The 86,980-nt window shown below is 72.1% G+C and carries 76 protein-coding genes (1 of these 76 cut by a window edge); 63 read left to right on the plus strand and 13 right to left on the minus strand.

Annotated features, from left to right (window positions below; translation table 11 throughout):
* On the minus strand, positions 1-794 hold the 5' portion of the coding sequence (locus tag ACIO6U_RS21980; protein WP_401721460.1) for an elongation factor G-like protein EF-G2. The gene continues 1,441 nt to the left of window position 1, outside the view; only the first 794 of its 2,235 coding nucleotides appear in the window; its start codon is at positions 792-794; the stop codon falls past the left edge of the window.
* A gap of 286 nt (positions 795-1,080) precedes the next feature.
* On the opposite strand from ACIO6U_RS21980, the gene pgsA reads away from it, so the two are divergent.
* The 15 genes from pgsA (at position 1,081) to ACIO6U_RS22055 (ending at position 16,605) form a co-directional block, all read left to right on the plus strand.
* Positions 1,081-1,752: a phosphatidylinositol phosphate synthase gene (pgsA, locus tag ACIO6U_RS21985; protein WP_401721463.1), complete on the plus strand. Its 672-nt coding sequence runs from the start codon at positions 1,081-1,083 to the stop codon at positions 1,750-1,752.
* Complete coding sequence (locus tag ACIO6U_RS21990) at positions 1,749-2,801, plus strand: phosphatidylinositol mannoside acyltransferase (RefSeq protein WP_401721466.1); 1,053 nt, start codon at positions 1,749-1,751, stop codon at positions 2,799-2,801. Before pgsA ends, ACIO6U_RS21990 begins: the two co-directional genes overlap by 4 nt.
* Complete coding sequence (locus tag ACIO6U_RS21995; RefSeq protein WP_355332534.1) at positions 2,798-3,958, plus strand: glycosyltransferase family 4 protein; 1,161 nt, start codon at positions 2,798-2,800, stop codon at positions 3,956-3,958. The genes ACIO6U_RS21990 and ACIO6U_RS21995 overlap by 4 nt, the downstream gene beginning before the upstream one ends.
* A gap of 2 nt (positions 3,959-3,960) precedes the next feature.
* A complete protein-coding gene (locus tag ACIO6U_RS22000; RefSeq protein ID WP_355332532.1) occupies positions 3,961-4,509 on the plus strand; it encodes a hypothetical protein in 549 nt (182 codons plus the stop codon).
* A 176-nt stretch (positions 4,510-4,685) separates the two neighbouring features.
* Positions 4,686-5,594, plus strand: a complete 909-nt coding sequence (gene pdxS, locus ACIO6U_RS22005) for a pyridoxal 5'-phosphate synthase lyase subunit PdxS (protein ID WP_355332529.1) — start codon at positions 4,686-4,688, stop codon at positions 5,592-5,594.
* 7 nt (positions 5,595-5,601) lie between these two features.
* On the plus strand, positions 5,602-6,195 hold the full coding sequence (gene pdxT, locus ACIO6U_RS22010) for a pyridoxal 5'-phosphate synthase glutaminase subunit PdxT (protein ID WP_355332527.1): 594 nt from the start codon (positions 5,602-5,604) through the stop codon (positions 6,193-6,195).
* A 66-nt stretch (positions 6,196-6,261) separates the two neighbouring features.
* Entirely contained in the window at positions 6,262-7,014 is a 753-nt protein-coding gene (locus tag ACIO6U_RS22015) for a YebC/PmpR family DNA-binding transcriptional regulator (RefSeq protein WP_188285213.1), read from the plus strand.
* Positions 7,015-7,189: 175 nt separating this feature from the next.
* Positions 7,190-7,729, plus strand: a complete 540-nt coding sequence (gene ruvC / locus ACIO6U_RS22020; protein ID WP_188285212.1) for a crossover junction endodeoxyribonuclease RuvC — start codon at positions 7,190-7,192, stop codon at positions 7,727-7,729.
* Positions 7,726-8,337 (plus strand): Holliday junction branch migration protein RuvA, encoded by a 612-nt coding sequence (gene ruvA / locus ACIO6U_RS22025; protein ID WP_355332522.1) that lies wholly within the window; start codon positions 7,726-7,728, stop codon positions 8,335-8,337. The genes ruvC and ruvA overlap by 4 nt, the downstream gene beginning before the upstream one ends.
* An 84-nt stretch (positions 8,338-8,421) precedes the next feature.
* Positions 8,422-9,486 carry a Holliday junction branch migration DNA helicase RuvB gene (gene ruvB, locus ACIO6U_RS22030; protein ID WP_355332520.1) on the plus strand — a complete coding sequence of 355 codons (1,065 nt, stop codon included), beginning with the start codon at positions 8,422-8,424 and terminating at the stop codon, positions 9,484-9,486.
* A gap of 163 nt (positions 9,487-9,649) precedes the next feature.
* Complete coding sequence (gene yajC / locus ACIO6U_RS22035) at positions 9,650-10,123, plus strand: preprotein translocase subunit YajC (RefSeq protein ID WP_355332517.1); 474 nt, start codon at positions 9,650-9,652, stop codon at positions 10,121-10,123.
* A gap of 78 nt (positions 10,124-10,201) precedes the next feature.
* Entirely contained in the window at positions 10,202-11,968 is a 1,767-nt protein-coding gene (secD, locus tag ACIO6U_RS22040; protein WP_355332515.1) for a protein translocase subunit SecD, read from the plus strand.
* Positions 11,968-13,164, plus strand: a complete 1,197-nt coding sequence (gene secF, locus ACIO6U_RS22045; protein ID WP_355332512.1) for a protein translocase subunit SecF — start codon at positions 11,968-11,970, stop codon at positions 13,162-13,164. The genes secD and secF overlap by 1 nt, the downstream gene beginning before the upstream one ends.
* Before the next feature lie 169 nt (positions 13,165-13,333).
* Positions 13,334-13,894, plus strand: a complete 561-nt coding sequence (locus tag ACIO6U_RS22050; RefSeq protein WP_401721474.1) for an adenine phosphoribosyltransferase — start codon at positions 13,334-13,336, stop codon at positions 13,892-13,894.
* 380 nt (positions 13,895-14,274) lie between these two features.
* Entirely contained in the window at positions 14,275-16,605 is a 2,331-nt protein-coding gene (locus tag ACIO6U_RS22055; RefSeq protein ID WP_355333552.1) for a bifunctional (p)ppGpp synthetase/guanosine-3',5'-bis(diphosphate) 3'-pyrophosphohydrolase, read from the plus strand.
* A gap of 105 nt (positions 16,606-16,710) precedes the next feature.
* Here the strand turns inward: ACIO6U_RS22055 and ACIO6U_RS22060 are convergent, their stop codons facing one another.
* On the minus strand, positions 16,711-17,940 hold the full coding sequence (locus tag ACIO6U_RS22060) for a DUF349 domain-containing protein (RefSeq protein WP_188285205.1): 1,230 nt from the start codon (positions 17,938-17,940) through the stop codon (positions 16,711-16,713).
* A 143-nt stretch (positions 17,941-18,083) separates the two neighbouring features.
* On the minus strand, positions 18,084-18,938 hold the full coding sequence (locus ACIO6U_RS22065; protein ID WP_401721477.1) for a peptidylprolyl isomerase: 855 nt from the start codon (positions 18,936-18,938) through the stop codon (positions 18,084-18,086).
* A 266-nt stretch (positions 18,939-19,204) separates the two neighbouring features.
* Between ACIO6U_RS22065 and ACIO6U_RS22070 the strand changes: the two genes are divergently transcribed.
* The 3 genes from ACIO6U_RS22070 (at position 19,205) to ACIO6U_RS22080 (ending at position 21,950) form a co-directional block, all read left to right on the plus strand.
* A complete protein-coding gene (locus ACIO6U_RS22070) occupies positions 19,205-19,915 on the plus strand; it encodes an MBL fold metallo-hydrolase (protein WP_391046608.1) in 711 nt (236 codons plus the stop codon).
* A gap of 8 nt (positions 19,916-19,923) precedes the next feature.
* Positions 19,924-21,198: a histidine--tRNA ligase gene (hisS, locus tag ACIO6U_RS22075; RefSeq protein ID WP_401721480.1), complete on the plus strand. Its 1,275-nt coding sequence runs from the start codon at positions 19,924-19,926 to the stop codon at positions 21,196-21,198.
* A gap of 101 nt (positions 21,199-21,299) precedes the next feature.
* Entirely contained in the window at positions 21,300-21,950 is a 651-nt protein-coding gene (locus ACIO6U_RS22080; RefSeq protein WP_355332503.1) for a vitamin K epoxide reductase family protein, read from the plus strand.
* A gap of 25 nt (positions 21,951-21,975) precedes the next feature.
* Here the strand turns inward: ACIO6U_RS22080 and ACIO6U_RS22085 are convergent, their stop codons facing one another.
* Genes ACIO6U_RS22085 through ACIO6U_RS22095 form a run of 3 tightly spaced genes read right to left on the minus strand, consistent with a single transcriptional unit; the run spans position 21,976 to position 25,562 of the window.
* A complete protein-coding gene (locus ACIO6U_RS22085) occupies positions 21,976-22,809 on the minus strand; it encodes a 3-oxoacyl-ACP reductase (protein WP_401721485.1) in 834 nt (277 codons plus the stop codon).
* 6 nt (positions 22,810-22,815) lie between these two features.
* Positions 22,816-24,177 (minus strand): aldehyde dehydrogenase family protein, encoded by a 1,362-nt coding sequence (locus ACIO6U_RS22090; RefSeq protein ID WP_401721488.1) that lies wholly within the window; start codon positions 24,175-24,177, stop codon positions 22,816-22,818.
* 11 nt (positions 24,178-24,188) lie between these two features.
* Positions 24,189-25,562, minus strand: coding sequence for a glutamine synthetase family protein (locus ACIO6U_RS22095; protein WP_355332496.1), 1,374 nt, complete (start codon positions 25,560-25,562; stop codon positions 24,189-24,191).
* A 72-nt stretch (positions 25,563-25,634) separates the two neighbouring features.
* On the opposite strand from ACIO6U_RS22095, the gene ACIO6U_RS22100 reads away from it, so the two are divergent.
* From ACIO6U_RS22100 to ACIO6U_RS22110, 3 genes are all read left to right on the plus strand, one after another.
* Complete coding sequence (locus tag ACIO6U_RS22100; RefSeq protein ID WP_401721490.1) at positions 25,635-26,456, plus strand: FadR/GntR family transcriptional regulator; 822 nt, start codon at positions 25,635-25,637, stop codon at positions 26,454-26,456.
* A 71-nt stretch (positions 26,457-26,527) separates the two neighbouring features.
* Positions 26,528-27,250, plus strand: a complete 723-nt coding sequence (locus tag ACIO6U_RS22105) for a gamma-glutamyl-gamma-aminobutyrate hydrolase family protein (protein ID WP_391160808.1) — start codon at positions 26,528-26,530, stop codon at positions 27,248-27,250.
* A gap of 9 nt (positions 27,251-27,259) precedes the next feature.
* Positions 27,260-28,621, plus strand: a complete 1,362-nt coding sequence (locus ACIO6U_RS22110; RefSeq protein WP_355348717.1) for a replication-associated recombination protein A — start codon at positions 27,260-27,262, stop codon at positions 28,619-28,621.
* 12 nt (positions 28,622-28,633) lie between these two features.
* Here the strand turns inward: ACIO6U_RS22110 and ACIO6U_RS22115 are convergent, their stop codons facing one another.
* Entirely contained in the window at positions 28,634-29,353 is a 720-nt protein-coding gene (locus ACIO6U_RS22115; protein ID WP_401721625.1) for a DUF2470 domain-containing protein, read from the minus strand.
* A 133-nt stretch (positions 29,354-29,486) separates the two neighbouring features.
* Here ACIO6U_RS22115 and rpsD point away from each other — a divergent pair, with 133 nt between their 5' ends.
* Entirely contained in the window at positions 29,487-30,101 is a 615-nt protein-coding gene (gene rpsD, locus ACIO6U_RS22120; RefSeq protein WP_188285197.1) for a 30S ribosomal protein S4, read from the plus strand.
* A gap of 182 nt (positions 30,102-30,283) precedes the next feature.
* Here rpsD and ACIO6U_RS22125 read toward each other — a convergent pair whose 3' ends face one another.
* Positions 30,284-32,446: an ATP-binding protein gene (locus ACIO6U_RS22125; RefSeq protein WP_401721495.1), complete on the minus strand. Its 2,163-nt coding sequence runs from the start codon at positions 32,444-32,446 to the stop codon at positions 30,284-30,286.
* Between the two features lie 291 nt (positions 32,447-32,737).
* On the opposite strand from ACIO6U_RS22125, the gene ACIO6U_RS22130 reads away from it, so the two are divergent.
* The 16 genes from ACIO6U_RS22130 to fusA all read left to right on the plus strand — a co-directional run bounded on the left by ACIO6U_RS22130 (position 32,738) and on the right by fusA (position 50,246).
* Entirely contained in the window at positions 32,738-33,217 is a 480-nt protein-coding gene (locus ACIO6U_RS22130) for a DUF948 domain-containing protein (RefSeq protein ID WP_391046625.1), read from the plus strand.
* Positions 33,218-33,223: 6 nt separating this feature from the next.
* Complete coding sequence (locus ACIO6U_RS22135) at positions 33,224-33,529, plus strand: DUF6167 family protein (protein ID WP_188285194.1); 306 nt, start codon at positions 33,224-33,226, stop codon at positions 33,527-33,529.
* Positions 33,529-36,198, plus strand: a complete 2,670-nt coding sequence (gene alaS / locus ACIO6U_RS22140; protein ID WP_391160801.1) for an alanine--tRNA ligase — start codon at positions 33,529-33,531, stop codon at positions 36,196-36,198. Before ACIO6U_RS22135 ends, alaS begins: the two co-directional genes overlap by 1 nt.
* A gap of 44 nt (positions 36,199-36,242) precedes the next feature.
* A complete protein-coding gene (ruvX, locus tag ACIO6U_RS22145; RefSeq protein WP_355348851.1) occupies positions 36,243-36,707 on the plus strand; it encodes a Holliday junction resolvase RuvX in 465 nt (154 codons plus the stop codon).
* Between the two features lie 102 nt (positions 36,708-36,809).
* On the plus strand, positions 36,810-38,753 hold the full coding sequence (gene mltG / locus ACIO6U_RS22150; protein WP_401721500.1) for an endolytic transglycosylase MltG: 1,944 nt from the start codon (positions 36,810-36,812) through the stop codon (positions 38,751-38,753).
* Positions 38,754-38,771: 18 nt separating this feature from the next.
* Complete coding sequence (locus ACIO6U_RS22155; RefSeq protein ID WP_401721503.1) at positions 38,772-39,620, plus strand: shikimate dehydrogenase; 849 nt, start codon at positions 38,772-38,774, stop codon at positions 39,618-39,620.
* Between the two features lie 136 nt (positions 39,621-39,756).
* A complete protein-coding gene (gene aroC / locus ACIO6U_RS22160) occupies positions 39,757-40,941 on the plus strand; it encodes a chorismate synthase (protein WP_355348737.1) in 1,185 nt (394 codons plus the stop codon).
* Positions 40,938-41,453 carry a shikimate kinase gene (locus ACIO6U_RS22165; RefSeq protein WP_355348740.1) on the plus strand — a complete coding sequence of 172 codons (516 nt, stop codon included), beginning with the start codon at positions 40,938-40,940 and terminating at the stop codon, positions 41,451-41,453. Before aroC ends, ACIO6U_RS22165 begins: the two co-directional genes overlap by 4 nt.
* On the plus strand, positions 41,450-42,556 hold the full coding sequence (aroB, locus tag ACIO6U_RS22170; RefSeq protein ID WP_401721506.1) for a 3-dehydroquinate synthase: 1,107 nt from the start codon (positions 41,450-41,452) through the stop codon (positions 42,554-42,556). The genes ACIO6U_RS22165 and aroB overlap by 4 nt, the downstream gene beginning before the upstream one ends.
* Complete coding sequence (aroQ, locus tag ACIO6U_RS22175; protein ID WP_355348746.1) at positions 42,553-42,993, plus strand: type II 3-dehydroquinate dehydratase; 441 nt, start codon at positions 42,553-42,555, stop codon at positions 42,991-42,993. The genes aroB and aroQ overlap by 4 nt, the downstream gene beginning before the upstream one ends.
* 129 nt (positions 42,994-43,122) lie before the next feature.
* Complete coding sequence (locus ACIO6U_RS22180) at positions 43,123-43,827, plus strand: AAA family ATPase (protein ID WP_188285186.1); 705 nt, start codon at positions 43,123-43,125, stop codon at positions 43,825-43,827.
* Positions 43,828-43,982: 155 nt separating this feature from the next.
* Positions 43,983-45,086: a M24 family metallopeptidase gene (locus ACIO6U_RS22185; protein WP_355348750.1), complete on the plus strand. Its 1,104-nt coding sequence runs from the start codon at positions 43,983-43,985 to the stop codon at positions 45,084-45,086.
* Positions 45,087-45,141: 55 nt separating this feature from the next.
* Positions 45,142-45,708: an elongation factor P gene (efp, locus tag ACIO6U_RS22190; protein WP_188285184.1), complete on the plus strand. Its 567-nt coding sequence runs from the start codon at positions 45,142-45,144 to the stop codon at positions 45,706-45,708.
* Between the two features lie 2 nt (positions 45,709-45,710).
* Complete coding sequence (gene nusB / locus ACIO6U_RS22195) at positions 45,711-46,136, plus strand: transcription antitermination factor NusB (RefSeq protein WP_355348754.1); 426 nt, start codon at positions 45,711-45,713, stop codon at positions 46,134-46,136.
* Positions 46,137-46,244: 108 nt separating this feature from the next.
* A complete protein-coding gene (locus tag ACIO6U_RS22200; protein ID WP_401721509.1) occupies positions 46,245-47,708 on the plus strand; it encodes a pyridoxal phosphate-dependent decarboxylase family protein in 1,464 nt (487 codons plus the stop codon).
* Between the two features lie 477 nt (positions 47,709-48,185).
* Positions 48,186-50,246 carry an elongation factor G gene (fusA, locus tag ACIO6U_RS22205; RefSeq protein WP_401721512.1) on the plus strand — a complete coding sequence of 687 codons (2,061 nt, stop codon included), beginning with the start codon at positions 48,186-48,188 and terminating at the stop codon, positions 50,244-50,246.
* Between the two features lie 298 nt (positions 50,247-50,544).
* Here the strand turns inward: fusA and bldD are convergent, their stop codons facing one another.
* The gene (bldD, locus tag ACIO6U_RS22210) at positions 50,545-51,045 is read right to left on the minus strand and encodes a transcriptional regulator BldD (RefSeq protein WP_033174517.1); all 501 of its coding nucleotides are present in this window, start codon (positions 51,043-51,045) and stop codon (positions 50,545-50,547) included.
* Positions 51,046-51,230: 185 nt separating this feature from the next.
* On the opposite strand from bldD, the gene pyrR reads away from it, so the two are divergent.
* The 14 genes from pyrR (at position 51,231) to ACIO6U_RS22280 (ending at position 68,138) form a co-directional block, all read left to right on the plus strand.
* Entirely contained in the window at positions 51,231-51,896 is a 666-nt protein-coding gene (pyrR, locus tag ACIO6U_RS22215) for a bifunctional pyr operon transcriptional regulator/uracil phosphoribosyltransferase PyrR (RefSeq protein WP_401721514.1), read from the plus strand.
* 80 nt (positions 51,897-51,976) lie between these two features.
* Positions 51,977-52,987, plus strand: coding sequence for an aspartate carbamoyltransferase catalytic subunit (locus tag ACIO6U_RS22220; RefSeq protein WP_355348767.1), 1,011 nt, complete (start codon positions 51,977-51,979; stop codon positions 52,985-52,987).
* 2 nt (positions 52,988-52,989) lie between these two features.
* On the plus strand, positions 52,990-54,288 hold the full coding sequence (locus ACIO6U_RS22225; protein ID WP_401721517.1) for a dihydroorotase: 1,299 nt from the start codon (positions 52,990-52,992) through the stop codon (positions 54,286-54,288).
* On the plus strand, positions 54,285-54,947 hold the full coding sequence (locus ACIO6U_RS22230) for a hypothetical protein (protein WP_401721520.1): 663 nt from the start codon (positions 54,285-54,287) through the stop codon (positions 54,945-54,947). Before ACIO6U_RS22225 ends, ACIO6U_RS22230 begins: the two co-directional genes overlap by 4 nt.
* Positions 54,944-56,077, plus strand: coding sequence for a glutamine-hydrolyzing carbamoyl-phosphate synthase small subunit (carA, locus tag ACIO6U_RS22235; protein ID WP_355348776.1), 1,134 nt, complete (start codon positions 54,944-54,946; stop codon positions 56,075-56,077). The genes ACIO6U_RS22230 and carA overlap by 4 nt, the downstream gene beginning before the upstream one ends.
* Positions 56,070-59,387 (plus strand): carbamoyl-phosphate synthase large subunit, encoded by a 3,318-nt coding sequence (carB, locus tag ACIO6U_RS22240; protein ID WP_355348779.1) that lies wholly within the window; start codon positions 56,070-56,072, stop codon positions 59,385-59,387. Before carA ends, carB begins: the two co-directional genes overlap by 8 nt.
* Positions 59,388-59,471: 84 nt before the next feature.
* Positions 59,472-60,581, plus strand: a complete 1,110-nt coding sequence (locus ACIO6U_RS22245) for a quinone-dependent dihydroorotate dehydrogenase (protein ID WP_391160781.1) — start codon at positions 59,472-59,474, stop codon at positions 60,579-60,581.
* A gap of 17 nt (positions 60,582-60,598) precedes the next feature.
* The gene (pyrF, locus tag ACIO6U_RS22250) at positions 60,599-61,438 is read left to right on the plus strand and encodes an orotidine-5'-phosphate decarboxylase (protein WP_391046719.1); all 840 of its coding nucleotides are present in this window, start codon (positions 60,599-60,601) and stop codon (positions 61,436-61,438) included.
* 388 nt (positions 61,439-61,826) lie between these two features.
* Complete coding sequence (locus ACIO6U_RS22255) at positions 61,827-62,150, plus strand: integration host factor (protein ID WP_093712873.1); 324 nt, start codon at positions 61,827-61,829, stop codon at positions 62,148-62,150.
* Positions 62,151-62,223: 73 nt separating this feature from the next.
* A complete protein-coding gene (gene gmk, locus ACIO6U_RS22260; protein ID WP_355348790.1) occupies positions 62,224-62,847 on the plus strand; it encodes a guanylate kinase in 624 nt (207 codons plus the stop codon).
* Between the two features lie 49 nt (positions 62,848-62,896).
* The gene (gene rpoZ, locus ACIO6U_RS22265; protein ID WP_033174507.1) at positions 62,897-63,169 is read left to right on the plus strand and encodes a DNA-directed RNA polymerase subunit omega; all 273 of its coding nucleotides are present in this window, start codon (positions 62,897-62,899) and stop codon (positions 63,167-63,169) included.
* A 156-nt stretch (positions 63,170-63,325) separates the two neighbouring features.
* A complete protein-coding gene (gene coaBC / locus ACIO6U_RS22270; protein WP_401721526.1) occupies positions 63,326-64,552 on the plus strand; it encodes a bifunctional phosphopantothenoylcysteine decarboxylase/phosphopantothenate--cysteine ligase CoaBC in 1,227 nt (408 codons plus the stop codon).
* A 145-nt stretch (positions 64,553-64,697) separates the two neighbouring features.
* The gene (gene metK / locus ACIO6U_RS22275; protein ID WP_401307156.1) at positions 64,698-65,915 is read left to right on the plus strand and encodes a methionine adenosyltransferase; all 1,218 of its coding nucleotides are present in this window, start codon (positions 64,698-64,700) and stop codon (positions 65,913-65,915) included.
* 84 nt (positions 65,916-65,999) lie between these two features.
* Positions 66,000-68,138 carry a primosomal protein N' gene (locus ACIO6U_RS22280; protein WP_391046663.1) on the plus strand — a complete coding sequence of 713 codons (2,139 nt, stop codon included), beginning with the start codon at positions 66,000-66,002 and terminating at the stop codon, positions 68,136-68,138.
* A 415-nt stretch (positions 68,139-68,553) separates the two neighbouring features.
* Here ACIO6U_RS22280 and ACIO6U_RS22285 read toward each other — a convergent pair whose 3' ends face one another.
* Complete coding sequence (locus tag ACIO6U_RS22285; RefSeq protein WP_355348803.1) at positions 68,554-69,108, minus strand: hypothetical protein; 555 nt, start codon at positions 69,106-69,108, stop codon at positions 68,554-68,556.
* A 280-nt stretch (positions 69,109-69,388) separates the two neighbouring features.
* Between ACIO6U_RS22285 and def the strand changes: the two genes are divergently transcribed.
* The 5 genes from def to ACIO6U_RS22310 all read left to right on the plus strand — a co-directional run bounded on the left by def (position 69,389) and on the right by ACIO6U_RS22310 (position 74,242).
* Positions 69,389-69,961: a peptide deformylase gene (def, locus tag ACIO6U_RS22290; RefSeq protein WP_355348806.1), complete on the plus strand. Its 573-nt coding sequence runs from the start codon at positions 69,389-69,391 to the stop codon at positions 69,959-69,961.
* A gap of 92 nt (positions 69,962-70,053) precedes the next feature.
* Entirely contained in the window at positions 70,054-70,986 is a 933-nt protein-coding gene (gene fmt, locus ACIO6U_RS22295) for a methionyl-tRNA formyltransferase (protein ID WP_401721530.1), read from the plus strand.
* 107 nt (positions 70,987-71,093) lie between these two features.
* Entirely contained in the window at positions 71,094-72,539 is a 1,446-nt protein-coding gene (locus tag ACIO6U_RS22300) for an RsmB/NOP family class I SAM-dependent RNA methyltransferase (RefSeq protein WP_401307164.1), read from the plus strand.
* 141 nt (positions 72,540-72,680) lie between these two features.
* Positions 72,681-73,097 carry a YciI family protein gene (locus ACIO6U_RS22305; RefSeq protein ID WP_355348815.1) on the plus strand — a complete coding sequence of 139 codons (417 nt, stop codon included), beginning with the start codon at positions 72,681-72,683 and terminating at the stop codon, positions 73,095-73,097.
* Entirely contained in the window at positions 73,097-74,242 is a 1,146-nt protein-coding gene (locus tag ACIO6U_RS22310) for an RNA polymerase sigma factor (RefSeq protein ID WP_401721533.1), read from the plus strand. Before ACIO6U_RS22305 ends, ACIO6U_RS22310 begins: the two co-directional genes overlap by 1 nt.
* Before the next feature lie 26 nt (positions 74,243-74,268).
* On the opposite strand, the gene ACIO6U_RS22315 is transcribed toward ACIO6U_RS22310, so the two are convergent.
* Positions 74,269-76,419 carry an MMPL family transporter gene (locus tag ACIO6U_RS22315; RefSeq protein WP_401721536.1) on the minus strand — a complete coding sequence of 717 codons (2,151 nt, stop codon included), beginning with the start codon at positions 76,417-76,419 and terminating at the stop codon, positions 74,269-74,271.
* A 183-nt stretch (positions 76,420-76,602) separates the two neighbouring features.
* Here ACIO6U_RS22315 and rpe point away from each other — a divergent pair, with 183 nt between their 5' ends.
* The 4 genes from rpe to ACIO6U_RS22335 all read left to right on the plus strand — a co-directional run bounded on the left by rpe (position 76,603) and on the right by ACIO6U_RS22335 (position 79,582).
* Positions 76,603-77,277 (plus strand): ribulose-phosphate 3-epimerase, encoded by a 675-nt coding sequence (gene rpe, locus ACIO6U_RS22320; RefSeq protein WP_355348824.1) that lies wholly within the window; start codon positions 76,603-76,605, stop codon positions 77,275-77,277.
* A 138-nt stretch (positions 77,278-77,415) separates the two neighbouring features.
* Positions 77,416-78,429, plus strand: coding sequence for a sugar-binding domain-containing protein (locus ACIO6U_RS22325; protein WP_391160773.1), 1,014 nt, complete (start codon positions 77,416-77,418; stop codon positions 78,427-78,429).
* A gap of 350 nt (positions 78,430-78,779) precedes the next feature.
* Positions 78,780-79,223 carry a ribonuclease domain-containing protein gene (locus tag ACIO6U_RS22330; protein WP_355348830.1) on the plus strand — a complete coding sequence of 148 codons (444 nt, stop codon included), beginning with the start codon at positions 78,780-78,782 and terminating at the stop codon, positions 79,221-79,223.
* Positions 79,220-79,582 (plus strand): barstar family protein, encoded by a 363-nt coding sequence (locus ACIO6U_RS22335; RefSeq protein WP_355348833.1) that lies wholly within the window; start codon positions 79,220-79,222, stop codon positions 79,580-79,582. The genes ACIO6U_RS22330 and ACIO6U_RS22335 overlap by 4 nt, the downstream gene beginning before the upstream one ends.
* Before the next feature lie 125 nt (positions 79,583-79,707).
* On the opposite strand, the gene ACIO6U_RS22340 is transcribed toward ACIO6U_RS22335, so the two are convergent.
* Complete coding sequence (locus tag ACIO6U_RS22340; protein ID WP_401721540.1) at positions 79,708-80,943, minus strand: lytic polysaccharide monooxygenase; 1,236 nt, start codon at positions 80,941-80,943, stop codon at positions 79,708-79,710.
* Between the two features lie 278 nt (positions 80,944-81,221).
* Here ACIO6U_RS22340 and ACIO6U_RS22345 point away from each other — a divergent pair, with 278 nt between their 5' ends.
* Positions 81,222-82,454, plus strand: coding sequence for a cellulose-binding domain-containing protein (locus tag ACIO6U_RS22345; protein ID WP_401721543.1), 1,233 nt, complete (start codon positions 81,222-81,224; stop codon positions 82,452-82,454).
* 94 nt (positions 82,455-82,548) lie between these two features.
* Here the strand turns inward: ACIO6U_RS22345 and ACIO6U_RS22350 are convergent, their stop codons facing one another.
* On the minus strand, positions 82,549-86,049 hold the full coding sequence (locus tag ACIO6U_RS22350; RefSeq protein WP_401721547.1) for a ricin-type beta-trefoil lectin domain protein: 3,501 nt from the start codon (positions 86,047-86,049) through the stop codon (positions 82,549-82,551).
* 611 nt (positions 86,050-86,660) lie between these two features.
* Here ACIO6U_RS22350 and ACIO6U_RS22355 point away from each other — a divergent pair.
* A complete protein-coding gene (locus ACIO6U_RS22355; protein ID WP_355348845.1) occupies positions 86,661-86,831 on the plus strand; it encodes a hydrophobic protein in 171 nt (56 codons plus the stop codon).
* Positions 86,832-86,980 lie beyond the last annotated feature (149 nt).

Raw genomic sequence — 86,980 nt, forward strand, 5'->3', positions numbered from 1 at the left:
TCCAGTTCCTCGCCGCCGAGGTAGCGGTCCATCAAGGTCTCGTCCTCGCTCTCGGCGATGATCCCCTCGATGAGCCGGTTGCGCGCCTGCTCCACCAGCGGCGCCAGCGCCGCGTCCGGCTCGGCCTCGGCCCGCTCGCCGGACGCGTAGTCGTACACCCGCTGCGAGAGCAGCCCCGCCAGGCCCGTCACCGGGGCGTGGCCGTCGGGGCCCGCGGGCCCGTGCACCGGCAGATACAGCGGCAGCACCGAATCGGGGGAGTCGCCGCCCAACTCCGCCGCGCACTGCGCCGCCATCTCCTCGAAACCGGCCCGCACCGACTCCAGGTGCGTCACCACGACCGCCCGCGGCATCCCGACGGCCGCGCACTCCTCCCACACCATCCGGGTCGCGCCGCCGATGCCCTCGCCGTCCTGCGCGGCCGACACGACGAACAGGGCCGCGTCCGCGGCGCGCAGACCGGCCCTCAACTCCCCGACGAAATCGGCGTAGCCGGGGGTGTCCAGCAAATTGACCTTGATCCCGCCCCACTCCACGGGGACGAGCGAGAGCTGTACGGAGCGCTGCTGCCGCTGCTCGATCTCGTCGTGGTCGGACACCGAGCCGCCGTCCTCGACCCGGCCCGCCCGGTTCACCGCGCCGGTGGTCAGCGCCAGCGCCTCCACCAATGTCGTCTTGCCTGATCCGCAATGGCCGACCAGCACCACATTGCGCACGTTCTCGGGGCGGTCGGCCGCCGGTGCCCTTCCGGCGGCTCCTGGCTGTGCGTCTCTCCTGTCCGCTGCACCACCCACGCGTTCTCGCCTCCCGGTCCTCACTGCACGGACCGCGCCCTCGGTGGGGGGCGCGTCACAGGGGCGCCACGGGAGACCGCTCCACGCACAGGCGGCCTCGACGACGCCCGCGGTCTTTCGACCTTCCCACGGCCGTCCGGGTGCGTCCATACGTCGTACGCCGGGCCGCCGCCCCCGCCGCTCCGGCACGGCCTGGGACATCCGGTGCGCGCGGGCTGGCTACGATGGGCCATCCGGCTGCCGCTCCGGCCGCCGTGACACCATCCTCCGACCTGTCGGGAAGGCCATGCTGAACAAGTACGCGCGTGCGTTCTTCACGCGTGTTCTCACGCCGTTCGCCGCATTTCTGCTCCGCAAGGGGGTCAGCCCCGACGCGGTGACCCTGCTCGGCACCGCGGGTGTCATGGCGGGCGCACTGGCCTTCTATCCCAGGGGCGAGTTCTTCTGGGGCACCGTGGTGATCACGCTCTTCGTCTTCTCCGACCTGGTGGACGGCAACATGGCCCGCCAGGCCGGGGTCTCCAGCCGCTGGGGCGCCTTCCTCGACTCGACCCTCGACCGGGTCGCCGACGCGGGCATCTTCGGCGGACTCGCCATGTGGTACGCGGGCCGCGGCGACGACCTCGTGCTGTGCGCGGTGACGATCTTCTGCCTGGCCAGCGGCCAGGTGGTGTCCTACACCAAGGCGCGCGGCGAGGCGATCGGCCTGCCGGTGAACGTCAACGGCCTGGTCGAGCGCGCCGAGCGCCTGGTGATCACGCTGACCCTGTGCGGCTTCGCCGGCCTGCACAAATTCGGCGTCCCCGGCATCCAGTACCTGCTGCCGATCGCCCTGTGGGCGGTCGCCGCGGGCAGCCTGGTCACCCTCGTCCAGCGGGTCGTCACCGTACGCCGCGAGTCCGCGGAGGCCGACGCCGCAGCCGCAGCCGCCGCCGCGGGGCAGGGGAGCAGCGCGTGAGCGAGGACGCCTCCCGGGCCGCGCGGCTCAGGGGGAGCCTCGCCGACGGGCTCTACGGGCTCGGCTGGAGCGCGGTCAAGACGCTGCCGGAACCGGCCGCCCGAGCGCTCGGCCGCGCCATCGCGGACGTCACGTGGCGGCAGCGCGGCAAGGGCGTCCGACGCCTCGAGGCCAACCTGGTCCGGGTCGTGCCGGACGCCGACGAGGCACGGCTGCGCGCGCTGTCGCGCTCGGTCATGCGGTCCTACCTGCGCTACTGGATGGAGTCCTTCCGGCTCCCGGCCTGGAGCAAGGACCGCATCCGCGGCGGCTTCGACCCCGCCGACGTCCACTACCTGACCGACGGCCTCGCCGCCGGGCGCGGCGTCATCCTGGCGCTGCCGCACATGGCCAACTACGACCTGGCCGGCGCCTGGGTGACCACCGCGCTCGACACCCCCTTCACCACCGTCGCCGAGCGCCTGAAGCCCGAGACGCTGTACGACCGCTTCGTCGCCTACCGCGAGAGCCTGGGCATGGAGGTGCTGCCGCACACCGGCGGCGCCGCCTTCGGCACCCTGGCCCGGCGGCTGCGGTCCGGCGGCCTGGTCTGCCTGGTCGCCGACCGCGACCTGTCGGCCAGCGGCGTCGAGGTCGACTTCTTCGGCGAGCGCACCCGGCTGCCCGCGGGCCCGGCCATGCTCGCCCAGCAGACCGGAGCGCTGCTGCTCCCCGTCACCCTCTGGTACGACGAGTCGCCCGTCATGCGCGGCCGCGTCCACCCGCCGGTCGAGGTCCCCGCGACCGGCGACCGTACGTCCAAGACGGCCGCGATGACGCAGCGACTGGCCGACGCGTACGCCTCCGGCATCGCCGAGCACCCCGAGGACTGGCACATGCTGCAACGCCTGTGGCTGTCCGACCTCGAACCCCGCCCCGAACCCCCGGCGGGCGGCGCCGACACGGCGGGGGAGAGCGCGGGAGCAACGGCGGAGGGCACGTCCGGCGTCTCCCCGCGGGGCGGTACGGCCGGCGGCCCACCTGACCACTCCGGAACGGAGAAAACGTGAGGATCGGGATCGTCTGCCCGTACTCCTGGGACGTCCCCGGCGGCGTCCAGTTCCACATCCGCGACCTCGCCGAGCACCTGATCGGTCTCGGCCACGAGGTCTCCGTGCTCGCCCCCGCCGACGACGAGACACCGCTGCCGCCGTACGTGGTGTCGGCGGGCCGCGCCGTGCCGGTCCCGTACAACGGCTCGGTCGCCCGGCTCAACTTCGGCTTCCTGTCCGCCGCCCGGGTCCGCCGCTGGCTGCACGACGGCAACTTCGACGTCATCCACATCCACGAACCCGCCTCGCCCTCGCTCGGCCTGCTGGCCTGCTGGGCGGCGCAGGGCCCGATCGTGGCCACCTTCCACACCTCCAACCCGCGGTCGCGCGCGATGATCGCCGCGTACCCGATCCTGCAACCCGCGCTGGAGAAGATCAGGGCCAGGATCGCGGTCAGCGAGTACGCCCGCCGCACCCTGGTCGAGCACCTGGGCGGCGACGCGGTCGTCATCCCCAACGGCGTCGACGTGGACTTCTTCGCGCGGGCCGAGCCCAAGAAGGAGTGGCAGGGCGGCACGATCGGCTTCATCGGGCGGATCGACGAGCCGCGCAAGGGCCTGCCCGTGCTGATCCGGGCACTGCCGAAGATCCTCGCCGAGCGGCCCGGCACCCGGCTGCTGGTCGCGGGCCGCGGCGACGAGGAGGAGGCCGTCGAGTCGCTGCCCGAGGCGATGCGCGACCGGGTCGAATTCCTCGGCATGGTCAGCGACGAGGACAAGGCGCGGCTGCTGCGCAGCGTCGACGTCTACGTGGCGCCCAACACCGGCGGCGAGTCGTTCGGGATCATCCTGGTCGAGGCGATGTCGGCGGGCGCCGCCGTGCTCGCCAGCGACCTCGACGCCTTCGCGCAGGTCCTCGACCAGGGCGCGGCGGGCGAACTCTTCGCCAACGAGGACGCCGACGCGCTCGCCGCCGCCGCCCTGCGGCTGCTCGGCGACCCCGCCCGCCGTACCGAACTGCGCACCCGCGGCAGCGCCCATGTGCGGCGTTTCGACTGGTCGGTGGTCGGCGGTGACATCCTGTCCGTCTACGAGACCGTCACCGACGGCGCCGCGCATGTCGCCGCGGACGAACGCACCAGCCTTCGGGCGAGATTCGGCCTGGCAAGGGACTGACAGTGACCACCATCATCTGGGTCGCGGTCGCGATCGTCGCGATCGGCCTCTACCTGAGCTGGACGGCCGGGCGCCTCGACCGCCTGCACGCCCGGATCGACGCGGCGCGCGCCGCCCTGGACGCGCAACTGCTGCGCCGCGCCTCGGTGGCCCAGGAACTGGCCACGGCCGGTGTGCTGGACCCGGCCGCGTCGATCGTGCTGTACGAGTCCGCGCACGCCGCCCGGCAGGCCGAGCCGGAGCAGCGGGAGGTCGCCGAGAGCGAGCTGAGCCAGGCGCTGCGCGCGGTCTTCTCCGAGCCGGGCGCGGTCGCCGAGATCGGGGAGGCGCCGGGCGGCACCGAGGCGATCAAGGAGCTGACCCAGTCGGTACGGCGGGTGCCGATGGCCCGGCGCTTCCACAACGACGCGGTACGCGCCGCGCGGGCGGTCCGCAGACACCGCGTGGTGCGCTGGTTCCGGCTCGCGGGCCACGCCCCCTTCCCGCTGGCCTTCGAGATGGACGACGAGCCGCCGGTGCCGCTCACGGCGGACGGCGCCGGGTCGCACTGAACGCCCCGGCACCACGGAGCGCACCGGCACCCGCCGGACACACCGATCCGCGCGGGCCACACGGCCACCCGCCGGCCCGCGGGGAGCCACCGCGGCGGAATTGGCCCTTTCCCGCCCCCGGCGACCGGCCGGACCATGGAGAAAAGCCACCGATTTCGTCAGCGAGTGAGGTCACCGTGTCCACCAGCCCCTCCGCCACCACCCCCGAGACCGGCACCGCACGCGTCAAGCGCGGTATGGCCGAGCAGCTCAAGGGCGGCGTGATCATGGATGTCGTCACCCCGGAGCAGGCGAAGATCGCCGAGGACGCGGGCGCCGTCGCCGTCATGGCACTGGAGCGGGTTCCGGCCGACATCCGCGCGCAGGGCGGTGTGGCCCGGATGTCCGACCCGGACATGATCGAGGGCATCATCAACGCGGTGTCCATCCCCGTGATGGCCAAGTCCCGGATCGGCCACTTCGTCGAGGCCCAGGTCCTCCAGGCGCTCGGCGTCGACTACATCGACGAGTCCGAGGTGCTGACCCCCGCCGACGAGGTCAACCACTCCGACAAGTGGGCCTACACCACCCCCTTCGTCTGCGGCGCCACCAACCTCGGCGAGGCCCTGCGCCGGATCGCCGAGGGCGCGGCCATGATCCGCTCCAAGGGCGAGGCCGGCACCGGCAACGTGGTCGAGGCCGTCCGCCACCTGCGCCAGATCAAGGGCGAGATCTCCCGCCTCAAGGGCCTGGACAACAACGAGCTGTACGCCGCCGCCAAGGACCTGCGCGCCCCGTACGAGCTGGTCAAGGAGGTGTCGGTGCTGGGCAAGCTGCCCGTCGTGCTGTTCTCCGCGGGCGGTGTGGCCACCCCGGCCGACGCCGCGCTGATGCGCCAGCTCGGCGCCGAGGGCGTCTTCGTCGGCTCCGGCATCTTCAAGTCCGGCGACCCGGCCAAGCGCGCCGCCGCGATCGTCCGCGCCACCACCTTCTTCGACGACCCGAAGGTCATCGCGGACGCCTCCCGCAACCTCGGCGAGGCCATGGTCGGCATCAACATCGACACCCTCCCGGAGTCCGAGCACTACGCCAACCGCGGCTGGTAAGGCGACGATGACCAGCTCTCCCACCATCGGCGTCCTGGCACTCCAGGGCGACGTCCGGGAGCATCTGACGGCACTGGCCGCGGCGGACGCCGCGGCCGGTCCCGTCCGGCGCCCGGAGGAACTGGCCGGAATCGACGGCCTGGTGATACCCGGCGGCGAGTCCACCACCATCTCCAAGCTCGCCGTGCTCTTCGGCCTGATGGAACCGCTGCGCGAGGCGATCCGCGGCGGCCTGCCGGTCTACGGCACCTGCGCGGGACTGATCATGCTCGCCGACAAGATCCTCGATCCCAGGTCCGGCCAGGAGACCTTCGGCGGCATCGACATGATCGTCCGCCGCAACGCCTTCGGCAGGCAGAACGAGTCCTTCGAAGCGGTCGTCGACGTCACGGGCGTCGAGGGCGGCCCGGTCGAGGGCGTCTTCATCCGCGCGCCGTGGGTCGAGTCGGTGGGTGCGGACGTGGAGGTGCTCGCCGAGTACGGTGGCCACATCGTCGCCGTCCGTCAGCGCAATGTGCTCGCCACGTCGTTCCACCCCGAACTGACCGGCGACCACCGGGTCCATGAATTCTTCGTGGACACTGTGCGCGCGGCGGGCTGACCGGATCCCGGTAGGATCGACGGCGCGACGAAAGACAGCATTTGGTGACGCGAAGGAGACAGTCGGATGTCCGGCCACTCTAAATGGGCTACGACCAAGCACAAGAAGGCCGTGATCGATGCCAAGCGCGGCAAGCTCTTCGCGAAGCTGATCAAGAACATCGAGGTCGCGGCGCGGACCGGTGGCGCCGACCCGGACGGCAACCCGACGCTGTTCGACGCCATCCAGAAGGCGAAGAAGAGCTCGGTACCGAACAAGAACATCGACAGCGCGGTCAAGCGCGGCGCCGGTCTCGAAGCCGGTGGCGCCGACTACCAGACGATCATGTACGAGGGCTACGGTCCCAACGGTGTCGCGGTGCTCATCGAGTGCCTGACCGACAACCGCAACCGCGCCGCGTCCGACGTGCGGGTGGCCATGACCCGCAACGGCGGCTCGATGGCCGATCCGGGCTCGGTGTCGTACCTGTTCAACCGCAAGGGCGTGGTGATCGTCCCCAAGGCTGAGCTGGGCGAGGACGACGTGCTGGACGCGGTGCTCGACGCGGGCGCCGAGGAGGTCAACGACCTCGGTGAGTCCTTCGAGGTGATCAGCGAGGCCACCGACCTGGTGCCGGTCCGCAAGGCGCTCCAGGAGGCCGGGATCGACTACGACTCGGCCGACGCCAACTTCCTGCCCACCATGCAGGTGGAGCTGGACGAGGACGGCGCGCGCAAGATCTTCAAGCTCATCGACGCGCTGGAGGACAGCGACGACGTGCAGAACGTCTTCGCCAACTTCGACGTCTCCGACGAGGTCATGGAGAAGGTCGACGCCTGAGCCGCGCTCAGGCGGTGACGCCGGGGCCGCGCGCGAGCGGACCCTGACGGACGGTCAGCCGGAGGGGCCGACGGGACACACCCCGTCGGCCCCTCCGCTGTTTGTCGGCCCCAACCGATAACCTGCACGAACAGGTTGGCGAAGACGGCGGCTGACGGGCGCGGAAGGGGGCGGCATGCGAGTGCTCGGCGTGGACCCGGGTCTGACCCGGTGCGGCATCGGAGTGGTGGACGGCGTTCCCGGACGCCCGCTGACGATGGTCGGCGTCGGCGTCGTACGCACCCCGGCCGACGCGGAGATCGGCGACCGGCTCGTCCTGATCGAACGCGGCATCGAGGAGTGGCTCGACGAACACCGCCCGGAGGCGGTCGCCGTGGAGCGGGTCTTCAGCCAGCACAATGTGCGCACCGTGATGGGCACCGCCCAGGCGAGCGCGGTCGCCATGCTGTGCGCCGCCCGCCGCGGCCTGCCCGTCCACCTGCACACCCCCAGCGAGGTCAAGGCGGCCGTCACCGGCAGCGGCCGGGCCGACAAGGCGCAGGTCGGCGCGATGGTGACCCGGCTGCTGCGGCTCGACGCCCCGCCGAAACCGGCCGACGCCGCCGACGCGCTGGCACTGGCCATCTGTCACATCTGGCGCGGCGCCGCCACCAACCGCCTCCAGCAGGCCATCGCCGCCCACCGCCCCGTACGACCCCAGGAGTCCGCCAAGTGATCGCCTTCGTCAGCGGCCAGGTCGCCGCGCTCGCCCCCGACACCGCGGTCATCGAGGTCGGCGGCGTGGGCATGGCCGTCCAGTGCGCCCCGAACACCCTGGCCGCGCTGCGGATCGGCCAGCCCGCCAAGCTCGCCACCTCCCTGGTGGTCCGCGAGGACTCGCTCACCCTCTACGGCTTCGCGGACGAGGACGAGCGGCAGGTCTTCGAACTGCTCCAGACCGTCAGCGGAGTCGGCCCAAGGCTCGCCCAGACGATGCTCGCCGTGCACACCCCGGACGCGTTGCGCTCCGCGGTCGCGGTCGGCGACGAGAAGGCGCTGACCGCGGTGCCCGGCATCGGCAAGAAGGGAGCGCAGCGGCTGCTCCTGGAGCTGAAGGACCGGCTGGGCGAACCGGTCGGCTCCGGCGCGGACCGGGGAATCGGCAGCCCGGTCGGCGACTCCTGGCGCGAGCAGCTGCACGCCGCGCTGCTCAGCCTCGGCTACGCCACCCGCGAGGCCGACGAGGCGGTCGCCGCCGTCACCCCGCAGGCCGAGGCCGAGCGGGAGCCGAACGTCGGCGCGCTGCTGCGCGCGGCCCTCCAGACCCTCAACCGCACCCGCTGACCGCCCTGTTGACGCCGCCGGCCGCACCCGTACCGGTGACGCCGGTCCGTACCGCCGACCCCACACCGACCCGAGAGACCAACCATGAACTGGGACGACGCCACCGACGAGCGGCCGGAGCGACTGGTCGGCGCCACCGCCGACCATGAGGACCAGGCGGTCGAGGCGGCGCTGCGCCCCAAGGACCTGGGGGAGTTCATCGGGCAGGAGCGCGTACGGCAGCAGCTCGACCTGGTGCTCAGGGCCGCCCGCCAGCGCCAGGGCACCGCGGACCACGTCCTGCTCTCCGGCGCCCCCGGCCTCGGCAAGACGACGCTGTCGATGATCATCGCGGCCGAGATGGGCGTGCCCATCCGGATCACCTCGGGACCCGCCATCCAGCACGCGGGCGACCTCGCCGCGATCCTGTCCTCGCTCCAGGAGGGCGAGGTGCTCTTCCTCGACGAGATCCACCGGATGTCACGGCCCGCCGAGGAAATGCTCTACATGGCGATGGAGGACTACCGGGTCGACGTGATCGTCGGCAAGGGCCCCGGCGCGACCGCGATCCCGCTGGAACTGCCGCCCTTCACCCTGGTCGGCGCCACCACCAGGGCCGGACTGCTGCCGCCGCCGCTGCGCGACCGCTTCGGCTTCACCGGCCACATGGAGTTCTACGCCCCCGCCGAACTGGAGAAGGTCATCCGCCGCTCCTCCGGGCTGCTGGACGTCGAGGTCGCCGACGACGGCGCCGCCGAGATCGCCGGACGCTCCCGCGGCACCCCCCGGATCGCCAACCGGCTGCTGCGCCGGGTCCGCGACTACGCCCAGGTCAGGGCGGACGGTGTGATCAGCCGGGAGATCGCCGCCAAGGCGCTGGAGGTCTACGAGGTGGACGAGCGCGGTCTCGACCGGCTGGACCGGGCCGTGCTCCAGGCGCTGCTGAAGCTCTTCGGCGGCGGGCCCGTCGGTCTGTCCACGCTCGCCGTCGCGGTCGGCGAGGAGCGCGAGACCGTCGAGGAGGTCGCCGAGCCGTTCCTCGTCAGGGAGGGCCTGCTGGCCCGGACACCGCGCGGCCGGGTGGCCACGCCCGCGGCCTGGACGCACCTCGGTCTGGTACCGCCGCACAATCCCGCCGGACCCGGACAGAGCGGGTTGTTCGGACCGTGACCGCCGATAGACTCGCCCCTTCAGGAACCCCAGTGCCATGCTTGGCGTTGTTCAGGCGGCGAGCCAGCGCTTAGACTCCGCCGACGCCCTTCCTCCGGATCGGCACCCACATCCCGAAACCCAGGCCAGCCCCACGTTGGCCGTGCGAAGGAACGTCCAGACCGTGAGTATCGTCACTCTCCTCCCCTTGGTCCTGATTGTTGGCGTCATGTTCATGATGACGCGCTCGGCCAAGAACAAGCAGCGCCAGGCACTGACCATGCGGAACCAGATGGAGCCCGGATCGGGCGTCCGCACGATCGGTGGCATGTACGCCGTGGTCAAGGAAGTGAACGAGGAGACGGTCCTCCTTGAGCTGACGGACGGGGTGCACGCACACTTCGCGAAGAACGCCATCGGCGCCGTGCTGGCCGAAGAGGAGTTCAACCGGATCGTGCACGGCATCGAGCCGGAGGAGATCGAGCACGACGACACCGAGGACACCGAAGGCGACGTCACCGCCGACGCGGCTTCCGGGGATGCCGCTGCGACGGACGACGTCAAGAAGGACGCCAAGGACTCGGGCGAGCACCGCATCGATCTGAGCAAGACCGAGGACGCGCCGGGGCAGGACGGCCCCGACTCCACGTCCAAGTAAGGGTCCGGCTCTCACAACTTCGTGGCCACCCCATGAGCGTGCAGGCTCAGGGGCGGTAGGACAGGGAGAATCAAGAAGGTGGCAGCAGCCAACAAGGGCCGCAGGCCGTCCCCGGGGAGTCAGGGATACCCCGGGCGCGCTCTGGCCGTGATCGTGATCGCCCTGGTGGCGCTGACCGGAGGAATGTTCCTCTCCGGCAACACCACTCCCCGACTGGGCATCGACCTGGCCGGCGGTGTCAGCATCACGCTGACCGCCAAGGCGGACCAGGGGAACGCGGTCACCAAGTCCAATATGAACACGGCGGTCAGCATCATCAACCGCCGTGTCAACGGACTCGGTGTCTCCGAGGCGGAGGTGCAGACCCAGGGATCGAACAACATCATCGTCAACATCCCCAAGGGCACCAACGCCGCCCAGGCCGAGCAGCAGGTGGGCACCACCGCGCAGCTCGCCTTCCGCCAGGTGCTGACCGCCGCGGACGGCAACCCGGCCACGGCCGCGCCCAAGCCCTCGGCCAGCCCCTCTGCCTCCGGCGGTACGACGCCGAAGCCGAGCGGCACGCCCAGCGCGACGGGCACCCCGAAGGCCACCGGGAGCACCACGTCCAGTCCGCAGGGCCGCGCCGTCACCGACGCGCTGAAGTCGAGTGTGAACAAGGCGCCGACACCGACGCCCACCGCGACGCCCAGCAACCCGGCGACCACGCCCGGCACGGGCGCCGCCGACCTGTCGATCCCCGCCGACCTCCAGGCGAAGCTCGACAAGCTCGACTGCACCGACCCCACGCAGCGCACCGCGGCCAGCAAGGGCACCAAGCCCGGTGACAAGGTCGTCGCCTGCGGTCAGCAGGGCAACCAGTGGATCAAGTACGCGCTCGGCCCGACGCTGATCGACGGCAAGCGCGTCTCCGGCGCCAGCGCGAACTTCGACTCGCAGCAGGGCAACGGCTGGGTCGTCAACCTGACGTTCGACTCCAAGGGCGCCAGCCAGTTCACCAAGGTCACCGGCGACCTCGCCTCCCAGGCCCAGCCGAACAACCAGTTCGCGATCGACCTGGACGGCAACGTCGTCTCGGCCCCGTCGGTCTCCCAGGCCCTGCCCGGCGGCAGCGCCCAGATCTCCGGCAGCTTCACCCAGAAGTCCGCCGAGGACCTGGCGAACGTGCTGAAGTACGGCTCGCTGCCCCTGGCGTTCTCCATCCAGGACACGACCACGGTCTCTCCCGCCCTCGGCGGCGAGCAGCTCCGCGGCGGTCTGATCGCCGGCGCCGTCGGCCTCGTCCTGGTCGTGCTCTACATGTTCGCCTACTACCGCGGACTGAGCCTGGTGGCGCTCGCGAGCCTCGTGGTCTCGGGCGCGCTCACCTACACGATCATGTGTCTGCTCGGTGAGGCGATCGGCTTCGCACTGAACCTGCCCGCGGTCTGTGGTGCCATCGTCGCCATCGGTATCACCGCCGACTCGTTCATCGTCTTCTTCGAACGGATCAGGGACGAGCTCCGTGAGGGCCGCTCGCTGCAACCCGCGGTCGCCCGCGGCTGGCCGCGCGCCCGGCGCACCATCCTGGTGTCGGACTTCGTGTCCTTCCTCGCCGCCGCCGTGCTGTTCACCGTGACGGTCGGCAAGGTCCAGGGCTTCGCGTTCACGCTCGGTCTCACCACCGTGCTCGACGTCGTCGTGGTGTTCCTGTTCACCAAGCCGCTGATGACGATCCTCGCCCGTCGCCCGTTCTTCGCTCAGGGCCACAGGTGGTCCGGTCTCGATCCCAAGGCGCTCGGCGTGAAGGCGCCGCTGCGTCGGAGCGTCCGCCACAACCGGCCCACCGAGACGAAGGAAGCCTGATGTCCAAGCTCAGCAATCTCGGTCACCGGCTGCACCGCGGCGAGATCGCGTACGACTTCGTCGGCCACCGCAAGATCTGGTACGGCGTATCGATCCTGATCACGGTCGTCGCCGCGGTCGGCCTGGTGGTCAACGGCCTCAAGCTCGGCATCGAGTTCTCCGGCGGCGCGGACTTCACCACTGCCAAGACCTCCATCTCGGTCGCGGACGCGCAGAGCAAGATCGAGGGCCACACCGCCGGCCACGACGCGACGATCCAGAAGCTGGGCAGCGGAAAGCTCCGCATCCAGGTCAGCGACATCTCCACCGAGGCGTCCAAGTCCGTCCAGCAGAACATCTCCAAGGAACTGGGCATCCCGCTCAAGGACATCGACGCGCAGATCGTCGGTCCGAGCTGGGGCAAGGAGATCTCCCACAAGGCCCTTCAGGGTCTGATCATCTTCCTGGTGCTGGTGGTCGCCTATCTGGCCATCGCCTTCGAGTGGCGCAAGGCCGTCGCGGCACTGATCGCCCTGCTCCACGACCTCACGATCACGGTCGGTGTCTACGCCATCGTGGGCTTCGAGGTCACACCGGGCACGGTGATCGGTCTGCTCACCATCCTCGGTTACTCCCTCTACGACACCGTCGTCGTCTTCGACGGTCTGAAGGAGTCCACCAAGGACATCACCAAGCAGAACAGGTACACCTACAGCGAGATCGCCAACCGCAGCCTCAACGGCACCCTGGTGCGGTCGATCAACACCACGGTCGTCGCCCTGCTGCCGGTCGGCGCGCTGCTCTTCATCGGTGGCGGCATCCTCGGCGCGGGCATGCTCAACGACATCGCGCTCGCGCTGTTCGTCGGCCTCACCGCCGGTGCGTACTCCTCGATCTTCATCGCGACCCCGATCGTCGCGGACCTCAAGGAGCGCGACCCGGCGATGAAGCAGGTCCGCAAGCGGGTGCTCGCCCGCCGGGCCTCCGACGCCACGAAGGCCGCCGAGGCGGCCGCCCGCGGCGAGGAGCCCGCCGACCCCGAGGACGGGGACGGGGACGACGACGACCAGGCGGAAGCCGCAGCGGCCGGCGCCGGTGTGGTGGGCCCGCGGGCCCAGGGCACCGCCCCGGGCAGCCGTTCCGGCGGCACCCGCGGCGCGTCCGCCAACCGCGGTACCCGTGGTGGCCGCAACCGCCCCTCGGGCAAGCGGCGCTGACCGTGAATCGCCGCCGCCCGGTCGACACCGACCGGGCGGCGGCGATTTTCCGTTTTCCGACCCTCATCGACCGACCCTCGTCGACCGATGAGCGCTCCATGGCCCGAAGCGCCGTGGAACGACAAGCACGTCATGGACCGACGCGACATGAACCGACGAAAGTAGCGCGATGACCACCACGGACGCAGCCTCCGCCGAGCTCAGGGAACTGCTGCTCGGCCGCATCCGCGACGTTCCGGACTACCCCCAGCCCGGCGTGATCTTCAAGGACATCACCCCGCTGCTGGCCGACCCCGCCGCCTTCAGCGCCCTGGTGGACGCGCTCGCCGCCCTGTGCGCGCGGCACGGCGCCACCAAGGTCGTCGGCCTCGAAGCCCGCGGCTTCATCCTGGCCGCCCCGGCCGCCGCCCGCGCGGGCCTCGGCTTCGTCCCGGTCCGCAAGGCGGGCAAACTGCCCGGAAAGACCCTGGCGCAGTCGTACGACCTGGAGTACGGCACCGCCGAGATCGAGGTGCAGGTCGACGCCTTCGCCGAGGGCGACCGCGTCCTGGTGATCGACGACGTCCTGGCCACCGGCGGCACCGCGGAAGCCTCGCTGGAGCTGATCCGGCGGACCGGCGCGACCGTCGCGGGCGTGGCCGTCCTGCTGGAGCTGGGCTTCCTCGGCGGCCGGGCGCGGCTGGCCCGGGTCCTGGGGGACGCCCCCCTGGACACCCTCGTCGCGATCTGACGCGCTCCGGGCCGCGTACGGGCTCTCGGGCCGCGTACGGGCTCTCGTACGCCATTCGGGTCCGCGGGGCCCGGTTACGGCCTCCTACGAGCGTCCTGCGGCCCCGCACGGCGTACGCGGGGCCCGTACGGGGCCCTGAGGCGGGCGCCCGGCGGGCTCGGGCGCCCGCCTCTCGCCGCAGGTCGATACCATGGAACTTCTACCCCGCGTGAGGAGTGCTCTTGCCAGACCAGGCCCAGCCACTCGACGCCGCGGGCGGGAAGGAACCGGCCGCGGGTGGCACGGGGACGTCCGCCGACAGCCGGACCGCCGCACCCACCCCCGCTCCCGCGCCCGCCAAGCCCGCCGCGCCCGAACCGGCCGCGCCCGCCGTACGCCCGGTGCGTACGCCCGGCAGCGTCGCGCCGACGCGTCCCGGGGCCTCCTCCAGCCGCGTCCGTGCCCGCCTCGCCCGGCTCGGCGTGCAGCGCTCCAGCCCGTACAACCCGGTGCTCGAACCGCTGCTGCGCGTGGTGCGGGGCAACGACCCGAAGGGCGACAGCGCCCAGCTCCGGCAGATCGAGCGGGCCTACCAGGTCGCCGAGCGCTGGCACCGCGGCCAGAAGCGCAAGAGCGGCGACCCGTACATCACGCACCCGCTGGCCGTCACCACGATCCTCGCCGAACTGGGCATGGACCCCGCCACCTTGATGGCCGGGCTGCTGCACGACACCGTCGAGGACACCGAGTACGGCCTGGACGCGCTGCGCCGCGACTTCGGCGACCAGGTGGCGCTGCTGGTCGACGGCGTCACCAAGCTCGACAAGGTCAAATTCGGTGAGGCCGCGCAGGCCGAGACCGTGCGCAAGATGGTCGTCGCGATGGCCAAGGACCCCCGCGTCCTGGTGATCAAGCTCGCCGACCGGCTGCACAATATGCGCACGATGCGCTATCTCAAGCGCGAGAAGCAGGAGAAGAAGGCCCGCGAGACCCTGGAGATCTACGCCCCGCTGGCGCACCGGCTGGGCATGAACACCATCAAGTGGGAGCTGGAGGACCTCGCCTTCGCGATCCTCTACCCCAAGATGTACGACGAGATCGTCCGGCTGGTCGCCGAGCGCGCCCCCAAGCGCGACGAATACCTCGCCGTGGTCACCGACCAGGTCCAGCAGGACCTGCGCGCCGCCCGGATCAAGGCCACCGTCACCGGCCGCCCGAAGCACTACTACAGCGTCTACCAGAAGATGATCGTCCGCGGCCGGGACTTCGCGGAGATCTACGACCTGGTGGGCATCCGCGTCCTGGTCGACACCGTCCGCGACTGTTACGCGGCGCTCGGCACCATCCACGCGCGATGGAATCCGGTCCCCGGCCGGTTCAAGGACTACATCGCGATGCCCAAGTTCAACATGTACCAGTCGCTGCACACGACGGTCATCGGGCCCAGCGGCAAGCCCGTCGAACTGCAGATCCGTACCTTCGACATGCACCGCCGCGCCGAGTACGGCATCGCCGCGCACTGGAAGTACAAGCAGGAGGCGGTGGCGGGCGCCTCCAAGGTGCGCACCGACAGCCCGCGGTCCGACAAGAAGGACGACGCGGTCAACGACATGGCGTGGCTGCGCCAGCTCCTGGACTGGCAGAAGGAGACCGAGGACCCCGGCGAGTTCCTGGAGTCGCTGCGCTTCGACCTCTCGCAGAGCGAGGTCTTCGTCTTCACGCCCAAGGGCGACGTGATAGCGCTGCCCGCGGGCGCCACCCCGGTGGACTTCGCGTACGCCGTGCACACCGAGGTCGGCCACCGGACCATAGGCGCCCGTGTCAACGGCCGCCTCGTACCGCTGGAGTCGACGCTCGACAACGGCGACACCGTCGAGGTCTTCACCTCCAAGGCCGCCGGGGCGGGGCCGTCCCGCGACTGGCTGGGCTTCGTCAAGTCGCCGCGGGCGCGCAACAAGATCCGCGCCTGGTTCTCCAAGGAGCGCCGCGAGGAAGCGGTCGAGCAGGGCAAGGAAGCCATCGCCCGCGCGATGCGCAAGCAGAATCTGCCGATCCAGCGGGTGCTCACCGGCGACTCGCTGGTCACCCTCGCGCACGAGATGCGCTACCCCGACATCTCCGCGCTCTACGCGGCGATCGGCGAGGGGCACATCACCGCGCAGTCCGTCGTGCAGAAGCTGGTCGACGCGCTCGGCGGCGAAGAGGGCGCCACCGAGGACATCGCGGAGATCACCACCCCCACACAGGGGCGCACCAAGCGGCGGGCCAACGCCGACCCCGGTGTCATCGTCAAGGGCGCCAGCGACGTCTGGGTCAAGCTCTCCCGCTGCTGCACCCCGGTGCCGGGCGACCCGATCATCGGCTTCGTCACCCGCGGCAACGGCGTCTCGGTGCACCGCGCCGACTGCGTCAACGTGGACTCGCTCTCGCAGCAGCCCGAGCGGATGATCGAGGTCGAGTGGGCGCCCACCCAGTCGTCGGTCTTCCTGGTCGCCATCCAGGTCGAGGCCCTCGACCGGTCCCGGCTGCTCTCGGACGTCACCCGCGTGCTGTCCGACCAGCACGTCAACATCCTGTCCGCGGCCGTCCAGACCTCCCGCGACCGCGTCGCCACCTCCCGCTTCACCTTCGAGATGGGCGACCCGAAGCACCTGGGCCACGTCCTGAAGGCGGTACGCGGCGTGGAGGGCGTCTACGACGTCTACCGGGTGACCTCGGGCCGCCAGAGGTAAGCGAGGCCGCGGGCGGGCGGGCACGACCCACCACCGGCCCGCGGACGCCCGACGGCCCCGGCACTCACCATGAGTGCCGGGGCCGTCGGGCGTGCGAGCGGCCGGTCAGCCGCCGAACTCGCCCATGCCCTTCAGGGCCGCGTCCAGCAGCGCCTGACGCCCGTCAAGCTCCGACTGGAGCTTGTCCGCCTTCGCGGTGTTCCCCGCGGAGCGCGCCGCGTCGATCTGCTTCTGGAGCTTCTCGACCGCCGCCTGGAGCTGGCCGGTCAGACCGGCCGCTCGCGCCCGGACCTCGGGGTTGGTGCGCCGCCACTCGGCTTCCTCGGACTCGGCCAGCGCACGCTCCACCGCGTGCATGCGGGCCTCGATCCGCGGCCGCGCGTCCCGCGGCACGTGCCCGATGGCCTCCCAGCGCTCGTTGAGCGAGCGGAAGGCGGCACGCGCCGACTTCAGCTCGGTCACCGGGAGCAGCTTCTCGGCCTCGACGACCAGCTCCTCCTTGAGCGCGAGGTTGTCGCGCTGCTCGGTGTCCCGCTCGGCGAACACCTCGGAGCGGGCGGCGAAGAAGACGTCCTGGGCGCCGCGGAAGCGGTTCCACAGATCGTCCTCGGCCTCGCGCTGCGCACGCCCGGCCGCCTTCCACTCCGTCATCAGCTCGCGGTAGCGGGCCGCGGTGGGCCCCCAGTCCGTCGAGTTCGACAGCGACTGCGCCTCGGTGACCAGCTTCTCCTTCGTCCGCCTGGCCTCCTCGCGCTGCGCGTCGAGCGACGCGAAGTGCGCCTTGCGGCGCTTGGAGAACACCGAACGGGCGTGGCTGAAGCGGTGCCACAGCTCGTCGTCCGCCTTGCGGTCGAGTCGCGGCAGGCCCTTCCATGTGTCGACCAGGGCGCGCAGCCGCTCGCCCGCGGTCCGCCACTGCTCGCTCTCGGCGAGCTGCTCGGCCTCCGCGACAAGCTGCTCCTTGGCGACCTTCGCCTCTTCGCTCTGCTTCGCCCTGGCCGCCTTGCGCTCCTCGCGCCGGGAGTCCACCAGCGCGACCAGCGCGTCGAGCCGTTCGCCCAGCGCCGCCAGATCGCCCACCGCGTGCGCCTCGGTCACCGAGACGCGCAGGTGCTCGATCGCGGCCAGCGCGTCCTTGGGCGCGAGATCGGTGGTCCGCACCCGTCGTTCGAGGAGGCCGATCTCCACGACGAGTCCTTCGTACTTGCGCTCGAAGTAGGCGAGCGCCTCCTCAGGAGAACCCGCCTGCCACGAACCGACCTCCTTCTCCCCGTCGGCCGTACGCACGTACACGGTCCCCGTCTCATCGACGCGGCCCCACGGGTCGCTGCTCACAGCGCCTCCTCCACGTGATGCCCGGCCGGCTCACGGCCGGACATCTTCCACAGAATTTCACCGGTTGGGCCGCACGCCCTGACCGGTCCAACGCCAACATAGGCGACCAGCACCCCGGCTGTCCGCATCCGATGCGGGCCCAATCAGGATTTGCTGACGGTCGCCTTGTTGATCACCACGGTCGCGTTCGGCGCGGTGTTGCCCGTCGTCTGGTCGGCGGGCTGGGCGCCCGCGGCGGCGATTTTGTCGAGCACCTTCATACCGGCGGCGTCGATCGTGCCGAACGGCGTGTAGCTCGGAGCCAGCGGGCTGTCCTTGTAGACCAGGAAGAACTGGCTGCCGCCGGTGTGCGCCTGGCCGGTGTTGGCCATGGCCACGGTGCCCGCCGGGTACGTCACGGTCTTCTGCGCGTCGGCCTTGCCGAACGCCGTCAGATTCTCGTCCGGGATCGTGTAGCCGGGGCCGCCGTTGCCCTGCGCGGTCGGGTCGCCGCACTGGAGGACGAAGATGCCCTCGGTGGTCAGCCGGTGGCACTTGGTGTGGTCGAAGAAGCCCTTGTCCGCGAGGAACTTGAAGGAGTTCGTGGTGTCGGGGGCCTTCGCCGCGTCCAGCGCGATCGGGATCGAGCCGCAGGTCGTCTGGAGCGTGAAGGTGTACTTCGCGCTCTTGTCGATCGCCATCTTCGGCTCGGTCTTCCACTGCTCCGTGCCCGGCGCGCCCGCGTCCGCCTTGCCGCACGGGTCCGGCGCCTTCGAGGGGGTCGCCGACGGCGACGCGCTGGCGTTGGCCGCCGCGTCGTCCGTGGACTTCTTCTTGCTGTTGCTGTCGAAGGCGCCCAGGCCCCAGGCGGAACCGCCGCCGATGACGACCACGGCGAGCACGGCGGCGATCACCGAATTGCGCGTCCGCGACTTGCGGCGCATCTGCACCCGCCGCTGCTGCTGCCGCTCGAACTTCTCCCGGGCGAGCTGCCGCCGCCGCTGATCCTTGGTGACCACTTCGCCGTCTCCCGGTCGTGTCTCGTGAGTGCTGTGCGATGACTGTGTTTCCGCTGTCCACGACCTGTCGGCAGGCCGTGTGCCGCGGTGCGCTCGAACGCGAATACGCGTGCCGCAGATCTTCGCGGCATGCGCGTCCCCCGTCCAGTCCGCACGCGGTCCGATGAGGGCACAATACGAGTTCGCTGCGGCGGTACGGCGGCCGGTAGGCTCGTGAACGGCCGATATCTCCCGCGGCCGACACCGCGGACGACAGAAGGACGAACGTGCTCATTGCCGGGTTCCCCGCCGGGGCCTGGGGCACCAATTGTTATGTGGTCGCCCCCGCCGCGGGTGAGGAGTGCGTGATCGTCGACCCGGGCCACCTCGCGGTCCAGGGCGTCGAGGACACCCTCGCCAAGCACCGACTGAAGCCCGTCGCCGTCATCCTCAGCCACGGCCACATCGACCATGTCGCCTCGGTCGTACCGGTCTGCGGCGCGCACGACGTGCCCGCCTGGATCCACCCCGAGGACCGGTACATGCTCAGCGACCCCGAGAAGGCGCTCGGCCGCGCCATCGGGCAGCCGCTGATGGGGGAGCTGACCATCGGCGAGCCCGACGACGTCAAGGAACTGGCCGACGGCGCCGCGCTGACGGTTGCGGGTCTGGAGTTCTCCGTCGCGCACGCGCCCGGCCATACCAGGGGGTCGGTGACGTTCAGGCTGCCAGAGACCGCCGACATCCCGTCGGTGCTGTTCTCCGGCGACCTGCTCTTCGCCGGCTCCGTCGGACGCACCGACCTGCCCGGCGGCTCCATGGCCGAGCTGTACGAGTCGCTGGCGCGTGTGTGCCTGCCGCTCGACGACTCGACCGTGGTGCTCTCCGGCCACGGCCCCCAGACGACCATCGGCCGCGAGCGCGCCGCCAACCCCTACCTGGGTGAGGTGGCCCGCGGCCCAGGAGCCGGAGACCCGGCTCCGCGACGAGGATTGTGACGGATTCAGTGAGTTCCGCCGTACGCGCCTTCCAGGCCCCCAAGGGCACCTACGACCTGCTGCCGCCCGACTCCGCGGTGTTCCTCGCGGTGCGCGAGGCCATCGCCGCGCCCGCCCGCCGGGCCGGTTACGGCTATGTCGAGACCCCCGGTTTCGAGAACGTCGAACTGTTCTCCCGCGGTGTCGGGGAGTCCACCGACATCGTGACCAAGGAGATGTACACCCTCACCACCAAGGGCGGCAGCGAACTCGCGCTGCGCCCCGAGGGCACCGCCTCCGTCCTGCGCGCGGCCCTCCAGGCCAACCTGCACAAGACGGGGAATCTGCCGGTCAAGCTCTGGTACTCCGGCTCCTACTACCGCTACGAGCGCCCGCAGGCGGGCCGCTACCGGCACTTCTCGCAGGTCGGCGCGGAGGCGATCGGCGCCGAGGACCCGCTGCTCGACGCGGAGCTGATCATCCTGGCGGTGGACGCGTACACCGACCTCGGGCTGCGCGACTTCCGGCTGCTGCTCAACTCGCTCGGCGACCGCGAGTGCCGTCCGGTCTACCGGGCCGCCCTCCAGGACTACCTGCGCGGCCTGGACCTGGACGAGGAGACCCGCGCCCGGATCGAGATCAATCCGCTGCGGGTGCTCGACGACAAGCGCGACTCCGTACAGAAGCAGCTCGCCGACGCGCCGCTGATCCGCGACCACCTGTGCGAGGCGTGCAAGGCGTACCACGAGGAGGTGCGCGCGCTGCTGACCGAGGCGGGCGTGGCCTTCGAGGACGACCCCCGGCTGGTGCGCGGCCTGGACTACTACACCCGCACCACCTTCGAATTCGTCCACGACGGGCTCGGCTCGCAGTCCGCGGTCGGCGGCGGCGGGCGCTACGACGGGCTCTCCGAGATGATCGGCGGCCCGGCGCTGCCGTCGGTCGGCTGGGCGCTGGGCGTGGACCGTACGGTGCTCGCGCTGCGCTCGGAGGGCGTGGAACTGGCCCTTCCCGCGGTCACCGACGTCTACGCCGTACCGCTCGGCGACGAGGCGCGGCGGGCGCTGTTCGGCACGGTCACCGCGCTGCGCAGGGCCGGGATCGCCGCGGACTTCGCCTTCGGCGGCAAGGGCATGAAGAACGCGATGAAGTCCGCGAACCGCTCCGGCGCCCGATTCGCGCTCGTCGCGGGGGAGCGGGACCTCGCCGAGGGCGTCGTCCAGCTCAAGGACCTGGGCAGCGGCGAGCAGACGGCGGTCCCGCTCGCCGAGGTGGTCGCGAGCGTCAAGGCGCGGCTCGTTTGACCCTCTTCCGTGTACCAGGGCGTGCAGGACTTATCCAGTCCTGACCGCCCTGGTGCACAATGTTGGGTGCCCGCTCCCCACGACCTAAGAGATCGGCGATCATGACGACTTCCGCGTTGGACGAGACGCGTACGGACGGCGGCGCCGAGGACGAGCGGCGGCCGGCCGACGGCATCGGAGCAGGGCGCGCGTACACCTGGCTGCTGCTGATCTGCGGCCTGCTCGGCACGGTCGCCGCGTTCGTGATCACCGATGACAAGTTCAAGCTGCTGGAAGACCCGAATTACACCCCCGCGTGCAGCCTGAACCCGATCATCTCCTGCGGCAACATCATGAAGAGCGAGCAGGCCCACGCGTTCGGCTTCCCGAACCCGATGATCGGCATGATCGCCTATCCGGTCATGATCTGCGTCGCGATGGGCATCCTGGCCGGCGCCCGCTACCGTCCCTGGTTCTGGCTCGGCCTCCAGGCGGGCACCCTGTTCGGTGTCGGATTCTGCACCTGGCTCCAGTACCAGTCGCTCTACAGCATCGGCTCGCTCTGCCTGTGGTGCAGCCTCGCCTGGGTCGTGACCATCGCCGCGTTCTGGTACACGGCGGTGCACAACGTCAAGCACCGGATCATCAAGGTGCCCGAGGGCGCGCGCACCGCCGTGCTGGAGTTCCACTGGGTCGTGCCGGTGCTCTGGTACGGGGTGCTCATCCTGCTGATCCTGACCCGCTGGTGGTCGTACTGGAAGACGCTGGTCTGAGCGGGTCCGCCGAGCGGCCCGCCCGCTACAGCGGCGTGACGTAGGCGCCGGAGATGCCGCCGTCCACCAGGAACTCGGCGGCGGTGATGAATCCGGCGTCGTCGCTGGCCAGGAACGCCACGGCGGCGGCGATCTCCTCGGCCGCCGCGAACCGCCCCAGCGGAATGTGCACCAGCCGCCGCGCCGCCCGCTCCGGGTCCTTCGCGAACAGCTCGCGCAGCAGCGGGGTGTCCACGGGCCCGGGGCACAGCGCGTTCACCCGGATCCCCTCGCGGGCGAACTGCACGCCCAGCTCCCGCGTCATCGCCAGCACCCCGCCCTTGGACGCGGTGTACGAGATCTGCGAGGTCGCCGCGCCCATCACCGCCACGAACGACGCGGTGTTGATGATCACCCCCTTGCCCTGCCGCCGCATGTACGGCAGCGCGGCCTTGCAGCACAGGTAGACCGACGTCAGATTGACCTCCTGCACCCGGCGCCATGCGTCCAGCCCGGTGGTGAGGATCGAGTCGTCGTCGGGCGGTGAGATCCCCGCGTTGTTGAAGGCGATGTCGACCGAGCCGTAGGTGTCGTGGGCGGCCTTGAACAGCGCCTCGACCTGCTCCGGGTCGGTCACGTCGGTGGCGACGAAGAGCCCGCCGGTCTCCTCGGCCGCCGCCCGCCCGCTGTCCTGGTCGATGTCGGCGACCACGACCCTGGCCCCTTCCGCGGCGAACCGCCGCGCCGTGGCCAGGCCGATGCCGCTGCCGCCGCCGGTGATGACGGCGGTACGGCCGACGAGGCGGCGGCAGACCGGCTGCTCCGTCCCGGCGGCGGCAGCCGTGCCGGTCACGTCTGTGCTGTCTGTGGTCTCGGGCATACCCTGCTACTCCTCGGTGCCGATGAAGACGTTCTTGGTCTCGGTGAACGCGGTGAGCGCGTCGGGTCCCAGCTCGCGGCCGAGCCCCGACTGCTTGAAGCCGCCGAAGGGCGTCCAATAGCGCACACTGCTGTGCGAGTTGACGGACAGATTCCCCGCCGCGACACCGCGCGCGAGCCGCAGCGCGCGGCCCAGGTCGCGGGTCCACAGCGAGCCGGACAGGCCGTACGGTGTCGCGTTCGCCAGCCGCAGCGCGTCCGCCTCGTCGTCGAAGGGCAGCACGACCGCCACCGGGCCGAAGATCTCCTCGGTGGCCGCTGGCGCGCCGGGGTCGGCCGGGGCGAGCACCGTCGGCGGGTACCAGAAACCGGGGCCCTCGGGCGCGGAACCCCGTGCCACGACTGGCAGTTCGGGCGTGACGTAGCCGCGGACCCGCTCGCGCTGGGCCGCCGAGATCAGCGGGCCCATCGCGGTCGCCGGGTCCGCCGGGTCGCCGACCCGCACCGCCCGCACGCCGGAGGCCAGCAGGTCGAGGAAGCGGTCGTAGACCTCGCGCTGCACCAGCAGCCGGGTGCGGGCGCAGCAGTCCTGGCCCGCGTTGTCCAGGAACGCCATCGGGTCCGCGGCGCGCTCCAGATCGGCGTCCGCGAAGACGACGTTGGGGCTCTTGCCGCCCAACTCCAGCGTGAGCCGCTTCACTTGGGCCGCACACCGCTCCATGATCCGCTTGCCGACCGCCGTGGAGCCGGTGAAGACGATCTTCCGTACGTCGGGGTGGTCGACCAGCCGCGCCCCGGCGACGGGACCCGCGCCGGGCACCACCTGGAACAGGCCCTCGGGCAGCCCGGCGGCCAGGGCGAGTTCGGCCAGCCGCAGGGCGGTCAGCGGGGTGGTCTCCGCGGGCTTGAGCACGACGGCGTTGCCCGCGGCCAGCGCGGGGGCGAAGCCCCAGGCGGCGATCGGCATCGGGAAGTTCCACGGCACGATGACGCCGACCACGCCGAGTGGTTCGTGGAAGGTCAGGTCGAGGCCGCCCGCCACCGGGATCTGACGGCCGCTCAGGCGCTCGACGCCGCCCGCCGCGTACTCCAGCAGGTCCCGGACGTTGCCCGCCTCCCAGCGGGCGTTGCCCACGGTGTGGCCCGCCTCCCGCACCTCCAGCGCGGCCAGTTCCTCCAGGTGCGCGTCGACCTCGGCGGCGAACCGCCGCAGCAGCCGGGCGCGTTCACCCGGCGCGAGCGCCGCCCAGCCCCGCTGGGCCCGCACCGCGGCGGCGACCGCCGCGTCCACGCCCTCCGGGGAGGTCGCCGCGACCGTCGCGACGACCTCCTCGGTGGCGGGGTTGAGTACGTCGTGGCTCTCCTGCATCCCGTCCGCCCTTACATCCGCTCGAAGGAGCGGAACCGCTCCCAGTCCGTGACCGCGGTGTCGAACTGCCGCTGCTCGATCCGCGCCATGTTCGCGTAGTGCGCGACGACCTCGGGGCCGAACACCTCACGGGCCAGGTCGCTGCCCGACCACAGCTCGGCGGCCTCCCGCAGCGATCCGGGCACCCGCTCGTACGACTCCGTGTACGCGTTGCCCGTACACGGCTCCGGCAGCTCCAACTCCCGCTCGACGCCGTGCAGTCCGGCCGCGACCATCGCGGCGACCGCCAGATACGGGTTCACGTCGCCGCCCGGCACCCGGTTCTCCAGCCGCAGCGACGGGCCGTGGCCGACCACGCGCAGCGCGCAGGTGCGGTTGTCCCGGCCCCAGGCGACCGCGGTGGGCGCGAAGGAGCCGGGGCGGAACCGCTTGTAGGAGTTGATGTTCGGCGCGAAGAACAGCGAGAACTCCCGCAGGGCGGCGAGCTGTCCGGCCAGGAAGTGCCGCATCAGCGGGGACATCGCGGTGGGGGAGTGGTCCTCGGGGTCGGCCATCGCCGGGGCGCCGTCCGCGTCCCGCAGCGACAGGTGGATATGGCAGGAGTTGCCCTCGCGCTCGTTGAACTTCGCCATGAAGGTGACCGCCATGCCCTCCTGCGAGGCGATCTCCTTGGCGCCGGTCTTGTAGACGCTGTGCTGGTCGCAGGTGGTCAGCGCCTCGTCGTAACGGAACACCACCTCGTGCTGGCCGAGGTTGCACTCGCCCTTCGCGGACTCCGGGACCAGCCCGGCGCCCGCCATCTCGTTGCGGATGCGGCGCAGCAGCGGCTCGACCCGGGCGGTGGCCAGCACCGAGTAGTCGGCGTTGTACTGGTTGGCCGGGGTCAGCCCGCGGTAGCCGCTGTCCCACGCCCGCTCGTAGGTGTCGCGGAAGACCAGGAACTCCAGCTCGGTGCCCGCGTGCGCGGTCAGGCCGTGCCCGGCGAGCCGGTCGAGCTGCTGCCGCAGGATCTGCCGCGGCGAGGCACTGACCGGGCTGCCGTCCTCCCACGTCAGATCGGCCAGCAGCAGCGCGGTGCCGTCCTGCCAGGGGACGCGGCGCAGCGTCGAGGGATCGGGGCGCATCGCGAAGTCGCCGTAGCCCCGCTCCCAGGACGACATCGCGTAGCCGTCCACCGTATTGAGGTCGATGTCGACGGCGAGCAGGTAATTGCACCCCTCCGAGCCGTGCGGCAGCACCTCCTCCAGGAAGAACGGAGCCGCGAACCGCTTGCCCTGGAGCCGCCCCTGCATATCGGTGAAGGCCAGGACGACGGTGTGGATCTCGCCCGCCGCCACCAGCGAGCGGAGCGCGCCGACGGACAGGGCTGGAGTGTGTTCTGCCACAGCGGAACCTCTCGGATCGGTCGGAAGACTTAAGGTATGGCTGTGAACCATTGAAGGGAAGGGGGCCTCGCCATGACGGAGCGGATGACGGAACCGATGGCCGATTCGACGGCCGAGCCGGCGGCCGGGTCAGCGGCCGGGCGGCCGGCGGAGCCCCCGGCGCTGGCCGCCGATCCGCTCGACACGGTGCTGCGCCCGGTGCGCGGCGGCAATGGCTTCGAGGAGGCCGTGGAACGGCTGCTCCAAGTGGTCCGGCTCGGCCTGGTCCCCGCCGGCGGACGGCTGCCACCGGAACGGGAACTCGCCGGGCGGCTGGCGATCAGCCGGGTCACCCTGCGCGAGGCGCTGCGCGTGCTGCACGAGCAGGGCCTGGTCGAGAGCCGCCGCGGTCGCCAGGGCGGCACCTTCGTCCGGCCGAGGCCGCCCGGCGCGGACGGCCCGCCCGTGGACGCGGCGGGCCTGGGCGCGGCAGGTCTGGACGCGGCGGCCCTGGACGACGTGCTCCGCTTCCGCGAGGTGCTGGAGGTGGGCGCCGCCGGGCTCTGCGCCCGCGCCCGCCTCACCGGAGCGGACGCCGACCTGCTGCGGGCCCGGCTGCGCGCCACCGGGGACGCCTCCATCGAGGACTACCGGCGCGCCGACACGCTCCTGCACCTCGCGATAGCCGAGCTGTCCGGCTCCCCCTCGCTGGCCCGCCAGTACGCCGCCGTCCGCGCCCGGGTCAACCAACTCCTGGACGGCATCCCCATGCTGGTCCGCAACATCGAGCACTCCCAGGGCCAGCACGCCGCCCTGGTCGCCGCCGTCCTGGCCGCCGACGAAACGCGGGCGCGGCAGACGATGCGGCAGCACCTCGCGGGCACGGCGTCACTGCTGCGGGGCTTTCTGTCCTAGCGCCGGGGCGGAAGATCGCGCCGGTTAAGGTACGAGTCCGGACCATTGGCCGACGCGGGAGGACGGGGACGGTGCCGAGGACGCTGCTGGTGGGGGTCACCACCTATCTGGAGCGGGCGCGCTGGGGGCTGTGGGACACCTCGGCCGTCCTGCTGCCCGCCGTCTACCCGCGCCTGGTGCAGGCCGCGGGCGCCGTCGCCGTCCTGCTGCCGCCCGACGCGGCCGAGCGCGCACCGGCGGCCGTCGCGCGGATGGACGCGGTGATCGTGGCGGGCGGCCCCGACATCGCGCCCGAGCACTACGGCGCACCACGGCACCCGCGCACCGGGCCGCCCGCACCGGAGCGCGACGGCTGGGAGTCGGCCGTCCTGCGCGCCGCGCTGGACGCGGCCGTCCCCGTCCTCGGGATCTGCCGCGGCATGCAGCTCATGAACGTGCTGTACGGCGGCACGCTCGTCCAGCACCTGCCGGACCGCGTCGGCCACGACGCCCACGCCCCCGGGCCCGGCGTCTTCGGCGAGCACCGCGTCACGCCCGTGCCCGGCACCCTGCTGGCCCGCGTGCTGCCGGGCCCCCAGGACGTGCCCACCTACCACCACCAGGCCGTCGACCGCCTCGGCGACGGTCTCACCGCCGCCGCGCACGCCGACGACGGCACCGTCGAGGCCGTCGAGGCGCCCGGCGAACGCTTCGCCCTCGGCGTGCAGTGGCACCCCGAGAACGGCACCGACCCGCGCCTGGTCCACGCCCTGCTCGCCGCCGCCGCCGACCGGGCTGTCACACCCAGCGCATAGGCTGCCGGAGTGGAGCCAGATCTGTTCACCGCAGCCGCAGAGGACCGTCACGAGCGGGATCCGGGCAGCAGCCCGCTCGCCGTACGGATGCGGCCCCGTACCCTCGACGAGGTCGTCGGCCAGCAGCACCTGCTGCGCCCCGGCTCCCCGCTGCGCCGCCTGGTGGCCGACGGCGGGGGACCGGCGGGCGCGTCCTCGGTGATCCTGTGGGGGCCGCCGGGCACCGGGAAGACCACGCTGGCGTACGTGGTCAGCAAGGCCACCGACAAGCGCTTCGTCGAACTCTCGGCGATCACCGCGGGCGTCAAGGAGGTCCGCGCGGTCATCGAGAGCGCCAAGCGCCAGGCGGGCGGGTACCAGCGCGAGACCGTGCTGTTCCTGGACGAGATCCACCGCTTCAGCAAGGCCCAGCAGGACTCCCTGCTGCCCGCCGTCGAGAACCGCTGGGTCACCCTGATCGCGGCCACCACGGAGAACCCGTACTTCTCGATCATCTCGCCGCTGCTGTCCCGCTCCCTGCTGCTCACCCTCGAACCGCTCACCGACGACGACCTGCGCGGTGTGCTGCGCCGCGCGGTGACCGACGAGCGCGGTCTGGGCGGCGCGGTGACGCTGCCGGACGACGCGGAGGAGCACCTGCTGCGGATCGCCGGCGGCGACGCGCGGCGCGCCCTGACCGCCCTGGAGGCGGGCGCGGGCTCCGCCCTGGACAAGGGCGAGGACACGCTCACCCTGGCCACCCTCGAAGAGTCCGTCGACCGGGCCGCCGTGCGCTACGACCGCGACGGCGACCAGCACTACGACGTGGCCAGCGCCCTCATCAAGTCCATCCGCGGCTCCGACGTGGACGCCGCCCTGCACTACCTCGCCCGCATGATCGACGCGGGCGAGGACCCGCGTTTCATCGCGCGGCGCCTGATGATCTCCGCCAGCGAGGACATCGGCCTCGCCGACCCCACCGCCCTGCCCACCGCCGTCGCCGCCGCCCAGGCCGTCGCCATGATCGGCTTCCCCGAGGCCGCGCTGACCCTCAGCCACGCCACCATCGCGCTGGCGCTCGCGCCGAAGTCCAACGCGGCCACCACCGCGATCGGCGCGGCGCTGGCGGACGTACGGGCGGGCAAGGCGGGACCCGTGCCCGCGCACCTGCGCGACGGCCACTACAAGGGCGCCGCCAAGCTCGGCCACGCCCAGGGGTACGTCTACCCGCACGACGTGCCCGGCGGCATCGCCGCGCAGCAGTACGCGCCGGACGAACTGCGCGACCGCCGCTACTACGAGCCGACCCGGCACGGCACGGAGGCCCGTTACGCGGACGTCCTGGACCGGGTCCGCGCCCGGCTCGCGGGCGAGGCCCCGGCCTCGGACTGACCCACCCCCGGATCAGCAGTCGCGGGCCGCGTCGAAGAGGGCGTGCATCGAGCGGCGCAGCCCGTCGCGGTCGCGGACGGGCTCGGGGAAGTCGAAGCGGGCGTCGAAGACGCTGTTGCCGCCGGTGAAGCGCACGCGCAGCCCGAAGCGGTCGAGCGCCAGCGGCACGGCGCTCAGCGTCGGGCGCGAGCCCGCGAAGGCGCCGTCGCAGGACGCCTCGCGGCGGCCGACGAGGGCGCACAGCAGACCCACCTGGGCGCTGTGGGCGGCGGCGAGGTGCTGGAGCAGTTCGCTCTCGTACTCCGCGAGCGGGTCGGCGGCGGCGTCGGCGAACTCGTCGGGCTCGACCAGGGCGGCGCCCCACAGGTCGTCCAGTGAGATCTCGCCGGTCTCCAGGCGGAGCAGCGTCGTACCGGACTCCATCGCGCCGCCCGGGACGGGTGTCAGCCAGCCGGCGACCCAGGCCCTGCCGCGGATCCGGTGCGGCACCGCGACCGGCGCCACATCCGTGATCTCCAGCACAGCCTCGATCTCCTCGCCGCCCGCGGCCCGCACCACGCGCACGGCGGGGGATTCGTCGGGGAACAGCAGGAACACGTCGCCGGTGGGCCCCACGGAGCGGCGCACCGGGGTCATGACGTCGGATCCGGCCGTGGCCAGGCCGGGAATCGTCACGACGGCGGACGAGTTATTCTCGACGAGAGTTCGCGCGCGTTCGGCTGCCGAGGGCAGCCGGGGCGCTTCTTCCACTTCGGGACGCGGCTGACCATGTGCTGGTACGCCAGGCATGGGGTTCCCGGGTCGAAACATGCGTTCTCCTCAGCTAAGGTAAGCCTTACCTAATTTACACGGAGGTTCCACGCACGTGAATCAGTCGCGTCCCAAGGTCAAGAAGTCCCGGGCGCTGGGCATCGCGCTCACCCCCAAGGCGGTCAAGTACTTCGAGGCCCGCCCCTACCCGCCCGGTGAGCACGGTCGCGGTCGCAAGCAGAACAGCGACTACAAGACCCGGCTGCTGGAGAAGCAGCGGCTGCGCGCGCAGTACGACATCAGCGAGCGGCAGATGCAGCGCGCGTACGACCGCGCCAAGAAGGTCTCCGGCAAGCGGACCGGCGAGGCCCTGATCATCGAGCTGGAGCGGCGCCTGGACGCCCTCGTGCTCCGTGCCGGTCTGGCCCGGACGATCTACCAGTCCCGCCAGATGGTCGTGCACGGCCACATCGAGGTCAACGGCCGCAAGGTCGACAAGCCGTCCTTCCGGGTCAGCCCGGACGACGTCGTGACCGTCCGCGAGCGCTCCCGCGAGAAGACGCCGTTCATCGTCGCCCGCGAAGGCGGCTGGGCCGGTGAGGGCGAGGCCCCTCGCTACCTCCAGACCAACCTCCAGGCCCTCGCCTTCCGCCTGGACCGGGACCCCAACCGCAACGAGATCCCCGTCATCTGCGACGAGCAGCTCGTCGTCGAGTACTACGCCCGCTGACCCCCTCCTGGGAGGTCGCCGAGGTGGGGCGCCGCGCTCCGTACGGGAGGCGGTCGCCCCCCGGGGGCCCGGTCAACCGGCCGGTGGCAAGCGGCCCCCGGGACCGGTGGTGACGTCGCCGCCGTCGTGGTCGGTCGTGTAGCGCGTCCCTCAGCCGCCGCTGGGAAGTACCCGCGTCCCCCTCACTCGGGGGCGACCACCTCCGCGGGGGCCGCGCTCCTGGCGGGGGCCTTCCGGGCGGGACGCTCGCGGGTGGCGGCGGCGGGCGACGGGCGGTGGAGGGCGCGGTGGACCGCCGCGTCCAGCCCGAACCGCTCGCCTTCGCTCAGGGCGGCGGCGTAGGCGTCGTCACCCAGCGCCGCCCGCACCCGCGCCTCGCACAGCACGTGCGGGGCGTTGAAGAAACGGGAGCCGAACAGGCGCAGGCCGACCGAGGCCCACAGGCGCCCCGCGGCGCCCTGGAGGACCGCGGCCTCGTGCGGGGCGCCCTCGTCCTCGGTGATGAGGGCCAGCAGCTCCAGGGCGAGCACCGCGCCGACCAGGTCGCGGAAGGCGTGGTCGATGGTCAGCGCCTCCTCGGCCAGCCGCCGCGCCTCCGCGCGGTCGCCGCCGAGCCAGGCGGCGTAACCGAGGACGTAGAGCGCGTAGGCCAGCGTCCAGCGCTCCCCGTGGTCGTGGCAGATGTCGCGGGCCTCCGCGGCGAGGGTCACCGCCTGGTCCAGGTCGCCCTGGAAGGCCACCGCCATCGCCAACTCGACCTGCGCCATGAGGACGTTGCTGTTGAGTTCGCCGATCCGGCGGTAGCGCAGCAGCGCGTCCCCGATGAACCGCTCGGCCCGCGGCATGTCGTCGGAGACCAGCGCGAGGCAGCCCAGCCGGTGGACCGCGTACGCCATCGCCGTGCCGTTGTCGGCCGCCTCGGCCTCGCTGCGGCACTGCTGGAGCACGTCGAGCGCGGTGACCGAGTCGCCCTGGAGCAGCGTCACATAGCCGTACACCCACATCGCCTTGGCGCGCGCCTCCGAGCGCCCCGCGGCGAGGTCGAGGGCCCGCTCCAGCCAGTGCCTGCCCTCCGCGAGCCGCCCGCAGCCGACCCAGCAGAACCACAAGGTGCCCGCCAGGTACTGGCCGACGGCCGGGTCCTCCGGCGGCCGGTCCGCGGCGCCGTCCAGACTGAACTCCAACGCCAGCCGGAGATTGGGCAGTTCGGCCTCGACCCGCGCGGCCACCTCCGACTGCCGGGGGCTGAACCAGTCCAGCTCGCACCAGGTGGCCAGACCCAGGTACCAGTCGCGGTGCCGCCGCCGCATCCGTACGTCGTCGCCGAGCGCGGCCAGCCAGCCCGCGCCGTACTCGCGGACCGTGTCCAGCATCCGGTAGCGCACCAGACCGTCGGCGCCCTCCTCGCGGCTGAGCACCGACTGGTCGACCAGCGCGGACACCGTCTCCACGATGTCCTCCTCGGCCAGGTCGGGACCCGCGCACACGTACTCCACCGCGTCCAGGTCGAACCGTCCGGCGAAGACCGACAGCCGCGCCCACAGCAGCCGCTGGCCCGGCGTGCACAATTCGTGGCTCCAGCCGATCGCCGTACGCAGCGCGCGGTGCCGGGCGGGCGCGGTGGGGTCGCCGCCGGTCAGCAGCCGGAAGCGGTCGTCGAGCCGTTCGAGCACCTGCTCCACCGACAGCGCCCGCAGCCGGACCGCCGCCAGTTCGAGGGCGAGCGGAAGGCCGTCGAGCCGGGCGCACAGCTCCAGGACGGGACCGCTGTTGGCCGCCGTCACGGTGAAGCCCGGCAGCACGGCCGCGGCGCGCTCGGCGAACAGCCGCACGGCGTCGCTGCGGGCGTCCGGCGCGGGCAGCGGCGCCAGCGGCAGCAGCCGCTCCCCGGTGATGCCCAGCGGCCTGCGGCCGGCCGCCAGCACCCGCAGCCCCGGCGCGCGGCGCAGCAACTCCGCGGCGAGGGAGGCCACTTCGGCGTGCACCCGGTCGTAGCCGTCGAAGACCAGCAGCAGCTCGCGGCCGGCCAGCCCCTCGGTCAGCACCGAACGCGTCGAGCGGGTGGTGTGGTCCGCCAGCCGCAGCGCCTCCGCGACCGCGTGGTCCAGCAGCGACGCGTCGCCGAGCCCGGACAGGTCGACCAGCCAGACGCCGCCGAGGAAACGGTCCTGCGCGTGCCTGGCGGCCCGCAGCGCCAGTCGCGTCTTGCCCACCCCGCCGACCCCGGTCACGGTGCTCAGCCGGGACTCCGCCGCCGGCGACAACAGCGCGTCGAGCGCCGCGAGTTCGGACGTCCTGCCGACGAAGCCGGTCAGCTCGGCGGGGAGGTTACCCACAGTCTCCATGGTGTACGGAGCGTACTTGACTGTGCGCGGACCGTACAATCCCGTCGCCGAGTAGTGGTATAACGCCCGCGCTTGCCCGGTTGTGGGACAGCCCCGGCGCGCGCGTAATGCGGTACGGACGCGCAGGCCCGGCGCGATAGGGTCGGAGGCCGATGTCGTGGTGAAAACCAGCCGCGGACCGCGGTCGTGAGAAGCGGCCGTGGAAGCGGTCGCGGGAAGCAGCCGTGAGAAGCGGCCGAAACTGCGCGGCGAAGTGTCCGTGAGATGCCGACGGTGAGGGAGCGGAGCAACGTGTCCGGTGCAGAGGTGGCTGGCCTCATCGTGGCGGTCTTCTGGGCGATCCTGGTGTCGTTCCTGGCCGTCGCGCTGGTCAGGCTCGCCCAGACGCTCAAGCGGACCAGTGAACTCGTGGCAGGCATCACCGAGCAGGCCGTACCGCTGCTCGGCGACGCCTCCGACGCGCTGCGCACCGCCCACAGCCAGCTCGACCGGGTCGACACCATCACCGCGGAGGTCGCCGAGGTGACGGCCAACGCCTCCGCGCTCTCCTCCACCGTCGCGTCGGCCTTCGGCGGACCCCTGGTGAAGGTCGCCGCCTTCAGCTACGGCGTACGGCGCGCGGTCGGCCTGCGGACCTCCGGCGGAGCGGGCGCGGGCGCGGCGGCCAACGGCGCGGCGGGCACCGACCGCTCCCGTGCCAGGACCGTCAAGGCAGGCAAGGTGCTCCCCGCCGCCCGGCGCGGCGGCCGTCGCAACCGCTCGAAGGACTGAGGCCACATGTTCCGCCGTATGTTCTGGTTCGTCACCGGCGCCGCCACCGGCGTCTGGGCCACCACCAAGGTCAACCGGGCGCTGCGCCGCCTCACGCCCGAGAGCCTCGCGGCGACCGCGGCCGACCGCGCGCTGGAGACCGGCGCGCGGCTGCGGGTGTTCGCCCAGGACGTACGGGCGGGCATGACGCAGCGCGAGAGCGAGCTCCAGGACGCGCTCGGCCTCACCGGCAGCGCCCCGCAATCCGAAATCCCGTCCGAACTCCCGGCACCGCGCCGGAGCATTGCGTACAACCGGAAGGACGAACACTGATGGAGTCGGCAGAAATCCGCCGCCGCTGGCTGCGCTTCTTCGAGGAGCGCGGGCACACCGTTGTCCCTTCGGCGTCGCTCATCGCGGACGACCCGACTCTGCTGCTGGTCCCGGCGGGCATGGTCCCGTTCAAGCCGTACTTCCTCGGTGAGGTCAAGCCGCCCTTCGACCGCGCCACCAGCGTGCAGAAGTGCGTCCGCACCCCGGACATCGAAGAGGTCGGCAAGACCACCAGGCACGGCACGTTCTTCCAGATGTGCGGCAACTTCTCCTTCGGCGACTACTTCAAGGAAGGCGCCATCAAGTACGCCTGGGAGCTGCTCACCGGCTCCCTGGAGGACGGTGGCTACGGCCTGGAGGCCGACCGGCTCTGGATCACCGTCTACCAGGAGGACGACGAGGCCGAGCAGATCTGGCGCGACGTCATCGGCGTCCCCGCCGAGCGCATCCAGCGCCTCGGCATGGGCCCCAACTTCTGGTCCATGGGCGTCCCCGGACCCTGCGGCCCCTGCTCCGAGATCAACTACGACCGCGGCCCCGAGTTCGGCGTCGAGGGCGGTCCCGCCGTCAACGACGAGCGGTACGTGGAGATCTGGAACCTGGTCTTCATGCAGTACGTGCGCGGCGCCGGTGAGGGCAAGGAGAGCTTCCCGATCCTCGGCGACCTGCCCAGCAAGAACATCGACACCGGCCTCGGCCTCGAACGCCTCGCGATGATCCTGCAGGGCGTGCAGAACATGTACGAGACCGACACCCTGCGCGTCGTCATGGACCGCGCCACCGAACTGACCGGCGTGCGCTACGGCCAGGCCCACGACACCGACGTGTCGCTGCGCGTGGTCGCCGACCACATCCGCACCTCCGTGATGCTGATCGGCGACGGCGTCACCCCGGGCAACGAGGGCCGCGGCTACGTCCTGCGCCGCATCATGCGCCGCGCCATCCGCAATATGCGGCTGATGGGCGCCACCGGACCGGTCGTCGCCGAACTGGCCGACGTCGTCATCAAGACCATGGGCGAGCAGTACCCGGAGCTGATCTCGGACCGCAAGCGGATCGAGACGGTCGCCATCGCCGAGGAGACCGCCTTCCTCAAGGCCCTCAGCGGCGGCACCAACATCCTCGACACCGCCATCACCGAGACCAAGTCGGCCGGCGGCAGCGTGCTCCCCGGCGACAAGGCGTTCCTGCTCCACGACACCTGGGGCTTCCCGATCGACCTCACCCTCGAAATGGCCTCGGAACAGGGCCTGTCGGTGGACGAGGAGGGCTTCCGCCGCCTGATGAAGGAGCAGCGGGACCGCGCCAAGGCCGACGCCCGCGCCAAGAAGACCGGCCACGCCGACCTGTCCGCCTACCGCGAGGTCGCCGACCGCTCCGGCAGCACCGAGTTCACCGGCTACACCCAGAACCACAACGAGGCCACCGTCGTCGGCCTGCTGGTCGACGGCGTCCCGTCGCCCGCCGCCACCGAGGGCGATGAGATCGAAGTGGTGCTCGACCGCACCCCGTTCTACGCCGAGGGCGGCGGCCAGCTCGCCGACACCGGCCGCATCCGCGCCGACAACGGCGCGGTGATCGAGATCCGCGACGTCCAGCAGCCGGTGCCCGGCGTCAGCGTGCACAAGGGCGTCGTCCAGGTCGGCGAGGTCACCGTCGGGGCCGGGGTGCTGGCCCAGATCGACCTCGTACGCCGCCGCGCCATCGCCCGCGCCCACAGCGCCACCCACCTGACCCACCAGGCGCTGCGCGACGCCCTCGGCCCGACGGCCGCCCAGGCCGGTTCCGAGAACGCCCCCGGCCGCTTCCGCTTCGACTTCGGCTCCCCGGCCGCCGTCCCCGGCACCGTCCTCACCGACGTCGAGCAGAAGATCAACGAGGTGCTCGCCCGCGAACTGGACGTCACCGCCGAGGTCCTGCCGATCGCCGAGGCCAAGAGGCAGGGCGCCATCGCCGAATTCGGCGAGAAGTACGGCGAGCGGGTCCGGGTCGTCACCATCGGCGACTTCTCCAAGGAGCTGTGCGGCGGCACCCATGTGCACAACACCGCGCAGCTCGGCCTGGTGAAGCTGCTCGGCGAGTCCTCGATCGGCTCCGGCGTGCGCCGCGTCGAAGCCCTGGTCGGCGTGGACGCCTACCACTTCCTCGCCCGCGAGCACACGGTCGTCGCCCAGCTCACCGAGCTGGTCAAGGGCCGCCCCGAGGAGCTGCCCGACAAGATCTCCGGGATGCTCGCCAAGCTCAAGGACGCCGAGAAGGAGATCGAGCGCTTCCGCGCGGAGAAGGTCCTCCAGGCCGCCGCAGGGCTCGCCGAGAGCGCCGCCGACATCAAGGGCGTCGCCCTGGTCGCCGGTACGGTCCCCGAGGGCACCGGCGCCGACGACCTGCGCAAGCTCGTCCTCGACGTCCGCCAGCGGATCGGCGGCGGACGCCCCGGCGTCGTCGCCCTCTTCACCGTCGCCAACGGCCGCCCGCTGACCGTCATCGCCACCAACGAGGCCGCCCGCGAGCGCGGCATCAAGGCCGGCGAGCTGGTCCGCACCGCCGCCAAGACCCTCGGCGGCGGAGGCGGCGGCAAGGACGACGTGGCCCAGGGCGGCGGCCAGAACCCGGCCGCGGTCCAGGACGCCGTCGAGGCCGTCCAGCGCCTGGTGGGCGAGAAGGCGTGACGGACGGTTCGCCGGATCCGAGCCGCCCGGGGCGGGAAGGCGGCATGAGGAGGGGCCGGAGGATCGCGGTGGACGTCGGGGACGCCCGCATCGGGGTCGCCTCGTGCGACCCCGACGGGATCCTCGCCACGCCGGTCGAGACGGTGCCCGGCCGCGACGTGCCCGCGGCGCTGCGGCGGCTCGCCGCGATCGTGGCGGAGTACGAGCCGATCGAGGTCGTCGTCGGGCTGCCGCGCTCCCTCAACGGGGGCGAGGGCCCGGCGGCGGCCAAGGTCCGCGGCTTCGCCCAGCATGTGGCGAAAGTCATCTCGCCGGTTCCGGTGCGCCTGGTGGACGAACGCATGAGTACGGTCACGGCCACGCAAGGGCTCCGCGCCTCCGGAGTGAAGGCGAAAAAGGGACGCTCCGTAGTGGATCAGGCTGCCGCGGTCATTATTTTGCAAAGTGCGCTGGAGACCGAACGGGTGTCGGGTAAAGCTCCGGGCGAGAGCGTCGAAGTGGTCATCTGATCGCGATACGGTAACGTCTCGCGCGACACGGCGGCGCCCCTCGGGCGCCGCCCGTTTCACAGGGTCGGCAAGCCGGTTGCAGACCGCGTACCAAGGGGACCGATGACTGACTATGGCCGGGGCGCCGGCTCCGAACCGTGGCATCCCGAGGACCCGCTCTTCGGTGACGGCTACGACCAGGCGCAGCAGCCCTACCCGCCGCAGCAGCAGGTGCAGTACCCGCAGGCGGAGTACGACCCCTACGCCACCGGTCAGCACCAGCAGCAGTACCCGCAGCAGCAGGGCGGCCAGCAGTACCCCCAGACCCCGCAGCAGTACGAGCAGCAGGGGTACCCGCAGCAGCAGCCGCAGCACCCGCAGGGGCAGTACCAGCCTCAGCAGCACCCTCAACAGCACCCCCAGCAGCACCCTCAACAGCAGCAGTACCCGCAGGCGCAGTACGACGGCTACGACACCGGCTCCCACTCGGTCGGCGGATACGGCCACCAGGACCCGTATGGCGGGCACCAGCCGCAGGATCCGTACGCGGGCGGCCCGCAGCCCGACTTCTACGGGCAGAACGGCTACCCGCCGCCCCAGCAGCCCCAGTACCGGCAGCAGCCGCAGGCGCCGTTCCAGGGCCAGGGGCCCGGGCAGGGGCCGGGCGGTCCGGGACAGGGCGGTCTGAGTCAGGGCGCTCCGGGGCAGGGTCAGCCGCAGGCGCCGCTGCACGGCCAGGGCCAGCCACAGGGCCAGGGCCCGGCGCAGGGCACGCAAGGCGTCCAGGGGGCGCAGGACGGTCACCCGCAGGAGCCGGGCGCGCGCCCGCTGCGGACGGCTCCGGGCAACACCGGCGACTGGGACGCGGGGGAGGACGACGACCCGCGCGAGCACGCCTTCTTCTCCGGCCGCGACGACGACGATGACGACGCCCCCGCGACCACCACCACGAGCGGCGGCGGCAGGCGCGCGGGCAAGTCGGCCCCCGCCAAGGGCGGCAAGAAGCGCCGCAGCGGCTGCGCGTGCCTGGTCGTCCTGGTCGTCCTGGGCGGCGGCCTCGGCGGCGTCGGCTACTTCGGCTACAACTTCTACCAGGACCGCTTCGGCCCGGCCCCCGACTACTCGGGCAACGGCGCGGGCGAGGTCCAGGTCGAGATCCCCAAGGGCTCGACGATCACCACCATGGGCAACATCCTCAAGTCCGACGGTGTGGTCAAGAGCGTCGACGCCTTCACCGCCGCGGCCCGCAAGAACCCCAAGGGCCAGTTCATCCAGGCGGGCGTCTACGTCCTCAACAAGCAGATGTCGGCGGCCTCGGCCGTCACGATGATGCTCGACCCCAAGTCCCAGAACGCGATGATCATCGCCGAGGGCATGCGCGACGCGCAGATCTACGACGCCATCGACAAGCGTCTCGGCCTCTCCGCGGGCAGCACGAAGAAGGTCGCGCACGACCAGGCCAAGAACCTCGGACTGCCGGACTGGGCGGACACCAGCTCCAAGGTGAAGGACCCGCTGGAAGGTTTCCTCTTCCCGTCCCGCTACGGCGTCGCCAAGGGCATGAAGCCCGAAGCGCTGCTGCGCGAGATGGTCGGCGAGGCGAAGAAGCAGTACGCCCAGTTCGACATGGTCGCCGAGGCGAAGAAGCAGAATCTCAGCTCGCCGCTGCAACTGCTCACCGTCGCCAGCCTGGTGCAGGCCGAGGGCAAGACCGACGACGACTTCCGCAAGATGGCCAAGGTCGTCTACAACCGGATGGTCCCCACCAACAAGGAGACCTTCGGACTGCTCCAGTTCGACTCGACGTACAACTACATCAAGAACACCAGCGCCACGAACATCAGCCTCGCCAAGATCAAGTCCCTGGACGACCCGTACAACACGTACAAGTACAAGGGCCTGCCGCCGGGGCCGATCGGCAACCCGGGCGTCGACGCGCTGAAGGCGGCGATGAACCCCGACAGCGGGAACTGGTACTACTTCATCTCGCTGGACGGCAAGACGACCAAGTTCACCTCGACGCACGCCGAGTTCCAGAAGCTCTACGACCAGTACAACAGCCAGTAGGACCGGGGCACTTCTTCCGTGGACACGACCGGACACCCGGGCACCCGCCGTGCGGCGGTGCTCGGGTCACCCATCGCGCACTCGCTCTCCCCGGTGCTGCACCGGGCCGCGTTCGAGGCGATGGGCCTCGCCGTCGAGTGGCGCTACGACCGCTTCGAGGTCGACGAGGCCGCGCTGCCCGGCTTCATCGGCGGCCTCGACCCCGCCGTCTGGCGCGGTCTGTCGCTGACGATGCCGCTCAAGCGGGCCGTGATCCCGCTGCTGGACGAGATCACCGAGACGGCCGCGTCCGTGGAGGCCGTCAACACGGTCGTGCTCGGCCCCGACGGCCGCCGCAGGGGCGACAACACCGATATCCCCGGCATGCTCGCCGCCCTGCGGGAGCGCGGCATCACCTCCGTGCCCTCCGCGGCGGTCCTCGGCGCCGGGGCCACCGCCTCCTCCGCGCTGGCCGCGCTCGCGCGGCTCGGCACGGCCGAGGTCACCGCGTACGTACGCGGCCCGGCGCGCGCCGCCGAGATGCGGCAGTGGGGCGACCGCCTCGGTGTCGCCGTGCGCGTCGCCGACTGGGCCGACGCCGCCAAGGCCCTCGACGAGCCGCTGGTCATCGCCACCACCCCGGCCGGCGCCGCCGACCACCTCGCCGCCGCCGTCCCGCCCGCCCCCGGCGCCCTCTTCGACGTCCTCTACGACCCCTGGCCCACCCCGCTGGCCGCCGCCTGGTCCCGCCGCGACGCCCCGGTCGTCGGCGGCCTCGACCTCCTGGTCCACCAGGCCGTCCTCCAGATCGAGCAGTACACCGGCCACGCCCCCGCCCCCCTCGCGGCCATGCGCGCGGCGGGCGAGGCCGCGCTGCCGCGGGGGTGACGGTTCCGGCCGGTCGCTGTCCGCACGGTGGACCGTGTCGGGGCACGGCACGTCGGCGTGGGAGGATCGGGGGACAGGACGGCACGCCGTTGCTCGGGGGCGGCCGGACCGGGACGCGCACATCGAGGGAGCACCGTTGAGCAGGTTGCGCTGGCTGACCGCGGGGGAGTCGCACGGACCCGCACTCGTCGCGACGTTGGAGGGGCTGCCGTCCGGGGTGCCGGTCACCACGGAGTTGGTGGCGGACGCGCTGGCGCGGCGGCGGCTGGGATACGGGCGCGGGGCGCGGATGAAGTTCGAGCGCGACGAGGTGACCTTCCTGGGCGGCGTACGGCACGGCCTCACCATGGGCAGCCCGGTGGCCGTGATGGTGGGCAACACCGAGTGGCCCAAGTGGGAACAGGTCATGTCGGCCGACCCGGTGGACCCGGAGATCCTGGCGGGCCTGGCGCGCAACGCGCCGCTGACCCGGCCGCGACCCGGCCACGCGGACCTGGCGGGGATGCAGAAGTACGACCTGGACGAGGCACGGCCGGTGCTGGAGCGGGCCAGCGCGCGGGAGACCGCGGCGCGGGTGGCGCTGGGCGCGGTCGCGCGGTCGTACCTGAAGGAGACCGCGGGCATCGAGATCGTCTCGCACGTGGTGGAACTGGCCGGGGCGAAGGCGCCCTACGGCGTGGTGCCGGTGCCCGGCGACGAGGAGCGGCTGGACGCGGACCCGGTGCGCTGCCTGGACGCGGACGCGAGCAAGGCGATGGTCGCGGAGATCGACCAGGCCCACAAGGACGGCGACACGCTCGGCGGCGTCGTGGAAGTGCTGGCGTACGGAGTGCCGGTCGGCCTCGGTTCGCACGTGCACTGGGACCGCAGGCTCGACGCACGGCTGGCCGCCGCGCTGATGGGCATCCAGGCGATCAAGGGCGTCGAGGTCGGCGACGGCTTCGACCTGGCCCGGGTGCCCGGCTCCAAGGCGCACGACGAGATCGTGCCGGGCCCCGACGGCGTCCGGCGCGCCTCCGGCAGGTCCGGCGGCACCGAGGGCGGCATGAGCACCGGAGAGGTGCTGCGGGTCCGCGCCGCGATGAAGCCGATCGCCACTGTGCCCCGCGCGCTCGCCACCATCGACGTCACCACCGGCGAGGTCGCCCAGGCCCACCACCAGCGCTCCGACGTGTGCGCGGTGCCCGCGGCGGGCATCGTCGCCGAGGCGATGGTCGCTCTGGTGCTGGCCGACGCGGTCGCGGAGAAGTTCGGCGGCGACTCGGTCGTACAGACCCGGCGCAGCGTCCGCGGCTTCCTCGACAACCTGGCGATCAAGTGACCGGCCCGGCGATCGTCCTCGTCGGCCCGCCCGGAGCGGGCAAGACCACCGTCGGCCGCGCGCTCGCCGACCGGCTGGGCACCACGTACCGCGACACCGACGCCGATGTGGAGGCCGTCGCGGGCAAGCCGATCCCCGAGATCTTCATCGACGACGGCGAGCCGCGCTTCCGCGAGCTGGAGCGCGCCGCGGTCCGCACCGCCGTCGCCGAGCACGAGGGAGTGCTGTCGCTGGGCGGCGGCGCCGTCATGGACGGCCCCACCCGCGACCTGCTGGCCGGTCTGCCGGTGGTCTTCCTCGACGTCGGCCTGCACCAGGCCGTCCGCCGCGTCGGCCTGGACGCGCCGCGCCCGCTGCTCGCGGTCAACCCGCGCCAGCAGTGGCGCGAGCTGATGGACGTACGCCGCCCGCTGTACACGGAGATCGCCCGCGCCGTGGTCAGCACCGACGACCGCACCCCCGAGGACGTGGCCGAGGCCGTCCTCGACGCACTCCAACTGAAGGACGCATGAGCGAGAACGACGCGGTGGCGCCCCCCACCCGTATCCAGGTCGGTGCCACGGCGGGCACCGAGGCGTACGAGGTGCTGGTCGGTCACCAGCTCCTCGGCGAGCTGCCGGGACTGATCGGGCCCAAGGCGCGCCGGGTGGCCGTCCTACACCCCGAGGCGCTGGCCGGGACCGGCGAGGCGATCCGCGAGGACCTCGCGGAGCAGGGCTTCGAGGCCATCGCCATCCAGCTCCCGAACGCCGAGGAGGCCAAGACCGCCGAGGTCGCCGCCTACTGCTGGAAGGCGCTCGGCCAGACCGGCTTCACCCGCACCGACGTGATCGTCGGCGTCGGCGGCGGCGCCACCACCGACCTGGCCGGTTTCGTGGCCGCGACCTGGCTGCGCGGAGTGCGCTGGATCGCCGTGCCCACCACCGTGCTCGGCATGGTCGACGCGGCCGTCGGCGGCAAGACCGGCATCAACACCGCGGAGGGCAAGAATCTTGTCGGTGCCTTCCACCCGCCCGCCGGAGTCCTCTGCGACCTCGCCGCGCTCGCCTCGCTGCCGGTCAACGACTACGTCAGCGGCCTCGCCGAGATCATCAAGGCCGGGTTCATCGCCGACCCCGGCATCCTCGACCTGATCGAGTCCGACCCGGCCGCCGCCCGCAGCCCGGAGGGCCCGCACACCGGCGAGCTGATCGAACGCGCCATCCGGGTCAAGGCCGAGGTCGTCTCCGCCGACCTCAAGGAGTCCGGCCTCCGCGAGATCCTCAACTACGGCCACACGCTGGCGCACGCGATCGAGAAGAACGAGCGCTACAACTGGCGGCACGGCGCCGCCGTCTCCGTCGGCATGGTCTTCGCCGCCGAACTCGGCCGCCTGGCCGGGCGGTTGGACGACGCGACCGCCGACCGGCACCGCGCCGTCCTGGAGTCCGTCGGACTGCCGCTGACCTACCGCGGCGACCAGTGGCCGAAGCTGGTGGAGACCATGAAGGTCGACAAGAAGTCCCGCGGCGACATGCTGCGCTTCATCGTCCTCGACGGACTCGCCAAGCCGACCGTTCTGGAGGGCCCCGACCCGGCCGTCCTGCTCGCCGCCTACGGGGAGGTCTCCGCGTGACCACCCGCGTCCTGGTGCTCAACGGCCCCAACCTCGGGCGCCTCGGCTCCCGCGAGCCCGACGTCTACGGCGCGACCTCGTACGCCGGTCTGGTCGAGGAGTGCACCAAGCTCGGCGCCGAGCTGGGCTTCGACGTCGAGGTCCGCGAGACCAACGACGAGGCGGAGCTGATCGGCTGGCTGCACGAGGCGGCCGACGGCCGGATTCCCGTCGTCCTCAACCCCGGCGCCTTCACGCACTACTCCTACGCGATGCGCGACGCCGCCGCGCAGCGGACCGCGCCGCTGATCGAGGTGCACATCTCCAACCCGTACGCGCGCGAGGCGTTCCGGCACAACTCCGTCGTGGCCGCCGTCGCCTCCGGTACGGTCGCCGGATTCGGCATCGGGTCGTACCGGCTGGCGCTGCGCGCCCTCGCGGAGGACGGCGGCTCCTAGCGGGGCACCCTGGAGGAGCGCGGCTCGTTCACACAACGGCCGTCAGGGGCTGTACCGTTCCGTGTCGAACGGGTTCGTTACCGGCCGGTTCAAGAAGCTGGTCCTCCGTACGGGATGGAGTGGGGCGAGATGCAGCACGCTGTGGGGGCGCCGCAGCCCGGTGGCCCCACCCCGCCCCAGGGGACGGGCGTCAGTACGGGGCACTTCCCGTTGTCGTCGCCCGCGCCCGTGCAGGTCCCGGCGCCGCACGGCAACGGCTCGCTGTCCGGCGCCTCGCACGGCCCGATAGCCGTGCTGCTGATCGGCGCGGCGGGGGCGGGCAAGACGACGATCGCGCGGCACTGGGCCGATCACCGCGGCGCGCCGACCGCGCACATCAGCCTGGACGACGTACGCGAATGGGTGCGGGCCGGTTTCGCCGACCCGCAGGCGGGGTGGAACGAGCACTCCGAGGCGCAGTACCGGCTGGCCCGCCGCACCTGCGGCTTCGCCGCCCGTAATTTCCTGGCCAACGGCGTCTCCTGCATCATCGACGACGCCGTCTTCCCCGACCGCCCCGCCGTCGGCCTCGGCGGCTGGAAGCGGCACGTCGGGCCCGGCCTGCTCCCCGTCGTCCTGCTCCCGGGACTGGACGTCGTCCTGACCCGCAACGCGGAGCGCACCGGCAACCGCCGCCTGTCGGACGAGGAAGTCGCCCGGATCCACGGCCGTATGGCGGGCTGGTACGGCTCGGGCCTGCCCATCATCGACAACTCCCAGCTCGACGTGGTCTCCGCCGCCGCCGCCCTCGACCGCGTCGTGGCCCGCAGCGCCCAGGGCCCGCCCATCTGGTAGCCCGTCCGCACGATCCGGCGGCGGCGGGCGAGCGGCCCGCGTACGGGCTCACGCGGCAGGCGAGCCTTCGGCGGTACGGGCGCGGCCGGCGGCCCGGCGCCACGGGTGGACGCGCTCAGGAAGCCGGGCCGCCGACGCGCCCATACGCTCGCCACATGTCCGAGGTGCACGCAGCACGCAGAGCACGGCTGCGCGACCGGTGCGCGGCGAACGGCGCGTCCGCCGCGCTGGTGACCCGTCCCGCGAACATCCGCTACCTGACCGGCTGCGCGCCGCAAGGCGCGGCGCTGCTGATCGGCCCGGACGACGACGCGCTGGTGCACCTCACACCGCCGCAGGACGACCGCGACGAACCGCTGCCCGGCGACCTGCGCGCGGTGGTGCTGGCGACGCCGGACGGCGACGCGGCGGTGGCCGCCGCCGACCTGGCCCGCGAGCACCGCGCCGACTCCCTCGCCGTCGAGGAGCACCACCTGACGGTGACCCGGCACCGGGCGATCAGCTCGGTCGTCGGCGCGCTCCCGCTGTCCGACCTCGGCGGCGCCGTCGAACAGCTCCGGCTGGTCAAGGACGAGCACGAGATCGCCAACCTCAGGATCGCCGCGGAGATCGCCGACCAAGCCCTCGGCGAGCTGCTGGAGTCGATCCTGGTCGGCCGCACCGAACGGCACCTCGCCCTGGAGCTGGAGCGCCGCCTGGTCGACCACGGCGCCGAGGGCCCCGCCTTCCGCACCTCCGTCGGCACCGGCCCGAACTCCGGCGCGCCCCGGCACGTGCCGACCGACCGCCGCGTCGAGGAGGGCGACTTCCTGACCGTCCGGCTCGGCGCCCGCTACCGCGGCTACCGCTGCGAAGTCGGCCGTACGTTCGTCATCGGCACCGCTCCCGCAGCCTGGCAGATCGACCTCTACGAGCTGGTGTTCGCCGCCCAGCGGGCCGGCCGCGAGGCGCTCGCACCCGGTGTGGCCTGCCGAGACGTCGACCACGCGACCCGGAGCCCGCTCACCGCCGCCGGCCACGCGGAGGGTCTGGCACAGTGGTCGGGACACGGCGTGGGTCTGGAAATCGACGAGGACCCTCGGCTGTCACCTGCGGCCATGGGTAAACTGGACGCTTGCGTGCCGGTCACCGTCGAACCGGGGGTCCACCTTCCGGGCCGCGGCGGTGTCCGCATCGACGACACACTCGTCGTACGTCCACTGGCGGACGGCGGGCCCGAGCTACTCACCATCACGACCAAGGAACTGCTCGCCCTGTGACGGGCGCGTGCCCTCCTCGGTCCCCGAAGCAGCACTTTCAGGAGATTCCGCAACCGTGGCCACCACGAACGACCTCAAGAACGGCCTCGTGCTCAAGCTCGACAGCGGCCAGCTCTGGACCGTAGTCGAGTTCCAGCACGTCAAGCCCGGCAAGGGCCCCGCCTTCGTGCGCACCAAGCTGAAGCACGTGCTCTCCGGGAAGGTCGTCGACAAGACCTTCAACGCGGGCGTGAAGGTCGAGACCGCCAACGTCGACAAGCGCGGCATGCAGTTCTCCTACAAGGACGGCACCGACTTCGTCTTCATGGACACCGAGACCTACGACCAGATCATCATCGCGCCCGAGACGGTCGGCGACGCCGCCAACTACCTTCTCGAGGGCTTCGAGGCGGTCGTGGCGATGTACGAGGGCTCCGCGCTCTACGTCGAGCTGCCCGCCTCCGTCGAGCTGGTCATCGAGTACACCGAGCCCGGCGTCCAGGGCGACCGCTCCACCGGCGGCTCCAAGCCCGCCCGCCTGGAGACCGGTTACGAGATCGGCGTCCCGCTCTTCATCACCACGGGTGAGAAGGTCAAGGTCGACACCCGTACGGGCGACTACCTCGGCCGGGTGAACAGCTAACCGTGGCTGCCCGGAACAAGGCCCGCAAGCGGGCCTTCCAGATCCTCTTCGAGGCGGAACAGCGGGGCGTCGACCCCAAGACCGCCATGGCGGACTGGATCCGGCTCGCCAGGACCGACGACCGGCAGCCGCCGGTCACCGAGTACACGATGCAGCTCGTCGAGGGCTGTGAGGCGCACGCCGAGCGGATCGACGAACTGCTGTCCAGCTACTCCGTCGGCTGGTCGCTCGACCGGATGCCGGTCGTGGACCGCAATGTGCTGAGGCTCGGCACGTACGAGCTGCTCTGGGAGGACGACGTCCCGGACGCGGTCGTGCTGGACGAGGCGGTGCAGCTCGCCAAGGAGTTCTCCACCGACGAGTCACCGGCCTTCGTCAACGGGCTGCTGGCCCGGCTGATGGAACTGAAGCCGACGCTCAAGCGGTAGGAACCGCGCCCGAGCGCCCGGCCCGTCCTTCCGGGCCCGAAGCAGAAGTTGAACAATATTCTGCTTCGGGCCTGGTGTGTGTCCTGGCCCTGGCCTAGATTCCCGCGCATGGACGAAACGGACGACCGGACCGACGACGCGATCCTGAAGCACCTCGCCGGACTGCGCGCCGCCGACCTGCCCGTGCACGGCGGACGGACGATGGCGTACGTCTACGACGCGGGACTCGACGGGCTCGACGATCTGGCGGCGAGCGCCCAGGCCGCCTTCGCGGGCGTCAACGGCCTCGACATGACCGCCTTCCCCAGCGTGGTCGCGCTGGAGAACGACGTCGTGGGGCGGGCGGCGGCCGTGCTCGGCGGCGGCCCGCGGACGGCGGGCACCTTCACCAGCGGCGGCACCGAGAGCTGCCTGCTGGCCGTTCTCACCGCCCGCGAGCACGCCCGCAGGACGCGCGGCGTCACCGCCCCCGAGATCGTGCTCCCCGTCACCGCGCACGCCGCCTTCCACAAGGCCGCGGCGCTCTTCGGACTCACCGTCGTGAGCGTCCCGGTGGACCCGGAGACCTTCCGGGTGCGGGCCGAGGACATGACAGCCGCCATCGGCCCCCGTACCGCCCTCGTCGTCGTCTCCGCGCCCTCCTACGCGCACGGCGTGCTCGACCCGGTCGCCGAGGTGGCGCGGGCGGCGGCCGAACGCGGCACGCTGTGCCACGTGGACGCCTGCATCGGCGGCTGGTACCTGGCGCACCGGCGGCTGGCCGACGGCATCGCGCCGCCGCCCGCCTTCGACCTCGCGGTGCCCGGCGTCACCTCGCTCTCGGTCGACCTGCACAAGTACGGCTACACGCCCAAGGGCGCCTCCGTGCTGCTCTTCCGGGACGCGGAACTGCGCAGGCACGGCTGGTTCGCGCACGCCTCCTGGCCGGGCTACCCGGTCGTCAACGCGACCTTGCAGGGCACCAAGTCCGCCGGGCCGCTCGCCGCCGCCTGGGCGGTGCTGCGCAGGGTCGGCACCGACGGGTACACCGACCTGTCCCGCCGCGTGCACGCGGCGACCGTACGGCTGGTCGAGGGGATCGGCCGGATCGAGGGGCTGCGGGTGCTCGGCGCCCCCGAGGCGTCGCTGGTGGCCGTCGCCTCCGCCGACCCGGCGCTCGACCCGTTCGTGGTCGCGGACGAGATGCGGCTGCTCGGCTGGTACCTCCAGCCGCAGCCCGCCTTCGGCGGCTCACCGTCCAATGTGCACCTCACGGTCACCGCCGCCGTCGCCGACCCGGACCGGATCGACGAACTCCTCGCCCACCTGGCCGACGCCGTGACCAGGGCCCGCGCGTACGGCCCGACCGCCGTCGACCCTGGACTCGTGGAGTTGGCCGCCGCGCTCGACCCGGACACCCTCGGCCCCGACGAGGTGGCGCTCGCCCTCCAGCTCGCGGGCGTCGGCCCCGGCGGCGCGCTGCCCGACCGCATGGCCCCCGTCCTCGCCGTCCTCCAGGCCCTGCCCCCGCGCCTCACCGAACGCCTGCTGCCCGAGGTCATCTCCCGGATGTACGCGAGCGCCCCAGCCTGACGCCGCCCGCCACGAGCCCGCCCCGCCGCACCGGAAAAACCCGGTGCGGCGACCGGAGCCGCCTCCCTACACTCGGCACGCGTCCACGCGCCGCCACCATCGGACGGCGCGTGCCATGACGAGTGAACGGACCAATGAGGGGAGCCCGGCCGTGCGTCACCGCAGCGCAGTCGTCGTTCCCCCGACCCGGCACCGGGTGATTCTGGTGTCTCGGTCCGCCCGGTGCCCGCTGCGCGGCCGGCACCGTGGCCCCGTGACGCCCGCCTGACCCCGTCGGTCCCCCGACCGATCCGCTCGACCCCGCCTCCCCGCCGCCCTGCCTGCCAGGCCCGCCGCCGTACCCGTACGCCCGGACACCCGGGCGCGGCTCGGCGCTACGGCCGCGCGGCTTCACGGCTCTCCGGACGGGGCCACATCGGTCGTACGTCACGACAATCGCGCCGCCACCTCACCGGATCATCCGAAAGGTCACAGGCCGTGCGCAGCAACCCGAACCGTCCGTCCGTACCGGCGCTCGCCGACGTCAGGAACCTGGGCATCCTCGCCCACGTGGACGCGGGCAAGACCACCGTCACCGAACGGTTCCTCTACCTCACCGGCGCCACCCACAAACGCGGCGAGGTCCACGACGGGACGACCGTCACCGACTTCGACTCCCAGGAGCGCGACCGCGGCATCACCATCTTCGCCGCCGCGGTGAGCTGCGAGTGGGACGGGCACTGGTTCAACCTGATCGACACCCCGGGGCACGTCGACTTCGCCGACGAGGTGGAGCGCTCGCTGCGGGTGCTCGACGGCGCCATCGCCGTGTTCGACGCCGTCGCGGGCGTCGAGCCGCAGAGCGAGTCGGTGTGGCGGCAGGCGGACCGGCACGGCGTGCCGCGGATCGTCTTCGTCAACAAGCTGGACCGCGCGGGCGCCGATCTGGACCGGGCGGTCGACTCCATCCGACGGCGGCTGCACACCGTCCCGCTGGTCGTCCAGCTCCCGATCGGCCGGGAGGACGGCTTCACGGGCGTCGTCGACCTGCTGCGGATGCGCGCCCTGATCTGGACGGACGGCGGCGGCCCGCGCGAAGGCGCGGTGCCCGACGAGCTGAAGCAGGAGGCGGACCGGCGGCGACGGCTGCTGGAGGAGACGGTGGCGGAGCTGCACCCGGCCGCGCTGGAGGAATTCTGCGCGCGCTCGGCGCTGTCGGAGCCGACCCTGACGGCGGCCCTGCGCGACCTCACCCGCGGCGGAGAGGGCGTCGTGGTCCTCTGCGGCTCGGCTTACCGCGACCGCGGCATCGAACCGCTGCTGGACGCGGTGGCGGCCTATCTGCCGTCGCCGCTGGACGTGCCCCCGGTCCGGGGCACGCTCGACGGCGAAACGCGCGAACGCGCGGCCGACCCGGCGGAACCCTTCGCCGGGCTGGTGTTCAAGGTCAACTCGACCGCCACCGGGCGGCTGACCTGCCTGCGGATCTACGCGGGAACGATCAGGAAGGGAGACACGGTGCTGGACGCGGGCACCGGGCGCGGCGAGCGGATCGGCCGCATCCTGCGGCTGCACGCCGACCGGCAGACCGAGCTGGAACAGGCGGTCGCCGGGGACATCGTCGCGGTGGTCGGGCCGAAGGCCGCCCGCGCGGGCACCACGCTGTGCGCGCCGGGCGCCCCGCTGGTGCTCGAACCCCCGGTGGCGGCCGACCCGGTCGTCTCCGTCGCGGTCGAGGCCGCCCGCAACACCGACACCGAACGGCTGGTGTCGGCGCTCGCACGGCTGGTCGAGGAGGACCCGTCGCTCGCTGTCAGGACCGATCCCGAGACCGGCCAGATGGTGCTCGCGGGCATGGGCGAACTGCACCTGGAGGTCGCGGTGGAGAAGATCCGCCGCGCCCACGGCCTGGAGGTCGGCGTCGGCCGCCCGCAGGTCGCCTACCGGGAGACGGTCGTCCGCGGGGTGACGGGCCATGTCCACCGGCATGTCAAACAGGACGGCGGGGCGGGGCAGTTCGCCCATGTCGTCATCGATGTGGCGCCGCTCGGCGCCGAGGAGGGGGAGGAGGAGTTCGTGTTCACCTCGACGGTGACCGGTGGCCGGGTGCCGCGTGAGTACGTTCGCGCGGTCGAGGACGGCTGCCGTGACGCTCTCGCGCAGGGGCCGCTGGGCGGTCACCCCGTGACGGGGGTGCGCGTCACGCTGACGGACGGGGCGACCCATGCGAAGGACTCCTCGGAGCTGGCTTTCCGCACGGCGGGCCGTTTCGCGCTCCGCGAGGCGCTGCGGGCCTCCGCGATGGTGCTGCTGGAACCGGTGACCGAGGTGACGGTCACCGTGCCCGAGAGCGCCGTGGGCGCCGTCCTCGGCGACCTGGCCGCGCGTCGCGGCCGGGTGACCGCCTCCGGCGTGGTGGCCATGGGCTCCACGGTCCTCACGGCGACCGTCCCCCTGGCCGAGCTGTTCGGTTACGCCACCGGGCTGCGGAGCCGCACGCATGGCCGTGGCACCTTCAGCACCTGCCCCGCGGGCTACCTCCCGGCCCCGTCGCGGTGACCAGGACCCCGGGGGTGCCGCTTGCGGTGTCGTCCCGAGTGCCGCGCCGCGTCGGCTGAGTGCGCGGTTCCCCGCGCCCCCCGGGGACGCTGTTCCCCGCGCCCCCGGGGAGTCGTCCGCTGTCCGGAAGACCGGAGGGCGGACCCGTCAGGGGTGCGGGGAACAGCGCGACAAGCCGCGGCGGACCGCGCCTCTCGGGGCGGGTGGCCCGGAACGCGGAGCCGCCCGGTGCGGGCCCCGGGAAGGGGTCCGCACCGGGCGGCGGGACGTTTCTGCACTATTCGGGCGAGCCGGGCGCCTAGCCCTCTTCGTGCTGGACCGCGCGCCGCGCGTCGGCGTCGAGGACGCCCCAGCCGATGAGCTGCTCGGTGAGTACGGACGGCGACTGGTCGTAGATCACGGCCAGGGTACGGAGGTCGTCCTGGCGGATCGACAGCACCTTGCCGTTGTAGTCGCCGCGCTGGCTCTGGATCGTGGCGGCGTACCGCTGGAGAGGCCCGGCCTTCTCCGGCGGGACCTGGGACAGGCGCTCCAGGTCGAGGACGAGCTTCGGGGGCGGCTCGGCCGCCCCGCCGGGGGTCGTACCCGGCAGCAACTCCTGGACCGGAACTCCGTAGAAGTCCGCAAGCTCGGCGAGTCGCTGCACGGTCACGGCACGGTCGCCGCGCTCGTACGAGCCCACGACCACTGCCTTCCAGCGGCCCTGGGACTTCTCCTCGACGCCGTGCAGGGACAGGCCCTGCTGCGTGCGGATGGCCCGGAGCTTTGCTCCGAGCTGCTTGGCGTAATCGCTGGACATATGGCTCCCCGGACGGAAACTCGGTGACTCACTGTGAGGTTACGCAGCGTAATCCGTGCTCGTCAAGCCGGAAAGGGCCGATCGGTCGCTGACCTGGGCGCTCTGCGCCACCTGATACCGTTGCCGCGTACCCCTGACGTCCTTTAATGCCCGTCCCGTGAGGCGGGGAAGGAGGTCCCCGACCCATGGTCGAAGACCGCAGTACCCCGGAAGACCGCGATACCGCCGAGTGGAACCCCGCGCCCGCCCGTCCGGTGCTCGAAGCACCCGACATCGCGCGCGTCCTCACCCGTATCGCCCACGAGATCGTGGAACGCGCCAAGGGCGCGGACGACGTGGTGCTCCTCGGCATCCCGACCCGCGGCGTCCACCTGGCCCAGCGCCTGGCGGCCAAACTCGCCGAGATCACCGGCCGCACGACGGCCGTCGGCTCCCTCGACATCACCATGTACCGCGACGACCTGCGGCTGCACCCGGCGCGCGCGCTGGCCCGCACCGAGATCCCGGCCACCGGGATCGACGGCAGGCTCGTCGTCCTCGTCGACGACGTGCTCTTCTCCGGCCGCACCATCCGCGCCGCCCTCGACGCGCTCAACGACATCGGCCGCCCCCGCGCCGTACAGCTCGCCGTGCTGGTCGACCGCGGCCACCGCGAACTGCCGATCAGGGCCGACTACGTCGGCAAGAACCTGCCCACCTCGCTGCGCGAGACCGTCAAGGTCCAGCTCACCGAGGAGGACGGCCGCGACACCGTCCTGCTCGGCCAGAAGGACGACAAGGACCGCGACCGGCGCGACCGCCGTGACCGGGACGACGCGGCGCCGCGCGAGGGCCTCCCGGCGGACGACTAGCGCACCCAGGACAGGACCCCCGCCGGGGTCCTGTGCTTCCGCGCGCCCTGACCCGCCCCAGCACCCCCGGAGTGACCCGCATGAAGCGCCACCTGATCTCGGCCGCCGACCTCAGCCGCGACGACGCCCTCCTCGTACTCGACACCGCCGAGGAAATGGCCCGCGTCGCCGACCGGCCCATCAAGAAACTGCCCACCCTGCGCGGCCGTACCGTCGTCAACCTCTTCTTCGAGGACTCGACGCGGACCCGCATCTCCTTCGAGGCCGCCGCCAAGCGGCTCTCCGCCGACGTCATCAACTTCTCCGCCAAGGGCTCCTCGGTCTCCAAGGGCGAATCCCTCAAGGACACCGCGCTGACCCTGGAGGCGATGGGCGCCGACGCCGTCGTCATCCGGCACGGCTCGTCCGGCGCGCCGCACCGCCTGGCCACCTCCGGCTGGATCAACGGCTCGGTGGTCAACGCGGGCGACGGCACCCACGAACACCCCACGCAGGCACTGCTGGACGCCTTCACCATGCGCCGCCACCTGTCCGGCGTCGGCCGCGACCTGGAGGGCCGCCGCGTCACCATCGTCGGCGACATCCTGCACAGCCGGGTCGCCCGCTCCAACGTGCTGCTGCTCAACACCCTCGGCGCGCGCGTCACCTTGGTCGCCCCGCCGACCCTGCTGCCGATCGGCGTCGAGCAGTGGCCGTGCGAGGTCAGCTACGACCTCGACGCGGTGCTCGCCAAGACCGACGCGCTGATGATGCTGCGCGTGCAGAGCGAGCGGATGAACGCCGCCTTCTTCCCCACCGAGCGCGAGTACACCCGGCGTTACGGCGTGGACGGGCTGCGGATGGCGGTGCTGCCCGAGCACGCCATCGTCATGCACCCGGGACCGATGAACCGCGGCATGGAGATCACCGCCGAGGTCGCCGACTCGCCGCGCTGCACCGTCGTGGAGCAGGTCGCCAACGGCGTCAGCACCCGGATGGCCGTGCTGTACCTGCTGCTCGGCGGCTCGGAACCGGCCATCGCCACCACCGCGCCCGTCCCCGAGACCGCACCCGCGACGACCGGCCCCGCCCGTACCGAGGAGAGCAAGTAACCATGAGCAAGATCCTGATCCGTGGCGCGAAGGTACTGGGCGGCGAGCCGCAGGACGTCCTGATCGACGGCGAGACCATCGCCGGGATCGGCGCGGGCCTGTCCGGCGACGGGACCGAGGGCGCCACCGTGGTCGACGGCGAGGGCCGGATGGTCCTGCTGCCCGGCCTGGTCGACCTCCACACCCACCTGCGCGAGCCGGGCCGCGAGGACTCCGAGACCGTGCTGACCGGCACCAGGGCCGCCGCGATCGGCGGCTACACCGCCGTGCACGCCATGGCCAACACCTTCCCCGTCGCCGACACCGCGGGCGTCGTCGAGCAGGTCTGGCGGCTCGGCAAGGAGTCCGGCTACTGCGACGTGCAGCCGGTCGGCGCCGTCACCGTCGGCCTGGAGGGCAAGCAGCTCGCCGAACTGGGCGCCATGGCCGACTCGGCCGCCCGGGTACGGGTCTTCTCCGACGACGGCAAGTGCGTGGACGACGCGGTGATCATGCGCCGCGCGCTGGAGTACGTGAAGGCGTTCGACGGCGTCGTCGCCCAGCACGCGCAGGAGCCCCGGCTCACCGAGGGCGCCCAGATGAACGAGGGCACCGTCTCCGGCGAACTGGGCCTGACCGGCTGGCCCGCCGTCGCCGAGGAGTCGATCATCGCCCGCGACATCCTGCTCGCCGCGCACGTCGGCTCCCGCGTGCACATCTGCCACCTGTCCACCGCGGGCTCCGTCGAACTCGTCCGCTGGGCCAAGTCCAAGGGCTGGGACGTCACCGCCGAGGTCACCCCCCACCACCTGCTGCTCACCGACGAGCTGGTGCGTACGTACAACCCGGTCTACAAGGTCAACCCGCCGCTGCGCACCGAGGCGGACGTGCTCGCGCTGCGCGAGGCCCTGGCCGACGGCACCATCGACTGTGTGGCCACCGACCACGCACCGCACCCGCACGAGGACAAGGACTGCGAGTGGGCCGCCGCCGCCATGGGCATGGTGGGCCTGGAGACCGCGCTGTCCGTCGTGCAGCACACCATGGTCGACACCGGACTGCTGGACTGGGCGGGCGTCGCCGACCGCATGTCGGCCAGGCCCGCCGTCATCGGACGGCTCGCGGGCCACGGACGGCCGCTCGCCGAGGGCGAGCCCGCCAACCTCGTCCTGGTCGATCCCGCATACCGTGGGGTGGTCAATCCCGCGGGCTTCGCCTCCCGCAGCCGCAACACCCCCTACGAGGGACGCGAACTGCCGGGCCGGGTGCACGCCACCTTCCTGCGGGGCCAGGCGACGGTCATGGACGGGAAGCTCACGTGACACCTCTGACACTGCTGGCGGCCGGTACGGCGCGGGCCGCGGACAAGCACTCGGCGAAGGTCACCGACTGGACCGACCGGATCGGCTGGATCGTCGGCCTCGCCCTGTTCGTCGGCCTGCTGTACTGGCTGATGCGCCAGGGCTGGCAGTGGCGCCGCACCCTCCAGGGCGGCCTGCCCGCACTCCCGCAGACCCCCGAGGAGACCGGCGAACCGCTCCTGGAATTCGACGGCCGCTACCACGGCAGCACCACCGCGGGGCAGTGGCTGGACCGGATCGTCGCCCACGGCCTCGGCGTACGCAGCAAGGTGACGCTCACCCTCACCGAGGAGGGCCTGGACGCCGACCGCGTCGGCGCCCCCGGCTTCTTCGTCCCCGCCGCCGCCCTGCGCGGTGCCCGCCTCGACAAGGGCATCGCGGGCAAGGTCCTCACCGAAGGCGGCCTGCTGGTCGTCACCTGGGAGCACGGCGGCACCCTCATCGACTCCGGCTTCCGCGCCGACCAGGCCGCGCAGCACCCGGCCTGGGTCGCGGAGATCAACCGCGTCAGCGGCGGCGAGGACGCCCCCGGCCGACGGGCGGCGGAAGTCGCCTTCGCGGACCACACACCGGGCGTCGGCCCGGCCGAACAACAGGCAAAGAAGGAAGGCGCACAATGACGACCTCCGTCCGGGCGGCCACCGCACCCGCCGTACTCGTCCTGGAGGACGGCCGCACCTTCCGCGGCCGTGCCTACGGGGCGGTGGGGGAGACCTTCGGCGAGGCCGTCTTCTCCACCGGTATGACCGGCTACCAGGAAACGCTCACCGACCCCTCGTACCACCGCCAGGTCGTCGTCATGACCGCCCCGCACGTCGGCAACACCGGCGTCAACGACGAGGACGCCGAGTCGTCCCGCATCTGGGTGTCCGGCTACGTCGTACGCGACCCCGCCCGCACCCCGTCCAACTGGCGCTCGCGGCGCTCGCTCGACGAGGAGCTGACCACCCAGGGCGTCGTCGGCATCAGCGGCATCGACACCCGCGCCCTCACCCGCCACCTGCGCGAACGCGGCGCCATGCGGGTCGGCATCTTCTCCGGCGAGGCACTGGCCGACGACGGCACGCTGCTCGCCAGGGTCCGGCAGGCCCCCGAGATGACCGGCGCCGACCTGTCCGCCGAGGTCGCCACCCGGCAGACCTACGTCGTCCCGGCGATCGGGGAGAAGCGCTTCACCGTCGCCGCCCTCGACCTCGGCATCAAGGGCATGACCCCGCACCGGATGGCCGAGCGCGGCATCGAGGTGCACGTCCTGCCCGCGAACGCGAGCGTCGAGGACGTCTACGCGGTCGCGCCCGACGGCGTCTTCCTGTCCAACGGCCCCGGCGACCCGGCCACCGCCGACCTCACCGTCATCCAGGCCGTCCTGGAGCGCGGGACCCCGCTGTTCGGCATCTGCTTCGGCAACCAGCTCCTCGGCCGGGCGCTCGGCTTCGGCACGTACAAGCTCAAGTACGGCCACCGCGGCATCAACCAGCCGGTGCAGGACCGCGGCACCGGCAAGGTCGAGGTCACCGCGCACAACCACGGCTTCGCCGTGGACGCGCCGCGCGACCGGGTCAGCGACACCCCGTACGGCCGCGCCGAGGTCAGCCATGTCTGCCTCAACGACGACGTGGTGGAGGGTCTGCGGCTGCTCGACCGGCCCGCCTTCAGCGTCCAGTACCACCCGGAGGCGGCGGCGGGACCGCACGACGCCGCCTACCTGTTCGACCGCTTCGTTTCCCTGATGGAGGGCCAGCGTGCCTAAGCGCACCGATATCCAGTCCGTCCTGGTCATCGGCTCCGGCCCGATCGTCATCGGCCAGGCCGCCGAGTTCGACTACTCAGGCACCCAGGCGTGCCGGGTCCTCAAGTCCGAGGGCCTGCGGGTCATCCTCGTCAACTCCAACCCCGCCACGATCATGACCGACCCGGAGATCGCCGACGCCACGTACGTCGAGCCGATCACCCCGGAATTCGTCGAGAAGATCATCGCCAAGGAGCGCCCCGACGCGCTGCTGCCCACCCTCGGCGGCCAGACGGCGCTCAACACCGCGATCTCGCTGCACGACAACGGCGTCCTCACCAAGTACGGCGTCGAGCTGATCGGCGCCAACGTCGAGGCGATCAACAAGGGCGAGGACCGCGACCTGTTCAAGGGCGTCGTCGAGGCCGTCAAGGCGAAGATCGGCTACGGCGACTCCGCCCGCTCGGTGATCTGCCACACCATGGACGACGTGCTCGCGGGCGTCGACACCCTCGGCGGCTACCCCGTCGTCGTCCGCCCCTCCTTCACCATGGGCGGCGCGGGCTCCGGCTTCGCGCACGACGAGGACGAACTGCGCCGCATCGCCGGGCAGGGCCTGACCCTCTCGCCGACCACCGAGGTGCTCCTGGAGGAGTCCATCCTCGGCTGGAAGGAGTACGAGCTGGAGCTGATGCGCGACAAGCACGACAACGTCGTGGTCGTCTGCTCCATCGAGAACTTCGACCCGATGGGCGTGCACACCGGCGACTCCATCACCGTCGCGCCCGCGATGACCCTCACCGACCGCGAGTACCAGATCCTGCGGGACATCGGCATCGCCGTCATCCGCGAGGTCGGCGTCGACACCGGCGGCTGCAACATCCAGTTCGCGGTCAACCCCGAGGACGGCCGGGTCATCGTCATCGAGATGAACCCGCGCGTCTCCCGCTCCTCCGCGCTCGCCTCCAAGGCCACCGGCTTCCCGATCGCGAAGATCGCCGCCCGCCTGGCCGTCGGCTACACGCTCGACGAGATCCCCAACGACATCACCGAGAAGACCCCCGCGTCCTTCGAACCGACGCTGGACTACGTCGTCGTCAAGGTGCCGCGCTTCGCCTTCGAGAAGTTCCCGGCCGCCGACGCCACCCTCACCACCACCATGAAGTCGGTCGGCGAGGCCATGGCCATCGGCCGCAACTTCACCGAGGCGCTCAACAAGGCGCTGCGCTCGCTGGAGAAGAAGGGCTCGCAGTTCGACTTCGTGACCCCGGTCTCCGCCGCGGACAAGGAAGCGCTGCTGGCCACCGCCGCCGTCCCCACCGACGGCCGGATCAACACCGTCATGACCGCGATCCGCGCCGGGGCCACCCCGGAAGAGGTCTTCGACGCCACGAAGATCGACCCCTGGTTCGTGGACCAGCTCTTCCTGATCCACGAGTACGCCGTCGAACTGGCCGCGGCCGACCGCCTCGACCCCGAACTGCTCGCCGACGCCAAGCGGCACGGCTTCTCCGACGCCCAGATCGCCGGCATCCGCTCGCTGCGCGAGGACGTCGTCCGCGAGGTCAGGCACGCGCTCGGCATCCGCCCGGTCTACAAGACCGTCGACACCTGCGCCGCCGAATTCGCCGCCGACACCCCGTACTTCTACTCGTCCTACGACGAGGAGAGCGAGGTCGCGCCGCGCGAGAAGGCCGCCGTGATCATCCTCGGCTCCGGGCCCAACCGGATCGGCCAGGGCATCGAGTTCGACTACTCCTGCGTGCACGCCTCCTTCGCGCTGCACGACGCCGGGTACGAGACCGTGATGGTCAACTGCAACCCGGAGACCGTCTCCACCGACTACGACACCTCCGACCGGCTCTACTTCGAGCCGCTCACCCTGGAGGACGTCCTGGAGATCGTGCACGCCGAGACGCTCGCGGGCCCGGTCGCCGGTGTCATCGTGCAGCTCGGCGGCCAGACCCCGCTCGGCCTGGCGCAGGCCCTCAAGGACAACGGGGTGCCGGTCGTCGGCACCTCGCCCGAGGCGATCCACCTCGCCGAGGACCGCGGCGCCTTCGGCCGCGTGCTGGCCGCCGCCGGACTGCCCGCGCCCAAGCACGGCACCGCCGTCACCTTCGACGGCGCCAAGGCCATCGCCGACGAGATCGGCTACCCGGTGCTCGTCCGCCCCTCGTACGTGCTCGGCGGGCGCGGCATGGAGATCGTCTACGACGAGACCCGGCTCGCCTCCTACATCGCCGAGTCCACCGAGATCAGCCCCGACCGCCCCGTGCTCGTCGACCGCTTCCTCGACGACGCCATCGAGATCGACGTGGACGCGCTCTACGACGGCCACGAGCTGTACCTCGGCGGCGTCATGGAGCACATCGAGGAAGCCGGCATCCACTCCGGCGACTCCGCGTGCGCCCTGCCGCCGATCACGCTCGGCGGCCACGACATCAAGCGGCTGCGCGCCTCCACCGAGGCCATCGCCGCCGGAGTCGGCGTACGCGGCCTGATCAACATCCAGTTCGCGCTCGCCGGGGACATCCTCTACGTACTGGAGGCCAACCCGCGCGCCTCCCGTACCGTCCCCTTCACCTCCAAGGCGACCGCGGTGCCGCTGGCCAAGGCCGCCGCGCGGATCTCGCTCGGCGCCACCGTCGCGGAACTGCGCGCCGAGGGCCTGCTGCCGACGACGGGCGACGGCGGCACCCTGCCGCTGGACGCGCCGATCTCCGTCAAGGAGGCGGTGCTGCCCTGGTCGCGGTTCCGCGACATGCAGGGCCGGGGCGTCGACACCATCCTCGGCCCGGAGATGCGCTCCACCGGCGAGGTCATGGGCATCGACGCGGTCTTCGGCACCGCGTACGCCAAGTCGCAGGCCGGGGCGTACGGCGCGCTGCCCACCAAGGGCCGCGCCTTCATCTCGGTCGCCAACCGCGACAAGCGCGCGCTGATCTTCCCGGCCCGCGCGCTGATCGAGCACGGCTTCGAACTGCTGGCCACCTCGGGCACCGCGGAAGTCCTGCGGCGCAACGGCATCGAGGCGCGGGTCGTGCGCAAGCAGAGCGAGGGCGTGGGACCCGAGGGCGAGCCGACCGTGGTCACCCTCATCCACGAGGGCGAGGTCGACCTCATCGTCAACACCCCCTTCGGCACCGGCGGACGCCTCGACGGCTACGACATCCGCACCGCCGCCGTCGCCCGCGGCATCCCCTGCCTGACCACGGTCCAGGCGCTCGCCGCGGCCGTCCAGGGCATCGACGCCTTGACGCGCGGCGACATCGGGGTGCGCTCCTTGCAGGAGCACGCGCGGCATCTGATCGCGGCGCGCGAGGGGTGAGCTGCGGCCCGGCGCCCGCTGTGCGCGCAGTTCCCCGCGCCCCTTCCGGGGCGCATCCCCCTCCGAGGAGATGACCGCTACACGATGTACCACCTCTTCTTCCGGCTCTTCTTCCGGCGCATGGACGCCGAGAGCGCCCATCACCTGGCCTTCCGGTGGATCCGGCTGGTGGCGCGGATCCCCGTCCTGCGCACCTTCGTCGCGGCGGCGCTCGCGCCGCGCTACGCGTCGCTGCGTACCGAGGCCCTGGGCCTGCGGATGCACGGCCCGTTCGGGCTGGCGGCCGGGTTCGACAAGAACGCGGTCGCCATCGACGCGATGGCCATGCTCGGCTTCGACCACGTCGAGATCGGCACGGTCACCGCGCAGGGCCAGTCCGGCAATCCGCGGCCCCGGCTGTTCCGGCTGGTCGCCGACAGCGCGCTGATCAACCGGATGGGCTTCAACAACGACGGGTCCGCCGCCGTCGCGGACCGGCTCGCCGCCCGGCGACCGGTCTTCCGTACCACCGTCGGCGTCAACATCGGCAAGACCAAGACGGTCCCGGAGGAGGCGGCGGCGGGCGACTACGTGACGTCCACCGAGCGGCTGGCCGCGCACGCCGACTACCTGGTGGTCAACGTGTCCTCGCCGAACACGCCGGGACTGCGCAATCTCCAGGCGACCGCCGCCCTGCGCCCGCTGCTGACGGCGGTACGCGAGGCCGCCGACCGTACGGTGACCGACCGCCGCGTGCCGCTGCTGGTCAAGATCGCGCCCGACCTGGCGGACGAGGACGTGGACGCCGTCGCCGACCTCGCCGTGGAACTGGGCCTCGACGGCATCATCGCCACCAACACCACCATCGCCAGGGACGGCCTCGGCCTGGCGTCCGACCCCCGGCTGACCGCGGAGACCGGCGGGCTGTCCGGCGCGCCGCTGGGCGACCGCTCCCTGGAGGTGCTGCGCAGGCTGTACGCGCGGGTCGGCGACCGGATCACGCTGGTCGGCGTCGGCGGCATCCGCGACGCGGAGGACGCCTGGCAGCGGATTCTCGCGGGCGCCACCCTGGTGCAGGGCTACAGCGCCTTCATCTACCAGGGCCCCTTCTGGATGCGCGCGGTCCACAAGGGCCTGGCCGCCCGCCTGGCCACCAGCCCGTACGCCACGCTCGCCGACGCCGTCGGCGCCGACACACGGAAGGTGCCGGTATGACCCCGACCCCGCCGCAGGTGGAACTCGAACCCTTCGGCGCGCGGCTGCGCCGGGCCATGGACACCCGCGGACAGCTCTGCGTCGGCATCGACCCGCACGCCGCGCTGCTCACCGCGTGGGGTCTCAACGACGACGTGGCCGGTCTCGAACGCTTCACGATGACCGTGGTCGAGGCGCTGGCCGACCGTACGGCGGTCCTCAAACCGCAGTCGGCGTTCTTCGAGCGCTTCGGCTCGCGCGGTATCGCCGTACTGGAGCGGGCGGTCGCCGAGGCGCGGGCCGCGGGCGTCCTGGTGCTGATGGACGCCAAGCGCGGCGACATCGGCTCGACGATGGCCGCGTACGCCGCCACGTATCTGGACAAGGACTCGCCGCTGTTCTCCGACGCGGTCACGGTCAGCCCCTATCTCGGCTTCGAGTCGCTGCGGCCCGCGCTGGACGCGGCGCGGATCTCGGGGTCCGGGGTCTTCGTCCTCGCCCTGACCTCCAACCCGGAGGGCGCGGAGGTGCAGCGGGCGACGGCGGCGGGCGGCGCGTCCGTCGCGCAGGTGATGCTCGACCACATGGCGGCCGAGAACGCGGGTGTGACGCCGCTGGGTTCGGTCGGCGCGGTGGTCGGCGCGACGCTGTCGGAGGCGGGCGCGGATCTCGACATCAACGGGCCGCTGCTGGCGCCCGGCATCGGGGCGCAGGGCGCCACGCCCGCGGGACTGCCGGCGCTGTTCGGCTCCGCGGTGGCCAATGTGGTGCCCAGCGTCAGCCGGGACGTGCTGCGGCACGGACCCGACGCGGCGGGACTGCGCGAGGCGGCGGCGCGCTTCACCGACGAGGTGCGCGCGGCGGTCTCGGGCGGGTAGCCGTACCGGTCGGGGGTAGGCGGCCCAACGACGGTGCGCGGCAGGGGAGTCCGGGTCCTTCGGGGCCCGGACGGACCCCAAAACGTTGCCCCGGTCGCGCCCCTGATGGGGCCGGTCGCGCGCTGTTTAAACGTCAAAAAGAAGGTTCAGATTCAACCACCGAACGAATTGACGCAGAAACCTGTTCCGCTTTGCCCCAAATATCCCGCTGGATCGAGTCTGACCAGGACTTTTCGTCTGTTCTCGCTGACTTGAGCCGTTCGGACCGCTAGTCTCCGACAGGAGCGGCGACGTTCACTCGCGTCGCTTCTCGCCCCGTAAACGCGGGGGGAGTGTGCTCCACCACACGGTCCATATCCGATTGCTCTACATCCGAGGTGACGTAGGCGTGGCTCTTCCGCCCCTTACCCCTGAACAGCGCGCTGCCGCGCTCGAAAAGGCCGCCGCGGCTCGCCGGGAGCGCGCCGAGGTCAAGAACCGGCTCAAGCACTCCGGCGCCTCTCTGCACGAGGTCATCAAGCAGGGCCAGGAGAACGACGTCATCGGCAAGATGAAGGTCTCCGCTCTCCTGGAGTCCCTGCCCGGCGTCGGCAAGGTGCGCGCCAAGCAGATCATGGAGCGGCTCGGGATCTCCGAGAGCCGTCGCGTCCGTGGTCTGGGCTCGAACCAGATCGCGTCCCTGGAGCGCGAGTTCGGCGGCGCCTCCGCCTGACGGTCCTCGTGCCCCCGGCAAGCTTTGCCCCGCCGCGGCACCAGCACCTCCGGGAACCAGGGATAATCGCTCCATGAGTTCTACAGTCTCCCGGGGGGCGGCCCGCCCCCTCGCTTCGCAGGGGGCCACTCCGGCCCCCCCGGACAGACACCCGCGACTGACCGTGCTCTCCGGCCCCTCAGGGGTCGGCAAGAGCACGGTCGTCGCCCACCTGCGCACGGTGCACCCCGACGTCTGGCTGTCGGTCTCCGCCACCACGCGCAAGCCGCGCCCCGGCGAGCAGCACGGTGTCCAGTACTACTTCGTGGACGACGACGAGTTCGACAAGCTCGTCGCCAACGGCGAACTGCTGGAGTGGGCCGAATTCGCCGGGAACCGCTACGGCACGCCCCGTGCGGCCGTGCTCGACAAGCTCGGCGCGGGCGAGCCCGTGCTGCTGGAGATCGACCTCCAGGGCGCCCGGCTGGTCCGCGAGTCGATGCCCGAGGCGCGCCTGGTCTTCCTCGCGCCGCCGAGCTGGGAGGAACTGGTCCGCCGCCTCACCGGGCGCGGCACCGAATCGCCCGAGGTGATCGAGGAACGGCTGAGCGCGGCCAAGGTCGAACTGGCCGCCGAGGCCGAGTTCGACGTGACCCTTGTCAACACCTCGGTCGAGGCTGTAGCGCGTGAGCTGCTAGCCTTGATGCAGATTGACTGAGCTGACTCAGTCTTTTCCGTTTTCCATCAGTAGTAGGGGTAGGTAGAGCGTGTCCTCTTCCATCACCACGCCCGAGGGCATCATCAATCCTCCGATTGACGAGCTGCTCGAAGCCACCGATTCGAAGTACAGCCTGGTGATCTACGCCGCCAAGCGCGCGCGCCAGATCAACGCGTACTACTCCCAGCTCGGTGAGGGCCTGCTGGAGTACGTCGGCCCGCTCGTGGACACCCACGTGCACGAGAAGCCGCTCTCCATCGCGCTGCGCGAGATCAACGCGGGTCTGCTGACCTCCGAAGCGGTCGAGGCACCCGCGCACTGACGCCAGCACACATCCACACGCGTTTCAGCACGGGCCCGGCGGAGCGACCGCCGGGCCCGTGGTGTGTCATGGGACGTGTCAGGTGACCCGCGCGGAACGGGTCGCGGGACAGGTCGCAGGACGGTTCGGACGACGGATCTCGGGTCGGGAGACACGATGGCGAAACCACAGGTCGTGCTGGGTGTGAGCGGTGGCATCGCCGCCTACAAGGCGTGCGAGCTGCTGCGGCGGCTCACCGAGTCGGGGCACGGCGTGCGGGTGGTGCCCACCGAGTCCGCGCTGCACTTCGTCGGCGAGGCCACCTGGTCGGCGCTGTCCGGCAACCCGGTCTCCACCCGCGTCTGGGACGACGTCCACGAGGTCCCGCACGTACGGATCGGCCAGCACGCCGACCTCGTCGTGGTCGCCCCCGCCACCGCCGACCTGCTCGCCAAGGCCGCCCACGGCCTCGCCGACGACCTGCTCGCCAACACCCTGCTGACCGCCCGCTGCCCGGTGGTCTTCGCCCCCGCGATGCACACCGAGATGTGGGAGCACCCGGCCACCCGGGAGAACGTCGCCACCCTGCGGCGCCGGGGCTGCGTCGTCATCGAACCCGCCGTCGGCAGGCTGACCGGCGTCGACACCGGCAAGGGACGGCTGCCCGACCCCGCCGAGATCTACGAGGTCTGCCGCCGCGTGCTGCGCCGGGGACCCGCCGAGCGGGACCTGGCCGGACGCCATGTGGTGATCAGCGCGGGCGGTACCCGCGAACCCCTCGACCCGGTCCGCTACCTCGGCAACCGCTCCTCCGGCAAGCAGGGCTACGCGCTGGCCCGTACCGCCGTGGCGCGCGGCGCCCGGGTCACCCTCCTCGCGGCCAACACCGGGCTCCCCGACCCGGCCGGCGCCGACGTCGTCACCGTCGGCACCGCGGAACAGCTCAGGGAAGCGGTGCTCAAGGCCGCCGCCGACGCCGACGTGGTGGTGATGGCCGCCGCCGTCGCGGACTTCCGCCCCGCGCGGTACGCGGCGGGCAAGATCAAGAAGAAGGACGACCAGGAGCCCGCGCCGATCACCCTGGTCCGCAACGCCGACATCCTCGCCGAGATCTCCGCGCACCGCGCCCGGCCGGGACAGCTCGTCGTCGGCTTCGCCGCCGAGACCGACGACGTCCTCGTCAACGGACGCGCCAAGCTCACCCGAAAGGGTTGTGATCTGCTCGTCGTCAACGAAGTGGGTGACGGCAAGGCGTTCGGCACCGAGGAGAACGAGGCTGTGGTACTGGGCGCCGACGGCAGCGAGACCCCCGTACCGTACGGGCCCAAGGAGGATCTCGCGGACCGGGTGTGGGATCTTGTCGGCGCGAGATTGCCGGAAAGTGACACTCGGGTGGACGCGTGATGACGCGTTCCGCCACGAATCCAAAGGTCGAGATGCCGTGTCACGTCCGCGGCGGCGGACTATAAGCTTGCAGTGGAGTGCCGGGCGCAGCCCTGCGCACTCCGCCCAGATTCAGCCAGCAGCCGCTGCAACCCCAGGGAGCGATGTGTCCCGCCGCCTGTTCACCTCGGAGTCCGTCACCGAGGGACACCCAGACAAGATCGCTGACCAGATCAGCGACACCATCCTCGACGCCCTCCTCAAGGCCGACCCGCACTCCCGGGTCGCCGTCGAGACGCTGATCACCACCGGTCAGGTGCATATCGCGGGCGAGGTCACGACCACCGCCTACGCCGATATCGCCACCCTGGTGCGCAACAAGATCCTGGAGATCGGCTACGACTCCTCCAAGAAGGGCTTCGACGGCGCCTCCTGCGGCGTCTCGGTGTCCATCGGCGCGCAGTCCCCTGACATCGCACAGGGTGTCGACACCGCGTACGAGAAGCGCGTCGCGGGTTCCGCCGCGACCGACGACGACCTGAACAAGCAGGGTGCGGGCGACCAGGGCCTGATGTTCGGCTACGCGTCCGACGAGACGCCCGAGCTGATGCCGCTGCCGATCACGCTCGCCCACCGCCTGTCCAGGCGGCTGACCGAGGTCCGCAAGAACGGCCAGATCCCGTACCTGCGCCCGGACGGCAAGACCCAGGTCACCATCGAGTACGACGGCGACAAGGCCGTCCGCCTCGACACCGTCGTGGTCTCCTCGCAGCACGCCTCCGACATCGACCTGGAGTCGCTGCTCGCGCCCGACATCCGGGAATTCGTCGTCGAGGTCGAGCTGAAGGCCCTGCTCGACGACGGCATCAAGCTCGACACCGACGGCTACAAGCTGCTGGTCAACCCCACCGGCCGCTTCGAGATCGGCGGCCCCATGGGTGACGCCGGGCTCACCGGCCGCAAGATCATCATCGACACCTACGGCGGCATGGCCCGCCACGGCGGCGGCGCCTTCTCGGGCAAGGACCCGTCCAAGGTCGACCGCTCCGCCGCTTACGCCATGCGCTGGGTCGCCAAGAACGTCGTCGCCGCCGGGCTCGCCGCGCGCTGCGAGGTCCAGGTCGCCTACGCCATCGGCAAGGCCGAGCCCGTCGGTCTCTTCGTCGAGACCTTCGGCACCGCGAGCGTCGACGTCGAGAAGATCGAGCAGGCCATCAGCCAGGTCTTCGACCTGCGGCCCGCCGCGATCATCCGCGACCTCGACCTGCTCCGCCCGATCTACGCCCAGACCGCCGCCTACGGCCACTTCGGCCGCGAGCTGGAGGACTTCACCTGGGAGCGGACGGACCGCGTCGACGCCCTGCGCTCGGCCGCCGGGCTCTAAGTCCGTACGGCGCCCCCGCCCCGGTATGGGGGCGCCGTCTCGCGGCGGCGCGAGTGTGTCCGAGGGGTCTGTAAGAATCGCAAGGTGAGCAGCGAGAACGGTCAGGACGCCGAGCCCCCCGCAGGGGAGCAGCTCGCGCTCATTCGGGAGACCGTCAAGAAGGCGAAGGAGCCCAAGGCCAAGCCGCGGACATGGCGCGGGGCGGCCCTCGCCGAAGGGCTGCCGGTGGCACGGGTGCTGGTCGACAAGGGGCTGCTCCACCTGGACCAGTTCTTCGACTACGCGGTGCCGGCGGCCATGGACGAGGAGGCCAGACCCGGCGTACGGGTCAGGGTCCGCTTCGGGGCGCGCGTGGTGAAGGGCAGGAGAGAAGGCGGCTCGCTGCACGACGGCTTCATCGTCGAACGGCGGGCCGAGAGCGACTTCCGCGGCCCCCTCGCCCCGCTCGCGCAAGTGCTGTCGACCGAGCAGGTGCTGACCCCGCCGCTGCTGAAGCTGTGCCGCCAGGTCGCTGACCGGTACGCCGGAGCGCTCGCCGACGTCGTCCAGCTCGCCGTACCGCCCAGGATGGCCCGCGCCGAGCGCGACCCGTCACCGGGACCGCTGCCGGACCCGGCGGCGCCGGAGCCGGGGAGCTGGCAGCGGTACGCGACGGGCCCCGCGTACCTCCAGGCGCTGGCCCGCGGCGACACGCCCCGCGCGGTCTGGCTCGCGCTGCCCGGACCGCACTGGCCGCGCGAACTGGCGGTGGCCGTCGCCACCACCCTCGCCTCTGGCCGCGGCGCCCTGGCCGTACTGCCCGACGGCCGGTCCGCCGCCCGGGTCGACGCGGCGCTGACCGAACTGCTCGGCGAGGGCCGCCACGTCCTGCTCACCGCCGACGCGGGCCCCGAGGAGCGGTACCGGCGGTGGCTGGCCGTCAGCCGCGGCGCGGTACGGGCCGTCGTCGGCACCCGCGCCGCGATGTTCGCGCCCGTCACCGACCTCGGCCTCGTCGCGCTCTGGGACGACGGCGACTCCAGCCACGCCGAGCCGCACGCCCCGCAGCCGCACGCCCGTGACGTCCTGCTGCTGCGCGCCGCCGAGGAACGGACCGCGTTCCTGCTCGGCGGCCTCACCAGCACCGTCGAGGCGGCCCAGCTCGTGGACAGCGGCTGGGCGCTGCCGCTGGCGGCCGGCCGGGACGAGGTACGGGCGGCGGCGCCGCTGATCCGCACGGTCGGCGACGGCGACCAGGCCAGGGACGAGGCCGCGCGCGCCGCCCGGCTGCCGTCGATCGCCTGGCAGGTCACGCGGGAGGCGCTGGCGCGCGGCCCGGTCCTCGTCCAGGTGCCGCGCCGCGGCTACGTACCCCGGCTCGCCTGCGACAACTGCCGCGAACCCGCCCGGTGCACCGCCTGCGCCGGGCCGCTCGAAGTCCGCGAGCAGGGCGGCACCCCGCACTGCGGCTGGTGCGGGCGGCCCGCCGCCGACTGGCACTGCCCCGAGTGCGGCGGCTTCCGGCTGCGCGCCCAGATCGTGGGCGCGCGGCGCACGGCCGAGGAACTGGGGCGCGCCTTCCCCAAAGTGCCGGTACGCACCTCGGGGCGCGACACCGTCCTCGCCTCGGTCGGCGCGGCCCCCGCGCTGGTCATCGCCACCCCCGGCGCCGAACCCGTCGCCGACACCGGCTACGCGGCGGCCCTGCTGCTCGACGGCTGGGCGCTGCTGAACCGGCCCGACCTGCGCGCCGGGGAGGAGGCGCTCCGGCGCTGGGCGCACGCCGCCGCCCTCGTACGGCCCGCGGGCGAGGGCGGCACCGTCGTCATCCTCGGGGAGCCGACCCTGCGGCCCGTCCAGGCCCTCGTCCGCTGGGACCCCGCCGGGCACGCCCTGCGCGAGCTGGCCGAACGCGCCGAGCTGCGCTTTCCGCCGGTCTCCCGGATGGCCTCGGTCGTCGGGCCCCCGGCCGCCGTGGTCGACCTCCTCGACACCTTGCGGCTCCCGCCGGGTACCGACCAGCTCGGGCCCGTGCCCCTGCCCGTCCCCACGTCCGGCCCCGGCCGCACCCGCCGCCACGGGGAGCCGCCGCCCGGCGAGCAGTGGGAACGGCTTCTGCTCCGCGTGCCCCCCGGCACCGGCTCCGCCCTCGCCGCCGCCCTCAAAGAGGCCCAGATCGCTCGCGCCACCCGTGGCGCTTCCGACCCGGTCCACGTCCGCATGGACCCCCCCAACATCGGCTGACCGGCTCCGCCGGGGGTTCCCACTTTCCCGGTGACCCGGTTGACCGCCCCGAACGGCCCTTGTCCCGCGACGGGCTCGTCGTACCTCGTCGCGCAGTTCCCCGCGCCCCTGACGGGGCCCTCGGCCGCGTGGGGTGAGCGCACGTGGTCGTGCACGTGGCGGTGGCGCCGGTCTTTTGAGGGGCGCGGGGAACTGCGCGACGAGCCACGACGGACCGTCGTGGGAAGCGGACCGCGTGTCCCAGGACCCTGGAGGGGGTGGGGGGAAGGCACGGCGAGCCACGACGGGCCGTCGTGGGGGAAAAGGGGGCAACCCCCTCCCGGAAGCGCGCCGCAGGCGCGCGGTGCCCGACCTGTCGGCGTGGCGGGCGGCGGCGGGACTACGGCGCGGAGGAGGGAGGGGGGAGGGGACGGCGTCAGCCGTTGCGCGGCCCGGGGAAGGACGTGACGGCGTCCTCACGGTCGTCGCGTGGCTCACGCGCTTCCAGCGCCCCCAGCGGAAGCGGGCCCGGCGGAAGCGCCCCCGGCATGGAACGGGCGGCGGGGACGGACGCGAGGGGCGCGGGGCTGCCGGTCACCACCCCGTGCCCGGAGGCGGCCTGCTCGTCGGGTCCGGGAGGCGCGCTGCGGCGCCCGCCGTACCGGCGGTGCACCGCCTGTTTGGTCACGCCGAGCGCGGAGCCGACGGCGTCCCAGGAGAACCCCAGGGAGCGGTCGAACTCCACGGCCGCGGTGACCAGGGTCTCCACGCTGTCGCGCAGCTCCTGAGCGAGCCGGACGGTCGGGGCGGGCGCGCGGCCGTACACGACGAATCCGGCGGTGGGGCCGCTGCGGCGCGGCCGGTAGACGTTGCCCAACTGGGCGGTCAGGGTCCGCAGCGCGTCCACTTGGCGGCGGACCCTTTCGATGTCCCGCACCAGCAGGTGCAGGCTGGCCCGTGCCTGGGCGTCAGGGGTTGCGTGGTCGGGCATCAACAAGCCTCTCCAACCGGCGGTTACTTAAGGAATGGGCCGTGTGCATTGACCCGAATTCGGGCAAACTCTCTTGACCAACGCGCCAGCCGCCCATGGAGTCACGCAGCAAGGGGCGCAGCCCACCCCTCGGGGGGCGCGCGGCCGGGCGCGCACCCCCGCCACGGCGGGCCGAACGCGCCTCTAGAATTGACCCCTGCCCCGTCCCCGGGGCGGTCAGGACGGCCGGCACCCGGCGTCCGGAGCCGCCGCCGTACGCCCGTTCCAGGAGACCGCCGCCGTGTCCGTCAAGCCCATCCGCCTCTTCGGTGACCCGGTGCTGCGCATGACGGCGCAGCCGGTCACGACCTTCGACAAGGAACTGCGCACGCTCGTACAGGACTTGACCGACACCATGCGGGACGCGCCGGGCGCGGGCCTGGCCGCGCCGCAACTGGGCGTCTCCCTGCGGGTGTTCACCTACTTCGTCGAGGGCGAGCTGGGCCACCTGATCAACCCGGAGCTGACGCTCAGCGAGGACGAGCAGGACGGTCCCGAGGGCTGCCTGTCGCTGCCTGGCCTGACGTACGACTGCAAGCGCGCGTACGGCGTCGTCGCCAAGGGCCGCAACATGTACGGCGACCCGGTCACGATCGAGGGCACGCAGCGGCTCGCCCGCTGCATCCAGCACGAGACGGACCACCTGGACGGGGTCATCTTCATCGACCGGCTCGACACCGAGCAGCGCAAGGCCGCGCTCAAGGCGATCCGCGAGGCGACCGAGGGCCCGGACGGCATCTGGCGGGTGCCGGGCGAGAACGGCGTGCCGCAGGTGAAGATCTCGCCGCACGACACCTTCGGGCGCGGGCAGTGACGCCCCCCTGACCGCGGCGAACCGTCGCGCCGTCGCGCCGTCAGGCCGAAAAGCCCGCCCGTGAACCACCATCGAGAGGCACACCCCGCACGATGAGGCTCGTCTTCGCCGGCACCCCCGAGGTCGCCGTACCCGCACTGGACGCACTGCTGGCCTCCGACCGGCACGAGGTCGTCGCCGTCGTGACTCGGCCCGACGCGACGGCCGGGCGCGGCCGCAAGCTGCTGGCCAGCCCCGTCGCCGAGCGGGCCGCCGAGGCCGGCATCGAAATCCTCAAGCCCGCGCGCCCCCGCGACGAGGACTTCCTCGCCCGGCTGCGGGAGATCGCCCCCGACGCCTGCCCGGTCGTCGCCTACGGCGCGCTGCTGCCCAAGGCCGCGCTCGACATCCCCGCGCACGGCTGGATCAATCTGCACTTCTCGCTGCTGCCCGCCTGGCGCGGCGCCGCGCCCGTGCAGCACGCGGTCATGGCAGGTGACGAGGTCACCGGCGCGTCCACCTTCCTCATCGAGCAGGGGCTCGACTCCGGGCCCGTCTACGGCGTCCTCACCGAGGAGATCGGCCCGACCGACACCAGCGGCGACCTGCTCACCCGGCTCGGCCGCAGCGGCGCCGGGCTGCTCGTCGCCACCATGGACGGCATCGAGGACGGCCGCCTCGTCGCCCGGCCCCAGCCCGCCGACGGGGTCACCCTCGCGCCCAAGATCACGGTCGAGGACGCGGCCGTCGACTGGACGGCGCCCGCGCTCCGCGTCGACCGCCTCATCCGGGGGTGCACCCCCGCGCCCGGCGCCTGGACCCTGACCTCCGGCGAACGCCTCAAGCTCGGGCCCGTCCGGCCCCAGCCCGACCGCGTCGACCTCGCCCCCGGCGAGCTGGGCGTCGCCAAGAACGCCGTGTACGTCGGGACGGGGAGCCACGCCGTTCTCCTCGGGGAGGTGCAGCCGCAGGGCAAGAAGCGGATGGCCGCCGCCGACTGGGCCCGGGGCGCCCGCATCCCGTCCGGCTCCCGCCTCGGGGCCTAGGGCGGACGCGCACTAGGGCCTGTCCGCAGGGCAGAAGTACGCCCCGCGCCGCAGGCGCTTAGGGTGGACGGCGACCGACCTTCGTAAAAATCGGAGCACCTTCACACGTGAACGAGCAGCCGCGCCGCCGCCCGCAGGGCAAGCCGTACCGCCGACCCCAGCGTGACCCCGTCAGAATCCTGGCGTTCGAGGCGCTGCGGGCGGTGGGGGAGCGGGACGCGTACGCGAATCTGGTGCTGCCGGGCCTGCTCAAGGCGGCGGAAGCGGAGGCGGTGAAGAAGGGCCGGGAGTTCGACCGGCGGGACGCGGCGCTGGCGACGGAGCTGGTGTACGGGACGCTGCGGCGGCAGGGAACGTACGACGCGGTGATCGCGGCTTGCGTGGACCGGCCCTTGCGCGAGGTGGACCCGCCGGTGCTCGACGTGCTGGCGCTGGGCACCCACCAGCTGCTCGGGACGCGTATCCCGACGCACGCGGCGGTCTCGGCGAGCGTGGAGCTGGCCCGGGTGGTGCTCGGCGACGGCCGGGCGAAGTTCGTGAACGCGGTGCTGCGGAAGGTCTCCGCGCACGACCTGGACGAGTGGCTCGAACTGGTCGCGCCGCCGTACGACGAGGACCCCGAGGACCACCTGGCCGTCGTGCACTCGCATCCGCGCTGGGTCGTCTCGGCGCTGTGGGACGCGCTCGGCGGCGGCCGGGCCGGGATCGAGGACCTGCTGGCGGCGGACAACGAGCGGCCCGAGGTGACGCTGGTCGCGCGCCCCGGCCGGTCGACCGCGCGCGAGCTGATGGAGTCGCTGCCGCCGGACACGACGGAGCCCGGCCGCTGGTCGCCGTACGCGGTACGGCTGGCCGAGGGCGGTGACCCGGCGGCCGTGGACGCGGTCCGCGAGGGCCGGGCCGGCGTGCAGGACGAGGGCAGCCAACTCGTCGCCGCCGCGCTGGCCGCCGTCCCGCTCGACGGCCGGGACGCCCGCTGGCTCGACGCCTGCGCGGGCCCCGGCGGCAAGGCCGCGCTCCTCGCGGCCCTCGCGGCCCAGCGCGGCGCGGAACTCGTCGCCGCCGAGAAGCAGCCCCACCGCGCCCGCCTCGTGGCCCGCTCCCTGGCGGGCAACCCCGGCCCGTACCAGGTCGTGGTCGCCGACGGCACCCGCCCCGCCTGGGCCGAGGGCTCCTTCGACCGCGTCCTGGTCGACGTGCCCTGCACCGGCCTCGGCGCGCTCCGCCGCCGGCCCGAGGCCCGCTGGCGACGGCGCGCCGAGGACGTACCCACCTTCGGCCCCCTCCAACGCGGCCTGCTCACCGAGGCCCTGCACGCCGTACGCGTCGGCGGCGTCGTCGGCTACGCGACCTGCTCCCCGCACCTGGCGGAGACCCGCGCCGTCGTGGACGACATCCTCCGCGACGACCGCGCCCCGGCCGCCGAGCGCATCGACGTACGCCCGCTGCTGCCCGGTGTCCCCGCCCTCGGCGACGGCCCCGACATCCAGCTCTGGCCGCACCTGCACGGCACGGACGCGATGTACCTCGCCCTCCTGCGCCGTACGGCCTGACCGCCCGCCGGGAGCCGGTCGCCCGCGTTCAGCCGCGCGGGCGAAAAACATCCGGCGGCGATGTCGAGAACCCGCGCACGGCTCCGTCCCCGAGGTGAAGCGCGACCACAATGGGCCGCATCCGCACCGAGGAGAAGCACCATGGCGAAGTATCTGCTGCTCAAGCACTACCGGGGCGCCCCGGCGCCGGTGAACGACGTACCCATGGCGCAGTGGACGCCCGAGGAGATCTCGGCGCACGTGACGTACATGAACGACTTCGCGACCCGCCTCGAGGAGACCGGCGAGTACGTCGACAGCCAGGCGCTCGCCCCCGAGGGGACCTTCGTGCGGTACGACGGGGAGGGCCGTCCGCCGGTCACCGACGGGCCGTTCGCCGAGACCAAGGACGTCATCGCCGGGTGGATGGTGATCGACGTCGACAGCTACGAGCGGGCCCTCGAACTGGCAGGGGAGCTGTCGGCCGCGCCCGGCGCCGGGGGGAAGCCGATCCACGAGTGGCTGGAGCTGCGTCCGTTCCTCGGCGCCCACCCCACCGTCACGGGGTGCCCCCACTGATGGACGAGGCTCTGATCAGGAGCCTCACCCCGGCAGTGCTCGCGATCCTCGTCCGGCGCGGAGCCGACTTCGCGGCGGCCGAGGACGCGGTGCAGGACGCACTGGTCGAAGCGGTACGCGTCTGGCCCGACGATCCGCCGCGTGACCCGAAGGGCTGGCTGGTGACGGTGGCCTGGCGGCGGTTCCTCGACGCGACGCGGGCGGACACGGCCCGGCGCAGGCGTGAGGACCGGGTGGACGAGGAACCGGCGAGCGGGCCCGCCTCCGGCGCGGACGACACCCTCCAGCTCTACTTCCTGTGCGCGCACCCGTCGCTGACCGCGTCGTCGGCGGTCGCGCTCACCCTGCGGGCCGTCGGCGGCCTGACCACCCGGCAGATCGCCCAGGCGTATCTGGTGCCCGAGGCGACGATGGCGCAGCGCGTCAGCCGGGCCAAACGCACCGTCTCCGGCGTGCGGTTCGACCGGCCGGGCGACGTCGCCACGGTGCTGCGGGTGCTGTACCTGGTCTTCAACGAGGGCTACTCCGGCGATGTCGACCTGTCCGCCGAGGCCGTCCGGCTCACCCGGCAGCTCGCGTCCGTGATCGACCACCCCGAGGTGGCGGGGCTGCTCGCCCTCATGCTGCTGCACCACGCCCGCCGGGCCGCCAGGACCGCGCCCGACGGCAGCCTCGTACCGCTCGCCGAGCAGGACCGCGGCCGGTGGGACACCGGGGCGATCGCCGAGGGCGTCGAGATCCTTCAGGCGGCGCTGGCCCGCGACCGGCTGGGCGAGTTCCAGGCCCAGGCCGCCATCGCGGCGCTCCACGCGGACGCGCCGACGGCCGAGGAGACCGACTGGGCGCAGATCGTCGAGTGGTACGACGAACTGGCGGCCCTGACCGACAGCCCGGTCGTCCGCCTCAACCGGGCGGTGGCGGTCGGCGAGGCGGACGGCCCCCGCGCCGGTCTCGCGGCGCTCGCCGCCCTCGACGACACGCTGCCCCGCTACACGGCGGTGGCCGCGTATCTCCACGAGCGCGACGGCGACCTCGCGACGGCGGCCCGGCTCTACGCGCAGGCGGCCCCGAAGGCGCCGAACCTCGCCGAGCGCGACCACCTGACCCGGCAGGCGGCCCGGCTCAACACCCGCCGCGAGCGCTGACGCGCCCATGATCCGCCGGACAGGCCCTAACGGCTGTCCGCTGGCTGCTCCCGGTCCTCCTCGCGCGCCTGCGCCGGGGCGGCTCGGGGCGCGTCGAGCCTGCTCGGCCACCACACCCGGTGGCCCAGGTCGAGGGTGATCGCGGAGACCAGCACCGAGCGGACGACGAAGGTGTCGAGCAGGACGCCGAAGGCGACCGCGAAGCCGATCTCGGCGAAGCCGACCACCGGGAGCGTGCCGAGCACCGCGAAGGTGCCCGCGAGGACGAGCCCGGCCGAGGTGATCACTCCGCCGGTGGCGGCGAGACCGGTACGGACGCCGTCGCGGGTGCCGCGCCGGACGGTCTCCTCCCGGATGCGGGTCATGAGGAAGATGTTGTAGTCGATGCCCAGCGCCACCAGGAACACGAAGACGAACAGCGGGAACGCCGTGTCCTCGCCCGCGTATCCGAACACGTGCCGGAAGACCAGCGAGCTGACGCCGAGGGCGGCGCCGAAGGACAGCACCACCGTGGCCATCAGCACCAGGGGCGCCACCAGGGCACGCAGCAGCAGCGCCAGGATCAGCAGGACGACCAGCAGGATCAGCGGGATCAGCAGGTTGTTGTCGCGGCTCGCCGCCTGATTCGTGTCCTTCTGCACCGCCGTCCCGCCGCCGACCAGGGCGTCCGCGCCGGGGACGCGGTGCAGGGTGTCGCGGGCCAGCCGTACGGTCCGCTGGGCGGCCCCGCTGTCCGCGCGGTCGGCAAGAGTGGCCTCCAGGTAGACCCGGCCGTCCCTCCGCGCGGCCACGCCCGGCGGGGTGCCGACCGAGCCGGGCACGACGCCCTGCACCGAGGCCAGCGCCGTACGCACCTCGTCGGCGGCGCCCGCCCGCGCGATGACCACCAGCGGCTGGCCGCCACCGGCCGGGAAGTAGCGGGACTGCACCTTCTGGCCGACCACGGAGTCCGGGGTGTCGGTGAAGCTGTCCGCGCTGGACAGGCCGGTCGCCTTCAGCGAGAAGAGTCCCAGGCCGAGCGCGCCGAGCACGACCACCGTCGTGATCCACACCGACCGCGGCCGGTGGCCGACCGCCGTGCCGATCCGCGACCACACACCGGCCTCGGTCGGCTCCGCGCTGCCCACGTGCGGGATCGCGGGCCAGAACACCCAGCGGCCGAAGATCACCAGCAGGGCGGGGAAGAGCGTGAGCATCGCCAGCAGGGCCACCGCGACACCGATCGCGGCGACGGGGCCGAGCCCGGAGGTCGAGTTCATGTCGGCGGCCAGCAGGCACAGCATGCTCAGCGCCACCGTGGCCGCGCTCGCGATGATCGCGGGGCCCGCCCGGTGCAGGGCGAGCGCCATCGCCTCGTGCCGGTCCTCGTGATCGCGCAGCTCTTCGCGGTAGCGGGCGACGAGCAGCAGCGCGTAGTCCGTACCCGCGCCGAACACCAGGACGGTGAGGATGCCCGCGCTCTGGGCGTTGACCACCAGACCGGCATGCTCGGCGAGGAGGTAGATCACCGCCTCCGACGTGAACAGCGCGCCGATCACGGACAGCACCGGCACGAAGAGCAGGCTCAGGCTGCGGTAGGTGATCAGCAGGATCACGACGACGACGGCGAGGGCCGCGTACAGCAGGGTGCCCTCGATCCCGGCGAAGGCGTCGGCGGAGTCCGCGGAGAAGCCGCCGGGGCCCGTGATGTGCGTCCTGAGCCCGTCGTCGCCCTGCCCGACGGTGGACCTGAGCTGCTTGACCGCGTCCGCGATGGTGCTCCAGCCGCTCGGGTCGATGGTGATCGGCACGATGAGCAGCGCGGCGCGCGGCGCGGTCCGCCGGTCGAGCTGCGGTCCGACCGTACGGCTGCCGACGATGCCGTGCGCGGTCAGCGACTTGACCGAGGCGGCGTCCGCGCCGACCTTCGCCACATCCGCGTCGGTCAGGCCGCCGGGCCGGGAGTACACGACGACCGCGGGCGCGCTCTCCGGCACGAACTGCTTCTGGAGCTCCAGCACTCGGGTGGACTCCGCCTTGCTCGGCAGCCAGCTCGCCGAGTCGTTCTTCTGCGCGTCGGTGAGTTTCTGGGCCAGCGGCGAGACCACCACCAGCACGACGATCCACAGGCCGAGCACGACCCACTTGCTCCGCCGCCCGCAGACGACGTGCGCTATCCGTCCCGCTCCGCCCGCCATGAGTGCCCCCCGGGCCCGCTCGTGGTGTCGTCCCCCCCGCCGTCCGACGCGACGCCCTGGGAGCGCCGGACCGTGCCGGAGAGTGATCGGCACCAGCATGGCACTGGCGTTCGTGCCGTGTCCGAGGGTTGGCGGGACCGGTGGGTGGGAACACACGTCCTCCGGATCTGGTTTGCTGGACCCATGAGCGTGCAGATCAACCCCAGCATTCTTTCCGCCGACTTCGCGCGGCTCGCCGAGGAGGCGAAGGCGGTCGAGGGCGCCGACTGGCTCCATGTCGACGTGATGGACAGCCACTTCGTGCCGAACCTCACGCTGGGGGTGCCGGTCGTGGAGTCCCTGAGCAGGGCGACGGAGACGCCGCTCGACTGCCACCTGATGATCGAGGACCCGGACCGCTGGGCGCCCGCGTACGTGGAGGCCGGCGCGGGCTCGGTGACCTTCCACGTGGAGGCGGCGGCGGCGCCGGTCCGGCTCGCCAGGGAGATCCGGGCGAAGGGCGCGCGGGCGTCGATGGCGCTCAAGCCCGCCACCCCGGTCGAGCCCTACGAGGACCTGCTGCCGGAACTCGACATGCTGCTGATCATGACGGTCGAGCCGGGCTTCGGCGGCCAGGCGTTCCTCGACATCATGCTGCCGAAGATCCGCCGCACCAGGGCGCTGATCGACCGCTACGGCCTCGACATGTGGCTCCAGGTCGACGGCGGCGTCTCGGCCGAGACCATCGAGCGGTGCGCCGAGGCGGGCGCCGACGTCTTCGTCGCGGGCTCCGCGGTGTACGGCACGGACGACCCCGCCGCCGCGGTCCGCGCGCTGCGCGAGCAGGCCGCCGCGAAGGCCGCGGAAGTGCCCCGGTGACGGGGGCGCCTACCGGGGGTTACCACGGGCGGAAGCGTCTTCGCTACGCGCCCGTAACACGGCACGATCTGCGAGGATGAGCGCGGAGCGGATCACATGGGGCAACGCGGATCAGATAGGCGACTGGGGAGAACCGACGTGAGCACAGGCCGCACACAGGTGCGCATGGGCCCCGGCGAGATGGTCCAGGCGGCGGCGATGGCACGTCGCTTCTACCTGGAGGGCAAGTCCAAAATCCAGATCGCCGAGGAGTTCGGGGTCAGCCGCTTCAAGGTGGCCAGGGTCCTGGAGACCGCCCTCGAACGCGACCTGGTGAGAATCGAGATCCGCGTCCCCGCCGAGCTGGACGCCGAGCGCTCCGACGCCCTGCGCGCCCACTACGGCCTGCGGCACGCCGTCGTGGTCGAGACCCCGCCCGACCAGGCGGACGCGCCCGACCCGGAGAATCTGGGCGCCGTCGCCGCCGACCTGCTCGGCGAGCTGGTGGACGACGGCGACGTACTGGGCCTGGCCTGGGGCCGCTCCATCATCACCATGGCCAACGCGCTGGACCGGCTCGCGCCCTGCACCGTCGTCCAGCTCACCGGCGTCTACGACGTCGGCACCACCGAGCGCGGCTCCGTCGAGGCGGTACGCACCGCCGCCGCCGTCTCCGGCGGCGAGGCGCATCCGCTGTACGCGCCGATGGTGCTCGCCGACCCCGCCACCGCCAGCGCCCTGCGCGCCCAGAGCGGCATCGCCGCCGCCATGGGCTACTTCGACAAGGTCACCGTCGCCGTGGTCTCCGTCGGTTCCTGGGAAGCGGGCGTCTCCACCGTCCACGACGCCCTCACCGACGAGGAGCGCGAGCACTACGCGGGCCTCGGCGTCGCCGCCGAGATGTCCTCCCACCTCTTCGACGCCCAGGGCCGCAGGGTCGGCCGCGACCTCGGCGAGCGCTGCATCACCATCGACGCCGACCGGCTCCGCCGGATCCCCGAAGTGCTCGCCATCGCGGGCGGTCGCCGCAAAGCCGCCGCCATCGACGCGGTGCTCCGCTCCGGCCTCGTCACCAGCCTGGTCACCGACACCGCCGCCGCCGACCACCTCCTGCACTCCACCGCCCCCGCCCCCCGCCCCGCCCTCGACCGCGCCGACCCCGACGGCCCCTGACCCCTCAGGCTTCGCCGCGGTACGAGGACGGTCACCAGCCCGCCGAACGACCGGAGGGGACGGGCCGGGGTGCCCCCGCAGGAATGCGTTGACAGCCGGGTGCCGAATTCCGTGTGACCAGGTGTGACGCATTCCGAGGAGGTGCCCCGGCCCGGCACCGACCCACGGTCAGCCGGCGCGGGTAACCGACCCCGACCCACGGTCAGCCGGCGCGGGCAACCGACCCCGACCCGACGGCAACCGGCACGGCCAACCGGCACCGACCCACGGTCAGCCGCGAGGCCCCCGGCTTGACCCGTGCGGAGTGCCGTTCCGCGCTGGAAGTGATCAAGTGTGGCAGCATCGGCGGCATGCTGCTGCGGTCCGTTCCACGCGCGGTCGCCCCCGTGCTCGCCACCTGCCTGCTCGCTCTGTTCGGGGTCCTCCTCGGCGGCTGCGCGACCCCCACCGTCGTCCCGGCCGCCCACAGCTCCGGGCGGGCCGCCCACGCCTCGTCCACCCCCGCCTGGGCCGACGGCCACCACGTCGTGCACCCCGCCGACCTGCCCCCCGAGGCCCGCACCACGCTGGCGCTGATCGACCGCGGCGGACCGTACCCCTACAGCAGGGACGGCATCGTCTTCGGCAACTACGAGAAGGAACTGCCCGCCCGGACGCGCGGCTACTACCACGAGTACACGGTGCCGACCCCGGACGCCCCGGACCGCGGCGCGCGGCGGATCGTGACCGGCCGCAACGGCGAGATCTTCTACACCTCCGACCACTACCAGAGCTTCGAGGCGGTGCTGCGATGACGGCCACCACACCGCCGGGCGACACCCTCGTACTGGATCTGACCGGGGTCGTCGACCGCCAGTCGTTCATGGACCGCTGCACCGAGCGGCTGCACCTGCCGGACTGGTTCGGCCGCAACTGGGACGCGCTCGCGGACTGCCTCACCGACCTGTCGTGGTGGCCGGTCGGCTCCGACGGGCGGCGGCTGCGGATCGAGGGCTGGCAGGAGTACGCGGCGGCCAAGCCGCGCGAGTGGCGGATCGTGAAGGACATCCTGCGCGACGCGGAGACCTTCTGGCGCGACACCGACACCGAGCTGACCGTGGCCTTGGAAGAAGACACGAACGGGGACGCCGAAGAGAGGGACGCTCGTCCGTAGGCGCACGATGCGTTCGCACGCGAATACGAAATATGTGAACCGGTCGGCGTCCCGGGACGGCCGCCCCGCGCCCGTCGCCCCGCACGGCAGGAGGCCGTACGGGGCGCGTCGGCCGCGTCAGCGCGCTAGGAGAACGTGCAAGTGATCGAGCCGATGGGCGTGTTGTTGCCGGTCGAGTTGGCCGTGAATCCGAACGTCGTGGAAGCGCCGTCCGGTGGGATCGTGCCGTTGTAGGCGGCGTTGGTGACGCTGATGCTGCCTCCGCTGACTGACTGGACTCCGTTCCACAGACTGGTGATCTGCGTTCCGGTGCCGAGCGTCCAGTTCACCTTCCAGTGACTCGACGGCGAGGCGCCGTGGTTCATCACGGTGACCTGCCCCTGGAACCCACCGCTCCAGGAGTTGGAGACCGCGTACATCGCCATGCAGGAGCCAGGGTCGGTCCCGCCTGTGCTGCCGCCGGTCGTGGTGCCGCTTGTGGTGCCGGTGGTCGTGGTGCCGCTTGTGGTGCCGGTGGTCGTGCCGGTCGTAGTGCCAGTGGTCGTGCCGGTCGTCGTGCCGCTCGTGGTGCCAGTAGTCGTGCCGCTTGTGGTGCCGGTCGTCGTGCCAGTGGTCGTGCCGCTCGTGGTCGAACCGCCGTTGTGGATGCCACTGACCTCGCCGTGACCGCCGTCGAACGCGATGTCGGAGCAGGAGAAGAAGTTCTCATTGCTGTCCGAGCGGACCCACTGGATGAAGACCATCGCGTCACCCGTACGGTTCGAGGGCAGCGTCAGGTCCCAGTAGTAGTGGCCGCCGTCGGTTCCCGGCGACCCCACCGCGGGCGGGTTGGTGGTGCTTCCGATCGACTCCAGGTCGGCCCAGGCCAGCGGAGTGGTCGGGGACCAGCCCTGCTTGGTCACATAGACACGGAAGGTGCCCGGGTGCGCGGCCCAGTTGCTGTACTGCAACTGGATCGTGGAGCCCGACGTGAGGTGCGTCCTCGGCCAGTCGGCGCGGGCCGCGTTGTAGGCCGAGAAGTCGTACGGTGACTTGTTGCCGGCGCTGCACAGCGTTCCGTCCGGGACGTAACCCTCGCCGCGACCGCCCGCGTTGGAGTCGAGCACCGCGAACCAGTTGTACAGCGACGTCGTTCCGCTCTGGGCGACCGCCGCGGCGCAGGCCGGGTTGGTCGGGGTGAGGGCGCCGGTGGGGGTCAGGGCGTCCTCGTAGCACAGGTAGGTGCGCGAGCCCGGCATCATCGCCACGCCGTGCGCCTGCGCGGAGCCCTGGCTGAGCAGGACCGCGCCGAACGCCGAGAGCAGAAGAGCGAAGACACCGAATAACGACAGTTGCCAGCTTCTTTTTCGCTTCAAGATCATGACCTTTCCGGGAGCTTTCCCGGGGCCGCGGCGCACCGCGGCCGGGCCACCGGGACAGCGTGGGGGGAGGGAACGGGTCTGCGAGTGGGAGCGCTCCCATTTGTGAAGCTAACAGTGGATCAAGAATTCGTAAACACCTGCGGACGAGACCGGCCCGAGTCGCGCCGCGCTTGGGTCGGGCCGCATCCGTTGACAGTGTGCAGCCAGGGCGCTGTGATGGATGGGAGCGCTCCCATATGTTGTGCTCCCCCCACGCAAGCACCCCGAAAGAGGCACCTATGCCCGCTCGCACTCTCCGGTTACCACCCAGGTTGTGGACGGCGGTCGCCGCCGCCATAGCGCTGGCCGTCTCGCTCCTGATCTCGGTGCCCACCAGCGGATTCGGCGCGTCGGCGTCCGGATGCCGGGCCGAGTACACGCTCAACGAATGGCCCGGTGGCTACACCGCGCAGGTGCACGTCACCAACCTCGGCGCGGCGCTGAGCGGTTGGCGGCTGACGTGGACGTATGCCGGTGATCGGAGGATCACTTCGGCCTGGAACGCGACCGTCACCCAGAACGGACACTCCGTCACCGCCGTCAACGCGTCCTACAACGGCGTCGTGGCAGCAGGAGGCACGGTCGACTTCGGCGTGCAGGGAACTGCTGGGTCCGCGGGCTCGCAACCCGCTGACTTCGCCCTCAACGACCTGCCCTGTGGAGCCGTCAGCACCACCCCGCCGACCACGCCCCCGACTACTCCGCCTACGACGCCCCCGACCACGCCCCCGACCACCCCGCCTACGACGCCCCCGACCACGCCGCCGCCCACTTCGCCCCCCGCGGGATGCGACTCCGCGACGATATGCACGGGCTTTGAGGACCAGAGCGGTGCCGGTCCCGCCGGGGACTGGCGTTTCACCGCGCCCGACTGCCAGGGCACGGGGACGGCCGCCATCGACACGACAGTCGCGCACAGCGGCTCGAAGTCCCTGCGGGTGGACGGAAAGGCGGGCTACTGCAACCACGCCCTCGTCGCCTCCACCGCTGATCTGTCGTCGGTCGGCCCGGTGGTCTACATCCGTATGTGGGTGCGGCACACCACGGCGCTCCCGACCTCGCACGTCGCCTTCGTCTCCATGCCGGACTCCTCCCAGGGCGGCCGGGCGCTGCGGATCGGCGGCCAGAACGGCGCCCTGCAGTGGAACCGGGAGAGTGACGACGCCACCCTCCCGGCGCAGAGTCCGGCCGGGGTCTCGCTGAGCAGTCCGCTGCCGACCCTCACCTGGCAGTGTCTGCGCTTCGCGGTCGACACCACGGCGCCGAAGCTCGACACCTGGCTCAATGACACGCAGATACCCGGATTGCACGCCGACGGCGTGCCGACCCAGGACATCGACCAGCAGTGGCTCTCGCGCACCACGCCGCCCAGGCCGACCGCCCTGCGACTCGGCTGGGAGAGCTACGCCACGGGTGACGACACCTTGTGGTTCGACGACGTGGCCGTCGGTTCCGCGCCGCTCGGCTGCTGACGAGAGCGTCGCGGAGGTCCGTCGCGGACACGGTCGGGCAGCCGGTCTGACCGTGTCCGCGACGGGGTGGGTCACAGCGGACGGGACGTGCCGGTCAGCCGAGGCGGAAGCGCTGTGCCGCCGTCCCGTTGCAGTCCCACAACTGCACGGGATCCCCGGCCTGCTGGCCGTTGTCCTTGTCGTCGAGGCAGCGGCCCGACTGCGGATTGAACAAGGTGCCGTCGGCCCGGCTCTCCCACACCTGGGCGCCCGTGCCGTTGCAGTCCCACAGTTGGGTCCGTGTGCCGTTGCCGGTGTTGCCGCCCACCGCGTCGAGGCACTTGCCGAAGGTCCGCAGCGTGCGGTCGCCGGGCGCGGACCAGCGCTGCGCGTCGGAGCCGTTGCAGCCGGACAACTGCACGGGCGTGGCGGAGGCCGGATCGGCGTTGGTCACGTCCACGCACAGGGCAGCGAGGCCGGAGACCGCACCGGGCGGCAGCTTCCACGACTGCGCGGTCACACCGGCGCAGTCGTAGAGCTGGAGCTGTACGGCGCCGGGTGTGGTGTTGCCGTCCGGCACGTCGAGGCAGCGTCCCGAGGCCGGGTTGAGCAGGCTGCCGTCGGAGCGGTGCGTCCAGGTCTGCGAGGCGGCACCCGAGCAGCCCGCGACGCTCACCGGCGTACGGTTCGCCGTCCCGCCGCCCGTGGCCGTCAGGCACTTGCCGAGGACCCGGACGGTACTGTCGGCCTGGTACGCGACCTGCTGGGCCGCGCTGTGGTTGCAGCCCCACAGCTGCACGGCCGTCCCGTCGTCGGCCACCCCGCCGCGCACGTCGAGGCACAGGCCGCCCGCGCCGATCACCTCGCCGGACGCCGGGTTCGCGGACGCGCTGCCGGACAGCGTCACGGTGTGCGAGGAACCGAGCGGGAGCGCGCCCGTCGTCACCGTCACCGTCCTGCGGTTGACGTTCCACGACCACGCGGTCTCCGGGACCTGCACCCCGTCGACCGAAACGGCGGTCGGCGCCTGCGAGTTGGACAGCCGCAGGGTGTAGGCCCGGGAGGTCGGCGCGCCGCTGAAGGAACCGGTCTGCGCGCCGATCGTCAGTGTCCGAGCCGTCTCACTCCACGACAGGGGCGCCTCGGTCGCCTGGCCGCTGCGATAGCCCGTGCCCTCGCCGGCGTCGGAGTAGACCGAGAAGGCCCCGTCGGCACCCGCGGCGACATTCACCGTCACCTGCGTCAACGGCCGCTGCCCCTGGTTGTCGACGTAGTCGGTGCGGGTGGGGAGGATGCCGCCGGCCTTGATCAGCACCGGCATCCGGGACAGCGGACCGGTGATGGTGACGGTGGCGGGCCCGGTGTAGGTACGGCCGGTGAAGTAGTCCGTCCAGCTCCCCGGCGGCACCCACACCGACGCGGAGCCGTTGCCGCTGGAGTCGTTGGGCGAGGTGATCGGCGCGACCAGGACGTCGTCGCCGTACAGGTACTCGCCGGTGGCGCTGTAGGCGGCGTCCTGGGACGGGTAGTCGAGATACAGCGGCCGGACGATGGGCACACCGGTCGCGTTCGCCTGCTGTGCGAGCGTGTACGTGTACGGGACGAGCGCCTCCCGTAGCCGCAGGAAGGACTCGGCGCTCGCCGCGGCAGCGCCGCTGTAGTTCCACGGCAGCCGGTCGCCGTGGTCGGAGTGCAGCCGGTCCACCGGCTGGAAGGTGCCGAATTGCACCCAGCGGGCGTACAGATCGTCGGCGAGATGACCGCCGTGGAAGCTGCCGATGTCATGGCTGACATTGGAGATTCCCGCGGCGGCCTCGGCGGCGGTGAACTTCGCCTCGAAGGCGAGCATGTCCCACGTCGCGGGCGTGTCGCCGGTGAACTGCATCGAGTTGCGCCGCTCGGACCAGGGCCCGACCGGGTAGTTGCTGTTGTCGCCGCCCTCCTCCGAGCCGCCGATCCGTGCGAAGGAGAAGCCGCGCAGCCCCTTGGCCGCCGCGTCGTCCGCATAGGCCTGGTTGATCAGATTGTCCGGCCCCACATGCGGATCTGACGCGGTCGAGGCACCGCAGTTGGTGCAGTAGTCCAGCCACCACTCCCGCACGCCCTGTTGCTCGAAGGGCTGGTGCAGGTCGAGATAGGCGGCCAGATGGGCCGGGTTGGACCAGTCGAAGGCGTACGTGCTGCCGCCGTCGGGCAGGAGGCCGCCCGCGCGGGAGTTGGCCGCGGCGAATTTGGGGTCGGCGCTGTCGATGGTCGGGTGGATGTTCATCGACACCGCGAGACCCTGCTGCTTGGTCCAGTCGAGGAATGCCCGCGGATCGGGGAAGAGCGAACTGTTCCAGTTCCAGCCGTTCCACTGCGTCGGCGACTTCCAGTCGGTGTCCACCACCAGCCAGTCGATCGGCGTGTTCGTGCTGCGGAAGGTGGGCAGCAGCGAATTCTCGTAGTCGGCCGTCGAGTAGCCGTAGTACCGCGAGTACCACACGCCGTAGGCCGACTCCGGTAGCAGATTGGCGCCGCCGGTCAGGGAGTTGAGGTCGGCGAGGCCCTGCTTGTAGTTCTGGCCGTAACCGAAGAAGTAGCCGTCCTGGTACGGCTGGGCGCCGTGCGAGGGCCGGTCGGTCACCGCGTGCGCGCCCGACAGCAGAGCCGTCCGGGTGTCGTCCAGCAGGTACCAGCCGTCGCGATCCAGGATCCCCGGGTGCTCGGGCACCGGCACGGCCGCCGGATTGTCCAGTGTCCGGGACCAGCCGCCGAGGGTGTTCGTCGGCCCCGCGCCGTAGCCGGTCGTGGTGAGCGCCGTCGACGCGGCCGGGTACGCCGTGGTGCCGACCGGGGTGACCGCCAGGCTGTCGATGTTGACCCGGCCGGTGTCACCCGCGTTCTGCACGATGCTCAGGGTGTTGGCGCCGGCGGTCAGGTGCACCGTGGCGGACGCGGTCGACCAGGCGTTCCACGACGAGGTGGCGGGCAGGCTGAGCGCCGGGCCCGCGGTCGAGCCGACCCGGGTGGACAGGGTGCCCGTACCGCCCGCCGCGTTGGAGTAGCGCACCCACAGCCGGTAGTCGCCGGTCGACGGCACCGCGGAGACGTCCTGGGTGAGGCCGCTGCCCGTGTGCTCGTATCCGGCGACGAAGCCGGAGCCGGTGTGCCCGGTGTGGTCGTAGGCGGCGACGCCGTAGCCGCTGAGCAGCGAATTCTCAGCCTCGCAGGCGGAGTTGACCGGGCAGTAGGAAGGAAACGCCGGTGTGGCGGTCACTCCCGTGCCCGCCATCGTCACCGTGAGGTTGGCCGCCGTGAAAGGGCCGCTGCCCCGCTTGTAGCGCAACGTCAGCCCGGACGTCGTGATCTCGCGGTACCCGTCCGCGGTGACGTCCGTGGTGACGTCGGATACGGGGAAGGACCGGTTGACGGCGTTGAACGTCGTCCCGTCCTGGAAGGCGGCGTCGCCCGCGTATTCCAGCCGCACCAGGGTCGGACTGAGCACCTCGAAGCGGGCGTTCCCGTCGGTGACGACGGAACTCGACGCCGCGGCCCGCGCCGGCGGGGCGGCCTGCCGCGCCACCGCGCTGTCGACGGCGGTGACCGACAGCAGCGCCAGGCATGAACCCAGCACGAGCGCCCGGCTCCTGCGGGGCGAGAGAGGTGATCCGACGCGGCGTGGGCGCATGGGCATGCCTTCCGTAGTCGACAGGGCCTGACATCGTTGTCCGTGGTCCAATTCGCCGTGCGGGAAGCGGAGTTGAGTTGACCGGCGCGACGAGGCGTGAGAGCGCTCCCTGAAGCTAGCCATTGGTCGTGTATGCGTCAATACGCCGCACGGGCCGCACGGGCCGCACACGCCGGTCGGCGGTGTGTCACTCCGGTCGACGCACCTCGACGGCCGCGCCCCGTCCCGTCACCGCGCTGACGCAGCGCGAAACACCGCCGGTCCCACCAGAAGCCGGAAACTGCCCGGATCCCCGCGGCGGTGTCCGCGACACAGTCCGCAGCGTCCGGTGGTCATGGTGAGGACAAGCAATTGCGGAGCGGTAGGGGGTGATACGGGTCTGGCGCGCACTCGGAATCGAGTGCGCCTGTCGTCGAGGCACGGTGACTATGGCGCCCGACCGCCTGTCCCGCTCATCGCCAGGACACCTGTCACCAGCTGATGGATACCGTTCCGTGACATTATCCGCGCATGTCAGTGTAGGCGTGGGGCAAGCGCGCGAGTGGGAGGTACAAACTATGGGACCGCTTCTGCTCGTTCTTCTGCTCGCGTTGATTCTCTTCGGCGCCGGGTTCGCCCTCAAGATTCTGTGGTGGGTGGCGATCGTCGTCCTGGTGGTCTGGCTGCTGGGATTCGTTGTCCGCTCGACGAATTCCGGTGGCAGCCGTGGCCGCTGGTACCGCTGGTAGCGACGCACTTCGACCTGCCACTGAGCGGTGGGGGGCCCCCCCCGGGGGGGGCCCCCCCCCCCCCAGACAAGGATATTTAAAAAAAAAAAAAAATAAGAGGTAAAACCAAAAATAAAGTGAAGAATAAAAAAAAGTGGGTGCGCCCCCCA

It is taken from the genome of Streptomyces sp. NPDC087422 (genome assembly GCF_044744145.1).
Classification (GTDB): Bacteria; Actinomycetota; Actinomycetes; order Streptomycetales; family Streptomycetaceae; genus Actinacidiphila.

Bases quoted from the DNA above. Each gene is read 5' to 3' on its own strand.
- pgsA (WP_401721463.1), top strand. From the start codon at position 1,081: ATGCTGAACAAGTACGCGCGTGCGTTCTTCACGCGTGTTCTCACGCCG.
- pdxT (WP_355332527.1), top strand. From the start codon at position 5,602: ATGACCAGCTCTCCCACCATCGGCGTCCTGGCACTCCAGGGCGACGTC.
- ACIO6U_RS22015 (WP_188285213.1), top strand. From the start codon at position 6,262: ATGTCCGGCCACTCTAAATGGGCTACGACCAAGCACAAGAAGGCCGTG.
- ruvC (WP_188285212.1), top strand. From the start codon at position 7,190: ATGCGAGTGCTCGGCGTGGACCCGGGTCTGACCCGGTGCGGCATCGGA.
- ruvB (WP_355332520.1), top strand. From the start codon at position 8,422: ATGAACTGGGACGACGCCACCGACGAGCGGCCGGAGCGACTGGTCGGC.
- secF (WP_355332512.1), top strand. From the start codon at position 11,968: ATGTCCAAGCTCAGCAATCTCGGTCACCGGCTGCACCGCGGCGAGATC.
- ACIO6U_RS22050 (WP_401721474.1), top strand. From the start codon at position 13,334: ATGACCACCACGGACGCAGCCTCCGCCGAGCTCAGGGAACTGCTGCTC.
- ACIO6U_RS22080 (WP_355332503.1), top strand. From the start codon at position 21,300: ATGACGACTTCCGCGTTGGACGAGACGCGTACGGACGGCGGCGCCGAG.
- ACIO6U_RS22085 (WP_401721485.1), bottom strand. From the start codon at position 22,809: ATGCCCGAGACCACAGACAGCACAGACGTGACCGGCACGGCTGCCGCC.
- ACIO6U_RS22090 (WP_401721488.1), bottom strand. From the start codon at position 24,177: ATGCAGGAGAGCCACGACGTACTCAACCCCGCCACCGAGGAGGTCGTC.
- ACIO6U_RS22100 (WP_401721490.1), top strand. From the start codon at position 25,635: ATGACGGAGCGGATGACGGAACCGATGGCCGATTCGACGGCCGAGCCG.
- ACIO6U_RS22125 (WP_401721495.1), bottom strand. From the start codon at position 32,446: ATGGAGACTGTGGGTAACCTCCCCGCCGAGCTGACCGGCTTCGTCGGC.
- ACIO6U_RS22135 (WP_188285194.1), top strand. From the start codon at position 33,224: ATGTTCCGCCGTATGTTCTGGTTCGTCACCGGCGCCGCCACCGGCGTC.
- alaS (WP_391160801.1), top strand. From the start codon at position 33,529: ATGGAGTCGGCAGAAATCCGCCGCCGCTGGCTGCGCTTCTTCGAGGAG.
- ruvX (WP_355348851.1), top strand. From the start codon at position 36,243: ATGAGGAGGGGCCGGAGGATCGCGGTGGACGTCGGGGACGCCCGCATC.
- mltG (WP_401721500.1), top strand. From the start codon at position 36,810: ATGACTGACTATGGCCGGGGCGCCGGCTCCGAACCGTGGCATCCCGAG.
- aroB (WP_401721506.1), top strand. From the start codon at position 41,450: ATGAGCGAGAACGACGCGGTGGCGCCCCCCACCCGTATCCAGGTCGGT.
- ACIO6U_RS22180 (WP_188285186.1), top strand. From the start codon at position 43,123: ATGCAGCACGCTGTGGGGGCGCCGCAGCCCGGTGGCCCCACCCCGCCC.
- ACIO6U_RS22185 (WP_355348750.1), top strand. From the start codon at position 43,983: ATGTCCGAGGTGCACGCAGCACGCAGAGCACGGCTGCGCGACCGGTGC.
- ACIO6U_RS22200 (WP_401721509.1), top strand. From the start codon at position 46,245: ATGGACGAAACGGACGACCGGACCGACGACGCGATCCTGAAGCACCTC.
- bldD (WP_033174517.1), bottom strand. From the start codon at position 51,045: ATGTCCAGCGATTACGCCAAGCAGCTCGGAGCAAAGCTCCGGGCCATC.
- pyrR (WP_401721514.1), top strand. From the start codon at position 51,231: ATGGTCGAAGACCGCAGTACCCCGGAAGACCGCGATACCGCCGAGTGG.
- ACIO6U_RS22220 (WP_355348767.1), top strand. From the start codon at position 51,977: ATGAAGCGCCACCTGATCTCGGCCGCCGACCTCAGCCGCGACGACGCC.
- ACIO6U_RS22225 (WP_401721517.1), top strand. From the start codon at position 52,990: ATGAGCAAGATCCTGATCCGTGGCGCGAAGGTACTGGGCGGCGAGCCG.
- carA (WP_355348776.1), top strand. From the start codon at position 54,944: ATGACGACCTCCGTCCGGGCGGCCACCGCACCCGCCGTACTCGTCCTG.
- ACIO6U_RS22245 (WP_391160781.1), top strand. From the start codon at position 59,472: ATGTACCACCTCTTCTTCCGGCTCTTCTTCCGGCGCATGGACGCCGAG.
- gmk (WP_355348790.1), top strand. From the start codon at position 62,224: ATGAGTTCTACAGTCTCCCGGGGGGCGGCCCGCCCCCTCGCTTCGCAG.
- coaBC (WP_401721526.1), top strand. From the start codon at position 63,326: ATGGCGAAACCACAGGTCGTGCTGGGTGTGAGCGGTGGCATCGCCGCC.
- ACIO6U_RS22285 (WP_355348803.1), bottom strand. From the start codon at position 69,108: ATGCCCGACCACGCAACCCCTGACGCCCAGGCACGGGCCAGCCTGCAC.
- fmt (WP_401721530.1), top strand. From the start codon at position 70,054: ATGAGGCTCGTCTTCGCCGGCACCCCCGAGGTCGCCGTACCCGCACTG.
- ACIO6U_RS22305 (WP_355348815.1), top strand. From the start codon at position 72,681: ATGGCGAAGTATCTGCTGCTCAAGCACTACCGGGGCGCCCCGGCGCCG.
- ACIO6U_RS22310 (WP_401721533.1), top strand. From the start codon at position 73,097: ATGGACGAGGCTCTGATCAGGAGCCTCACCCCGGCAGTGCTCGCGATC.
- ACIO6U_RS22315 (WP_401721536.1), bottom strand. From the start codon at position 76,419: ATGGCGGGCGGAGCGGGACGGATAGCGCACGTCGTCTGCGGGCGGCGG.
- rpe (WP_355348824.1), top strand. From the start codon at position 76,603: ATGAGCGTGCAGATCAACCCCAGCATTCTTTCCGCCGACTTCGCGCGG.
- ACIO6U_RS22330 (WP_355348830.1), top strand. From the start codon at position 78,780: ATGCTGCTGCGGTCCGTTCCACGCGCGGTCGCCCCCGTGCTCGCCACC.
- ACIO6U_RS22335 (WP_355348833.1), top strand. From the start codon at position 79,220: ATGACGGCCACCACACCGCCGGGCGACACCCTCGTACTGGATCTGACC.
- ACIO6U_RS22340 (WP_401721540.1), bottom strand. From the start codon at position 80,943: ATGATCTTGAAGCGAAAAAGAAGCTGGCAACTGTCGTTATTCGGTGTC.
- ACIO6U_RS22345 (WP_401721543.1), top strand. From the start codon at position 81,222: ATGCCCGCTCGCACTCTCCGGTTACCACCCAGGTTGTGGACGGCGGTC.
- ACIO6U_RS22355 (WP_355348845.1), top strand. From the start codon at position 86,661: ATGGGACCGCTTCTGCTCGTTCTTCTGCTCGCGTTGATTCTCTTCGGC.